The organism is Caulobacter sp. FW305-C-30-S16 (genome assembly GCF_058783025.1).
In genome coordinates this window covers 605,555-715,797 of sequence record NZ_JBYSYH010000001.1, presented here as the reverse complement: position 1 = coordinate 715,797, position 110,243 = coordinate 605,555, and the positions used below count along the sequence as shown (strand labels likewise).

The following is a 110,243-nucleotide window of genomic DNA, read 5'->3' as shown; positions in this document are numbered from 1 at the left end:
TGGCGGATACGTCGGCGCGGGTGCGGGTCAACGACATCATGTCGGTGCGCGAGACGGCCGGCCATCTGATTGACGGGCTGCGCGACCGGGCGCGGGCCTTCGTCGAGGTGCAGAACGGCTGCGACCACCGCTGCACCTTCTGCATCATCCCGTTCGGTCGCGGGAACTCGCGCAGCGCCGCCGCCGGGGAGGTGGTCGAGCAGGTGCGCCGCCTGACCGCCGAGGGCTATCGCGAGGTGGTGCTGACCGGGGTCGACATCACCAGTTGGGGCGCCGACCTGCCCGGCCAGCCGACACTGGGCCAACTGGTCTCGCGGATCCTGAAGCTGGTTCCGGAGCTGCCGCGCCTGCGGCTGTCGTCGATCGACGCAGCGGAGATCGATCCGGACCTGATGCGGTGTCTGGCCGAGGAGCCGCGGCTGATGCCGTACCTGCATCTGTCGCTGCAGGCCGGGGATGACCTGATCCTCAAACGGATGAAACGCCGGCATCTGCGCGCCGACGCCCTGAAGCTGATCGCCGACGTCCGCGCCGTTCGGCCGGACACGGCCTTCGGCGCCGACCTGATCGCCGGCTTCCCGACCGAGAGCGAGGCCGCGTTCGAGAACACCCTGGCGTTGGTCGAGGAGGCGGGGCTGAGCTTCCTGCACGTCTTCCCCTACAGCGCCCGCCCCGGCACGCCCGCGGCGAAGATGCCGCCCGTGAAGGGGACCGTGATCAAGGACCGCGCCCGCCGCCTGCGCGCGGCCGGCGAGGCGGCGCTGCAACGGCATCTGGAGCGGCAGGTCGGCCGGGTGCTGAACGGGCTGGTCGAGAAGCCGGGCGTCGCGCGGGCGGACGACTTCACCGAGGTCGCGTTCGAGGGCGAGGCCCCGGTCGGGGAGATCGTGCCGATGCGGGTGGTTGGCGTGAGCGGCGGGAAGGTCGTGGCGGAGCTTCTTCATTAGGCTTCCAGGCGGACCCGCCCGGATGTCTTGACGGCCCGGGTTGCTCCGGCGACAGCCCTGCTCAAGGACCGCCTTCGGCGGCCGCGGCGCGGCGACCCCGCAGCGGTCGTCCTTGACCAGGTCCGACACCCGGAGCGCATCATTCCATCAAGGCCAAAGGGCGATTGTCATCAGACCTCCAGCGCGTAACGTCCGCTGAAGCAATGGGGGAAACGACCATGATCAGGTTCATCGGCAGGCGGACCTTGCCTCTGGCGACGACCGCCGCGGGGATCGCCACGTTCGGCGTCACCGCGATGTTCACCGGCCTTCCCGCCGCGAAGGCCGCCGGGACCTGCATGAGCGCGGGGTCGGTTGTGCAGTTCGAGTTCGCGCGGACGGCCGCCGAGCTGGCCGCCGTGTTCGGGCCGGAAGTCTGCCGCGGGCCGGTGATCGCCGGGATGGATGCGATCAACCGGCTGGATATCGCCGCCTATATCCCCGCCTATACGGCGTTCGCGATCTTCGCGGCGTTGTGGCTGGGCGGCCGGACGCGGCTGGCGCTGGCGGCCATCGCGCTGGCCGTGGTCGCCTTCGTCGCCGACATGGTCGAGACCAACACCCTGCTTCAGATCACGAAGGACCTCGCGGCGGCCGAGCCGCTGCTGCCGCGCTCCTCGACGGCGGCCTGGATCAAGTTCGCGGCGCTGGCGGCGCATGGGGCGGTGCTGGCGCTGGTCTGTCTGCGGGCGACGCCGCGCCGGCGGATCCTGGCGGCGCTGCTGCTGTTGCCGGGGATCGGGACGATCGCCGCACGGGTCGATCCGGGCAGCGTGGGGCTGCTGACCCTGGGCCTCGGGCTGGCCTGGACCGCGTTGCTGCTGGTCGCCATCCGCGAGTCCGTCTGGCCCCGCAAAGGCTGACGGATCAGCCCGGTTCGGAGGAGCCGGGAAAACCCGGCAGGCTCCAGCCGAATTTCAGCGCGCCGCCGCGGACCGCGAAGGCCACGACCATGCCGGCGCTGCTGGCCAGCAGGCGGTCAACGCCGAAGCTGGCGAGCGCGACGAACACGCCGGCGCCGAGCAGGGCGGCGGTGACGTAGATCTCCCGGCGCAGCAGCACCGACGGCTCGTTCGCGAGAACATCGCGGATCACGCCGCCGAAACAGGCCGTCAGCACGCCCATGACGACGGCGGAAACCGGATGGACGCCGAGGCTCAGGGCCTTGGCCGCGCCGACCACGCAGTAGGCGGCCATGCCGATCGCGTCGAGCCAGAGCAGCAGGTTCATCCGCCAGGCCCGGCGTCCCAGCAGCCAGACCGCGACGGCCGCCGCGAGGCAGACGATCAGATAGCCCGGCCGCGCCACCCAGAAGACCGGCGCATCGATCAGCAGGTCGCGCAGCGTGCCGCCGCCGACGCCGGTGACCGCCGCGAAGAAGGCGAAGGTGATGATGTCATGCTTGCGCCGCGCCGCCGCCAGCGCCCCGGTCGCGCCGAACACGGCCACGGCGGCGTAGTCGAACAGGACGAAGGCGAGGTCGAGCGCGGTCATGGGGATGTTCTGCCACGCCACCGGCGACCTCTCCACCGTCATCCTCGGGCTTGTCCCGAGGACCCCTCGTTCAGCTTCCACGTGAGAGCGTGAGCTTGCGCCGCACCTGCGACCGGCAAAGGGGTCCTCGCCACAAGGGCGAGGATGACGGTGGTTCATTGAGCCCGCTCGGCGGAACGGCTAAGAGCCCGGCTATGGCAGAGCAGAAACAGGGCTGGTTCCAGCGCCTCACGTCGGGGCTGTCGCGGTCCACCCGCGAGATGACCGAGCAGGTCACCAGCGTGCTGGTGAAGAAGCCGCTCGACCAGGCGCAACTCGACGCGCTGGAAGAGATGCTGATCGAGGCCGACCTCGGTCCGCATGCCGCCGCCCGGATCACCGAGGCGTTCGGCAAGGCGCGGTTCGGCAAGTCGTCGACCGAGGACGAGGTCAAGGAAGCGCTGGCCGAGGCGGTCGCCGCCGAGCTGGTCCCGCGCGAGGGGCTGTTCGACCCGCTGTCGGGACCCCGACCCTATGTCGTGCTGTTCGTCGGCGTGAACGGGTCGGGCAAAACCACCACGCTCGGCAAGATCGCGCAGGACCTGCGGCTGAATGGCGCCAAGGTGCTGATCGTCGCCGGGGACACCTTCCGCGCCGCGGCGGTCGAGCAGCTGAAAGTCTGGGCCGAGCGCTCGGGCGCCGCCTTCATGAGCCGTGACACCGGGGCCGACGCCGCCGGCCTGGCGTTCGACGCCATCGAGAAGGCGAAGGCGGAGGGCTTCGACGTCGTCCTCATCGACACGGCCGGCCGCCTGCAGAACAAGCAGGACCTGATGAACGAGCTTCTGAAGGTCATCCGCGTGATCAAGAAGATCGACGCCGAGGCCCCGCACGAGACGCTGCTGGTGCTGGACGCCACCGTCGGCCGCAATGCGCTGGCCCAGGAAAAGATCTTCGGCAACCAGGTGGGTGTGTCAGGCATCGTCATGACCAAGCTGGACGGCACCGCGCGTGGCGGGGTGCTGGTGCCCGTCGCCCAGGCTTCGGACTCGCCGATCAAGCTGATCGGGGTGGGCGAGGCCATCGAAGACCTGCAACCTTTCGACGCCCGGGCCTTTTCCCGCTCGCTGGTCGGCCTGGAGAGCTGAGCCCCATGACTGGATCCAACGCCCGCTGGGTGCGCGTCGCCGTCGACTATGGCGCGCCGATCGCCTTCGCGGTCACCTTCTACGGCTTCGGCCGCAACCTGATCCTGGCCACAGGCGTGCTGGTGGCCGCCTCGATGCTGGCGCTGCTGGTGGGCTACATTGTCGAGCGCCGGCTGGCGCCGATGCCGCTGATCGCCGGCGGCTTCGCCCTGGTGTTCGGCGGACTGACGCTGTTCTTCAACGACCCCAGCTTCGTGAAGATGAAGATCAGCTTCCAGAACGCCGCGTTCGCCGCCGGCCTGCTGGGCGGGCTGGCGCTGGGCAAGAACCCGCTCAAGGCCCTGCTCGGCGCGAGCCTGAAGATGGCCGACGGCGCCTGGCGGCAGCTGACCCTGCGCTACGGCCTGTATTTCGTCGCCGTAGCCGTCGCCAACGAGTTCATCTGGCGCACCCAGAGCGACGCCTTCTGGGTCAACTTCCGCACCGCCCTGCTGCCGCTGGCGATCGTGTTCTCGCTGTCCCAGACGCCGTTCATGATGAAGAACCTGCAGAAGCCCGACGAGGGCGACACCGCGCCCGAACCACCCGATCCCGGCGTTTGACCGGGAACGCCCTACACGGATCGTCTGTCGTCAAACCGACGTGTAAGGTGATTATGGTCCGCATCCGGTAGGATCCTGGAGACCGACGATGGGCAAGGACAAGGCCGGCAAACGCGGCGCGGCGACGGAGTCTTCCGTCGGACATCTGCTGCACCGGGCGGCGCAGCGCGCTCTGGACTTCTATGCGGAGGAAGGCGGTCCCGGCGGGGTGACCCAGCGCCAGCACGCGGTGCTGAGCGCGGTCGCGGCCAAGGAGGGCGCGGCCCAAGCTGATCTGGTCGCCGCCACCGGTGTGGACCGCTCGACCCTCGCCGACATGGTCGCCCGGATGCTCGACAAGGGTCTGCTGATCCGTGAGCGCTCAACGGCCGACGCACGCGCCAACGCCGTGCGCCTGACCGACGTCGGTCGCGCGGCTCTGGCCGAAATCGGCCCGCGCGCCGACGCCGCCGATGCGCGCCTGCTGGCGCTGCTGCCCAAGGGCAAGCGGGAGGCGTTCCTCGAAGCGCTCGCGGCTCTCGCCAGCGACGCCCCGGCGAAGGTGAAGAAGGTCAAGGCTCCGAAGGCCGACAAGCCCGCGAAGGCGGAAAAGGCCCCCAAGGCGCCCAAGCCAGAGAAGAAGAAAAAGAAGAAGAAGGTCGTCGCGGCCGAGGTCTGACGCGACACGGGGACCGGCTCGCGAAGCCGTCCCCGCTTCTGATCAGACCCGAATGTCCAGCAACGAGCCGGGGCGCAGGATCTTCGTCGGCTGCTCGGTCGGTTGGTCCGCCGGCATCCGCTGGACCGGCTGTGCCTGCGGCTGGCTTTGCGCCACGGCCGTCTGAGGTTGAGCCTGGGCCGCGCCGGTCGCCTTGCCGAGCGCCTGATCGAAGAAGGCGCGTTGCGCCGCGGTCTTCGCCCCGCCCGCACTCCCGCCCTGACCCGGAGGCGGGACGTTGGCCCAGATGTTGGGTCGGACGGGATTCACGGGCGTCTCGCGAGCATGGTTAACGAGACGCGAAGATGGCCTGTCGTGGTTAACGCCCGGTTGCCGCGCGGATCTTCCGCTCGTCGTCCGGCGTCAGTTCGCCGGTGAACTTGGCGGTGATCACGCCCGAGGCGTCGATCAGGAAACTCTCCGGCACGCCGGTGACGCCGAACTCCAGACCTGCGCGGCCGTCACGGTCGAGCAGCTTGACCGCGAACGGATCGCCGACCCGCGCCAGGAAGGCGAGGTTGTTCTCCGGCGCGTCCTTGTAGCCGATGCCGATGACCCGCACGCCCTGGGCCTTGAGTCGCATCAGGGCCGGGGCCTCCAGCTCGCAGGGCGCGCACCAGGAGGCGTAGAAGTTGACCAGTGCAGGCCCCTGTATCGCGGCGCGCAGCGGAGCCCGCTGGCCCGTCCCGAGATCGGGCAGGGAGAGGTCGGGAACCGGCCGGCCGACCATGGCCGAGGGCTGGATCTGCGGATTGCGCTTCAGGGAGTAGCCCGCGAACAGCACGCCCAGAAGGACCAGGGCGAGGAGCGGAATGAAGGCCAGGCCGCGCTTCACGGGCGATCCTTCGACCGGGCCTCGACCTCGCGCTTCCAGCGACGCGCACGGGCGAGGCTGTCGGCGATCATCCAGCCGAACGCCAGGGCGGTAAGCAGGAACGAGGGCCAGACGTAGGCGGCGTATTTTCCGGCGTCGAAGTCGAGCATGGTCAGTCTCCCGCCGCCTGGAGGGCCAGAACCGCGGCGCGGCGGCGCCAGACTTCCGCCCGTATGCGCACCAGCCACAGCGATCCGAAGGCCGAGGTGTAGCCGAGCGCCATCAGCGCCATCGGGATGAGATAGACGGCCGGCAGGCGATTCTCGCGCTCGGCGGCGAACACGGTCGCGCCCTGGTGCAGGCTGTTCCACCATTCGACCGAGTAGTGGATCACCGGCAGGTTCACGAGACCGACGAGGGCGAGGATCGCCGCCGCCCGGCCGGCACGGGTCTCGTCATCGATCGCCGCGCGCAGGGCCATGTAGCCGAGCCAGAACAGGAACAGCACCAGCACCGAGGTCAGGCGCGCGTCCCAGACCCACCACGTTCCCCACATCGGCTTGCCCCACAGGGCGCCGGTGACCAGGGCCAGGGCGGTGAAGGCGGCGCCCAGCGGGGCGCAGGCCTTGGCCGCCGCGTCCGCCAGGGCGTGCCGGAAGATGAGCGACAGGAAGCTGGCGACGCCCAGGCATACGTAGCTGAACATCGCCAGATAGGCGGCCGGCACATGGATGAACATGATCCGGACGGTATCGCCCTGCTGGTAGTCTTCCGGCGCGGCGAAGGTGAACCAGAGTCCGACAGCGATCAGGGCGACGGCAAGGGCCCCGAATATCGGCGCTGCCCTCCGGGAGAAGGCCATGAACCTGTCGGGGTTGGCGAGAAAGGCGAACATGCCCGCCGGTTAACGCCTGGGCGACCGACGGGCAAGTCAGGGAAACTACTGATCCGGAGTGTCAGGGCCTTCGCCGAGCTCGATCTCGAACTCCTCTTCCTCGCCGTCGAGGAACGCCAGCGCGCCGGGTCCCTCCTCATCCATCATCGCCGAGGGGCGGCCGGGCCCACCGTCAGGCCCGCCACGGCGGATCACCCGCACCCGGCGCTCACCCGGACCGCCGGGGCCGTGACGCATGCCGGGCATGCCCATGTGCAGGGCGTCGAACGCCTTCTGCTGCGAGGGGGACAGCTGGGCGTAGAAGGCGCGGATGGCGTCATTGCGCTTGCGCATGCCGGCCTGGTGCTCGGCCATCATCTTCTCGGCCCGGGCAAGCCGCTCGGGCGTGGTCTTCGGACGCTCCGGGCGAGCCGGGGCGGCGCCGTCAGCAGCCGGGGCGGGGCGCTCGGGCGGCTTCATAGCGGCGACGAACGCCTTCAGGGCGCCTTCCTGATCGGCCCGGAGCTGGAGCACGTCACGCAGATGCTGGATGTGCTTCTCGGGGTCCATCGGCCCATGCATGCCGCCCATGCCCGGACCACCCGGGTGGCGCATGCCGGGACCGCCCGGGCCGCCCATGATCATCACACGGCGTTCGATTCGCGGGCCGTCGCCGCCGGGGGCGGGCGCGGTCTGGGCAGAGGCCGTGGCGAGGCCGGTCAGGGCGATCGCCCCGGCCAGCAGGGCGATGCGTGAAAAGGTCTTGGTCATTGGATGGCTCCCCGATCCGGATTGCTTGTGACGCCACCATGCCCCGTCTGTGTGGCCGGCGTTTGTCTGAAGACCACCGGTTTGTTTCAGTCCGGACGCAGATCAGTCGAGCGCGTTGCGACAGGCCGCGGCCATCGCCAGCGGGCTGAGCGCGACCGCGGCGAGAGCCCAGCCGCAGAGCAACAGCAGTCCCGAGACCTGCCCCGCGCCCATTGCCGCCTGACTGAGCGCGCCGCCACCGAAGATCACCGGCGGGGCGAACAGCGGCAGGACGATCACCGCAATCAGCAGGCCGCCGCGACGGCTGCCCAGGGCGAGCGCCGCGCCCAGACCGCCGACGAAGGCGAACGCCAGGCCGCCCACGAGGGCGCAGAGGAAAACCACCGGCGCCAGCCCGACCGGGGCGCCCAGCATCAGGGCGGCCAGCGGCGCGGCGAAGGCCAGCGGCAGGCCCGTGGACAGCCATTGGGCCAGGGCCTTGATCGCGCAGATCGCCTCGAGCGGCGGTCCGCCGAGCGCCAGGAGGTCCAGGGCGCCGTCCTCATGGTCGCGCTCGAACAACCGCTCGAGCGACAGCAGCGAGGCGAGCGCGAGGCACAGCCAGGCGATGCCCGGCGCGATGACGGCGAGCTTTTCCGGCTCGGGGCCGATCGCCAGCGGCAAGAGGGTCGTCACCCCGGCGTAGAAGGCCAGGGCGGGCAGCGGTCCGCCGCCCCGGCCCCAGGCCAGGGCCAGCTCGCGGCGCAACAGGACGGCCATCGGGCTCATCCGCCGACCTCCACGGTGCGGCCCGGAACCGGCAGGGGATCGTGCACGGCGGCCAGCAGCATGCCGCCACCCTTCAGGTGCTCGGCGATCAGATCCCCGACGCGCGCGCGCCAGACGCTGTCCAGCGGCGACAGTGGTTCGTCCAGCAGCCACAGGGTCCGGGGCGCCGCGACCAGCCGCGCCAGGACGACCCGCCGCCGCTGGCCGGCGGAGAGCTTGCGCACCTCGAGGTTCAGCAGACGCCCGAGGTCGAGCGCCTCGGCCGCCCGGGCGAGACCCGCGGCGTCAGCGCCGCACCAGCCGGCGGCGAAGGCCAGTTCCTCACGCGCCGTGCGGCCGCCCTTGAGGCCGTCCAGATGCCCGATCAGATGCAGGTCGCGCGACCGGGCCTCGTCGGCGTCCGCCGCGCCGTCGAATCGCACCGTTCCCGCGCTCGGCCGCAGCAGTCCGGCGATCGCCCGCAACAGGCTGGTCTTGCCGGCGCCGTTGCGGCCGGTCAGGGCCACCGCTTCGCCGGCTGAAACCGTGAAGTCCAGGTGTTCGAACAACAGTCGTTCGCCCCGGCGGATCGCGAGATCCTCGATCTGAACCGTCGAAATCATGCGGTCACCTGAGAACGGCTCGCAAAGCCCATGACGCCAACATGGACGTTTGGCGCGACGCGGAGTATGCAGCCCGGCATCGGCCCCCCGCGTGCGCGCGGGGAGGTACGCCGCGCCGGGGTGGACGCTGTGAGTCCTTTCCGAGCGCGCGATCCCGGAAGTGGTTTTCGGGCGGCCGAGAACAGGAAAGGACTCCCCCCACATGGCGTCTATCGACAGCCTGCACACCCGCCGGACCCTCGTGGTTGGCGGCGCATCTTACGTCTACTACAGCCTGAGCGCTGCGGAAGACGCCGGTCTGAAAGGCGTGAGCCGCCTGCCCGTGTCAATGAAGGTTCTGCTCGAGAACCAACTGCGCAACGAAAACGGCGCGGACACCACCGAATCCGACCTGAAGGCCGTCGCGGCCTGGATCGACAACAAGGGCGGCGTTGAGCACGAGATCAGCTTCCGCCCGGCCCGCGTGCTGATGCAGGACTTCACCGGCGTGCCGGCCGTCGTCGACCTCGCCGCCATGCGCGACGCGATGAACCTGCTCGGCGCCGACCCGACCAAGATCAACCCGCTGATCCCCGTCGATCTGGTCATCGACCACTCGGTGATGGTCGACTACTTCGGCACGGCCAAGAGCTACGGCGACAACGTCGACAAGGAATACGAGCGCAACATCGAGCGTTACCGCTTCCTGCGCTGGGGCTCGTCGGCGTTCAACAACTTCCGCGTGGTGCCCCCGGGCACCGGCATCTGCCACCAGGTGAACCTGGAATACCTGGCCCAGACCGTCTGGACCGCGCCGGACGCCGGCCACCCCGAGGCGGACGTCGCCTATCCCGACACCGTCGTCGGCACCGATTCGCACACCACGATGGTCAACGGCCTGTCGGTTCTGGGCTGGGGCGTCGGCGGCATCGAGGCGGAGGCCGCGATGCTCGGCCAGGCTATCCCGATGCTGATCCCGGAAGTGATCGGCTTCCGCCTGACCGGCGCCCTGCCGGAAGGCGCGACCGCCACCGACCTGGTGCTGACCGTAACCCAGATGCTGCGCAAGAAGGGCGTCGTCGGCAAGTTCGTCGAGTTCTTCGGCAACGGCCTCGCCAACCTGACCATCGAGGACCAGGCGACCATCGCAAACATGGCCCCCGAGTACGGCGCCACCTGCGGCTTCTTCCCGATCAGCCAGTCGACCATCGACTATCTGCGCGCCACCAACCGCGACACCCAGCGGGTCAACCTGGTCGAGGCCTACGCCAAGGCCCAGGGCATGTGGTTCGATCCGGAAGCCGAAGAGCCGGTGTTCACGGACGTTCTGGAGCTGGCGCTGGGCGACGTTCTGCCCTCGCTGGCCGGTCCCAAGCGTCCGCAGGACCGCGTGCTGCTCAGCGACTCCGCCGCCGCCTTTGAAACGGCCCTGGGCGAGGAGTTCGGCAAGAAGGAACAGACCGACCGCCGCGTTCCGGTCGCCGGCTCGACCTTCGACGTCGGCCACGGCGACGTGGTCATCGCGGCCATCACCAGCTGCACCAACACCTCCAACCCGAGCGTCCTGATCGCCGCCGGCCTGCTGGCCAAGAATGCGGTCGCCAAGGGCCTGACGGTGAAGCCGTGGGTGAAGACCTCGCTGGCCCCCGGCTCGCAGGTGGTCACCGATTACCTGGCCAAGGCCGGCCTGACCAAGCACCTCGACGCCCTGGGCTTCAACCTGGTCGGCTACGGCTGCACCACCTGCATCGGCAACTCCGGCCCGCTGCCCGAGGCGATCAGCGCCGCGGTCAACGAAGGCGACCTGGTCGCCTGCTCGGTGCTGTCGGGCAACCGCAACTTCGAAGGCCGGGTGAACCCGGACGTGCGCGCCAACTATCTGGCCTCGCCGCCGCTGGTGGTCGCCTACGCCCTGGCCGGCTCGATGCGCATCGACCTGGCGACCCAGCCGCTGGGCAAGGACAAGAAGGGCAAGGACGTCTTCCTGAAGGACATCTGGCCGACCTCGAAGGACATCGCCGACCTGCAGCGCAAGTCGGTGACCAGCGAGATGTTCGCCAAGCGCTACGGCGACGTGTTCAAGGGCGACAAGCACTGGCAGGCGATCAAGGTCGAAGGCGGCCAGACCTACGCCTGGGACATCGGCTCGACCTACGTGAAGAACCCGCCCTACTTCGAGGGCATGTCCATGACCCCGTCGGCGGTGAAGGACATCATCGAGGCGCGCGTCCTGGGCGTGTTCGGCGACTCCATCACCACCGACCACATCAGCCCGGCCGGCTCGATCAAGAAGGCCTCGCCGGCGGGTGAATACCTGCTGTCGCACCAGGTCCGCTTCGAGGACTTCAACGGCTACGGCAGCCGTCGCGGCAACCACGAAGTGATGATGCGCGGCACGTTCGCCAACATCCGCATCCGCAACAAGATCACCCCCGAGATCGAAGGCGGCGTGACCAAGCACTTCCCGTCGGGCCAGGTGATGCCGATCTACGACGCCGCCATGCGCTACGAAGCCGAGGGCCGTCCGGCCGTCGTGTTCGCGGGCAAGGAATACGGCACCGGCAGCTCGCGCGACTGGGCGGCCAAGGGCGCCAAGCTGCTCGGCGTTCGTGCGGTCATCGCCGAGACCTTCGAGCGTATCCACCGCAGCAACCTCGTGCAGATGGGCGTTCTGCCGCTGCAGTTCCTGTCCGACGGCTGGCAGCGTCTGGGCCTGACGGGCGAGGAGATCGTCTCGATCCGCGGCCTGCAGGACCTGTCGCCGCGCAAGCAGCTGATCGTCGAGCTGTATCGCCCGTCGGACGGCCGCATCGCGCGCTTCCCCGTGCGCTGCCGCATCGATGGCCCGACCGAGCTGGAGTACTTCCAGAACGGCGGCGTGCTGAACTACGTGCTGCGCAATCTCGCCGGCGGCGAGAGCTAAGAGAACGGGGACATGTACCGAAGGTACGTGTCCCCCAATCGAGCGGCGAAGGCATAGGGGACACGTACCCGCGGTACATGTCCCCGCCCCGTTCACGGCCTCGTGAAACGCGCGCGGGGGGCTTCTCCGATTAAGTGCGGCGAGATGCGGAAAGCCCTGTTCGCCTTCGTCCTGTTGCTGCTGCTTCCAACGGCCTCGCCGGCGCTTGCCCGGCCGCCGGTGGTCGTGGAGCTGTTCACGGCCCAGGGCTGCTCGTCCTGCGGCGTGGCCAACGCCAAGGTCGCGGAGCTGGCGAAGCGGCCGGACGTGCTCGCCCTGACCTTCGCCGTCGACTACTGGGACTACCTCGGCTGGCCGGACACCTTCGCCAGGCCGGAGTTCACCGAGCGCCAGCGCGCCTATGCCCGCAAGCTGGCCCTGCGCGAGGTCTACACCCCGCAGGTCGTCGTCGACGGCCGGGTGCAGGCGTCGGCCGTGAAGGGCGAGGCCGTCGAGACGCTGGTCGCGACCGCGCTGAAGACCGCCATCAATCCGCCGGACATGCTGTTCCTCGGGACCCGCCGGGTCGCCGTCGGTTCGGGTCCGGCTCCGCGCGGCGGCGCCGACGTCTGGCTGATCCGCTATGATCCGCGCGAACTGGAGGTCACGCCCCGGCGTGGCGACAACAAGGGCCAGACCCTGGTCCAGCGCAACGTCGTCCGCGAGGTCGTCCGCATCGGCGGCTGGCGCGGCAAGCCGACCGCCTATCGCCTGCCAGAGACCGACATCGAGGGCCTGTCCACCGCGGTGATCGTCCAGGCGCCGAAGGGCGGGAAGATTCTGGCGGTTCTGGCGAGGTAGATTTCGCTGCGTGGTTCGAGACGCTCGGCTGATGCCTCGCTCCTCACCATGACGATAAGGGGTGCAGTTCAGCCCTCGTCGTCATCCTGAGGAGCGATCCCTCAGGATCGCGTCTCGAAGGACGCACACTACACCCGCAGCATCAGTCCGCCGTCGACGCCCAGCGCCTGGCCCGTCACGAACCCGCCGTCGTCGGACGCCAGGAACAGCGCCGCGCGGGCGATGTCGATCGGCTGGCCGAGACGCTTGAGGGCGGCCTTCTTCGCCCACAGGGCCGCGATGTCGTCATGGACGAAGCTGGCGGCCGTCATGCCGGTGGCGATCGCCCCCGGCAGGATCGCGTTGCTGGTCACGGCGTGGCGGCCGAGCTCAAGGGCGAAGGTGCGCATCATCCCCACGACGCCCGCCTTGGACGCCGAATAGGCCACCAGGCCGTTGTCGGTGTGCCGGGCCATGATCGAGGCCGTGAAGATCAACCGGCCGACGCCGGACTTCACCAGGTGCGGCACGGCTTCGCGGCTGATGCGAAAGCCGGCGCGCAGATTGATCGAGATCTGGCGGTCGAAGGCCTCGTCGCTGGTGTCGCCGACCGGCGTGGAGCCCGAAACGCCGGCATTGTTGTAGACGATGTCCAGGCCGCCGAAGGCCGCGACGGCCCGGGCGATGATGGCGGCGGGGCCGGCGTCCTCGCTGATGTCCTGGGCCAGGGCCTCGATGGCGGGATGGTCGAACGTCAGATCGGCGCCGGGCCGGTCCACCGCCAGCACCCGGGCGCCCTCGCTGGCGAAGAGTTCGGCGCTGGCCCGGCCGATGCCGCTGGCCGCGCCCGTGACGATGGCCCTGCGGCCTTCGAGTCTGCCCATGTCCGTTTCCTCCGGCCGTCCGTCTTCGCGGCGGCGTGCGGACAAAATGAAACCCCCGCTGCCGGAGGGGAAGGCAACGGGGGTTCAATCGAGAGAGGGGATCTCTTTGAAAGGTGTCGGCCGATCCGAAGCCCGCGATCCAGGGGGGGGCTGGGGGGGCTGTTCAGGATCCGGAACCAGCGAGGCTTCTGACCGGCCGACCATCAGAACTTGATGCCCGTTACCGGCGGGCGCGCGTCCGAAATAAGGTCTTTTGGGGGCCGTTGGTGACCGTCGTTCCACAATCCGGCGAAGCGTGGCTATTCCGCGACGCCTCTCGCCAAACCGGCCGGTTTGGGTCTAGCCTTTCCGATCAATGGCGTTCGAACCGACATACTCAGACCCTGCCCCCGCCGTGGTGTTTTTCGAGCGGCGGGAACTGGAGCGTCTGCTGCGGCTCTACGGCCGGATGGTCGCGGCGGGGGAGTGGCGCGACTACGCCATCGCCGGCCTGTCGGAGAGCTGCGTATTCAGCGTCTTCCGCCGCGCCTCGGAGCAGCCGCTCTATCGCATCGAGAAGCGCCCGGCGCTGGCCCGCAAGCAGGGGGCCTGGGCCGTGCTCGGCCAGGGCGGCCATATCCTGAAACGCGGCCACGACCTGGAGCAGGTGCTCAAGGTGTTCGACAAGGGCCGCTTCACCGTCGTGGAATAAGAAAAGGCCCCGCCGGTTTCCCGGGCGGGGCCTGATCGTTTCAGCCTGAGGATTCGCCGCTATTCGCGACGGCCGCCGAGGAAGGCGAGCAGGAACTGGAACAGGTTGATGAAGTCCAGATAGAGGCTCAGCGCGCCATAGTTGGTGGCCACAGCCTTGCCGGCTTCATCGCCGCCGAGGGCGTAGTAGGTCATCTTCAGCCGCTGGGTGTCGTAGGCGGTCAGGCCGGCGAAGATCAGCACGCCGACGGCGTTGATGATCCAGTAGAGCATCGGCTGCTTGAGGAAGATGTTGACGATCGAGGCGATCAGGATGCCCCAGACGCCCATGATCAGGAAGCTGCCGAAGCCGGTCAGGTCCTTCTTGGTCGTGTAGCCGACGAGGCTCAGCGCGCCGAACGCCGTGGCCGTGATCAGGAAGGTCGAGGCGATCGAGCCGCCCGTGTAACGCAGCACCCAGACCGCGCCGGAAGCGCCGATCAGGCTGACGATGCCCCAGTAGAGGGCGGCCGAGCCGGCAGGGCTCGGATTACGCATCGCAAAGCCCGAGATCAGGACCAGCGCCAGCGGGGCGAAGGCCAGGATCATGCCGGGCAGGGTGTAGCCGCGGAAGGCGCCGGTTTCCGACACCACGAACAGCATGTCGCGGATCGCCGGGATCGTGGCCACGGCGTAGGCGATGCCCGCCGACACCAGCAGGCCCAAGGCCATCTTGTTGTAAACGCCGAGCATGAAGGCGCGGAGACCCGCGTCAATCGACATGTCGACGGTCTGCGGAATCGAGCGCGCAGTACCGCGTCCGAAGTCGCTCATGGAAAAAGCCCTATGGTTGTCGCGCCCAGGATGGACGCCGACCCAATATCGGTACTGCTGCGGCCTGACGCAAGCGGTTCGCAAATGACTATTTCTGACGGGCTACTCGGCGCGGAGCACGGGGGCCGGGCGCTTCGACAGGGCCTGGATCGCGGCCAGCAGACCGCCGAGGGTCGCCAGACCCACCGCCGCCCCGAGCAGGGTCCCGACGCCGGCCCAGTCGACGCTCCACTCGGCCTCGAACACCTTGACCACCACCGGCCAGGCCGCGGCGTAGCCCAGCGCGACGCCGGCCAGGCCGGCGATCAGCCCGACCGCGCCATATTCGACACCGTAGGCCAGCAGGATCTGGACCCGCGACCCGCCCAGCACCTTGAGCGTCGCCGCCTCCCGGGCGCGGGCGCGGGCGCCGGCCGCGATCGCCCCGGCCAGCACCAGCAGGCCGGCCAGCGCCGCGACGGAGGCCGCGCCCTGGATGGCCAGCACCAGCCGGTCGAGCATCTCGGTGGCCGCTTCCAGCTGTTCGCGGACGCTGATCACATTGACCATCGGAAAGTCCTTGCCGAGCGCGCGGGTGACCGCGGCTTCCTGCGTCTTGTCCGCCTTGGCGATGGCGACCTGCGGCAGGACCGCGCCCTCGAGGGCGGCGGGATTGATGATGATCGGGAAGGCGGGGCCGAAGCCGCCCCAGTCGACCTTGCGCAGCACCGCGATCCGGGCGTCGATCTCGCGCCCGAGGACGTTGAGCGTGACCTGGTCGCCGACCTTCAGGTTCGCGCCCGCGGCGGCGTCCGCCTCCATGGCGATGACCGGTTCACCAGAATAGTCCGGCGTCCACCAGCGGCCTGAGACGATGCCCGCCTCCGCCGGCTGCGGGCCGATGACGGAGATCTGGATGTCGTTGTCATAGGCCCAGCGCTCGCTGTCCTTGATCTTCTCCAGATCGACGATCTCGCCCTTCACCCGGACGATGCGGCCGGTGGTGAACGGCGCGCGGAGCCAGTTCCGGTCGGTCAGGCTGGTGGCGAAGGCCTTGCCCACCGCGGCGTCGAACTCGGCCGCGCGGGCCCCGGGGATCTCGGTGAAGACCATGGCCGGCGCGGTCCTCGGGGCCACCTCGCTGACCTGGGCCAGCAGGCTGGACTGGATCAGCACCACCGCCGCCAGCAGGGCGACGCCCAGGCCGATGGCGGGCGCGGCGGTGCGGGCGGCCGAACGGGGACCGGCGAGGTTGGCTATGCCGATCCGCACCGCGCCGCGCGCGAACCCGCGAAGCCGTCCGGCCAGCAGGGCCGCGCCCCGTCCAAGCGCCCAGAGCAGTCCGAAGGCGACCGCGACGCCGGCGATCATGATCGCGGCCGCCGCCGGCGTCGGCGCCGTGACCACCGCGAGGGCGGCCAGGCCCATGCCGGCGAGCACCGCGACGATCACCTCGGGGCCAAAGTCCAGCCTGCCCGTCAGGTCGCGGCGGAACAGCGACGACGGCGGGGTCGCACGCGCCCTGGCCAGCGGGGCGAGGCTGAAGGCCGCCGCCGCCAGCAGTCCGAACAGAGCCGCCTTGGCCAGCGGCGCCGGATAAATCGCGAACAGCGCAGGAACCGGCAGTTTGTCCGCGGCCAGCTGCCCCAGCGCCAGCGGCGCGATCGCACCGATGACCAGGCCGATGGCGACCCCGAGCGCCGACAGGACGCCGATCTGGATCAGGTAGAGGTTGCGGATCAGCGTACCTTCCGCCCCCAGCGCCTTGAGCACCGCGATCGAGGGTTTGCGCTGTTCGAGGTAGGCCGAGACGGCGCCGGCGACGCCGAGCCCGCCGGCGACCAGCGAGGCCAGGCCGATGAAGCCGAGGAAGTACTCGAGCTGGTCGATCAGTCGCTTGAACCCGCCGCCCGCCTCGTTACGGCCGCGGGCCTCGAAGCCGTCGGCCTTGAGCCGCTTCACCAGCCGGTCGACGCCGGCGTTGGTGGCGAGCTCGGGCCTGAGCGCGATACGCACGGCCTCGTTGGTGTTCGGCATGCCCGGCTGGAGGAAGCCGCCGGCCTTGACCGCTTCGATGCTGGTCAGGACGCGGGGGCCCAGCGCGAAGCCCCGGCCCAGCCGGTCAGGCTCGGAGACCAGCACGGCCCGGGCGATGAACTTCGCCTCGCCGACGAGGAAGGTGTCGCCGAGCTTGAGATTCAGCCGGTCGAGCAAGGCCTGTTCGACCGCCGCTCCGGCCGCGTCGCCCTCCGGATAGAAGGCCGCCGCAAGGGAGTCTGCGCCCTCCAGCCCGACCTTGCCGGCCAGGGGGTAGGTGTCGGACACGCCGCGCAGCTCGACCAGACGCCGCTCGCCCGACGGGGCCTCGGCCATGGCGGACGCAGCGGCGGACCAGGCGGTCTTGCCCATGGCGCTGAACCGCTCGCGCTCCGCCGGCGTGAACAGCCGGCGGTCGACGCTGAGGCGCAGGTCGCCGCCGAGGATCTCGCGCGCCTGGACCGCGAGACCGGCCCGGAAGGCCTCGGCCGTCGAGCCGGCGGCCGCGATGGCCGCGACGCCCAGCGCCAGACAGGCGAGAAAGATGCGGAAGCCGGCCACGCCGGAGCGCAGCTCACGCAGGGCGAAACGCAGCGAAAGGGGCATCAGGCGTCGCCGACGATCTGGCCGGCGGCCATGGTCACCTGGCGACCCGCGCGGGCGGCCAGGGCCGTGTCATGCGTGACCAGCACCAGGGCGGCGCCCGTCTCGTTGACCAGATCGAACATCAGCTCGGCGACCCCCGCGGCGTTGGCGGCGTCGAGGTTGCCGGTGGGCTCGTCCGCGAACAGCAGGGCGGGCTCGATGGCCAGGGCGCGCGCCAGGGCGACCCGCTGCTGCTCTCCGCCGGACAGCTGGGTCGGATAGTGCCGCAGCCGCTCGGTCAGGCCGACGCGGCCCAGCCAGTCGCGCGCGATGCGGGCGGCGTGGCGCATTCCGGCCAGCTCCAGCGGCGCGGCGACATTTTCTTCCGCGGTCATGTTGGGCAGCAGATGGAAGGCCTGGAACACCAGCGAGACCTTGCCGCGCCGCAGTCTGGCCCGGCCGTCCTCGCCGAGCGTCGCCAGATCCTCGCCGAACAGCTTCACCACGCCGGAGGTCGGCCGTTCGAGCCCCGCCGCCACCGCGATCAGCGAGGACTTGCCCGAACCGGACGGACCGACGACGGCCACGCGTTCGCCCGGCGCGACCTTCAGGGTGACGCCGCGCAGGATCTCGACCGGCCCGGCGACCGACGGCAGGGTCAGGGTGACCGCGTCCAGGGCGAGCGGCGCGGGCAGGGGAAAGGCGTCAAACATTTTTCGTATGGCTTCGCGGGAGGGATTTGGTCGGGACCTTGTTCACCCTACATAGGACGTAGTCATGACGAGCACACCATACGCCTCTGTAACCCGACGCGCGCTCGGCGGCCTCCTGCTCGGCGCCGCGGCGGCGCCTGCGTTCGCCGCGGGCAAACCGCGCATCGTCACCATGCTCGGCGACTCGATCACCGCCGGGTACGGCCTGCCCGCCCGCGACGCCCTGCCCGCTCGCCTTGAGGCCGGCCTTGCGAAGCTGGCGCCGGGGACGCGCGTGCGCAGCGCCGGCGTGAGCGGCGACACCAGCGCCGGCGGCGCGGGCCGGGTCGACTTCAGCGTCCAGTCGGACACCGCCGTCTGCGTCGTCGCCCTCGGCGGCAACGACCTGTTGCAAGGGCTCGACCCGAAGCAGACGAAGGCCAACCTCGACCGGATCATCCGTCGACTGAAGGCGCGCAACATCACCGTCGTCCTGGCCGGCCTGACCGCGCCGACAGCGATCGGCCGCAGCTACGCCCGGGACTTCGGCGCGGTGTTTCCCAGCCTGGCGAAGCAGTACGGCCTGGCGCTCTATCCGAACCTGCTCGAGGGCGTTGCCGGCAATCCGCGCCTGAACCAGCGGGACGGCATCCATCCGAACGCCGCCGGCGTGGCGATCATCGCCGCACGTCTGGCGCCGGTGGTCGCACGGGCGCTGGCGGCCCGGCGATGATCCGCCTGTTCGCCGCCATCGCCGTTCCCGAGGAGATCGGCGAGCCTCTGCTGCGACGCCAGCACGGGCTGCCGGGCGCGCGCTGGCGGCCGCTGGAGGCGTTTCACATCACGTTGCGGTTCTATGGCGACGTGCAGGAGCGGGCCGCAGAGGATCTCGACCTGGAGCTGGAGCGGATCACCAGCGCTCCGTTCGGCCTGACGCTCGAGAGCGTTGGGGCCTTCGGCGAGGGACCGGATATCCATGCGGTCTGGGCCGGCGTCGCCGAGAACGAGCGGCTGCGGGTGCTGGCCGGTCGGTGCGAAACGGCGGCGCGTCGAGCGAAGCTGACCGCCGACAGCCGCGCCTATCGCCCGCACGTGACAATGGCCTATCTGCGCCGGCCTGATCCCACCGACGTCGCCGCCTGGATCCAGACCAACGCCCTGCTGCGGTCGCCGGCCTTCGCCATCGACCGCTTCGGCCTCTATTCGAGCCACCAGACGGCCGAGGGTTCGCGCTATGTGCTGGAGCGCGAATACCGGCTCTGACGGCGGATCAGAGGCGCCCCGTGAACTCCAGCGTCACCGGGCCGGTCATGATCACGTGGCCGTCGGTCTCGCGCCATTCGACATGAAGCTCGCCGCCGTCCATCTCGATCGTGGCGGCGCGACCGGTCAGGCCGCGCCGGGCGCAGGCGACGAGGGCGGCGCAGGCGCCGGTGCCGCAGGCGAGCGTCATGCCCGCCCCCCGCTCCCAGACCCGCAGGCGAATCCGGTCAGGCGCCTTCACGAACGCGAAGCCGACATTGACCCCCGCGGGGAACATCGGGTGGTGCTCGATCAGGCTGCCGGAGCCCTTCACGAGGGCGTCGGTCGGCTCGTCGTCGACGAAGAAGACGACGTGCGGGTTGCCCATGTTGACCGCGCCGGGCGTGTGCAGATGCGGCGCGTCGATCGGCCCGACCTGCAGTTCGATGCCCTTCGTATCCATCTCCTCGGCCAGCGGGATGCGGTCCCAGCGCAGTTCGGGCGGTCCCATGTCGACCGAGACTCGCTTGTCGCCGTCCGCGCGGGTGGCCGCCAGAAGGCCGGCCTCGGTCTCGATGACCACATCGTCGCGACCGGCCGCCTCCATCAGCAGCCAGGCCACGCAGCGGGTGGCGTTGCCGCAGGCCCCGACCTCGCCGCCGTCGGCGTTCCAGATGCGCATGAAGGCGTCCGCCCGAGTGGTCGGCTCGATGGCGATCAGCTGGTCGCAGCCGACACCGTTCGTCCGGTCGGCGATGGCGCGCGCCTCCGCCGGCGTCGGCCGGAAGGCCTCGCCCCGCGCCTCGACCACGACGAAGTCGTTGCCAAGGCCGTTCATTTTGAGAAACGGACGGCTCATCACAGCAATATAGGCTAGGACTTCGTCTTAAGTCAGAGGTTAACCGCCACATGAAGGACGCAGAGAACCGCGCCGACCGGTCCTTCGTGCACGGCTTGAGGGTCCGGCTTCGTGCGCTCTACCACGGGGCCTCGCCGGGCGCCGTGCGGTTCAGGTTCGGCGTGATCGGCGTGGACCTGCTGATCATCGCCTTCTTCGTCGCCGCCCCGATCATGCGCGACATCGGCGGGCTGTTTCTGGTTCTGGACTATGTGATCGCCGCGATCCTGACCCTCGATCTGGTCGCTCGGTTCCTGGCCCAGTCCTCGCTGAAGAGCAGCCTGAAGCGGCCGATGGTCTGGGTCGACCTGTTCATCCTCGTGACCCTGCTGTTTCCCGCACAGCTGGCCAATTTCGGATTCCTGCGCGTGCTGCGGCTGTGGACGCTTGTCGAGAGCGAGTTCTTCTGGCGAACGGTCGGGCGGCGCTACGACGACACCCGGGTCGAGGAAGTGACCAAGGCGGCCATCGGCCTGCTGACCTTCGTCTTCGTGATCACCGGCTTTGTCTATTCGACCTTCATGGGTCGCTACGAGGGCATCGGCGGCTGGGTCGACGCGCTCTATTTCACGGTCACCAGCCTGACCACGACGGGCTATGGCGACATCATCCTGCCGGGCGTCTGGGGACGGCTGCTGTCGATCTTCGTGATGCTCGTCGGCGTGTCGCTGTTCATCCGGCTGATGCAGTTGCTGGTGCGGCCGCACAAGGTGATCTTCCCGTGCCCCGAATGCGGTCTGCGACGGCATGATCCGGACGCGGTTCACTGCAAGGCCTGTGGCAAGGTCCTCTGTATTCCCGACGACGGGGCATAGACTTCCCCCTTGCCGCCCCGCGCCGCGACCCTATGGTTGCCGGCCTTGTTCCACGCCGGATTTTCCCGACATGAAGCTTCCCGCCCTCGCCGCCCTGCTGTTGCTCGGCGCTGCTCCCGCGCTCGCCTCCGTCGAAACGCCGTTCGAGTGGCTGGAGCAGGTGTCGAGCGAACGCTCGATGGCCTGGGTGCAGGCGGAGAACGCCAAGGCCCTGCCGGCGCTGACCGGCGACGCACGGTTCGCCCCCCTGCAGGCCGACGCCCTGGCGATCCTGTCGGCCAGTGACCGGATCCCGACCCCGACCTTCATCGGCGGTATGGTGTTCAACTTCTGGCAGGACGCCGAGCATGTGCGGGGCGTCTGGCGGCGGACGACGCTGGACAGCTTCAGGAGCGACAACCCGCAGTGGGAGACGGTGCTCGATCTCGACGCCCTGGCGGCGGCGGAAAACGCCAACTGGATCTGGAAGGGGGCCGACTGCCGGCCGACCACCCATGACCGCTGCCTGGTCAGGCTGAGCAACGGCGGCAAGGACGCGGTCGAGATCCGCGAATTCGATCTGACGACGAAGGCCTTTGTTCGCGGCGGCTTCCGTCTGCCGGAGGGCAAGCAGACTGTCGAATGGCTCGACGCGGACACGATCATCCTCACGCGGGACTGGGGTACCGGAACGCTGACCGACTCCGGCTATGGCATGGTGGTCAAGACGCTGAGCCGGACTGATCTGCGCAAGGCCGGCGCGCCCCTCGGCTATGCGCGGGAGGTCTTCCACGGCGAGACGAAGGACGTATCCGCCCAGCCGGTGGTCTATCGCGACGGGACCGGCAAGCGGATCGTACTGGTCAACCGTGGGCTCGATTTCTTCAACAGCGCCTGGTTCCTGCTGCCCGAGGGCGGCGGCGAGCCGCAGCGCCTGCTGCTGCCGACGCGGTCGCAGACACACGGCTATCTGCACGGCCGACTGATCGTCTCGCTCCAGCAGGACTGGAACCTGAACGGCAATGGCTATGTCGCCGGCTCGTTGCTGGCCGTGGATGTGCCCGGGCTGCTGCGTGAGCAAGCGCGCACCCTGCCGGCCAGCCGGTCGCCCGTCCCGCCGCCGGTCGCTGACGTCCTCTACACGCCGAAGGACCGGCAGGCGCTCGATCCGGACCAGATCGCCGTGACCGAGAACCGCGTCGTCGCCGTGCAATACGACAACGTCCGCGGCAGCCTCGTCAGTTTCCGGCGGGAGGCCGGGTCCGACTGGGAGCCCGACTACTACACGGCCTTGCCGAACGCGGCCGTCAGCCTGGTGGCCACGGCCGACAGCGGTGATGCGGTCTTCTACACCGAGGAAAACTTCGTCACGCCGACGCGGCTGATGCTGGCCCCGGCGCGCTGGGGCAAATCGACGGCGATCAAGACCCTGCCGGCCCGCTTCGACGCCTCCACGCACGTGGTCGAGCAGAAGGAAGCGATCTCGAAGGACGGGACGAAGATCCCCTACTTCATCGTCCATCCCAAGGGTCACAAGCATGACGGCCAGGATCCGACGCTGCTGCACGCCTACGGCGGTTTCCAGCTGAGCAAGCTGCCGGTCTATGACCCGATCCTCGGCAAGCTCTGGCTCGAGCGCGGCGGCACCTATGTCGTGGCCAACATCCGCGGCGGCGGCGAGTTCGGGCCCGGCTGGCACGAGGCCGCGCTGAAGGCCAATCGGCAGAAGGCCTATGACGACTACTTCGCCGTGGCAGATGACCTGATCCGCCGCAAGATCACCTCGCCCCGCCGGCTGGGCGCCTACGGGCGCTCCAACGGCGGCCTGCTGATGGGCGTGGCGCTGACCCAGCGGCCGGACCTGTGGAACGCAGTGATCATCGAAAGCCCGCTGCTGGACATGATGCGCTATCACCTGCTCCCGGCGGGGGCGTCGTGGATTGGCGAGTACGGGGATCCGACGATTCCGGCCGAGGCCGCCTGGATTGCGCGGTATTCGCCGTTCCAGAACCTGAAAGTCGGGGTCGCCTATCCGCTGGCCTACATCACCACCTCGACCAAGGACGACCGGGTGCATCCCGGTCATGCCCGCAAGTTCGCCGCCATGCTGGCGCAGCTCGGCGCGCCCTATCTGTACTACGAGAACACCGACGGCGGTCACGCCAACGGCGCGGACCCCACCGCCAACGCCAAGCGCTGGGGGATGCACTACACCTACCTGACCCGACAGTTGATGGACTGAGTATGCGCACCCTCCTGATGGCCCTGACCATGACCGCCGCCGCCCTGACCGCCTCGCTCGCCACCGCCCAGACCGTTCAGGACCCGCTCGCCTGGCTGGACGAGATCGAGGGGGATCGCGCCCTCGCCTGGGCCCGGGCCGAGAACGCCCGCTCGCTGCCGGTGCTGCAGTCCGACCCGCGCTATGCCGGCCTGCACAAGTCGGCGCTGGACATCGTCACCGCGAAGGACCGGATCCCCGGCGTCGGCTTCAGCGGCGACGGGACGCTCGGAAATTTCTGGCAGGATACCGATCATGTGCGCGGACTGTGGCGGCGCACGACGCTGGACAGCTTCCGCACGGCCGAGCCGGTCTGGGAGACTGTGCTGGACTTCGACGCCCTGGCGAAGGCCGAGAGCAGGAACTGGGTCTACAAGGGCGCGACCTGTCTGGCGCCCGCAGACCGCTACTGCCTGGTCCAGCTGTCCGACGGCGGCAAGGACGCGGTGACCCTGCGCGAGTTCGACACGGTCACGAAGACCTTCGTCGAGGGCGGTTTCGTCGCGCCGGACGGCAAGCAGAATGTCAGCTGGCTGGACAAGGACACCGTGCTGATCGCCCGCGACTGGGGCCCCGGCACGATGACCAAGTCGAGCTATCCCTTCGTGCTGAAGGTCTGGCGACGCGGCACGCCGCTGAGCGCGGCCACCGAACTCTATCGCGGCACGGTCGACGACGTGTCGGTCTCGCCCGTCGTCCTGCGCGACGCGGACGGCGTGGTGCAGGCGGTGATGGTCGCCCGCAGCCCGAGTTTCTTCGAAACCGAGTACTTCCTGCTGACCGACCAGGGTCCGATCAGGATGCCCTTCCCGACGCGCAGCTCGCTGCAGGGCCTGCTGAACGGCAAGCTGGTGTTCAGCCTAGACGAGGATTGGGCCGCGCAGGACCTGAAGCAGGGCGACCTGGCGTCCATAGATCTGGCGGCGCTGACGGCTGATCCGGCGAAGGCGCGCGCCACACTGATCCTGCGCCCGACCGCCGCGCAGTCGATTGAAGGCGTCAACATCAGCCGCAATCGCCTGATCGTCGGCCTGATCGAGAACGTCACCGGCAAGGCGCTGGTGTTCACGCCGGGCGCCAAGGGCTGGACCAGCGCGCCGCTGGACCTGCCGACCAACGTGACCATCGGTGTCGGATCGACCTCAGAGAAGGACGACCGGGTGTTCTTCACGGTCACCGGCTATCTGACCCCCAGCACCCTGTGGCTGGCCGACGCCGCCACGGGCAAGCTCGAGAAGCTCAAGTCCGCGCCGCCCAAATTCGACGCCTCGACCCATGTGGTCGAGCAGCTCTGGGCGACCTCGAAGGACGGCACGAAGGTGCCCTACTTCATCGTGCGGCCGAAGGGCCTGAAGTTCGACGGCTCGGCCCCGACCCTGCTCTACGCCTATGGCGGCTTCCAGCAGTCGATGAAGCCCGGCTATTCGGCGACCGTCGGCAAGCTGTGGCTCGAGAACGGCGGCGTCTATGTCGTGGCCAACATCCGCGGCGGCGGCGAGTTCGGTCCCGCCTGGCACGAGGCCGGGCTGAAGGCCAATCGCCAGCGGGTCTATGACGACTTCTTCGCGGTGTCCGAGGACCTGATCGCGCGCAAGATCACCTCGCCTCGGCGGCTGGGCATCATGGGCGGCTCCAACGGCGGCCTGCTGATGGGCGTGGCCCTGACCCAGCGGCCCGAGCTGTACAACGCCATCGTCATCCAGGTGCCGCTGTTCGACATGCTGGGCTACACCAAGCTCGGCGCCGGCGCGTCCTGGGTCGGCGAGTACGGCGATCCGGCGATCCCAGAGGAGCGCGCCTGGATCGCGGCCTACGACCCCTACAGCAACCTGAAGGCCGGCAAGCCCTATCCGCAGGTGTTTATCGAGACCTCGACCAAGGATGACCGGGTTCACCCGGCGCATGCCCGCAGGGCGGGGGAGCGGCTGGGCGCGCTGGGCTACGGCTATCTCTACTACGAGAACATCGACGGCGGTCACTCGGCAGCCGCCAACCTCGGCGAGACGGCCACGCGGCTGGCGCTGGAGTACACCTATCTGATGCAGCGGCTGATGGATTAGGGACTTTCCTCTCCCGTTTTGGAGAGGGGGTCATCCGTAGGATGGTGGTGAGGGAAACGCCGGTGGCGGCCAGCGCTTACGCTTCCCACTCAGTCACCGCTCCGCGGCGACAGCTCTCCCAACAGGGAGAGCGAAGCCACACTACGCCCGCTCCACCGCCGCCGCCGCCGCGTCCAGCGCGTCGCAAATGGACTCGATCTGCGCCTTGCTGAGCGCCCCGCCGGTGGTCTTCAGCTTGAGCGCCGTGCGCAGGTTTTCCCGCGCCCGAAGGATCTGGGGCGAGAAGGCGGTGCTGGCGGCGGCCGCCTCGGCCATGCGCTGGAACAGCGAGACCGTCTGGCCCTCGTTGGCGCGCAGATGCGCCTCGCCCTCGGGCGTGATGGTGTAGAGCTTGCGCCCGCCGGCCGCGTCGGCCGCGGTGACGAAGCCCATTTCCTCGAGCCAGGTCAGGGTCGGGTAGACCACGCCCGGGCTGGGCGAATAGGCCCCGCCGGCCTGCTCCTCGACGGCCTTGATCAGTTCGTAGCCGTGGCGGGGCTGGTCGGCGATCATCCGCAGGATGACCAGCTTGAGATCCCCATGGTCGAAAAACCGCCCGAAGCGGCCGCCGCGTCCCATGTGACGCCCGTGATGTCCGCCGAAGCCGTGCCGGCCGAAGCGCTCGTGTTTGTGGTGGTGAAAGCCAAAGTGGCGATGCATATCTGATCCTTTCTAGATATATCGGCATATTAGATATATCGGATTGGAGCGATGTCAAGTTCGATATATCGAATTGTATCGAAAGGGACCGACGAACGGAGGCTCCGGAGACAGGACGGGGTGCTCCGCAGAACACCAGATCCAGTCCCCTCGCCTCACACCCCCCGCAACACCTCCGCCAGCATCCGGCCCTCGTTGGCGCGGCTGGAGCCGGCGCGCCAGGCGACGACGATCTCGCGGCTGGGGTGGTCGGCCTGGAGCGGGCGGGTGGTGACGCCGACGTGCTCGGTCAGGCCGGCGTTGACCGCCATGGCCGGCAGGAAGGAGACGCCGAGGCCCGAGCCGACCATCTGCACGAGGGTGGGCAGGGAGGTGGCGGCGAAGGTCTCCTCGTCGGTCGATTTCGGCGGCTCCAGTCCGCAGGCGGCCAGGGCGTGGTCGCGCAGGCAGTGGCCGTCCTCGAGCAGAATCATGTCGCGCGGCGACAGGTCCTCCGGGTTCACCCGGTTCTGTTTGAGGATCGGGTGGCCGTCCGGCGCGGCGGCCAGCAGTTCGTCGTCCTCGACATGCGCCCAGGCCAGGCCGGTCATGTCGTAGGGCAGCGCGATCAGGGCTGCGTCGAGCGCCCCGGCCTTGAGCGAGGCGATCAGCCGGTGGGTCAGGTCCTCGCGCAGAAACAGCCGCAGCTTGGGGAACTTGTCGCGGATCACCGGCAGGGCGCGCGGCAGCAGGAAGGGCGCGACCGTGGGAATGACCCCCAGCCGGAACCGGCCGGACAGCGGCTGGCCGGCGCCTTGGGCCGCCTGGACCAGATCGTCGGTCTGTTCGAGGATCACCCGGGCGCGGCGCACCGCCTCTTCGCCGGCGGCTGTGAGGATCACGCCGGAACGGGCGCGGTCGACCACCGGCGCGCCGAGGATCTTCTCCAGCTCGGCGATACCGGCCGAGAGGGTCGGCTGGGTGACGTGGGCCGCCTCGGCCGCCCGGCTGAACGAGCCATGGTCCGAGAGGAGCTTGAGGTACTGGAGCTGGCGCAGGGTCGGGAGCATGAGGCAATCATAGCCCCACTCAATCCATCCCGCAAAAACAATTGATTGGCTTTATGGGCACCGAGGGCGGAACGTCGGTCTCGACACGGGGTCGGCAAGACGCGCTTCCCGACCGCCATCCGCGAAACCAGACTCGAGACGGGATGCCCACAATGGACACCATCAACCCTGCCGCCGGCAAATGCCCGGTGATGCATGGCGGCAATACGACCGCTCAGGCCGCGACCGCTGACTGGTGGCCGAACGCCCTGAACCTGGACATCCTCGACCAGCACGACACCCGCACCAATCCGCTCGGCGAGGCCTTCAACTACCGCAACGCGCTCGCCCAGCTCGACGTCGCGGCCCTGAAGCGTGACGTGCACGCCCTCATGACAGACAGCCAGGCCTGGTGGCCGGCGGACTGGGGTCACTATGGCGGCCTGATGATCCGCCTCGCCTGGCACGCGGCGGGCTCGTACCGGCTCGCGGATGGACGCGGCGGCGGCGGAACCGGCAACCAGCGGTTCGCGCCGCTGAACTCCTGGCCGGACAATGCGAACCTCGACAAGGCGCGGCGCCTGCTGTGGCCGATCAAGAAGAAGTACGGCAACCGGATCAGCTGGGCTGACCTGATCATCCTCTCCGGCACGATCGCTTATGAGTCGATGGGTCTGAAGACCTTCGGCTTCGGCTTCGGCCGCGAGGACATCTGGCGCCCGGAGAAGGACATCTACTGGGGCGCCGAGAAGGAATGGCTCGGCGCGGATCGCTATCAGGGCGATGAGCGGGACAGCCTGGAGAACCCGCTCGCGGCGGTCCAGATGGGCCTCATCTACGTCAACCCCGAGGGCGTCGGCGGCCTGCCCGACCCGCTGCGCACAGCCCAGGACGTCCGCGTGACCTTCGCCAGAATGGCCATGGACGACGAGGAAACCGTCGCCCTGACCGCCGGCGGACACACGGTCGGCAAGGCGCACGGCAACGGCGACGCCGGCCTGCTGGGGCCGGCCCCCGAAGGCGGTCCGGTCGAGGATCAGGGTCTCGGCTGGCTCAACAAGACCGGTCGCGGCATTGGTCGCGACACGGTCACCAGCGGCCTCGAAGGCGCGTGGACCACCCACCCGACCCGCTGGGACAACGGCTACTTCCACCTGCTGTTCAAGTACGACTGGGCGCTGAAGAAGAGCCCCGCCGGCGCCTGGCAGTGGGAGCCGGTCGACCTGGCGGACGAGGACCGGCCGGTCGATGTCGAGGACCCCTCGATCCGCCGCAAACTGATCATGACAGACGCCGACATGGCGATGATCAAGGACCCCGTCTATCGGGCGATCTCGGAGCGCTTCCGCGACGACCAGGCCTATTTCTCGGAGGTCTTCGCCCGCGCCTGGTTCAAGCTGACCCACCGCGACATGGGTCCGAAGGCGCGCTACGTCGGGCCGGATGTGCCGGCGGAAGACCTGATCTGGCAGGACCCGGTTCCGGCCGGCGCGACCGGCTATGACGTGGGCGCGGTCAAGGCGCGCATCGCCGCCAGCGGCCTTTCGATCAGCGACATGGTCATCACCGCCTGGGACAGCGCCCGCACCTTCCGCGGGTCCGACATGCGCGGCGGCGCCAACGGCGCCCGGATCCGCCTTGCGCCCCAGAAGGACTGGGAAGGCAACGAGCCGGCACGCCTCGCCCGGGTGCTGTCGGTGCTCGAGCCGATCGCGGCGCAATCGGGCGCGAGCCTCGCCGACGTCATCGTGCTGGCCGGCAATATCGGCGTCGAGCAGGCGGCCCGCGCCGCCGGCTTCGACATCAGCGTGCCCTTTGCCCCCGGGCGCGGCGATGCGACGGACGCGATGACGGACGCCGACTCCTTCTCTGTCCTGGAGCCGCTCGCGGACGGGTTCCGCAACTGGCTGAAGGCGGACTACGCCGTCAGCGCCGAGGAACTGCTGCTCGACCGGGCCCAGCTCATGGGTCTGACCGCGCCCCAGATGACCGTGCTGGTCGGCGGCCTGCGCGTTCTGGGCGCCAACCACGGCGGCGCGAAGTCCGGCGTGTTCACCGACCGCGAGGGCGTGCTGACCAACGACTTCTTCGTCAACCTGACCGACATGGCCTTTACCTGGCGGCCGGTCGCCGAAAACCTGTACGAGGTCCGCGACCGGGCGACGGGCGCCGTGAAGTGGACAGCGTCGCGGGTGGATCTGGTCTTCGGGTCGAACTCGGTCCTGCGGGCCTATGCCGAACTCTATGCCCAGGACGACAGCCGCGAGCGGTTCGTCCACGACTTCGTCGCCGCCTGGACGACGGTGATGAACGCGGACCGCTTCGACCTGATCTGATCGCAAGGAACGGTCTCCACGGTGGCGTCATCATGGAGACCCGCATCGGGTGACAATGATTTTCCCTATCGACCCGGCAAGAACAATCAATTGGCCCTATGGGGCCGAGCCGCCTATCTACCCCCTCACAGCCGGACGACACCCCGCCTCCCCGCGGCGTCCGGTCCTCATTCGATCCAGGAGACTCTCAGTATGCTCGGCGTTGGTCACAAGCTTCCGGAATTCAAGATCGTCGGCGTGAAGCCCGGCTTCATGCGGCACGAGGAGAACGGCGAGAGCGCGTTCGAGACCCTGACCAACGACAGCTTCGCCGGTCAGTGGAAGGTCATCTTCTTCTATCCGAAGGACTTCACCTTCGTCTGCCCGACCGAGATCGCCGAGTTCGCCCGCCTGAACAAGGAATTCGCCGACCGTGACACGGTCGTGCTGGGCGGTTCGACCGACAACGAGCACAGCAAGCTCGGCTGGCGTCGTGAACACGCCGATCTGCACAACCTGCCGATCTGGAGCTTCGCCGACAACAGCGGCAAGTTCGCCCGCGCCCTGGGCGTGCTCGACGAGGAAGAGGGCGTCGCCCAGCGCGCCACCTTCGTGGTCGACCCGCACGGCGTCGTGCAGCACGTCTATGTCACCAACCTGAACGTGGGCCGCGCGCCCGCCGACACCCTGCGCGTGCTCGACGCGCTGCAGACCGACGAGCTGTGCCCCTGCAACCGCTCGGTCGGCGGCGACACCCTCGACCTGGCCGCCTAAAGGCCAGCTCCGAACACGCGGCCCCTGCCCCCCAGGGCCGCGTCGACCGGGAGCCCCGCGCGCGCTCAGCCCCTCCGGCTGGCGCGGGGCTCCCGGCTTCTCTTTCCAGACACACGAGAAACGCCATGTCCCTCGACGCCCTGCGTGAGGCGCTGCCCGCCTACGCCAAGGATCTGAGCCTCAACCTGTCCTCGCTGGCCGGCGAGACGCTGCTGACCGACCAGCAGAAGTGGGGCGCGTTCGTCGCCTCTGCGCACGCTGTCGGCACGCCCGCCGTGGTGCGCAACATCGAGGCCGCCGCCCGCGCGGCCGGCCTCTCCGAGGAAGCGCTCACCGCCGCCAAGGGCGCTGCGGCGATCATGGGCATGAACAACGTCTACTACCGCGCGCTGCACCTGATGAAGAACCGGGAGTACGCGACCCTGCCCGCGCGCCTGCGGATGAACCTGTTGGCCAACCCGGGCGTCGAGAAGGTCGATTTCGAGCTCTGGTCGACGGCCGTCTCGGCAGTCAACGGCTGCGGCATGTGCCTGGACGCCCACGAGGCCGAACTGAAGAAGCACGGCATGCCCAACACCGCCATCCAGGCGGCGCTGCGCATCGCGGCCGTGGTCAATGCGGTCAGCCGCGTGATCGCGGGGGAAGCGGCGGCGGCCTAGGGTCGGACGCCGGGGATAGCGTTCTTCAGGCCGCCTCGAGCACCAGCGGCGCGCCCCAGAAGGCGGCGACGAGGCCGTTCTGGGGACCCGGGGTTCCGGTCGTCAGAAAGCGACGCTGCCCGGTTCCGCCGGCGACGTATTCCGGGTGCCGCTCCATGTAGCGGCCCAGCGCCTCGGCCGTGGCGTCCGGCTGGTGGATCAGCGGCGTGCCGGGCGGCAGGGCGTCGCGAAACAGGTCGGCGACGATCTCATAATGGGTGCAACCCAGCACCGCCCGATCAGGATGACGGCCGATGCGGCGACGCAGGGCGTCGACATGCCCGGCGATCTCCTTGGCCAGGGTCTCGCGGTCGGCGTTCTCCTCGATCATCCGGGCGAGGTTCGGACAGGGTTCGGAGAACACCGCCAGGTCCTGCTTGCGCTTGTCGATCTCGATCTCGAACACCCGACTGCCGGCGGTGCCCGGCGTGGAGAAGACGCCGAGGATATCGACCTTGGTCACCTGCTCGCCGCGCCGGTCGGCCTCGTGCTCCCAGGGCAGGCCGGTGGCCGCCTCGATGGTCGGAACGATGATGCCGAGCACGTTCAGCTGACGCCCGGTCTCGCGACGATAGCCCGGCAGCCAGGTCTGCTGCAGACGCCGCAGGGCGATGGCCGAGGCGGTGTTGCAGGCCAGCACGACCAGGCTGGCGCCCGCCTCGAACAGGCGAATGCAGCCGGCCTTCGTAAGATCGACGATCTCCTCGCCGGGCCGGCCGCCATAGGGCGCGTTGGCCTGGTCTGCGAGATAGACGAAGTCGGCGGACGGGAACCGCTCGACGAGCGCACGGTGGACGGACAGGCCGCCCACGCCGGAATCGAAGACGCCAATGGACATGAATTCGCCTTTAGCGCCCTGCCTGCGAGGCGTCCATGCGCCGCATTACAGGCCGTTCATGTGACGTGCAGGTCAAAAGGGGGATAGGGTCCCGGCAAACCGACCTCCCGGGAGAACCCTGCAGTGCATCGTCGAACCTTTCTCGCCACATCCGCGGCCGCCGCGGCCCTGACCACGGTCGCCGGTCGCGCCGTCGCCGCGACGTCGGCCAACCCCACGGTCCAGCCCTGGACCGGGCCCTATGGCGGCGTGCCCGCCTTCGACAAGGTCAAGGTCAGCGACTTCCTGCCGGGCGCGCAGGAGGCGATGGACAGGAACCTGGCCGAGATCGACGCCATCGCCGCCAATCCTGCGCCGGCGACGTTCGAGAACACCATCGCGGCGATGGAAGACTCCGGCCGTATGCTCAGCGACTACTACACCTTCTACGGCATCTGGGGCGGCAACCTCAGCACGCCGGAATTCCAGGCGGTCGAGTCCGAGCTCGACCCGCGCTTCGCCGCCTTCGGCGACAAGATCACCCAGAACGAGAAGCTCTTCGCCCGCATCGAGGCGGTCTACACCTCGCCCGACAAGGCGAAGCTGACGCCCGAGCAGCAGCGGCTGACTTGGACCTACTACACCAATTTCGTCCGCTCCGGCGCCAAGCTGGACGCTGCGGCCAAGGCCCGCGTGGCGGCCATCAACGAGGAACTGGCCGGGCACTACACGAAGTTCAGCCAGAACCTGCTGGCCGACGAAGGAACCTACATCGAACTGTCGGATGCCGATCTCGTCGGCCTGCCCGACGGGCTGAAGGCCAACGCCGCCTCGAGCGCCGCCCAGCGCAAGCTGGCCGGCAAGTTCATCATCGTGAACACCCGCTCCAGCGTGGACCCCTACCTGACCTATTCGCCCGTGCGCGGCACGCGTGAGAAGGTCTGGAAGGCCTTCGTCAACCGCGGCGACAACGGCGGCGCGACCGACAACAACGCCATCATCAGCAAGATCCTGAAGCTGCGGGTGGAGCGGGCCAATCTGCTGGGCTTCAAGACCCACGCCCACTGGCGTCTCGAGAACGCCATGGCCAAGAACCCCGAGAACGCCATGGCCCTGATGGAGGCCGTCTGGCCTGCAGCCATCGCACAGGTCGCCAACGACGTGGCCGAGATGCAGGCGATCGTCGACGCCGAGAAGGGCGGCTTCCAGATCCAGCCCTGGGACTACCGCTTCTATGCGGAGAAGGTCCGCAAGGCGAAGTACGACCTCGATATGAACGAGGTGAAGCCCTACCTGCAACTGGAGAAGCTGCGCGAAGGCATGTTCTGGGCCGCCGGCCAGCTCTACGGCTTCACCTTCAAGCAGGTCGACGGCCTGCCGGTCTATCACGAGGACATTCGCGTCTGGGAAGTCACCCGCGGCGGCCAGTTGGTCGGCCTCTGGTACTTCGATCCCTACGCCCGCGAGGGCAAGCGGTCGGGCGCCTGGATGAACGCCTACCGGAACCAGGAGCGGTTCCGGAAGGACGTGAAGACCATCGTCAGCAACAACTCCAACTTCATCAAGGGCGCGCCGGGCGAGCCCGTGCTGATCAGCTGGGATGACGCCGAGACCCTGTTCCACGAGTTCGGCCACGCCCTGCACGGCCTGAATTCGAATGTCTCTTATCCGGGCGTCTCGGGCACGAACGTGGCCCGCGACTATGTCGAGTTCCCCAGCCAGCTCAACGAGCGCTGGCTGTCGACGCCGCAGGTGCTCAACCAGTTCGCCCTGCACTACCAGACCGGCAAGCCGATCCCGCAGGCGCTGGTCGACAAGATCGAGAAGGCCAGCAAGTTCGGTCAGGGCTTCGGCACGACCGAGTACCTCGCCAGCGCCCTGATCGACATGAAGCTGCACCTGGCCGGCAACGTGGACATCGATCCGGACGCGTTCGAGCGCGAGGAGCTGGGCAAGCTGAAGATGCCGCCGCAGATCGTGATGCGTCACCGCACCCCGCAGTTCGGCCACGTCTTCTCCGGCGACGGCTATTCGGCCGGCTACTACAGCTATCTGTGGTCGGACACCCTGACCGCCGACTGCGCCGAGGCGTTCAAGGAAGCCCCCGGCGGCTTCTACGACAAGGTGGTCGCCAAGCGGCTGCACGACGAGATCATGTCGCGCGGCAACAGCACCGACCCGGCCGATCAGTTCCGCGCCTTCCGGGGCCGGGATCCGAAGATCGGCGCGCTGATGCGCGACCGCGGCTTCCCGGTTCCGCCGGGCGCCTGACCCCGCTGCGGGGACATGGGCCTGCGTCCATGTCCCCGTCAGACTTGATTTCGCGGCCCTTTACCCTCATAAGGCCCGCCTTCCGGCGCAGATGCAGTTCAGCGCCCTCCACCGCCACGACCCCCAACCGGACTTCAGGATGGGACGAGGGCGGCGAGGCCCCCCGTCGACGTGATCGTCCACGGGGGCGAATTGCGTTTGGGCTTTCGACCTGGGTTAGCGGTTCAGAACGGCATGTTCGACGGCCTTACAGAACGACTTGGCAGCGTCTTCGACCGGCTCTCCGGTCGCGGCGTTCTGGGTGAAAAGGATATCGACGAGGCGTTGCGCGAGGTTCGCGTCGCCCTGCTCGAGGCCGACGTCGCCCTGCCGGTGGTCAAGGACTTCATCAGCAAGGCCCGCGAGGACGCGCTCGGCGAGGCGGTGATCCGCTCGATCCGGCCGGCCGACCAGGTGGTCAAGATCGTCTATGACGGTCTGGTCGAGATGCTCGGCGGCGAACAGCCCGTCGGCCTGCAACTGGCGCTGAACCCGCCGTCGGTGATCCTGATGGCCGGCCTGCAGGGCTCGGGCAAGACGACCACCTCGGCCAAGCTGGCGCTGCGCCTGACCAAGATGGAGCGCCAGAAGGTCCTGATGGCCTCGCTGGACACGCGCCGTCCCGCCGCCATGGAGCAGCTGGCGCTGCTGGGGACGCAGGTCGGGGTCGACACCCTGCCGATCGTCGCCGGCCAGTCGGCGACCGACATCGCGAAGCGCGCGATGCAGGCGGCGAAGCTCAGCGGCTATGACGTCCTGATCCTCGACACCGCCGGCCGCACCACGCTGGACGAGCAGATGATGGCCGAGGCGGCGCAGATCGCGCAGATCGCCTCGCCGACCGAGACCCTGCTGGTCGCCGACAGCCTGACCGGCCAGGACGCCGTACGCACTGCCAAGGCGTTCCACGAACGCCTGCCGCTGACCGGCCTGATCCTGACCCGCGCCGACGGCGACGGACGCGGCGGCGCGGCCCTGTCGATGCGGGCCGTCACCGGCCTGCCGATCAAGTTCCTCGGCGCCGGCGAAAAGGTCGACGCCCTCGAGGTCTTCGACGCCCGCCGCGTGGCCGGCCGCATCCTGGGTCAGGGCGACATCGTCGCGCTGGTCGAAAAGGCCGCGACCGAGCTCGACCACGCCAAGGCCGAGGCCACCGCCCGCAAGCTGGCCAAGGGTCAGTTCGACCTGGAGATGATGTCCGACCAGCTGGCCCAGATGGAACGCATGGGCGGCCTGCAGGGCGTGATGGGCATGCTGCCCGGCGTCGGCAAGATGAAGCAGCAGATCGCGGACGCGGGCATGGACGACAAGATGATCCGCCGCCAGCGCGCGATCATCGGCTCGATGACCAGGACCGAGCGCAAGAAGCCCGACATCCTGGCCGCCTCGCGCAAGCGCCGCATCGCGGCCGGCGCCGGGGTGGACGTCGCCGAGGTCAACCGCCTGCTGAAGCAGCACCGGCAGATGGCCGACGCGATGAAAATGATGACCCGCAACGGCGGCGCCGGCATGGCCCGCATGGCCCAGATGCTCGGCATCGGCGGCGGCGGCGACCGGCTGAAGAGCCTCGGCGGCGGCAAGATGGCCGAGCCCGATCCCGAACAGCTGCGCCAGCAGCTCGAGAAACTCCAGGGCGGCCTCGGCGGCGCTGGTTCCGGCCTTCCGGGCCTCGGCGGCGGCCCCACCCTGCCCCCCGGTTTCAACCCCTTCAAGAAATAAGATCAGACCAGAGGACTACCGAAAATGCTGAAGATCCGTCTCGCCCGTGGCGGCGCCAAGAAGCGCCCCTACTACTCGATCGTCGTCGCCGACAGCCACTCGCCCCGCGACGGCCGCTTCATCGAGAAGGTCGGCACCTACAACCCGCTTCTGCCGAAGGACGGCCCGACCCCGCGCGTCACGCTGAAGCTCGAGTCGATCCAGGCCTGGATCGCCAAGGGCGCCCAGCCGACCGACCGCGTCGCGCGCTTCCTCGCCGCCGAAGGCATCGGCCAGTGGGCCCACGGCAACAACCCGACCAAGGGCAAGCCGGGCAAGAAGGCCGATGAGCGCGCCGCTGAACGCGCCCAGCGTGAAGCCGACCGCGCCGCCGCCGCCGCCGAGCTGGCCGCCAATCCGCCGGCCCCGGAACCCGAGCCCGAAGTCGAAGCGCCGGCCGCCGAGGAAGCCGCTCCGGTGGAAGCCGCTGCTGAAGAAGCCGCCCCGGAAGCTGCTGCTGAAGAAGCTCCGGCTGCTGAAGAAGCCGCTGCCGAAGAAAAGGCCGAAGGCTAACCTGCATGGCGGCCGACCGCATGATCGCTGTCGGCCGTGTCGCGGGCGCTTTCGGCGTCCGGGGCGAGGTGCGGATCACCGCCTTCACCGAAGAGCCCCTGGCGCTGGCCCGCTTCCGCGAGCTGAAGCGCCAGGACGGCTCGCCCGGACTGACCGTGTTGTCGGCCCGGGACGCCAAGGGCGGCATCGTCTGCCGCTGCCAGGGCGTCGAGACCAAGGAGCAGGCCGATGCGCTGCGCGGCCTGCGCCTGTTCATCCCGCGCGAGGCCCTGCCCGCGCCGGAGGACGATGAATTCTACCTGGCCGACCTGATCGGCCTGTCGGTTATCAACGCGGAGGGCGAGACCCTCGGCGCGATCAAGTCGGTGCAGGACTTCGGCGCCGGCGACATTCTCGAAATCACCCCGGCCGCCGGCGGCCCGACCTGGTACCTCGCCTTCACCCGCGAGACCGTCCCGACGGTCGACATCGCCGCCGGCAGGGTGGTCGTGGTGATCCCCACCGAGGTCGTGGCGGATGAGGCCTAGGGATGGGGACATGTACCGAAGGTACGTGTCCCCCAAATCCAACCGCCGCTGAATCTCGATTAGGGGACACGTACCTTCGGTATATGTCCCCTCCGGCCGGATGAAGAATAGGTCATGACCTGCCTTTAACTGGCATGGCCGGCGAAGAGACGTGACCTTCGCCAACATGAAGCTCAGACAACAACGGTCGCCCAGTGGCGTTCAGGAAGCCCGGCCTAGCGTGTTCCCAACGAGAGGAGACGCGCCGTGAGAAACCCCGAACACCTGGACTTCGCCGCCACAGGCGTGATGAGCGCGCCGTCGGTCGTCGTGCTCTCGGCGCCGCCCATGCCGTCCCTGGCCCCGGCGTTTCCCGGCCTGCCGACGCTCGACGCGGGAGACGCCGTCCGGCGGCTACCGGGCGACATCGGCTACCTGAATCCGAAGACCCTGTGCGCGTCCGGACTCATCGAGGCGCTGGTGGATCTGATGGAGTGCAAGGCGCTGATCCTCGACCTGAGGACCCACGACGGCGGCGCGCCGGACGCCCTGCTGCTCGGGCACCTGTCCCGGCGCCCCATTCCCATGGCCAACATCCGGCGCGGTCCCGACGGCGGCGTCCTGACCCGCTGGTCGGGCCGGGCGACGCCTGCGCTGGACGGCCCCCTGTATGCCGAAAACCCGGTGTTCGTTCTCACCGCCCGGGACACGCCGCTGGCGGCCCAGGCGCTGGCCTATGATCTGCGGATGGCCGGACGGGCCGTGATCCTCAGCGACCAGGACGCGTTCCTGCTGGCCTACCGCCGCGCGCTGTCCGCGAGCCGGCGGCTGGTGTGACGGGGACATGTACCAAAGGTACGTGTCCCCTGCCGCTAGACCTTCACCCGCATAAGGCATTCCTGCGCGACCGAGGCCGCCAGCACGCCGTCCTGGGTGTACATCTCGCCCCGGATGAAGCCGCGTCCCTGCGAGGTCGACGGGCAGTCCTGGTCGAACAGGTGCCACTCGTTGAAGTTGGTCGGACGGTGGAACCACATGGCGTGGTCGAGGCTCGCCGACTGCATCCCCCGGGTGCGCCAGGTCAGGCCATGGACCCGCAGGGCGGTCTCCATGAAGGCCATGTCCGAGGCATAGGCGAGCGCCGCCTGCTGCAGCTTGATCGAGTCACCGATCGGGGCCTTGGCCCGCAGCCAGACCTGCTTGCGCGGCGGCTTTGGCACCGGCTTGAACATGTTCTGGGGATCGGGCCAGCGCACCTCGACCGGGCGGCGCTTCATGTGCTCGATCATCGCCGCGGGCATGTCCTTGTTGTCGGCCAGGGCCTGTTCCATCTCGGTCGAGACCGACTCCGGCGACGGATGGGCCGGCATGGTCGACTGGTAGTCGAGCCCCTCCTCGGCCACCTGGAACGAGGCGGCGAGGTTGAAGATCTGCTTGCCGTTCTGGATCGCGATCACGCGGCGTGTGGTGAAGGTGCCGCCGTCGCGCGAACGATCGACCTCGTAGATCACCGGAATGGAGACGTCGCCGGGACGGATGAAATAGGCATGCAGGCTGTGGCAGACCCGGTCCTCGACCGTCTCGTAGGCGGCCATCAGCGCCTGGGCGATGACCAGCCCGCCGAAAATCCGCGGGAAGCCGTCATTGGGCGACACGCCGCGGAACAGGTTCATCTCGAGGCGTTCGAGCGCCAGGGTCTCGATCAGGTTTTCAGTCTCTTGCATAACGATCGAATAGGCCCGGCGGAGAATGCGGGCAAGTCGCCTTGCCCGCGCCACATCCGGCAAGGCAGTCTGCCGCGCCTGTCGGAGACCGCCCTGTGCTGCTGATCCTCGCCGCCGCCTCGTCCGTGACGCTGGCCACGCCGCTCCCGCCGGCGGCCGGCCTCGCCTACGCCGAAGCCTATGAACGCGCCGAGCGGTACGAGCGGACCGACAACGGGGCCATGCAGTACCGCGCCGGCGTTCTGTACCCGTGGCTGGGGCCGAACATCCCGCGGATACTCGATACCTGCGCGCCGCGGCCCAAGCCCGCCGATCTGCCGGTGTTCACGCTGGTGCTGAGCTACCGGGACGGCAGGTTCGACGCCCTGCAGTCCAGCAGTGACCATCCGGTAGCGCAGTGCATCGTCAAGCAGATGTCGACCCTGGCCTGGCCCGCGCCGCCCTTCCCCGACTTCGCTGAGCAGATGCATTTCGACCTGAGGGACAAGGCGGAGTAGGTCGGCCCGCCGGTAGGCAATCGGGCCTCCACCGGCTAAGACGCCGCCCATGCCGTTCACCGCAACCGTCCTGACCATGTTCCCGGAGGCCTTTCCCGGGCCGCTCGGCGTGTCGCTGATCGGCACGGCGTGGCGCGAGCAGGACCTGTGGCGCCTTGAAACAGTGGACATTCGGACCTTTTCCAAGGATAAGCGCGGCTTCCTCGACGACACCCCCGCGGGTGGCGGTCCTGGACAGGTGATGAAGGCGGACGTGATCGCGGCGGCTCTCGACAGTGTCGACGTCGCGGGACGGCCGCTTTTGTACATGAGCGCCCGGGGTCGGCCCCTGACCCAGGCGCGGGTGAAACAGTGGGCCGCGACGCCGGGGATCATCGTCCTCTGCGGCCGGTTCGAAGGGGTGGACCAGCGGGTGCTCGACGCCCGGGGGTTCGAGGAGGTCTCCGTCGGAGACGCGGTTCTCGCCGGTGGCGAGGCGGCGGCGATGGTGGCGATCGAGGCGTGCGTTCGTCTGGTTCCGGGAGTGCTCGGTCAGGCGGCCTCACTGAGTGAAGAAAGCTTCGAGGACGGTCTCCTCGAGCATCCGCAGTACACTCGGCCGCGGACGTTCGAAGGGCTCGACATTCCCGAGGTGCTGCTGGGCGGCGACCACAAGAAGGTCGCGGCGTGGCGGCAGGAGATGCGTGAGACGACGACCCGCGAGCAACGGCCCGATCTCTGGGACCGCCACCTCGCCAACCGACAACCAAAGGGCGTTTAAGCCCAACGAAAATGAAGGACTGACCGATGGCCGCGAACATCATCAAGGAACTGGAGAAGGCCGAGAGCGAACGCCTCGCCGCCCTCCGCACCACCCCCGATTTCCAGCCGGGCGACACCGTCCGGGTGAACGTGAAGATCAAGGAAGGCGAGCGCGAGCGCGTCCAGGCCTACGAAGGCGTCTGCATCGCCCGTCAGGGCGCCGGCCTCCACGAGAGCTTCACCGTCCGCAAGATCAGCTTCGGCGAAGGCGTTGAGCGGGTGTTCCCGATCATGTCGCCGATGATCGAAAGCATCGAAGTGAAGCGTCGCGGCGTCGTCCGTCGCGCCAAGCTCTATTACCTGCGCGATCGTCGCGGCAAGTCGGCCCGCATCGCCGAGCGCCAGACCGCCCGCAAGGAAGCCGGCGCCGCCGAGGAGTAGGACTCCTCCGGTCTCTGCTGAGTTGATTGAGCCCCGGACCCGAAAGGTCCGGGGCTTTTTCGTTCCGGGGACATGTACCGCAGGTACGCATCCCCGGAACCAGCCGCTCGATTGGGGGACACGTACCTGCGGTACATGCCCCCTTCGCCCCCCGGATTACCCGCCAGGTAATTGCGGCGATGACCCCCGGTGCTGATCCTGCGCGACATCACACCGGAGCGCCCCATGACCCGATCCCCCGTCGAGACCGTTCGCCAGTTTCTGAAAGCCATGGAGGCGCTGGACTATGACGCGGGGCTCAAGCTCGTGGCAGACGACTGCGCCTACACCAACCCGCCGCCGCTCGGCACGGTGCACGGCCCGGCCGGCATCCGGGCTGTGCTCGAGCCCTTCTTCGCGCCAACGCTGGAGAACGACTTCCAGATCCTGCGCGAGGCTTCGGACGGACCGGTGGTCTTCCTCGAGCGGCTCGACCGTCACCGCCTCGCCGACAAGTGGGTCGAGCTGCCGGTGACCGGCGTGTTCGAGGTGCGGGACGGCAAGATCACCTACTGGCGCGACTATTTCGACGCGCAGACGATCCTGTCGCAATGGCCGGCGGGGTGAGGCGGCGCGGGGACATGTACCGCAGGTACATGTCCCCTAAACCAGCCGCTCGATTGGGGGACACGTACCTTCGGTACATGTCCCCGATCGCTACCGCCCCCTGAACACCGGCTCGCGCTTTTCCAGGAAGCTCGCCACGCCTTCCTTGTGGTCCTCGGTCTTCATCAGGGCGCGGATGGTTTCGATGGCCCAGCCGCCGAGGTCGCGCGGATCGCCGTAGGTCCCGCGGCGCAGGCCCTCCTTCATGTAGCGCAGGGCCAGCGGCGGGTTGACCGCGATACGGGCGGCCAGCGCCCGGGCCTTCGGCAGCAGCTCGGCGTGCGGCGTCACCTCGCTGACCAGACCGATGCGCAGCGCCTCCTGGGCGGTGATGACATCTCCGGTGAACAGCAGCTCGGCGGCCTTCGCCGGGCCGACGATCGACGGCAGGCGATAGAAGCCGCCCACGTCGCAGACCAGGCCGCGCTTGATGAACATCTCGCTGAACTTCGCCTGCTCCGAGGCGATGCGGATGTCGGCGTAGAGCGCCAGCTCCATGCCCCAGCCGATGGCCGCGCCGTTTACCGCGGCGATCAGCGGCTTGTCGCATTCCAGCGCCGCCATGGCCGCCGGGGTGGGCTTGTGGCGCACGACGGGGGTGGTGTCGGCCGACACGGCCTTCGGCCCGGCCATGATCTCCCGCACATCGTCGCCGGAACAGAAGGCCGGATCCGCGCCGGTGATGATCACACAGCGCGCCTCGGTGTCGGTCACCGCCCGGCGCAGGTACTGCTCGAGCTTCGCGTAGGCGTCCCAGTTCAGCGCATTGCGCTGCGCCGGCCGGTTGAGGGTGATGGTCGCGATGTTGTCGGCGACCTCGTAAGTGACGGTCTCGTCGGTCATGCGCGTCTCCCGTCGCGCTCGGAGGGCGCGTTCGATGAGATGATGCGGCGGGCGTGAAGGGGCTTCAATGGCGCCCTTAGGTCAATCCTCCCCGCGACGCGGGGAGGATTTACAACGGGATCAGCCCTGCGCGGAGATCCACGCCTCCACCTGCAGCTCCAGCACGTCCAGCGGAAGGGCGCCGTCGCGCAGGACCGCGTCGTGGAAGGCGCGGATGTCGAACTTCGCCCCCAACGCCGCCTTTGCCTTCGCCCGCAACGCCATGATCCGCAGTTCGCCGATCTTGTAGCTGGTCGCCTGGCCCGGATTGCAGAGGTAGCGCTCGACCTCCTTCACGATGTCGCGCTCGCTGAGCAGGGTGTTCTCGCGGAAGAAGACGATGGCCTGTTCTCGGGTCCACTTCTTGTGGTGCAGGCCCGTGTCGGTCACCAGCCGCACCGCCCGCCAGGCCTCGGTCGAGAGCCGGCCGAAGTCGGAATAGGGGTCCTGGTAGAAGCCCATCTCCTTGCCCAGCCGCTCGGCGTAGAGGCCCCAGCCCTCGGAGTAGGCGCCATAGCCGCCGAACTTGCGGAACTTCGGCAGGCCCTCGGTCTCCATGGCCAGGGCGATCTGGAAGTGATGGCCCGGCGCGCCCTCGTGGTAGCTGATGCCCTCGATCTGGGATTTCAGCACCTGGGTCATGTCCGACAGGTTCACATAGTAGATGCCCGGCCGTTTCCCGTCCGGCGAGGGCCGGTTGTAGAAGGCGATCGAGGCGGTCGCCTCGCGCCAGGCCTCCACCGCCCGAACCTCCAGCGCCGCCTTGGGCAGGCGCAGGAACCAGGACGGCCCGGCCTTCATGGCCTGGTCGACGAAGGCCGTGGCGTCCTTCAGATAGGCCGCCTTGCCTTCCGGCGTGTTCGGATACTGGAATTTCGGATTGGTCTTCAGCTCGGCGAAGAAGGCCTGCAGCGAGCCGGTGAAGCCGACCTTGGCCATGATTTCGCGCATCTCGCCCTGGATGCGGGCCAGTTCGTCCAGGCCGATCTGGTGCACCTCGTCGGCGGTCAGGCTGGTGGTGGTCGAGACCTTGAGGCGGTTGGCGTAGTAGGCGCCGCCGTCCGGCAGGGCCCAGGCGCCGTTGCTGGTCGTCGCCGCCTTCGCGATCTCCGCCTGGGTCGCCAGGAACTGCTCATAGCCTTCGCGGAACGGGCCCCTCAGCGCCATGGCGCAGTCCGCGATCAGGACATCCTTCTCGACCAGGTCGGTCTTCAGGGCCATGACCTTGAACTTGAAGTCGGAGAGGATCGCGCTGTCAGGACCATCGTCGAACGGCGCTCCGGTGATCACCTTGCGCGTATCGGCCTCGACCGGCGGGAAGGTGAATGCGGGAGCGACAATACCGGCGGCCTGACGCGCCTTCAGGGCTGCACTGACCTCGGCCATCACCCGCTTCACCTCCCGAAGGCGGGCGATATACGCCTCCGCGTCCGCGAGGGTGTCGATCCGGTGCTGGTTGATCATGAACACCGGGATCGACCCGGCCGGGCTGCCGTTGACGCTGGCGATGTAGCCGTGGAGCCGCCAGCGGTAGCTCTCGCGCTGCTGCGTCACCTGGCGGGCGAACAGGGTGAAGGACAGCCGGGCGGCCGGACTGAGGGATTCGGGCCGGAAGCGCGACGTCATCTGCGCAAGCTGACGCTCGGCCAAGGCCAGCCGCTTCTGGGCGGCGGCGTCGGTGTAGTCGTCGAGCTTGTCGTAGTCGGCCTTGAGGCCCAGGCCCGTCAACGTCTGGGGGCTGAGCGCCGCCGCCTCGTCGAACGCCGCGTCGAGGAAGGTCAGCAGCTGCTGATCCTGCGGCTCGGGCGACAGGGCGAGCGCCGACCGCGCGCTTCCGAGCGCCACGGCCCCCGGCAGGGCGAGCGCCAGGGCGCTGACAAAGGTTCTGCGTTTCACGACGGCGACTCCCTTAAACTGGACGTCTGCAGAACCGCATGAAACGGCGTGGCTGTCACGCGGGCGGCGGGAATTCCTCATGGCGGGGCAGGCCGTCGTCGAGCGTCAGCCAGCCGACCATTCGCCCCGCGAACATATGGGCCGTGGGCGGCAGCGCGTCCGGATCGTCGAGGCTGCCCAACGTCACCGACAGGCGGTCCGGCAGGGTCCGGCGCTGTGCGAAGACGGTCGCGCCGCAGATCGGGCAGAAGCGCCGGGTGATCTCGCTGGACGAGGCATAGTGGCTCACCTCGCCCGTGACGCTGACAGCGTTCGACGGGAAGACGGCGCGGGCGAAGAAGGGCTGGCCGGTGACCTTCTTGCAGCTGTCGCAATGGCAGATCATCACGTTCAGCGGCTCCGCCGTGACCGTGTAGCGAAGCTGGCCGCAATGGCAGCCGCCGGTGAGGGACTGTGTGCTCATGGGCAAGATCATGCCCACGGAAAGGCTGCCGGACTAGACGAAAGGGCAGGCCTCGCCCTACATGCCGCCCATGGCTGGCAAGACGCTCTACGACAAGATCTGGGACGCTCACCTGGTGGCGGAGGACGCCGGCGAGGCGATCCTCTACATCGACCTGCACCTGATCCACGAAGTGACCACGCCGCAGGCCTTCGCCGGGCTGCGCGCCGAGGGTCGCAAGGTGCGCCGCCCCGACCGTACGCTGGCGGTGGCCGACCACAACGTGCCGACCGAGGGTCAGGCGCTGGGCGTCGGCGCGGTGGCCGACGAGGAGGCCCGGCTGCAGCTGCAGACCCTGGCCCGCAACGTCGCCGACAACGGTATCGAGTTCTTCCCGATGGGCGACATCCGCAACGGCATCGTCCATGTGGTCGGGCCCGAGCAGGGCCGCACCCAGCCGGGCATGACCATCGTCTGCGGCGACAGCCACACCTCGACCCACGGCGCCTTCGGAGCCCTCGCCCAGGGCATCGGCACCAGCGAGGTCGAGCACGTCCTGGCCAGCCAGACCCTGCGCCAGCAGAAGTCCAGGAACATGCGGGTGACGGTGAACGGCAAGCTGGGCGCCGGCGTCACCGCCAAGGACATGGCCCTGGCCATCATCGGCGTCATCGGCACCGCCGGCGGCACGGGTCACGTGATCGAGTTCGCCGGCGAGGCCGTACGGGATCTTTCGATGGAGGGCCGTATGACCCTCTGCAACCTGACCATCGAGGGCGGCGCCCGCGCCGGCCTCGTGGCCCCGGACGAGACGACGTTCGACTATCTGATGGGCAAGCCCTCCGCGCCCAGGGGCGCCGCCTGGGAGATGGCGGTCTCTTACTGGAAGACGCTGTTCACCGATCCCGACGCTTTGTTCGACCGCGAGGTGGTGCTGGACGGACCGTCGATCGCCCCGACCGTGACCTGGGGCACCAGCCCCGAGGACGTCGTGCCGATCACCGGCAATGTGCCCGATCCTTCGACCTACGACACCCCGGACAAGAAGGCCGCCGTGGAGCGGGCGCTCGACTACATGGGCCTGACCGCCGGCCAGCCGATCACCGAGGCCCGCATCGACCGGGTGTTCATCGGCAGCTGCACCAACAGCCGGATCGAGGATCTGCGCGCCGCCGCCGCCGTGGCCCAGCAGGCCTTCCTCGAGGGCCGTCTGGTCGCCGACCATGTGAAGGCCATGGTCGTGCCGGGTTCCGGTCTGGTGAAGGAACAGGCCGAGGAAGAGGGCCTGGACGCGATCTTCAAGGCCGTCGGCTTTGACTGGCGCGAGCCGGGCTGCTCGATGTGCCTGGGCATGAACCCCGACCGCCTGGCGCCGGGCGAGCGCTGCGCCTCGACCAGCAACCGCAATTTCGAGGGCCGTCAGGGCCGTGGCGGGCGCACCCATCTGATGAGCCCGGCCATGGCCGCGGCGGCGGCCATCGCGGGCCATATCGTGGATGTGAGGGACTTCCTGTGACCATCAACGCCCTCGACCACATCGCCATGGTCGTCAACGACCTGGACGCCGCCGAGGCCGGCTACAGCCGCCTGTTCGGACGCACGCCCAACTGGCGCGGCACGATGCACGGGGCCAGCCATGTCTGGTTCCAGCTGGGCAACACGGCGCTGGACGTCATCGCCCCCACGGGCGACGGCCCGGTCGGGGACGGCATCCGCGCCCGGATCGCCAGCCACGGCGAAGGGCTGTGGGCGCTGTCGCTGAGCACCCCGGACCTGGCGGCGGAGCGCAAGCGCCTCGACCGGCTGGGCATCCCGACCTACGAGCGGGCCGAGGTCTCGACCAACCCCGAGACCGGCGCGACCCGCAGCTGGGCGACGGCCGCCCTGCGCACGAAATCGACGCACGGCGCGAACCTGATCCTCGTCGAGAACCGGCCCGACGCCACGCCATGGCCTGAAGCGGAGGCCGGGGACGCGCCGGTCACCGGCCTGGACCACGTGGTCGTCAATACGCCCGACCCCGAGCGCGCGGCGGCCCTCTATGGCGCCCGGCTCGGCCTCGACATGAAGCTCGATCGCTCGAACCCCGACTGGGGCACGCGGCTGATGTTCTTCCGCCTCGGCGACCTGGTCGTCGAGGTGGCCCACAGCCTCAAGGCCGGCGTGTCGGACGGTCCGGACGCGCCCTGGGGCCTGTCCTGGCGCGTGGCCGATGTCGCCGCCGCCCAGGCCCGGCTCAAGGCGGCAGGGGCCGATGTGTCGGAGGTCCGGGCCGGGCGCAAGCCGGGTACGTCGGTGTTCACGGTGCGCGACGCGCCGGGCGGCGTGCCCACCCTGGTGATCGGGCCGGCGGGATGAAGTCCGCGCCCGCGCTGACTGTCCTGGCGGCCGCCCTGGTCCTGCTGGGCGGAACGGTGGCGCGCGCGGCGCCGGCCATGTCGGCGCCCCCGGCGATCGAGGCGCTGGACCTGCCGGACCGGTTCGTCCTGGCGGTGACTGTCAAACGCAGCGGAACCCAGACCCAGCCGGCCGGTACGCGCACCTGGACCCTGGACCAGACCTATCGCGCCGACGCCACGGCGACCGGCGACGGATACCGGGTTCAGATGACCAGCCTGGACACCCAATCCACCGGAGAGCCGCCGGTCGAGGCCGCCGCGATGCTGCTGGCCGGCCAGATCGCCTGGCGAACGGAAGGCTCCCTGTCGCCGACAGCCATCGAGAACTGGCCCGGTGTGGCCGAGGGCATTCGCAAAACGGTCCGCGAGACGACCACGCTGAACATGCCTGCGCAGACGCGCACGCTGCTGGGCAATGCGATGACCTCGCTGTCCGCCGAAACGGCCGCGATCAGCTTCCTGCTGCCGCAAACCTATCTGAGCTATCCGCAGGGCTATGTGCTCAAGCCGGGCAAGACGCTGACCTACCGGGGCGAGGTGGGCAATCCGCTCGGCGGCGACCTGATCACATCGGTGAACACCATCCTGCTCGAGCGCGAGCGCACGCCGGCCGGTCGATCGGTGGTGATCTGGAAGCAGACCGTCGATCCGGAAGCGGCCCGCGCGGTGATCAGGTCCACCATGGCGCTGGTCACCTCCCGAAATGGCAGGGCCATGTCCCAGGCGGCGCTGGAGCGTTTCACCTTCGAACGGGTCGACAGCTGCCGCTACGAGATCGACCTCGCCACCGGCCTGACGGCCACGGCGGACTGCGAGATCAGGGTCGATGTCGACGCCGGCGATGGCGTGAACTTCAACCGCATGATCCAGAGGATGGTCATGACACAGGAGATTGTGGCCCGATGAGACGGACGATCGCCCGGCTGCTGACGACAGGCCTCGACGTCCGGTCCGAATGCGAGATCCGGCTGGCCGCCGGCGGCGTCAACCGCGTAGACCGCAACGTCCTCACCCAGACCCTGGTGACCCCATGAAGCCCTTCACCCGCCTCGATGGCCGCGCCGCGCCGCTGACCCTGGCCAACATCGACACCGACCAGATCATCCCCAAGCAGTTCCTCAAGACGGTGGATCGCGAAGGCCTCGCGAAGGGGCTGTTCTACGATTTCCGCTTCGACGAGCAGGGCCAGCCGAAGAGCGGCTTCGTGCTCAACGACCCGGCCTACAAGGGCGCGCAGATCCTCATCGCCGGCGACAATTTCGGCTGTGGCAGTTCGCGGGAGCACGCCCCCTGGGCGCTGCAGGACTTCGGCATCCAGTGCGTGATCTCGACCAGCTTCGCCGACATCTTCCGTGGCAACTGCCTGAACAACGGCCTGCTGACGGTCGAGCTGAAGCCCGACGAGGTGCAGGCGCTGATGGAGGAGGCCAAGGGCGGCAACCACCTGTTCACGGTCGACCTGGAGACCCAGACGGTCACCGCCCCCTCGGGCGCGAAATTCACCTTCGAGATCGACAAGGATCGCAAGCACAAGCTCCTCAAGGGACTCGACGCGATCGGCGAGACGCTGCAGCACGGCGTCTCCATCGACGTGTTCGAGGCGAAGGCGGCGCTCAGCCGGCCGTGGCTGGAACGCGCATGATCCTGGTCATCGGCACGGTCCGGCTGCCGCCGGAGAACATCGCCATCGCGCGCCCCGCGATGGAGACCATGATGGCCGCCAGCCGGGCCGAGGACGGCTGCCTGGAGTACGCCTATTCGCAGGACCTGCTGGAGCCGGGCCTGATCCGGGTGACCGAGGTCTGGCGTGACCGCGACGCGCTGAAGGCGCACTTCCAGACCGCTCATATGGCCGCCTGGCGCGCCGTATTCCCCGACCTTCACATCACCGACCGCGACCTGTCTCTCTACGAGGCCGGTGCGCCCGAACCCATCTAGAGACCCATGTCCCAGACCTTGCTCCTGCTGCCCGGCGACGGGATCGGCCCCGAAGTCATCGCCCAGGTGCGCCGCGTGGCCGCCACCCTGACGCCGGACCTGACCCTCGACGAGCGGGACTTCGGCGGGTTCAGCTATGACCGCCACGGCGCGCCGATCACCGAGGAAGCGATCGCCACCGCGCTGGCGTCGGACGCGGTTCTGATGGGCGCCGTCGGTGGTCCGAAGTGGGCCGGCGTCGATCGCTCGAAGCGTCCGGAGATGGGCCTGCTGGGCCTGCGCAAGGCGATGGACGTCTACGCCAACCTGCGCCCGGCCCTGTGTTTCGACGCCCTGGCCGACGCCTCCAGCCTCAAGCGGGAGCTGGTCGCCGGCCTCGACATCATGTTCGTCCGTGAACTGACGGGCGGCGTCTACTTCGGCGAGCCGCGCGGCATCGAGACCCTGGCCGACGGCCAGCGGCGCGGCTTCGACACCCAGGTCTACACCACCAGCGAGATCGAACGGGTCAGCCGGGTGGCCTTTGAACTGGCCCGCGGCCGGCGCAACAAGGTGCACTCCCTCGAAAAGTCCAATGTGATGGAAAGCGGCCTGCTCTGGCGCGAGGTCGTCACCGACCTGCACCGCCGCGACTACGCCGACGTCCAGCTGGAACACATGCTGGCCGACAACGCCGCGATGCAGCTGGTCCGCCAGCCGACCCAGTTCGACGTGCTCCTGACCGACAACCTGTTCGGCGACGTGCTGTCGGACGCGGCGGCGCAGCTGACGGGGTCGCTCGGCATGCTGCCGTCGGCGGCGCTCGGCGCGGCCGGCAAGCCCGGCCTCTACGAGCCCATCCATGGATCGGCGCCGGACATCGCCGGCCAGGGCGTGGCCAATCCGCTGGCGGCCATCCTGTCGTTCGAGATGGCCTTGCGCTGGTCGCTGGGTCGGGGTGCGGCAGCCGACCGTCTGTTCGCCGCTGTCGAAACGGCGCTCGCCGCCGGCGCCCGGACGCGGGACCTCGGCGGGCAGCTGTCGACGGTCGAGATGGGCGATGCGGTGCTGAAGGCGCTGTAGCGACGGCCTCCCCCGTTCGTCCGGATGTAGATGGGCCCTTTGGCCTTGATGGAATGATGCGCTCCGGCCGGTCGTCCTGGTCAAGGACGACCCCCGCGGGGTCGCCGCTAGGCGGCCGCCGAAGGCGGTCCTTGAGCAGGCCGTCCGCCGGAGCAACACTGACCGTCAAGACATCAGGGCGAAGTCCGCCAATGCTTGCGGCCGGTCGGGATGACAGTGCAGGTCGCCATACCTAGGTTGCGTCCATGACCCCCGCCGACGCCGACCACGAGACCGCCGCCCGCGCCGAGCTGGCCGCCTGGCGCGCCAGCGTGCTGGCCGAGCCGTCAGCCTTCGCCCGCGCGGCCAAGGGCCTGCAGATGCAGGTCAACCGGATGATCCCGGAAAAGATCCACGCCGCCGTCACCGCGGTGATCGAACAGATGACACGCGGCATCCTCGCCGGCTCTGACTTCGTGACCGGCCAGCCGCGGGTCGCCGGTTCGCTGCGGGAGCGGGAACTGCGCGTGCGCAAGGCCATCGCCGGCTATCGCAACGTGGCGACCGCGGAGGGCGGCGTCGCCGGCGCCGGCGGCTTCCTCCTCGCGGCCGCGGACTTCCCTGCCCTGATCGCGATCAAGATCAAGCTGCTGTTCGAGATCGCCACCCTCTACGGCCACGACGCCGGCGACTGGCGCGAGCGGCTCTACATCCTGTCGATCTTCCAACTGGCCTTTTCGGGCGTCGACCATCGCAAGGCGGTCTATCTGGCGATGACCGAGGGCCGGCCGGCCGCCTCGCCCGAGGATTTCGACTGGCGCCGGTTTCAGCAGGAGTACCGCGACTACATCGACCTGGCGAAGCTGGCCCAGATGCTGCCGATCGTCGGCGCGCCGATCGGGGCGATCGTCAATTTCCGCCTGATCGAGCAGCTGGGCGAGACGGCGATGAACGCCTACCGCGTGCGGTGGTTCAAGGATCGACCTGAAGCCTGAGGAAGCTCATGATCAGGGTTTGATGAGGGCCACAGCCATGACCGACCTGCCTCCGTCTGACCCCGCCCCGACGCCGCCGCCGGCGAGAAGCGGCCCCGTCGCGATCGTCCTGATCGGCGCGGGGATCGGCCTCCTGGTTGTGGGGCAGGGCGTTCTTCACATGCCGTCGATGACCTATGCCGGCTTCGCAATCCTCACCGTCGGCGTCGTCTTCGGGGTCATCAGCCAGAAGGGAACATGATGGGCCCCCTCCGGCTCATCCTGGCGGCCGCCGTCCTTCTGGCCCCGTCTGCGGTGGCGCAGGCGCAAAGCTCGCCACCGCCTCCGCCGGCCTGCGCCAGGCCGGAGCACCGGCAGTTCGACTTCTGGGTCGGGCGATGGGACGTCTACCCGACGGGCTCCGACAAGCAGGTCGCCCGCAGCCTGATCGAACGGCTCTACGCGGGCTGCGCGATCCGCGAGAACTGGATGCCGCTGTCCGGCGGCGAGGGCGGCAGCCTCAGCAACTACGTCGTCAGCGAGTCGGGCTGGCGACAAACCTGGCTCGACTCCAGCGGCAGCCGTGTCGAGTTCACCGGCGGCTGGACCGGCCAGGCGATGGTCCTCACCGGCGAATGGGTCGGCGCGGTGACGCCCGGCCAGCCGGCGCGGGTGCGGATGACCTACACGCGCGCCGGGGACGGGTCCGTCCGGCAGTTCGGCGAGGCGTCGCAGGACGGCGGCAAGACCTGGGCGCCGAACTTCGACTTCACCTACCGGCCGGCCAGGGCCGCGCCCTGACCGAGCGCCCGCCTCCGCCATCGTGCAGAACCGGTGCGGACGCCGTGGAGAACCGGACCGGAAAGGGGCCCTGAAGACGGCGCCAGCTTTCCTTGCCTTGCCACGCAAGCGCTGGAGGCGTAACCGTCCGCGCTCATTCAAATACAGGAGAGACGTCGATGGGATACCGCGTCGCCGTTGTTGGCGCCACGGGCAACGTGGGCCGTGAAATGTTCAACATCCTCGAGGAAGTGAACTTCCCCGTGGACAAGATTCACGCGATCGCCAGCCGCAAATCCATCGGTGTCGAAGTGTCCTTCGGCGAGAAGATTCTCAAGTGCGAGGATCTGGCCCAGTTCGACTTCTCGACCGTCGACATCGTGCTGATGAGCGCGGGCGGCGACGTGTCCAAGGAGTGGTCGGAGAAGATCGGCAAGGCCGGCGCGATCGTGATCGACAACAGCTCGGCCTGGCGCATGGACCCGGACGTGCCGCTGGTGATCCCCGAGGTGAACCCCGACGCGGTCGAGGACTTCGGCAAGAAGAACATCATCGCCAACCCCAACTGCACGACCATGGGCCTTCTGGTGGCGCTCAAGCCGCTGCATGACCGGGCGAAGATCAAGCGCGTCGTCGTCTCGACCTACCAGTCGGTGTCCGGCAGCGGCAAGGCGGGCATGGACGAGCTGTGGGAGCAGACCAAGGGCGTCTTCGTCCTGGGCGCGCCCGAGCCGAAGAAGTACCCCAAGCAGATCGCCTTCAACGTGATCCCGCAGTGCGATTCCTTCATCGACGACGAGTCGGGCGAGACGAAGGAAGAGCGCAAGATGCCGAACGAGACGCACAAGATCCTCGATCCGGCGATCAAGGTCAGCGTCACCTGCGTGCGCGTGCCGGTCTTCGTCGGCCACAGCCTGTCGGTCAACGTCGAGTTCGAGAACGCCCTCAGCGACGACGAGGCCCGCGAGATCCTGCGCGAGGCTCCCGGCCTGGTGGTGATCGACAAGCGCGAGGACGGCGGCTACGCGACGGCCAAGGATATCCAGGGCGAGTTCCCGGTCTACGTCAGCCGCATCCGCAACGACCCGACGCTCGAGCATGGCCTGTCGCTGTGGGTGGTCTCCGACAACCTGCGCAAGGGCGCGGCGCTCAACGCCGTGCAGATCGCCCAGCTGCTCCACGACCGCGGCCTGATCAAGCAGACCGCCCTGGCCTAGGGAAACACGGGGACATGTACCGAAGGTACGTGTCCCCCAAACCCTCAGACGCTCGATTGGGGGACACGTACCTTCGGTGCATGTCCCCGGAGACGCCCCCATGCCGCCGGCGAAGGACGAAGGCCGCGCCGCCCTGATCGCGGGACTGGGCTGCTACACGATCTGGGGCCTGTTCCCGATCTATATGCACGCGCTCGGCGCGGCCGGGGTCTCGCCGCTGGAAATCACCGCCGAGCGGACCGCCTGGGCGCTGCTGTGGGCCGCGGGACTGGTGCTGGCGGCGCGCAAGACGGCCGAGCTGAAGCGGGTCCTGAGCGAGCCCCGGACCCTGGGCTTGCTGCTCGGGTCGTCCCTGCTGATCGGGATCAACTGGCTGCTCTACGTGATTGCGGTCAACAGCGGCCGCACGCTGGAGGCCAGCCTCGGCTACTACATCAACCCGCTGATGAACATGGCGGCGGGCGCGCTGTTCTTCCGCGAACGGATCGACCGGATTGGGCTTTCCGCCATCGCGCTGGCGGCGATCGGGGTGGCTGTCCAGACCGCCGCGGTCGGCCACCCGCCGCTGCTGTCGCTCGGCCTGGCGGTCAGCTTCTGCGGCTATGGCCTGATCCGCAAACAGGTCAACGCGGACGCCCAGACCGGCCTGTTCGTCGAGACCGCGATCCTCGCGGTTCCGGCCATCGCCTATGTCGTCTGGTTGCAGAAGACCGGCGCGGGGCATTTCGGCGACGGCGTCTGGACCACCGTCCTGCTGCTCTGCGCCGGACCGCTGACCGTGGCGCCGCTGGCGCTGTTCGCCTGGGCCGCGCGGCGCATGCCGCTGGTGGCGCTGGGCTTCCTGCAATTCATCGCGCCGACGCTGCAGTTCTTCGTCGGGGTCGCCTCCGGTGAGGCGTTCACGCCGATGCGCGCGCTGGCCTTCGGCTTCATCTGGATCGGGGCGGCTGTGTTCGCGTACGGCGCCTGGCGCGCGACACGGCGGCTCGCGACGGGCTAGGCTGGGCGCGCCATGGACCAGCCGCCCTGCTTCGCCCCCGACTTCTTCAACAGCCTGTCCGGCGGGCAGGAGACGCCCGCCAATGGCGCCTATGGCCTGGCGCTCGACTTCGACAGCACCGCCCGTTGCGACCCCGACTGGATCATCGAAAGCGCCGGCGACCGGCCTTTGCGCCTGACGCCGATCTCCTGTTCGCGAAACGGCGCGCGGGTCGCCTTCGAAAGCCTGGGCGTGAGCGGCGTAATATCCCTGACGCCGCATGTATCGGGCTGGGTGAAGGTTGTGGCCGAGATCGACGGCCGGCCGGTCTTCACCGGTTTCGCCGAGCAGGTCTGGGAGGAGTACGAGCTCTATCCTCCCGGCAGGCCACAAAGGGTCGTGGAAGAGGACGCGCCGGGCAGGATCGGCAAGCGGCGCAGCTGGATCTCCCTGTCGGCTGCGGCCTGGCCGCAGCTCGCGCCGCTGGCCACCGGGAGCGGCCGGGTGCTGGCGCGCTTGGCGGAAGGTTGATCGTCCTGGCCGCATTTGGCGCGGGGACAGGACCGGATAGGGTCGGGGCATGATGACAAGACGCACGGTTCTGACCAGCGGCGCGGCCACGGCGATGACGGCCGGGGCGACCGATCCGCTCGCAACGCTGCTGGACGGCGGCGGCGACCCGGGGCGGGCGGTTCCGGCCTGGGCGGGTGTTGCGGGACCGGCGCGGCGCGACCGCCCGGCCCTCGCCCGCGCCGACGGGCTGGCGAACATCGCCGCCGGACGGGCCATGACCGTCGACACGCCGGTGCGCATCGCCTCGATCTCCAAGCTGGTCGCGACACTCGGGTTCATGACGCTGGTCGAGGCCGGACGAGTCGGACTGGATGACGACGCCGGCGAGATTCTCGGCTTCCGGCTGCGTCATCCGCTGTTTCCGGCCGAGCGGGTCACGCCCAGGCGGCTGCTCTCGCACACCGCCGGTCTGCGCAACGGACCGAGCTATCCCGTGGGTTTTGGACGCCCGCTCAGCGCAGCCCTTTCGGCCGGCGGGGCGCAGTGGGACGACGGCGCCTGGTTCGGCCCCGCGAATGAACCGCCCGGCGACTGGTTCGCCTATGCCGACGTGAACGTCGCGGTCATCGCCCAGATCATCGAACGGGTCAGCGGCCAGCGGTTCGACCGGTTCATGACCGACCGGCTGTTCCGGCCGCTCGGCCTCGACTGCGGCTACAACTGGAGCGGCGTCAGCCAGGCCGGCCGCGATCGGGCCGGGACCCTGTACCGCAAGGCGGCGTCGGACGAGGGCCCCTACGATCCCGCCGGTCCCTGGATCGCGCAGCTGGACGAGACCGCGCCCGCCGCGCCGGCCGTCTCGCATCCCCGGTCGCCGGACGCCGGCGACCGGTCCCTGGACAGCTACCGGCCCGGTGAAAACGGCTTCGTCTTCTCGCCCCAGGGCGGGTTGCGGGCGAGCGCGGCGGACCTCGGCCGCATCGCCGCCCTGATCGCGCTGGGCGGCGGGTCAATCCTGAAGCCCGGGACGCTGGCGCAGATGACAACGCCGGTATGGCGCTACGACGACAAGCGGCCGAACGGCGACGCCTATGGAGGATCGATCCTCGCCTATGGCCTCGCCTGCCAGACCCTGACCGGGGCGGCGGGCGACCGCCTGTTCGACGGCTGCGCAGGCTGGATCGGCCACCCGGGCGACGCCTACGGCCTCACCTCGGGCCTTTGGGTCGATCCGAAGTCCGGCCGATACGTCACCTATGTGATCACCGGCGAGGCGCGCTCGCTGAAGGCCAACAAGGGCCGTTCGGGGTTCACGCGGCAGGAGGAGCAGCTGGCGGCGGCGCTGGCCGCGACCTGAGGGGACATGTACCGCCTTCGGTACGTGTCCCCCAATCGAGCTTCCAAGGGTCTAGGGAACACGTACCTTCGGTACATGTCCCCTTCTACAGGCTGCCGTAAGCCGCCTCGATCAGGCGCATCGAGCGGGGGTCGCCGATCAGGTGCACGTCCTGGCGGTTCATCACATAGGCCCCGGCGACGCCACGGTCCGGATCGGCGAAGGCGCAGCTGCCGCCCCAGCCGGAGTGGCCGATCGTCGTGTCCGTCGGACCGAAGAAGTGGTTCGGGACATTGCGCATGAAGCCTGCGGCCCAGCTGAGCTCGAACGGCAGGACCAGATCCTGACCGCGAATGCGTTCGCGGCTGGCCGCACGGACAGAGTCCGGCGACAGGATATGCACCCCGTCCAGCTGGCCGTCGGTCGCCAGCGCGCCCATGAACCGGGCCAGGGCCTCGGCCGTGGTGTGCCCGTTCGCCGAAGGAATCTCCACCCGGCGCCAGTCGGCCGACCCGCGTCCACTCGGCGCGGCCCAGGGCGACAGGAAGGCGGCGATCTTCGGGTCGGTGGTCTCGCCGAACTGCGGCAGGGCGCTGGGCGGCTTGAGCTCGGCGCAACGGTCGTGCTCGCTGTCGGGCAGGCCGATCCACAGGTCGAGCCCGGCCGGGACGGCGATATCCTCGCGCAGGGCGGTTCCGAGCGTGCGCCCGTCGACCCGGCGGAACAGTTCGCCGACCAGATAACCGATGGTCAGGGCGTGGTAGCCGCTGGCCGAACCGACGGGCCACATCGGGGCCTTGGCGGCCAGCATCGCGGCGATGACCGGGGGATCATACCAGAGGGTCGGATCGATCGGCTCGACGAAGCCGGGCAGGCCCGCCTGGTGCGAAATCAGTTGCTCGACCGTGACCGCGCCCTTGCCCTCGGCGGCGAACTCCGGCCAGACCTCGGCGACGGGCTGGTCCCAGCGGAGGCGGCCCTGCTCGACCAGCCGGGCGATCATTGTCGCGGCCACCGCCTTGGTCGTCGAATAAACCGGCGTCAGGGTGCGGGCGTCGAACGGCACGGTGCGCTTCTTGTCGGCCCAGCCGGCCCACAGATCGACGACGATCTCGCCCTCGACCGAGAAGGCGAACCGGGCGCCCAGTTCCTTGTCTTCGGCGAAGTTGGCCGCGAAGGCGTCGCGGACGGCGGCGAAGCGGGGTTCACAGACGCCGTGGATCTCGGTCATCAGGCCAGTCTCTCGATGCGGACGGTCGGGCTGGCCTGTTTGATGCGGGCGCCCATGGCGACGATCGGCAGCTCAGGCGAGGCCCAGATGCCGGCCGAGGCGATGGTTTCGGCGAGCCCGCCGACGGCGCGGGCGAGGCCATAGGACGGCGTCTGGCCTTCCAGCAGGGCGGCGGCGAACAGGGCGGTCAGCAGGTCGCCGGTGCCGCTGGGCACCGTCTCGCCGGCCTTCTGGTGCGCAGCCAGCCAGGCCTCTCGCTTGTCGGCGTAGACCACGCCGATCTCCCCGCCCCGGATGACGGACGACACCAGTACGGCCTTGCCGAGCAGGCGGGCGGCGCGCACGGCGGCCTCGGGGCTGCGGGCGTCCGAGCCGGTGATGCGCTGCAGCTCCCAGCTGTTGGGCGCCACCAGGTCGGCCTTGGGAATGAGGTGGTCGATAACGGCCTGAGCGACTTCGGCGGGCACGAACAGGCCCTTGCCGGAATCGCCGATCACCGGATCGACGACGATCATCGGCTTGCGGGCGAAGGCGCCGTCGCGCGGCGCGGCCTTGACTGCATCGATGGCCCGGGCGGCCGCCTTGACCTGTTCGACGCTGGCGAAATAGCCGGTCAGGACCAGATCGGTCATGCCGAACAGGCCGTTGGCCTCGACCCCGTCGAGCATGCCTTCGAACGCCTCGATCGGCACCTGCGCCCCGCCGGGGGCGCCCCAGCCGGGGTGGCGGCCGTAGAGCACGGTGGGGATGACCACCGGATCAATCTTGAACTGGGTAAGCGCGAGCGCCTGTGCGGAGCCGCCGACGCGACTCCCCGCGACGTGGCTCGACATGATGAGCGCCATGGGCATGGCAGGGGATTAGCCGAGGCGGTCGGGGTTGGGTAGCCCCATCACTCATCCTCTCCAACGCAGTTGGGGAGGGGGACCGCCGGAGGCGGTGGAGGGGCGGCGCGGGCCAGACCGGAAAGACCTGAATTCAGGATTTCGCCGCTCGCGTCCGCGCAGACCCCTCCACCATCCTTCGGATGGTCCCCCTCCCCGCGATGCGGGGAGGTTTGCTCGTCCTAGTACCGGTAGTGGTCCGGCTTGAACGGGCCGGCCGAGGGCACGCCGATGTAGTCGGCCTGGTCCTTGCGCAGCACGGTCAGCTTCGCGCCGAGCTTGCCCAGGTGGAGCATCGCGACCTTTTCGTCGAGGTGCTTGGGCAGGGTGTAGACCTGGTTCTCGTAGGCCTTGAGGTTGGTCCACAGTTCGATCTGGGCCAGCGTCTGGTTGGTGAAGCTGGCGCTCATCACGAAGCTCGGGTGGCCGGTGGCGTTGCCCAGGTTCACCAGGCGGCCTTCGGACAGCAGGATGATCTTCTTGCCGTCCGGAAACTCGATGTGGTGGACCTGCGGCTTGATCTCGTCCCACTTGAAGTTCTTCAGGCCCGCGACCTGGATCTCGCTGTCGAAGTGGCCGATGTTGCACACGATCGCGTTGTTCCGCATGCGGCGCATGTGGTCGACGGTGATCACGTCCTTGTTGCCGGTGGCGGTGACGAAGATGTCCGACTTGTCGCAGACGTCGTCGAGGGTCTGGACTTCATAGCCTTCCATCGCCGCCTGCAGGGCGCAGATCGGGTCGATTTCGGTGACGATCACGCGCGCGCCGCCCTGGCGCAGCGAGGCGGCCGAGCCCTTGCCCACGTCGCCGTAGCCGCAGACCACGGCGACCTTGCCCGACAGCATCACGTCGGTGCCGCGACGGATCGCGTCGACCAGGCTTTCGCGGCAGCCATAGAGGTTGTCGAACTTGGACTTGGTCACGCTGTCGTTGACGTTGATCGCCGGGTAGGGAAGCTCGCCCTTGGCGGCCAGCTGGTACAGGCGGTGGACGCCCGTGGTGGTCTCTTCCGAGACGCCGGTGATCGAGGCGCGGATCGCCGAATAGAAGCCGGGCTTCTCCTTCAGGTAGGTCTTCATAACCGCGTAGAGGGCTTCTTCTTCCTCGTTCTCGGGATTGTCGAGGATCGAGGGATCCTTCTCGGCGCGCGGGCCGAGCACGGTCAGCAGGGTCGCGTCGCCGCCGTCATCGAGGATCAGGTTCGGGTAGCCGCCGTCCGACCATTCGAAGATCTTGTGGGTGTACTGCCAGTACTCATAGAGGGTCTCGCCCTTGATCGCGAACACCGGCGTGCCGGTGGCGGCGATCGCGGCGGCGGCGTGATCCTGGGTCGAGAAGATGTTGCAGCTGGCCCAGCGCACGTCGGCGCCGAGGTCCTTCAGCGTCTCGATCAGCACGGCCGTCTGGATGGTCATGTGCAGCGAGCCGGCGATCCGCGCGCCCTTCAGCGGCTGGTCCTTGCCGAATTCCGAGCGCAAGGCCATCAGGCCGGGCATTTCGGTCTCGGCGATAGCGATTTCCTTGCGGCCGTAGTCGGCCAGCGCGATGTCGCGCACGATGCTTTCGGTCACGCGGGTGACTCCTGTCCATGAAGGTATGGTGCGCTCTATAGCCGCCGGCGGCGCATCCCGCAACGCCCACATAAAGATATCTTTATGTCATGGACAGGAGGCGGAAGCCTCGCTCGGCCTTGGTGATCTTGCTGGGGACCAGCGCCACCCGCGATCGCAGGTCGGACGCGAGCTGATCGAGCGCGTCCCGCGGGCCGGACAGCAACTCGAGCTCCAGCTCCAGGATCGTCTCCTGAAGGGCGCCGGCCACGACCTCACCGTCATCGAGCGCGATCTCGATGCGCGCGTCGCCAACGGCCACGACCCGCACCGCCCGGCTGACCGTGACGGTGAACCGGGGCTCAAGCCGCGCTCCGGCCGGGAGCCGGGCCGGCGTATCCGCCAACAACCGCAGATCAGGCTCGTCCGAGGGGACCGGCCATTCCCATTCATCGCGTCCGCCATCCGCGCCGGCGGCCGATTTCAGGGTCTGGATGCGCGACAAACCCGTGCGACGCACGCGCAGCCCGAAGCCGGCCCGGTGGAGGGTATCGCCGGCCGTGTCGTAGTAGACGGCCTGCATCGCCTTCACGGCGGCTTCACCCGCCGGCAGCGCCGCCAGCAGGGCGGCGATGTCCGCCCGGTCCAGCAGGAACTTGAGTTCGATCTCGCGGCCCGGTGCGCTCATGCCGTGTCTGTGGCGTCTCGTTGAGGGTCGCGCAAGCCGGCGAGCGGTTCTAGGGTCGAGCACTCGGGACGACTCAAGGGGGACGACATGATCAGACGAGGATTTCTCGCCGCGGCGCTGGCCGCCGCCTGCCTGGCCGCGGTTTCGGCCTCTGCCCGCCAGCCTTCGAGCGATGTGATCATCATCCATGCCGGAACCCTGCTGGACCGGCCCGGGCAGGCGCCGCGCAAGACCGCCAGTCTGATCCTGCGCAACGGCAAGGTCGAGGCGGTCCGCGACGGCTTCGTACCGGCCAGCGACGTCCCCGGCGCGCGGGTCATCGATCTGTCGACGAAATTCGTTCTGCCCGGCCTGATCGACAGCCATGTGCATCTCGACAGTGACCGCGCGGGCGTCGAGGGCCAGCTCTCGGGCCTGACCGACTCCCCGGCCTCCTTTGCCTATGAGGCGGCCTGGAACGCCCGCAAGACCCTGATGGCCGGCTTCACCACGGTGCGGAACCTGGGCAACAGCGACGGGGTGACCCTGGCGCTGCGCGACGCCGTCGCCATGGGGCGCGTGCCCGGCCCGCGCATTCTCGACGCCGGGTCGGCCATCTCCACCACGGGCGGCCACATGGACGACGCGCTCGGCTTCAAGGACGACCTCTATCCGGTCTTCGGGCGCGAGAACCTCTGCGACGGCCAGGAATCCTGCCGCACGGCGGTTCGCCGCCAGATCGGCCGCGGCGTCGACCTGATCAAGATCGCCACCACCGGCGGCGTGAACAGCCGCATCGGCTCGGGCATCAACATCCAGATGTTCGACGACGAGGCGGAGGCGCTGATCGCCACCGCCCACCTCTACGGCAAGAAGGTCGCCGTCCACGCTCACGGCGCCGACGGGATCAAGCTGGCCCTACGACACGGCGCGGATTCCATCGAGCACGGCACCGTCATGGACGAGGAGATCATCAAGCTGTTCCTCAAGTCCGGCGCCTACTACGTGCCGACCCTGTCGACCGTGAACGGCTACATCGAGCGGCTGGCGAAGGACCCCAACGCCTACAGTCCTGCGGTGCGGGCCAAGATCGACTGGCGGCTGAAGATCACCGGCGAGTCGATCCGGCTCTGCTATCCGCGCGGGGTGAAGATCGCCTTCGGCACTGACGCCGGGGTGTCCAAGCACGGCAGGAACGCCGACGAGTTCGAGGCCATGGTCAAGTACGGCATGAGCCCGATGGCCGCGATTGTCGCGGCCACCGTCAACGCCGCCGACCTGCTCGGCCTCTCTGCCGAGATCGGGACGCTCGAACCCGGCAAGCAGGCCGACCTGATCGCCGTGGACGGCGACCCTCTGGCGGACGTCACGGTGCTCAAGCAGGTCGCCTTCGTGATGAAGGGCGGGGTCGTCTACAAGCAACCCTAGCGTCGCAACGGCCATCCCGGACGGCCCGAAGGCACGAGCCGGGACCCGCAGCGTCTCGCATAACGCCGGTGTAGCCATGCTGCGCCGTCGCTGGTAGAGCCCGCTGGCCCAGCTTGAGGAACGCCATGAACGCGCCCGTCCGTTTCGCCGATCCCGCCCAGCCGCGCCATGACTGGACGCGCGAAGAGGTGGAGGCGCTGTTTGAGCTGCCGTTCACCGAGCTGGTGTTCCAGGCCGCCGCCGTGCACCGGCAGTGGTTCGATCCGACCGAGCTGCAGCTGTCGCAGCTGCTGTCGGTCAAGACCGGCGGCTGCGCCGAGAACTGCGGCTATTGCAGCCAGTCGGCCTTCTTCAAGACAGGGCTGAAGGCCGAGAAGCTGATGGAGCTCGACGAGGTCCTGGCCGCCGCGAAGGCCGCCCAGGCCGGCGGGGCGCAGCGGTTCTGCATGGGCGCCGCCTGGCGCGACCTGAAGGACCGCGACCTGCCGCGCGTCGCCGAGATGATCACCGGGGTGAAGGCGCTGGGTCTGGAGACCTGCGTCACGCTCGGCATGCTCAAGGCCGAACAGGCCGTGGCGCTCAAGGACGCCGGGCTCGACTACTACAACCACAACCTGGACACCTCGCCGGAGTACTACGAGCAGGTCGTCACCACGCGGACCTACGACGACCGGCTGGATACGCTGCAGCACGTGCGGGACGCGGGCATCTCGACCTGCTGTGGCGGGATCGTCGGCATGGGCGAAAGCCGCCGCGACCGGGCCAGCTTCCTGCATCAGCTGGCCACCCTGCCGGTCCACCCCGACAGCCTGCCGGTCAACGCTCTGGTGCCGATCGCCGGCACGCCGCTGGGCGACAAGGTCAAGCGGGACGGGGAGATCGATCCGATCGAGTTCGTCCGCACCGTCGCCGTGGCGCGGCTGGTCTGCCCCAAATCGATGGTCCGCCTGTCCGCCGGCCGCGACGACATGAGCCGCGAAACCCAGGCCCTCTGCTTCCTCGCCGGCGCCAACTCGATCTTCATCGGCGGCAAGCTGCTGACCACCCCCTTGCCGGGCCAGGACGAGGACAGCCTGCTGCTGAAGGATCTCGGGATGAAGCCGATGGCGATGGGCGCGAGCGCCTAACCTCCCCCTGCCGGGGCAGGCAAGAGGATCAACGCTCCTCGTCGAACCGGTTCTCGACCAGCTCGCACAGCGCGGCCACGGCCTGCGCCGCCTCTTCGCCCTCGGCGGAAATCTCGATGGTCGAGCCGATGCCGGCGGCCAGCATCATCAGACCCATGATCGACCGGGCGTCGACGGTGGAGCCGTCGCGCGACACCGACACCTCGGCGTCGAAGGTCGAGGCCAGCTTGACGAACTTCGCCGAGGCGCGGGCGTGCAGCCCGCGCTCATTGACGATTTCGACGGTCCGGCGCTCGCTCACTTCTCGCCGGCCAGCACGTAGGAGGCGACGGAGATGTACTTGCGGCCGGCCTCCTGGGCGTGATGGACGCAGGCTTCGAGCGGTTCGCGGGTGCGCAGGGACGCCAGCTTGATCAGCATCGGCAGGTTCAGCCCGGCGATCACCTCGGCGCGGGTTTGCTCCATGACGCTGATGGCCAGGTTGGACGGCGTGCCGCCGAACATGTCGGTCAGCAGGATCACGCCGGCGCCGCTGTCCACATTGGCGCAGGCCTTGAGGATGTCCTTGCGGCGCTTTTCCATATCGTCTTCGGGGCCGATACAGATCGCGGCCACGGCCGTCTGCGGGCCGACAACATGCTCCATGGCGAAGACGAACTCTTCCGCCAGTCGGCCATGGGTAACGATCACGAGGCCGATCATGCGCGAGCCTGAAACCCTGTCTCGGTCAAACCGGGAACCCCTGCCCGATGGGCGCGGCCCTGCCGCGAAGGCGCCTAGATACGCCCGTTAACGGGCGGCTCCAAGATGCTCGATGCTGCGGCGCAATTTCGCAGGTGCGGCGAGATCAAAAGGCCACAGGGCGCGTAGCGGAAGCGTCTGATCCACGAGCTCGAGGGTTTCGTCCGCAGGGCAGCGCTCGACGGCCTCGGGCGAGGCCTCGCAGCGAATCGCCAAGTCGATTCGGCAGAAGGGGATGGCCGCCTGCGGCAGGACGCCGACGCCGCGGCTCTCCAGGAGTCCGGACAGCACCTCGGGCGCCCGGCCCCAGAGCCGGCCGCCCGAGGACCAGACGATCACCCGATCATCGGCCACCAGCCGGAATCCCTCGTCGAGCGCGCGCAGGGCCAGATCGCTCTTGCCCCCGCCCGACGGCCCCTCGATCAGCACGCCGCGCCAGCCGCCGGCCAGCGGCAGGGCCACCAGGCCGGCGTGCCGGATCATCCGCCGCGTTCCGGCAGATGGACGATGAACCGCGCGCCGACGACGCCGCCGTCAGGGCCGGGACGGTTCTCGGCGCGGATATCGCCGCCATGCGCCTCGATGATCTGCCGGGCGATGGACAGGCCGAGGCCGGAATTGCCGCCAAACGCCGTGCCCTTGGGCCGGGAGGTGTAGAACCGCTCGAAGATCGTCTCGAGATTGTCGGGCGGGATGCCGGGGCCGTCGTCCTCGACGGTCACCGCGATGCGCCCGCGCGTGCCGGAGAGGTTGACCCGCACCTCGCCGCCCGGCGCGCTGAACGAGCGGGCGTTGTCGATCAGGTTGCGGAACACCTGGCCCAGCGGTCCTTCGCGCCCGGCGACCACGAGGGCCTCTCCTTCCGCCGGTCCGATGATCCGCACGGTCGGCTCGGTGGGCCGGAGCGAGGCGCCGTAGACCTGCACGATGTCGCCGATCAGGCGGACCAGGTCGATTCGCCTGGGCTCGTCGCGCGACAGTTCCGCGTCCAGACGCGAGGCGTTGGCGATATCGGTGACCAGCCGGTCCAGCCGGCCGACGTCCTGCTTGAGGATGCCGGTCAGCCGCTCCCGCGCCGGGCCGTCGCCGACCAGATCGAGGGTCTCGACCGCCGAGCGGATCGAGGTCAGGGGATTGCGGATTTCATGGGCCACGTCGGCGGCGAAACGCTCGATGGCGTCCATCCGCTCCGACAGGCTGTCGGTCATCTGTTCCAGCGACCGGGTCAGGTCGCCGATCTCGTCCGGACGCGCGGCCAGGTCGGGCATGGAGATGGACCGCGCCCGCGCCTGCTGCACCCGGTCGGCCGCCCGCGCGAGCCGCAACACCGGCCGCGCCACCAGGGCGTAGATCAGGAAGCTGGAGAGGCTCGTGACGCCCAGGGCGATCAGGACGAAGGGGATCAGGGCGGCCCGCTCGGCGGCGATGATCGCGTCGACATCGCCCGCTTCGAGCGTCAGCACGCCGACCACAGCCCGCACGCGCCGGATCGGCAGGGAGACGGAGACCAGCTGCTCGCCACCCTCGCCGATGCGCCGGCCCTTGACCTGTTCGCCGCGCAGGGCGGCGTCCAGTTCGGTCTTCAGGGCCCTGGCGGCCCGTTCGGCTGTCGGATTTCGTTCAGGGGCCGGCGGCTTCTGACCAGGCTTGCGCGCCGGCGGCAGCGGCTTCCAGTCGACCCGGTCCGCGACGTCGTAGGAATCGGCGATCAGTCGGCCGTCCTTGTCGAACAGCCGTACGCGCTGGCTGCGCGGCAGATGCAGCAACTGCAGCAGCTGGGCCGCGCGCTGGGGCTGGAGCGCCGGCTCGGGCTCGCCGACGGTAGCGGCCTCGTCGATCAGCCGCGCGACCCAGACGCCCTGGGTGATCAGGCTCTCGATCCGGGCGTTGACCAGTCCCCGACGCATCTCGTTGAGCGTCAGGGCGCCGATGACCAGGATCGCCAGCCCGAGGAAGTTGAGGGCGATGATCAGCCGCCCGAGGCGCGATCCTTGAGGCCAGAGGCGGCGGCGCGCGGGCGCCTCCGTCTCAGGACTCGCGGTAGCGGTATCCGACGCCATAGAGGGTCTCGATCGCATCGAAGGTCGAATCGACCTGGCGGAACTTCTTGCGCATCCGCTTGATGTGGCTGTCGATGGTGCGGTCATCGACATAGACCTGATCGTCGTAGGCGGCGTCCATCAGGTTGTCGCGGCTCTTCACGAAACCGGGCCGCTGGGCGAGGCTCTGCAGCAGCAGGAATTCGGTAACCGTCAGGCGGACAGGCTTGCCGTCCCAGAGGCTGTCGTGACGCTCGGGGTCGAGGGTCAGCTTGCCGCGCTTCATCGACTTGGCGCCGGTATCGACCGGACCGCCGGCCTTGATCGCCTCGTCGATGCCGCCGCGACGCAGCACGGCCTTGACCCGCTCCAGCAGCAGCCGCTGGCTGAAAGGCTTGTGGATGTAGTCGTCGGCGCCGAGGTTGAAGCCGAGGATCTCGTCGATCTCCTCGTCCTTGCTCGTCAGCATGATCACCGGGATCTCGGACGTCTGGCGCAGCCGGCGCAGCAGCTCCATGCCGTCCATGCGCGGCATCTTCACGTCGAGAATCGCCAGGTCCGGCGGATTGTTCTGCAGGGACTCGAGGCCCGCGACGCCGTCATGGCAGGCCGTCACGGTGTGGCCATGGCTTTCAAGCGCCAGTGAAACGGAGGCGACGATGTTCTCGTCGTCGTCCACCAGGGTGATGTTGGCCATTTCAGTCCTTCGTCTTGACGGGTCTTGCGGCCTGAAACCTAACGGGGTTCCGGCCCGGCGCAAGGCAATCACCTGCCAGCATGGCCCCATTGGGGCGAATTCGCATCGTAAACGCGGCCTTAGTGCCTTCCCCCCATAGATGGGGGATATGGAACGAGGCCAGGTCCACTACGAACTCTTCGTGCGTCGCCAGCCCGGGTCGGGCTGGTCGCTGGAGATTGCGACCGAAGATCGGGCGCGCGCCATCGAGACAGCGGAACATGCGCTGGAAGATGGCCGGGCCGCCGCCGTGCGCGTCACCAAGGAGACCCTCGACCCGGAAACCCGGGAGTTCCGCTCGGTGACCATTCTCAGCAAAGGCGCGCCGGAGCGCGCCAGGACCCGCAAGGTCCGCGAGGACTCCGAGCCGCTCTGCGTCAGCCCGTCGGACCTCTACACCTGCCACGCCCGCGAACGGATCGGCCGTCTGCTCGACAACTGGCTGCTGCGGAACAAGGCGACGCCGTTCGAGCTGCTGCACCGTCCTGATCTGGTGGAAAAGCTCGAGGCGTCAGGCATCGAGCTGCAGCACGCGATCCAGAAGGTCGCCATCCCCGAGGCCCAGGCGCGCGGACTGGGCGTGCACGAGATCATCCGGTCCTTTCAGCAGCTGGCCGAACGGGCCATCGAGCGGTTGATGAAGGATCATCGCAGGGGCCTGCTGCCGAACCTCGACAAGGAGGGCTTCGCCGCCGCCGCCGAACGGCTGGTCGCCGAGCCGGACCGCGCCTACCTGCTGGGCGCGGGCGTCGCCGCGGCGATCGCACCGGCGAAGACCTGGGGCGAGAAAGTTGGGCGACTGCTCGACCTCGCCGACGCCGCGCCGACAGAGCCGCAGGCCCGCGCCGCGGCGCTGCAGGTCCTGGAACAGCCTCTGGCGGAAATCCTCGGATCGCGTGCGGGCCTGGCCGACCTGCTCGGCGGAGACCTCGATCTCGGCGCCCAGCTCGCCGCCATGACCCGCGTCGCCGGCGGCGAGTCCGTCGAGCTCCTGATCGGCATGGACGCCAAGGTAGGCCGTATCATGCCGGCCCTGCCCGAGTCGGCCTCGCGCCTGGCGACCTGGCTGTCCGCGGCCGTGTTCGAAAGCTGCAGCACGGCGATCGCCCAGAGGGTGCTGCGGGAGCTGACGGGCCCCCGCCGTCTCAAGCCGGGCGATGCGGACGCGGAAATCGACCTGCTGCGCGCCCTGGCCATGGCGCTGACCGCCGCCGGCGACCGCGTGCTGAGCCTGGACGACATCCACGAGGCCTTCTCCGCCCGGTCGCGCATGCTGGTCACCAGCGACTTCGTCGAGGCGCTTCTCGGCGACTCCATGACCGCGCGCGAGGAAGTCGAGGCGCTGGTCCGGCTGGCCGAAAACGTCACCGGGGCCGCCAACAAGCGCCAGGCCGCCCGCTACCTGGCCGCCAATGTCTCGGCGCTGCGCTTCGAGAAGGAGCAGCGCTACGGCCCTGACTCGCCCGCGACCCGCATGGCGGGCCTGGCGGTGCTGCAAAAGTCCATCCTCAGGGCCGGGCTGGTCACCGAGGACGCCGCGCCGGTGCAGGCCAAGATCGGCGAGATCGGCGGCCTGATCGAGGCCGACGGAAAGATCGTGACCCTGATTTCCCGTGCGCCGGCGCCGGCCGTACACCGGCTTCAACTGTTGTTGCGGATGGCCGTCGGCGAGGCGGCGCCGCTGGGCCCGGCGGCGGATCGCGCCCGCAGCGAAGCCCTGAAACTGGTGCGCAATCCCGACCTTCGGGACGAGCTCAGCCGCTCGCCCGAGGCCGTCGAGAAGGTGCGCGGAATGATGCAGATCGCCGGCATGGCGGCCTAGCCGCTACCGGACCAGCGACGCCTGCAACGCATCGACCACCCGCGCCACGTCGCCGTCGTCCATCGACGGATACAGCGGCAGGCTGAGACAGCGTTCATACCAGGCCTGGGCGCCGGGCAGGTCCAGCGGACCATTGCGGGCTTGCCAGTAGGGCTGGCTGTGAACCGGGATGTAGTGGACCTGGCTGCCGATACCCTGGGCCGCCAGCGCCTCGACGACCTGTCGCCGCGACGTTCCGGCCGCCTCGAAGTCGATCAGCACCGTCAGCAAATGCAGCACCGGATCAGACCCCTCCGGTCGCGCGGCGAGGCGGACCGTCGGCGCAAGCGGCTCCAGGGCGGTCTCGTACAGCGCGGCCAGTGTCCGGCGACGGCCCATGAACCGGGGCAGCTTGGCCAGCTGTGACAGGCCCAGCGCGCAGTTGATGTCCGGCAGGCGATAGTTGAATCCCGGCTCGGCCATCTCGTAGAGCCAGGGATCGGCGCCCGGCGTGCGGGTCATGCCGTGGCTGCGGGCCAGCCGCAGCCGGCCGGCGAGGTCCGCGTCGTTGGTCGTGACCATGCCCCCCTCGCCGGTGGCGATGGTCTTCACCGGATGGAACGAGAAGGTCGCCATGGATGAATGGGCGCCGTCGCCGACCCGGGCGACATGGTTGCCGACCTTCAGGCTGGAGCCGAGCGCATGGGGCGCATCCTCGACCAGGATCGCGCCGGCCTCGCCGGCCAGCGCCGCCAGAGCCGGAAGATCGCAGACGTCGCCGCGCAGATGCACCGGCAGGACAGCGCGCACGCGGCGCCCCTTCGCCCGTTGCAGCGCCTGGCCCAGGGTTTCGGCGGTCATCAGCCCGCTGTCGGGATCCACATCGGCGAACACCACGTCCGCGCCGACATAGGCGGCGCAGTTGGCGGTGGCGAGGAAGGTGATCGAAGGGACGATACAGACATCGCCGGGGCCGATCCGGGCGGCCAGCATCGCCATGTGCAGGGCCGCCGTGCCGTTGCTGCAGGCGACGGCGTGTTCGGCGCCGACCACCTCGCGGAAGGCGGTCTCGAACGCCTCGACGGTCGGGCCGGTGGTCAGGTAGTCGCCCCTCAGGGCGGCGGCCACGGCCGCGATATCGTCGTCTTCGATGGTCTGGCGGCCGTAGGGAAGGAAGCCCTCCGTCACGACCCCGTCTCGTCCAGCATCGCCATCAGCCCTTCGGCCGACAGCCAGTCGTCATTGTTGTCGCTGGCGTAGGAGAAGCCCTCGGCCACCGGCCTGCCGCCATCGGCGGGACCGAACGGTGTGCGGGTGTATTCGACGAAGGCCGGCTCGATCACATAGCGATCATCGAGCTCGACGGTCTGGCGGGCGTCATCGGCGCCGACCATGATCTCGTGCAGCTTCTCGCCGGGCCGGATGCCGACCACCTTGATCCCGGCGCCCGGCGACATGGCGTGAACCAGGTCCGGCATGGACATGCTGGGGATCTTGGGCACGAAGATCTCCCCGCCGCGCATCAGGGTCAGGGACGACAGGACGAAGTCGACGCCCTGGTCGAGGGTGATCCAGAAGCGGGTCATGCGCGGATCGGTGACCGGCAGTTCCGTCGCGCCCTGGGCCAGCAGCCGACGGAACAACGGCACCACACTGCCGCGCGAGCCGACCACGTTGCCGTAGCGAACCACCGCGAACCGCGTGCCGATGTCGCCCGAAAGATTGTTGGCCGCCACGAAGGTCTTGTCCGAGGCCAGCTTGGTCGCGCCGTACAGGTTGACCGGGTTGCAGGCCTTGTCGGTGCTGAGCGCGACCACCTGCTTCACGTGGTTCGACAGGCTGGCCCAGACCACGTTCTCGGCGCCGATGATGTTGGTCTGGATGCATTCGGACGGGTTGTACTCGGCCGCCGGCACCTGCTTCAGGGCCGCCGCGTGGATCACGATGTCGACCCCTCGCAGGGCGAGTGTGAGGCGCGAACGGTCGCGCACGTCGCCGAGGAAGAAACGCATCTTCGACAGCAGTTCGGCCGGCAGACGCTCGCGCATCTCCTGCTGCATCTCGCTCTGCTTCAGCTCGTCGCGGGAATAGACGATCACCTTCCGCGGCGCGTAGCGGGTCAGGACGGTGTCGACGAAGCGTTTGCCGAAGGACCCCGTGCCGCCGGTGACCAGGATCACCTTGCCGTCGAGATCAAGATTGTCGGGCGCGAAGCCGGTCATGGACGTTCCACAGCGGGTGCTGATTCCCGATTGAATCCCGCCGTCTGCTACGCTTCGCGCGAATGTGTAAACGCCGCGTCAACCATGTTCGCGCGATGATGCCGCATGGATCGCCGCCTCGCCCTCGCCGCCGCCCTCGCCCTGCTGCCGACCGTCGCCGCCGCAAGCGGCGGGGAGGAGAAGAAAAAGGGCGGCGGGGTTCAGTTTCTGCAGATCAAGGCGATCCTGGCGACCATCCTCCGGCGGGACGGGAGTCGCGGCGTGGTGACGGTCGAATGCGGGCTCGATGTGCCTGACGAGAAGCTGCGCGCCCTCGCCGACCAGTCCCAGCCGCGCCTGCGGGCGGCCTTCGCCGGGTTCATCCAGGCCTATGCCGGCGGCCTGCCGGCCGCCGGGGTTCCGGATGCCGACTACATCGCCCGCGAACTGCAGCGGCTGACCGACGCGACCCTGAAGAAGAAGGGCGCGAAGCTTCTGCTGGGCACGATCCTGGTGAACTGACCGCCGGGGGCTCCTACTCGAAGATCAGGTCCGTCGCCGCCGACAGCTCGGCCAGCGCCTGGTCGACGCCGCCGACCTTGATGGCCCGCATGCCCAGCATCGCCGCCGGCTTGCAGTTGATGCCGAGGTCGTCGAGGTAGACGCAGTCCGCCGGGTCGACCGCCAGCTGCTCGCACATCATCTGGTAGATGCGCGGATCCGGCTTGCGGACGCCGGCCTTCGAGCTTTCGATCACCACATCGAACATGGCCATCACGCCGGCCACCTGGGCGGCCTTGCTGCTGGTGCCGGCCATGCCCGCGCCGTGACCGGTCTGCACGTTGTTGGTGATGCAGCCGACCTTGAAGACGTCCTTGCAGGCCGCGAGCGCCGCGACCATGCGCGGCCGCACGTCGCCGGACAGTCTCGGCAGGATGTCGGCGCCGCGCACCGCGTGGCCGAGCGCCGTGGCCTCCTCGAGGAACTTCACGTCGAAGCCGGCCGTATCGATCTCGTTGCGCTCGAACAGGGCCCAGGCGTTGGAGTCCGGGTTGGTCGAATTGACCCGCCGGATGAAGTCTCGCGGCAGGCCGCGCTCCTCCTCAAACCGGTTGAACGCCTCGAACGGCGAGGAGGTGATCACCCCGCCGAAATCCCAGATCACCGCTGCAACCACGATCAACACCCCTTTTCGCGCCGCTGTGCGCGAAACCTGTTCCACTGCCCGATCAACGCGCTCTAGAGACGGGTGGTCCAGGACGCAACCCGCAGGCCCACCCGCATGGTCCCTCGCCCCCTCCGTATCGGCGTTTTCGCCCTCGCCTGCGCCGTCGTCGGCTGGCTGTCGCTCGTCCCGACCACCACGATCCCGGGCCTGTTCACCCTGTGGGACAAGATCGAACATGCAGCGGCCTACCTCGGCCTGACCCTGCTCGGGCTCTACGCCTTTCCACAGCGAATGGCCCGGCTGGCGATCGGCCTGGTCCTGGGCGGGATCGGCGTCGAGATCCTGCAGACGACGATGGCGCTGGGCCGACAGGGCGATCCCGCCGACGCCCTGGCGAACACCCTCGGCATCGCCACGGGCCTGCTGCTGGCGCTCGCGATCCGCGAACGCATCAAGGTTAAGTCTCCCGCCGGGGGTGAATAGCCGGGTGCGAGCAGCCTCTCGCGCCTAGGGTGGCGTCCTGATCTCCACCGGAGAACCCTGGATGTCCGTTCGGCTGACCCTGCTGGCCCTGTCGACGCTGGTCCTCAGCGCCTGCGACGGCAATCCGCTGCAAACCGCCGCGCGCGAGACCTGCTGCTGCGACCGGTGCCCGACGTCTGCCGCGCCCGTCGCGCCGGCGGCCAAACCCGCAAAAGCGCGTCCCGTCGAAACCCGTACCGCCGCCCGCACGGTGCGCGTGCGCCATGAGCGCAGGGTCGAGCGCGACTACGTCTACCGCGAGACGGCCTCCAGCGGCTATGGCGGTCGGTACGGCGCGACCTATGCCGGCGGTTCGGTCCAACAGACGGCGGGCTATGGCTACAGCGAATCCTCCAGCGGCTATGCCTACGGCTCGGCCTCGGGCGGCGGCTATGGCTATGTGCCGGTCGCCGGCCCCTGCTGCGCCGGCGGCGGACCGGTTCCGGCGCCGTCGCCCTGTTGCGCGCCTGGCGGCCAGGGCGGCCCGCACTATCGCGGCTACCGCTCGGCCAGCACCGACAGGGACGGCTACCTGACCTGGCCCGGCAAGGTCGAGGACTAGGCCGGACGCCCCGCCAGGCCGAAGCCGTAGCGCTTGAAGATCGCCGCCGCCTGCGGCCCCTGCAGAAACCCGAGGAAGACCGCCGCCGCGCTGTTGCGCGAGGCGGACGTCACCGCGCCGGGATACACGATCGGCGGATGGCTGGAGGCCGGGAACACCCCGACCACCTTGACCTTCGGCTCGGCCCTGGCGTCGGTCGCATAGACGATGCCGAACGGCGCCTCGCCCCGCGCGACATAGGCCAGCGTCGTGCGGACGTTCTCGGCCGGCAGCAGCCTGTCATCCACCGAGTCCCAGACGCCGAGGGCGATCAGCGCGGCCCTCGCATACTTTCCCGCCGGCACGGCGGTCGGATCGGCCACGGCGAGCCTGCCGGCGCCGAGCGCTTTTGCCAGAGGGAATCCCGGCGCGATCCCAAGGGTGACCTTCGCGCGCGCCGGCGCGATCAGCACCAGCCGGTTCGAGAGCAGGCGACGGCGCGAAGCCGGGACGATCCCGCCCTTGCCGGCCAGCCAGTCCATCCACTCTTCATCGGCGGACAGGAACAGGTCGGCCGGCGCGCCCTGGTCGATCTGGCGCGCCATCGCCGATGAGGCGCCGAAGCTGAAACGGACCGGCGCGCCGGTCTTCGCTGTCCAGGCTGCGCCCGCCGCCGTCAGCGACTCCTGCATGGACGCTGCGGCGAACACCGTCAGGGGCGGGGCGGCCCGTACGACGGAGGGCAGCAGAAGCGTCGCCGCGCCGGCCAGGACCATCCGTCTGTTGTGCATCATCTGCTCCGCGGGCGTGGCGTGGCCCTTGCGATCCATCTGGTCGCTGGATCGAAACGGGACAAGGGGAGACCACATGCGTTCGCCAAACGGGCCACTTTTCAAGACCTACGAGATTGTCGCCATCGTCGCGTTCCTGACCGCCGCGGCCGCCTGGGCCGGTCTGAAGCTGGTCTACTAGACCGTCCTTTCGACGGAACCCCTTCGGCTTCCCCGCGCTTAAGCGCCGGGGGTCGCCGGAGACCTGAGTATTGCCGATCCGCTGGCCAACAGCCGCGACCGCCGCCGTGGCCCACCCCGTCGCGGGCTGGACAGCCATGTCGCCACGAGCCCGCATCGGCGTCTCGGTCGTGAGCGTCTTCATCGTCGCGCTGATCGCGCTCCTGCTGCTCTTCGACTGGAACTGGCTGCGCGGGCCGGTGGGCGCGGCCGCCTCGGTGCGGCTCGGCCGGACCGTCGAGATCGTCGGGGACCTCAAGGTCCGCCCCTGGTCCCTCAGCCCCAGCGCCGAGGCCTATGACGTGCGGATCGCCCAGCCCTCATGGGCCGGGACGGACGCCGACATGGCCCGGATCGGCAAGCTGGCGGTCCGGATCGAGATTCCGCCGCTGTTCGCGGGGCGAACGGTGTTGCCGGTCCTTGAAGTCATCCGTCCGCGCCTTGAGCTGGTGCGACTGGCTGACGGCCGCGCGAACTGGACGTTCGACGGCAAGGGCGGCGGCAAGGGCATGAAGCTGCCCGCCATCCGGCGTTTCATCATCACCGACGGCCGGATCAATCTGGACGACCGTCAGCGCCGCACCCGGTTCTCCGGCACGGTCTATACAGACGAAACTTCCGACGGCGCGGATCGTGGCCTGTTCGCCCTGCGGGGCGAGGGCCGCCTGAACGGGGCGCGGTTCCTCGCCAGCGTCACCGGAGACCCGCTGCTGAACGTCTCGCCGAACCGGCCCTGGCCGTTCCGCGCGGACGTGCGGGCCGGCGCGACGCGGATCCAGGCCAATGCGCGCATCGTGAAGCCCTTTGATCTGGGCCGGTTCGAAGGCTCGGTGACCGTCACCGGCGCCGATCTCAACGAGCTCTACGGCCTGACCGGCCTGGTCCTGCCCAACACGCCGCCCTACTCCGTTTCGGGACAGATCACCCGGCGCGGCACGCTCTATCGTCTCGACAAGACGAAAGGCCGGATCGGCGACAGCGACCTGTCCGGCGACCTGTCGGTCGAGACGCGCGGCGAGCGTCCCTTCCTCACAGCCGATCTGCGTTCGCGGCGGCTGGACTTCGATGACCTCGGAAGCCTCATGGGCGGCGCGCCGGCGACGCGCGGCGGTGAGACCGCCTCGCCGGAACAGGCCGCCATGGCCGGACGGATGGAAAAGGCGGCCCGCCTGTTTCCGGACGCGACGCTGCAGGTCGAGCGCATACGGGCGATGGATGCGAAGGTTACCTATCGCGCCGACACGGTGAACGCGCCCGGCCTGCCGCTCTCGAAGGTGGCCCTGACGCTCAGCCTCAAGGATGGGGTGCTGACCGGCGATCCGGTCGCCCTGACCTTCTCGCGCGGTTCGATCGGGGGCCTGGTGCGGCTCGACGCGCGCGGCGCGCAGCCGCGGACGGACGTCGACCTGCGCCTGACCGGAGCGCGACTCGAGGACTGGATCAGGTTCGGCGCCGTGGGCGGACAACCGGCCGTCGAAGGCCAGATCGTCGCCCGCGCGAGACTGACCGGATACGGCAATTCCGTCCGCAAGGCCGCCGCCAGCGCCGACGGGTCGCTGACCATCGTCAGTCCGCGCGGCGAAATTCGTCAGGCCTTCGCTGAGCTGTTGGGGGTGAACGTCTTCAAGGGTCTCTACCTGTTGCTGTCGGAAGACCCGCGGCAGACGGCGATCCGCTGCGCCGTCGCCGATTTCCGGGTGAAGGACGGCATCGCCCGCTCAAACCGGATCATCGTCGACACCGGGGTGGTGCTGGTGACGGGCTCGGGCACAATCAACCTGAAGACCGAGCGACTGAACCTGGTCTTCGAAGGCGAGAGCAAGAAGCCGCGCCTGCTGCGCCTGTTCATCCCGATCCGGGTCGATGGCCCGCTGGTGAAGCCCGGCGCGACCTCGCAAACCGGCAACGCGGTGGCCCAGGGCGGGGTCGCCGTCGCCCTGGCCACCCTGCTGTCGCCGCTCGCGGCGATCCTGCCGTTCGTCGAGGCGGGTCTGGCGGACGACGCCAACTGCGCTGCGCTGGTCGCCCGGGGCCGGGCGAAGGGCGCCCCGGTGCGCGGGACGACCACCCCTGCCGGGGCGGACGCCGGCCGCTAGATCAGCCCGCGGCCGCTCGCGAGGGCCGAGGCCGTGGAAAAGTGGCGGCCCCCGGCCCCCGAAGACACCACCTCACGCAGGGTCTTCGCCGGCCTCGGACGATTCAGCCGGCGGCGATTCTCCTGCGGGTTGTGATCGGGTTGACGCTGGCGACAGCGATTGCATACCGTCGGTCGTCGGGAGGGGCCGGGGATGAAACTCATCGCGTTTGGCCGGCCGCTGCTGGCGGCCCTGGTCTGCCTCGTCGCCGTCTCGTCGGTGACCGCCGCCCGCACCCAGCCCGGCGGGCTGAGCCTCGAGGTGTTCGCCGCCGCGGTCGACCAGGGGGACGACACGGCTGTCAGGGTCGCCCTCGCTGACCCCGTCTTCCGCGCCCGGATCGAAGCCGCCGACCAGACCGTGCCGCTGCTGCAGGCGGTCGGCGCGGCCGAGACTCTCGACCTCGAGCTTCGCCGGACGGTCTGGCAGGAAGCGCTTGGCGAGGCCCGGCGGCAGGCTGAGCTGCCCGCGCCGGCCGAGGCCGTCGGATTCCGCAAGGCCGCCCTGTTCGAGGTTGCCGGCCAGTACCGGGCGTTCCTTCAGGACGAGTATCTGCTGTACCGGTTCGCCACCCTGGCCGGACCGGGCGACGCCAATACGGCGAACATCCAGACGCTCGTGGCCGTTCGCAGTGACATCCGGCAGCTCTTCGACCAGGCTTTCGGCGGCATGGCCAATTGTGACGCCGGCACGGCCTGTGACGGACGCCGGACCGCCCTGCAGGCCGAGGAAGCCGCGTTCGACGCCGGGCCCGCCGCAAGGTCGATCGACCTCATGGTGCGGGCGGCGGCGGCCGAAGATCGGGCCTATCGGCTGTTCAAGGTCTACGACCCCGGGCGGCGCGGCCGCACGCGGGCGTTCGAGGCGTCCCGCGACGCCTTCCTCGAGGCCGCCGGCCTCTATGGCCAGGCCCGCGACCAACTGCGGTCGGCGGGCGCCGCGGACGCGGCCGGACGGGCCGAGGCCTATCGCCTGAGAGCCATCGAGCGGGCCGACTGGGCCGACGACCAGGTCAGGGACATCGGCCGGGACATGGTCGATTCCGCGGCCCCGCCCCCGCCGCCGCCGCCACCTCCCGTGATGCTCGCCGCGCCGCCGCCGCCGCCGCCGGCTCCTCCGTCGCCACCACAGCCGGCGCCGCCTGGCCGGGCCAGCGACCTCGCGAGGGATGAAGGCAAGGCGGCGGTCTATCTCACCCCCTACGAGCAGGAATGCCTGCGCAAACGCACCGCCGCGGGCACCCTGGAGGACCCCAACAGCGCTGAAGTCGGCGTCTACTACGCCACCAGCCGCCAGGGCGTGACGCCCGATCCGGCCCGCGACCGCTACTTCGGCGCGCGCTCGGAACCGTTTGCCGGCGACCGAGTCCGCCTCAACTACGGTCTCGCCAGGGTCAACGTGCCCTGCATCCGCAAGCGCGGAGAGCTGGAGCGCCCGGGCGAGTTCCTGATCATCCAGTTCGAGACCGCGCACCCGAACAATCACTTCATCCTTGAGGGCGTGACGCGCTTTGACAGCCAGGACGCCTGGCTCGCGGCCATCGACAGCGACGTCGACCGGTCGCGCCGCAAGGAGGCCCTGCTTTACGTGCACGGCTACAACAACAGCTTCGCCGACGCCTCCTATCGCGCCGCCCAGCTGCATGCGGACCTGTCGATCGACGGCGCCACGGTGTTCTATTCCTGGGCATCGAAGGAAAGCATGCTGTCCTATGCCGCCGACCGCAGGACGGTGGAGCGGAAAGAGGAGGTCGAGGCCCTCGCCGACACCCTGATCGCCCTGCGCAAGAGCGGGGCGACGCGGGTCTATGTCGTCGCCCATTCGATGGGCAACCGGCTGACCCTGGCGGCGCTCCAGCGGATCGCCCTGCGCGCGGACCGGCCCGACAGGCCCTTCGACGAGCTGGTCATGGGCTCGGCCGACATCGAGAAGGCGCTGTTCGAAACCTACTGGCAGTCGGCCTCGCCGCTGGTCACGCGGACGACCCTGTATGCCTCCAGCCAGGACAAGGCGATGCTCGGAGCCCGCCTGCTCCCCGGCCCGCAGCGGCTGGGCGACGCCTTCCCGTCGCCGATGACCTTCCCCCGCGTCCAGACCATCGACACCAGCCTGGTCGCCGGCGCCGGCCTTGGCCACAACGACTACAGCGGTTCGGGCCTGGCCGACGTGCGGGCCACCCTCTGGCTCAGCATGGCGCCGGACGCACGGTGCATTCTCGAGGCCGACCAGAGCGGCGGGTACTGGCGGATCCGGGCCGAGCGGGTAGGCGAGGTCGACTGCTCGGACGACGCCTTCGACGACGCGGTCCAGCTCAGCCGCCTGAAGGGCTCGCCGGCCGAGGCGCAGCTGTGGATCGACAGCCGCGCCCGCGCCACGCCCGGCAACTCCTATCTCGCGCGGTTACGCCAACTGGTCCTGAAGCTCGTCGGAAGGACCTAGGGGGCTGTTGCGGCAAACGGGGGCAGGGCCTGGCGCTCTGCGGCGGCCTGGCCACCCTTCAACACCACGATGGCGCACCCGACACGATTCGAACGTGTGACCTTTGCCTTCGGAGGGCAACGCTCTATCCAGCTGAGCTACGGGTGCGGATCGCTGGCGGAGGCGGGTCAATAGCGGAAAGATTCGCCGCGCGCTACCCCGCCGCCAGCCAGATGAAGCGGGCGGCGAACAGGGCCGCCAGCAGGTAGAGCATCCAGTCGCCTGCGCGGGCCTGACCGCGGGCCAGTTTGAGCAGGGCGTAGGCGATGATCCCGAACGCCAGGCCGTTGGCGATCGAGAAGGTCAACGGGATGGCGATCAGCGTCAGGAAGCCGGGGATGGCGACCAGCGGGTCGTCCCAGTCGAGCTGGGCCAGCGGGGCCATCATCAGCGCGCCGACCAGGATCAGCGCCGGAGCGGTCGCCGCCGCGGGGATCAGCTGCGCGAACGGAGCGAACAGCAGGGCGACGAGGAACAGCAGCCCCACCACCACCGCGGTCAGGCCGGTGCGCCCGCCGGCCGCGACCCCGGCGGCGCTCTCGATGAAGCTGACAGTGGTGGTCGTTCCGGCCATCGAGCCGACGATCGCCGCCGCCGAGTCCGCGACGAGAATCCGGTTGAGACGCGGGATCGTCCCGTCCGGCGCGACCAGGCCCGCGCGCTGGGTCACCGCGACGAGGGTGCCGACATTGTCGAACAGGTCGACGAACAGCAGGACGATGATGATCTCGATCAGCGCCAGCACCGCGCCCTTGCCGCCGATCCCGAGGGCGCCGGGAATGTCGAGCCGGAAGGCGGTGCTGGTCAGCGCCTCGAAACTGTAGTCGACCGGCGTCCACTGCATCGCGCCGACGGCCCAGGCCAGCGCGGTGGTGGCGAGAATCCCCACCAGCATCGCCGCGCGGATACGCCAGGCGAGCAGGGCCCCGGTCAGGACCAGTCCGAACAGGGTCAGGCCGGCGGTCGGGGTGGTCAGGTTGCCGAGGGTCACCGTCGTGGCCGGGCTGGCGACCACCAGTCCCGCGGCGCGCAGGCCGATAAAGGCGATGAACAGACCGATGCCGGCGGCGATCGCCGCATACAGGGAGCGCGGCACGGCGCCGACCAGCAGCCGTCGCACGCCCGAGACCGTCAGGATCAGGAACAGCACGCCCGACAGGAAGACGCAGCCCAGCGCGGTCTCCCACGGCAGGCCCATGCCCTTGACCACCGTGTAGGTGAAATAGGCGTTCAGCCCCATGCCGGGCGCCAGCGCGATGGGGTAGTTGGCGAACAGGCCCATCATGATCGAGCCGAAGGCCGCCGCCAGACAGGTGGCCGCCGCCGCCCCGGCCATCGGCATCCCGGCGTCGGCCAGGATCGTCGGGTTGACCATGATGATATAGGCCATGGTCAGGAAGGTGGTCAGCCCGGCGAGCACCTCGGTGCGCACGGCGGTGCCGTTTTCCTTCAGTCTGAAAAGACGCTCCAGCATCGCCTGACCTCCCCCGCCGTCGGGAGGGCGAGGTTAGCGCGCCGGCGCGCGCCCGCAAGCGGCGCGGGGCGCCCGGGCGGTCAGGTCATCCGGTAGCGGATCGGCACCGACTTGGGCCCGCAGACGAAGCTGGCCTCCATACGCTTCGGCTCGCCGTCCAGTTCGACGCTCTCGAGGCGCGGCAGCAACTCTTCCCACAGCACGCGCATCTCCATCCGGCCCAGATGCTGGCCGAGGCAGACGTGGGCGCCGTAGCCGAAGGCGACGTGCTTGTTGGGCGTGCGCTGGATGTCGAACTTGAACGGATCGGTGAACACCGACTCGTCCCGGTTGCCGGACGGGTAGCTGAGCATGATCCAGTCGCCCTTGGCGATCTTCTGGCCCGCGACCTCGGCGTCGGCCGTGGCGCTGCGCATGAAATGCTTCACCGGGGTCTCCCAGCGGATCGACTCCTCGACCAGTCCGGGGATCAGCGACAGATCCGCCTTCACCTTCGCGAACTGGTCAGGGTTCTGGGCCAGGGCCCACATGGCGCCGGACGTGGTGTTGGAGGTGGTGTCGTGGCCGGCCGTGGCGGCGATGATGTAGTAGCTCATCGCCTCAAGGTGGCCGAGCGGCTTGCCCTCGATCTGGCCATTGGCGATCACGCTGGCGAGGTCCTGGCGCGGATTGGCCCGGCGGTCCTCAGTCATGGCGTTGAAGTAGGTCATGAAGTCCATGACCGTGGCCTGGAGGTTGGCCAGGCCGGTGTCGACGTCGGTCACCGCGCCGCCGCGGTTCAGTTCCGGGTCGGCGCTGCCGAACAGTTCCTGGGTCAGCTTCAGCATGCGCGGCTCGTCGATCTCCGGAACGCCGAGGACCTCCATGATCACATGCAGCGGGTAGAGGAAGGCGACGTCGCGGGCGAAGTCGCAGCGGTCGCCCATGGCGGCCATCCGGTCGATGAAGCCGCGCGCGATCTCGCGGATGCGCGCCTCCAGGCCGCGGATGTTCTGCGGCAGGAACCAGGCCTGGGTCAGGCGCCGGTAGTTCATGTGGTCGGGGTTATCCATCTGGACCAGCGAGCGGACCAGGTGCGGCGAGCCGCCGGTCATCTCGCGGACGCGCTTGTCGACCTCGATCGGCGTGACCACCGTGGCCAGGTCGCCGTTGTGGAACAGGTCGTTCTGCTTCTCGATCTCCTGGATGTCGGCGAAGCGGGTCGCGACCCAGAAGGGATCAAACCCCTCCGGCTGGGCCTTCGCAAACGGCGCGTTGGCGCGCAGCCACCGGAACGCCTCGTCGACCCGATGGCCGTCGGCGTAGGCCTTGGGATCGACGATGGTGTTGGCCACGTCCTGGGGAATCATCATCGCACGTCTTCCTGTCCGGTCCCGCGCCGCCTGTCTCCAGCGGCTGCGAGACATGTTGTTGCCTCGCCCGCACTACGGACCAACAATTCGGCGGTTGAATTGACGTGGATCAGTTCACGGCGATTGGGCGTCAATCAGGCTGGGGATCACCCCCTCAGGCTCTCTCGACGAAGGACGACCGATGGCCGACGCCCTGCCCTACAAGACCTGGCAGTGCCGGACGTGCGGCTACCTCTACGACGAGGCCGAGGGCGATGTCGGCGAGGGCCTGGCCGCCGGGACGCGATGGTCCGATATCCCTGACAGCTGGATCTGTCCGCTGTGCGGGACGGCCAAGGCCGACTTCGACATGGTCGAGCTGGAGTTCTGAGGGGGCCGCTTGGCGCCGACGCTTGGCAGGGGTCGTCCTGATGTCTTGATGAGCATTCTTGCTCCGGCGGGACCTTCGTCAAGGACGACCCCGGCGGGGTCGCCGCTGCGCGGCCGCGAAGCGGTCCTTGACCAAGGTCACCGTCCGGAGCGAACCATTCCATCAAGGCCTTCAGGGCGTATCAGCATCCGGAGATGCAGGGAGGAAGGCGTGGGACCGGAGCGCCTCGCCCCTCAGTCCTTCGTCGGGTCCTTGCCGTCGGCGGCGCCGTAGGTCAGGGCGAGGAAGACGTCCTCGAGGTCGGGGTCTTCGGTGGCGATGTCCTTGATGTGCAGGCCGCTGGCCCGCACGGCCGCCAGCACCTGTTCGACGCTCGACTGGCCGGTCTTGTAAGTCACCGAGAAGGACCCGCCGCTGCGCAGCTTCGCCTCGAAGCCGGTCAGGTCCGGGGCCGTGGCGACCGGCTCTTCCGGCGTGACGATCACATTGCGGGTGTCCAGCCGCTGCAGCAGCGTCGAGGTCGGCTCGCAGGCGACCACCTCGCCGCGGTTGACGATGGCGATCTGGTCGCAGAGCTCCTGCGCTTCCTCGAGGTAGTGGGTGGTCAGAACGATGGTCACGCCCAGCCGGTTCAGACCGACGACGTAGTTCCACAGCTGCCGACGCAGCTCGACGTCAACGCCGGCGGTCGGCTCGTCGAGGATCAGCACCGGCGGATTGTGCACCATGGCCTTGGCCACCATCAGCCGGCGCTTCATGCCGCCGGACAGCTGGCGGACATAGGCGTCCGCCTTGTCGGTGAGGCCGAGGGCCGCGAGCAGCTCGTCGGTGCGGCGCTCCTTCTTCGGCACGCCGTACATCCCGGCCTGGGTTTCCAGCGACTCGCGCGGCGTGAAGAAGACGTCGGCGGCCAGTTCCTGGGGCACCACGCCGATCGCGGCGCGGGCGTCGCGCGGGCGCTCGTCGATGTCGCGGCCCCAGATCTTCACCGTCCCGCCAGTCTTGCGGGTCAGGCCGGCGAGGATGTTGATGAAGGTCGACTTGCCGGCCCCATTGGGGCCAAGCAGACCGAAGATCGAGCCGCGCGGTATCTTCAGATCGATGCCGTTCAGCGCCGTCTTTTCCGGCGTGGTCTTGGTGGCGGCGTAGGTCTTCACGAGACCGGTAGCCTCGATGGCGTGGTCAGGCAGGTCCATTCGGGCTTTCTGGCGGGCTTGCGGTCAATTGACGCCCCGGCGGGACCTCGCATAGGTATGCCTGACAGGCCGCATCGCCAAGGGCGGCTTTACCCGGGGACGATCCAAATGGCGCGCAAGGCCTCCGCAAAATCCGTCAACGGAACGACCCCGACGGCTACGCCGCCGCAGGCCGCGGCCTTTCCACCGCCCGAGACAGTGACCGTGCGCTCGCACCGTATCGCCTGTGACGGCGTCGGCGGGGCGCTGGGTCACCCGCGCGTCTGGCTGGAAATGGGCGGCGCGGGCTTCGTCGACTGCCCCTACTGCGACCGCCGCTTCGTCGCGGCGACCGCGGCCGGCGACGAGGACGAGCGGCTGGCGCCAGGCGTCTACGAGGGCTCCGGCGGCCATTGAGGTCCGGTTCCCGCCAACCGCGGGGCTGACGATCCGACAGGGCGGCTCTAGTCTGGCGTCATGACCGATCACGCCGAGACCTTCCGACGCCTGCACGCGGGCCCCGACCTTTTCATTCTGCCCAACGCCTGGGACGCAGGCAGCGCGCGGGTCATCGAGACCCTCGGCGCGAAGGCGGTGGCGACGACCAGCGCGGCCGTTTGCTGGAGCCATGGCTACGCCGACGGCCACCATCTGCCGGTGGAGTTCCTGGTCGCGACCGTGCGGGAGATCACGCGGGTCATCTCCATTCCGCTGACCTGCGACTTCGAGGGCGGCTATGCCGATGATCCGGCGACGGTCGGCGAGAACGTCCGCAAGGTCATCGACGCCGGCGCGGTGGGGATCAACATCGAGGACGGCGGCGGCGATGCGGACCTGCTGGCGGCCAAGATCGAGGCCGTGCGCAAGGCGGCCGACGGCGCCGGGGTTGACCTGTTCATCAACGCAAGGACCGACATCTACCTGCGCCGGATGGCCGAGGGCGAGGCGGCGGTCGCCGAGGTGCTGCGGCGGGCGGCGCTCTACCGGTCGGCCGGCGCGGACGGCCTGTTCGCGGCGGGCGTCACTGTCCCCGGCGAGATCAGCGCCATCGCGGCGGGCTGCGGCCTGCCGCTGAACGTCATGGCGAAGGCGGGGCTGCCGAACGGGCCGGCGCTTCAGGCGCTCGGCGCGCGGCGGATCAGTTCGGCCACAGGCCTGGCCCGCGCGGCCCTGGCGGCGCTGAACGCGGCGACAACGGCGTTCCTGGCGACCGGCGACTCCGACGCCCTGGCCGCGACCGACACGGTCGGCGGAAACTACAACGACCTGTTCAGATAAGGCCGAACGGCACGATCCGGTTGTCGGCGTCGTGGCCGATTTCGGCGCGGCCGAGATACGGGATGCCCGAGCGTTCGCACCAGTGTCGACACACCTCTTCGGCGGTCATGCCGAAATCCGGGTCGTTCTGCGGAATGTCACTGCAGCGGCCCAGCCGGATGCCCGCGACCTCGCGGATGCCCGGGTTGCTGGTGATGTGGAACAGCGACCGGTCGAGCCGGTACATGTATTCGCCGACGTCCTCGAGCAGCAGCACATGCCCGGTGAGGTCCGGCTGCAGGTCGGTGCCGAGCAGCTGGCTCAGCACGGTGATATTGAACGCCGCCGCCTTCTGGCCCGGCTTCAGGCCGGGCTCCAGCGCGGCGCGGTCGCTGTCGACGATCCAGGCCAGCGCCCGCGCAACGGCCGCCTCGCCGCCGGACCGGCGGATGTCATGCGCCGCCGGACCATGCACGGGCCGGCCGATCCCATGACGGTGAAGGCCCGCCAGAATGAAGCCGAGATCGCTGTAGCCGAGATAGATCTTGTCCCGCGCGGCGGCCGTCAGGCCGGCCAGCACCGCCCCGGCGATACGGTTGGAGCCATAGCCGCCGCGGGCGATCCACAGGGCGTCGAACGTCGGGTCATTGGCCACCCGCAGGAAGCCCTCGGCACGTGCCGCGTCGTCGCCGGCGAAGTGGTTGTGGGTCAGGAAACACTGCGGATCAAAGACGAGCTGGACGCGCCCGTCGGGGTACAGCCGGGCGACCAGGGCCTCGACTTCGGCCGGCACGGCGGGGTCGATGCGCGAGGCGGGGGCGACGACGCCGATCCTGACCGGTTTGACCATCTGCTCGCGGACCTGTCGGGCGGTTTGTCACCCTGTCCCCGACCGTATATTTCCCGGGGATGATTCAGGACAGACCCTACTTCTTTTGCGGGATTGGCGGCAGCGGCATGCTGCCCCTGGCCCTGATCGTCCAGGCGACCGGCGCGACCGTCGAAGGCTCCGATCGCGCCCTCGACCAGGGCCGCACGGCGCCCAAGTTCGAGTTCCTTCGCGCCCGGGGGATCAGGCTGTTTGCGCAGGACGGCAGCGGCGTCACGCGCGCTGAACAGATCATCGTCGCCACGGCCGCCGTCGAGGACACGGTGCCGGACGTAGTCGCCGCCCGGCGGGTGGGGGCGACGATGCTGTCGCGCGCCGAGTTGCTGGCCGACCTGTTCAACGGCGCGCCGCAATCCGTCGGTGTCGCCGGCACCAGCGGCAAGTCGACGACCACCGCCATGATCGGCTGGATCCTGCACCGCACGGGCCGCGATCCGACGGTGATGAACGGCGCGGTGATGAAGAACTTCGTCACCGAAGACACGCCCTTCGCCAGCGCCCTGGTCGGCCAGGGCGGGCTGTTCGTCAGCGAGGTGGACGAGAGCGACGGCTCAATCGCCCGCTACTGGCCGCAGGTGGCGGTGATCAACAACATCAGCGAAGACCACAAGACGATGGACGAACTGCGGGTGCTCTTCCGCGACTACGCCCTGAAGGCCCGCACCGTGGTGCTGAACCTCGACAACGACGAGACCGCCCGGCTGGCCGCCGAGCTGCCGGGCGAACGCCAGTTGACCTGGAGCTTCGAGGATCCCTCAGCTGATCTGTATGCGGACGATATCGCGCCCGCGCCCGATTCGATCGCCTTCCGGCTGCGTGAGCAGGCGGGCGACACGACAGTGTCGGTGCGGTTGAAAGTTCCCGGCCGGCACAATGTCGCCAATGCGCTCGCGGCGCTCGGCGCCGTTCGCGCCCTGAACGTTCCGCTGGCGGACGCGGTGGCGGCCATCGAGGGCTATGAGGGCGTCAAACGGCGGCTGGAGGTGGTCGGGTCGAAAGGCGGGATCACCGTCATCGACGACTTCGCCCACAACCCCGACAAGATCGCCGCAACGCTCGACACCCTGCACGCCTTCCCCGGCCGCCTGCTGGTGATGTTCCAGCCGCACGGCTTCGGCCCGCTGCGGCTGATGCGGAAGGAGTTCGTGCGCGGCTTCCTGGAGGGTCTTTCGGAGGACGACGTGCTGCTGATGCCGGAGCCGGTCTATTTCGGCGGTACGACGATCCGCGAGGTGACCAGCGAGGACATCGCCGCCGATATCCGCGCCGGAGGCCGCACAGCCGAAGCCCTCTCCGACCGCCCGGCCTGCGGCGACCGGCTGGTCGCGCTCGCCCGGCCCGGTGACCGCATCATCATCATGGGCGCCCGCGACGACACCCTGTCGGTGTTCGCAGCCGAGGTGCTGGAGCGGCTGGCGGACTGAGCACCATCCCGTTCCACCGCTCGCTGTCGCGGGAGGTGGTGTAGGTGCGCCGGACCATTGGTCCAAAGGCCAAACGCCTTGCGGACTACCGCAGTTGGGCGCTTGGATCAGCCGGGTTGGTCAGCCTGATGCTCACGATGATGTCCGAGTTGACCATGTTCCCGCCCGCTGCGCCGATATCCACCCGATAGGCCGGAGCGAGGGACAGGGCCGCGCGACCCAGATCTGACCGCCACGGTGTTTCACCCGCGACGCGGCAGTTCGAAAGGCTGCCGTCTGCCTCAATGCGACAACGGAGCGCGGCGGTTCCCTGTACAATATTCGTCAGCGCTTTCGGCCAGGCCATGCGGATCGCCTCGCCGGAGGGAACCTGCGCCCATGGCGCCTCGGTGACGAAGGTCTGACCACCCACCGGCGCTGCGACGGTATAGAAGACGCGAACTTCGTTGCCGGTGTCCACCCCCGACACGCGACCCGTCGTCCATTGCGCCTCAACCTGTTGCACAGCGACCCGGCCAAAGCCCATGCCCTCCGGGATTTCCCGCTCGGCCCGGCACGCCTCGAGCTTCCCGCCAGCGCGACGGCAGACGACCACGACCCACCCGTTGACGGTCGGGTCAAGCGACTCACGCGGATAGAGGTCCGGCGATAGGCGGCGACCGGCTGTGGGTGACCCGCGCATCAATCGCGACACACCCCTTTGCCTCGGCTCCGTCCACGACGGTGACGGAAGGGACCGCGGCTGGCCGGACTGGGCCCAGGCGACCGTCGTCGCGCTGCCGCCAAGGGCGAGGAAGGCCAACACGATCAATCCTAGGCGCTTCATAACGTCCCCCACCCACTCGCCCTACAGTCGCAGGCTCCCCGTCGTTGGCAAGAGCCGCCAATCCACGGATGACCACCGCCGCGCGGCCCACTATCCTCTCCCCATGACCGACACTGACGCCGCCGCCCTGCCCGATCGCCCGCTGACCCAGGACGGGCCGCCCGTGCGGCTCTATCTGGTCGACGGGTCGGGCTACATCTTCCGCGCCTTCCACGCCCTGCCGCCGCTGACGCGCAAGTCGGACGGCCTGCCGGTCGGGGCGGTGCAGGGCTTCTGCAACATGCTGTTCAAGCTGCTGCGGGACATGAAGGAGGACGGGCCGACCCATCTGGCGGTGATCTTCGACCACTCCGACAAGACGTTCCGCAACACCCTGTATCCCCAGTACAAGGCGCACCGCCCGCCGCTGCCCGAGGACCTGGTCCCGCAGTTCCCGCTGGTCCGCGAAGCGACCAAGGCGTTCGGCGTGCCGAGCATCGAGCTGTCCGGCTACGAGGCCGACGACCTGATCGCCGCCTATGCCTGCAAGGTGCGCGACGCCGGCGGCGAGGTGGTGATCATCTCCTCGGACAAGGATCTGATGCAACTGGTCGGCGACCGCGTGTCGATGCTCGACACGATGAAGAACGTGCTGATCGGTCCGGACCAGGTGTTCGAGAAGTTCGGCGTCAGTCCCGACAAGGTCGTCGAGGTCCAGGCCCTGTGCGGCGACAGCGTCGACAACGTCCCCGGCGCGCCCGGCATCGGCATCAAGACCGCCGCCTTGCTGATCAACGAGTACGGCGACCTCGAGACGCTGCTGGCCCGGGCGGGTGAGATCAAACAGGAGAAGCGCCGCGAGACGCTGATCAACTTCGCCGACCAGATCCGGCTGTCGCGCCAGCTGGTCCAGCTCGACTGCGACACCCCCCTGCCCGAGCCGGTCGAGGACCTGGCGGTGCGCGATCCGGACGGCCCGACCCTGGCCGCCTTCCTCGAGCAGATGGAGTTCCGCAGCCTGGCCCGCCGGGTCGGGGACGCGGCCGCCGGCAACGGCATGCCCGCCGCGCCGATGCCGAAGATGAGCGCGCCCCGCCCCGCTCCCAACGGCGGCTTCAGCGCCGGCGAGCGGGAAGCCGCCGCGCCGGTCGAGCCCGTCCAGATCGACACCACGAAATACGTCTGCGTCCGCGATCTGCCGACGCTGGAAGCCTGGGTCAGCCGCGCCACGGAGATCGGCGTCGTCGCCTTCGACACCGAGACCGACGCCCTGGGCTCGGCGGTCGCCGGCCTCTGCGGCGTCTCCCTGGCCGTCGCGCCCGGCGAGGCCTGCTACATCCCGCTCGGTCACTGCGAGAAGGAGGAGGGACTGTTCGGCGGCGAGAGCGGCGCGGACCTGACCCAGATTCCGCTCGCGGCGGCCCTGGCGGCGCTCAAGCCGATGCTGGAGGATCCGTCGGTCCTCAAGGTGGCCCAGAACGCCAAGTACGACATCGCCGTCCTGACCCGCTACGGCATCGACGTTACGCCGATCGACGACACCATGCTGCTCAGCTCGACGCTCGAGGCGGGCCTCCACGGGCACGGCATGGACGAGCTCAGCGAGCTCTGGCTGGGCCACAAGCCGATCCCGTTCAAACAGGTCTGCGGGACGGGCAAGAGCGAAATCAGCTTCAAGCACGTCGCCCTGGAGCCCGCGACGGCCTACGCCGCCGAGGACGCCGACGTTACCCTGCGGCTGTGGCGGATCCTGCGGCCGCGGCTGGCGCGCGAGGGCATGCTGACCGTCTACGAGACCACCGAACGCCCCCTGCCGCCGGTGGTGGCGCAGATGGAGAACGCCGGCATCAAGGTCGATCCCGACTTGCTGCGCAGCCTCAGCCACGAGTTCTCCATGCGGATGGTCGACCTCGAGGCGAAGGCCCACGTGCTGGCCGGGCGGCCGTTCAATCTCGGCAGTCCCAAACAGATCGGCGACATCCTGTTCGGCGAGCTTGGCCTGGAGGGCGGCAAGAAGACCGCCACCGGCCAGTGGGCCACCGACGTCGACGTGCTCGAACGCCTGGCGGCCAGCCACGACCTGCCCCGCACCCTGCTCGACTGGCGCCAGTTGGCCAAGCTGAAGGGCACCTACACCGACAACCTGATCGCCGCGATCAACCCCGCGACCGGCCGGGTGCACACCTCCTACAGCCTGGCGGCGGCCAACACCGGGCGCCTCGCCTCGACCGACCCCAACCTGCAGAACATCCCGATCCGCACCGAGGAAGGCCGCAAGATCCGCAAGGCCTTCATCGCCGAGCCAGGCCATGTGCTGATCAGCGCCGACTACAGCCAGATCGAGCTGCGCCTGCTGGCCCATGTGGGCGACATTCCGCAGCTGAAGCGCGCCTTCAAGGAGGGTCTGGACATTCACGCCATGACCGCCTCGGAGATGTTCAACACCCCGATCGAGGGCATGCCCGCGGACGTGCGCCGCCGCGCCAAGGCGATCAACTTCGGCATCGTCTACGGAATCAGCGCCTTCGGCCTGGCCAACCAGCTGGGCATCGACCAGTCGGAGGCCGGGGCCTACATCAAGACCTACTTCGAGCGCTTCCCCGGCATCCGCGAATACATGGACCGGATGCGGGCCGAGGTGCGCGAGAACGCCAGCGTCACCACCCTGTTCGGGCGCAAGATCAACATCCCCGACATCCGCGGCAAGGCCGTCGGCATGCGTCAGTTCGCTGAACGGGCGGCGATCAACGCGCCGCTTCAGGGCGCCGCCGCCGACATCATCCGCCGGGCCATGGCGCGGATGCCGGCGGCGTTGAAGGACGCGGGGTTGTCATCGCGCATGCTGCTGCAGGTGCACGACGAACTGGTCTTCGAGGCGTCCACGGCCGAAGCCGACGAGACCATCCGCGTGGCCAGGGCCGTGATGGAGAAGGCCGCCCTGCCGGCGGTGGAACTGTCAGTGCCCCTGGTGGTCGAAGCGCGCGCGGCGAGCAACTGGGACGAGGCGCACTAGGGCAGGCCGCGCCTGGCGAATCGGCCCGGACCGACCCGATCGGTCAGGCCGACCGACGCAACAGCTGGACGATCGCCGCCAGGGCCGCCGGTTCATCAAGCATCGGGGCATGGCCTATGCCCGGGACCTCGACATAGGCCATGTCGGGCGCGGCCTCGCGCATGCGCGCCGCGATGTCCGGGCTGAGAATGTCGGAGGTCGCGCCTCGCACCAGCAGGGCGGGCCGGCCAGCGACCAGGGCACGGAAGAAGGGCCAAAGGTCCGGCGCCGGGGTCGCCGGGTCCGACGCCTGGATCGGCGCGGCGATGTTGGCGTCGTAGTCCAGCACCGGCCGGCCCCCGGCCTCGCGAAAGGTCCGGCGGGCCATGCGGACCCAGTCCTCATCGCCATAGTCGGGGAAGACGCCGCCGTTGCCGGCCTTCACATAGGCGGCGGCTCCACCCCAGTCGTCGACCGAAGCCGGCAGGCCGACGTAGCCCCGGATTCGCGCCAGGCCTTCCGGCGCAATCTCGGGACCGACGTCGTTGAGAACGGCCGCGGCGATGGCTGTCGGCCGCAGCGCCGCCAGGGTCATCATGATCAGGCCGCCCATGCTGGTGCCGACGAAGGCCGCCTGCCCGATCGCCTGGTCATCCAGCAGCGCCAGCACGTCCCCGGCATAGACCGCAGGATTGTAGGTCGCCGGATCGGTCGCGTAGTCCGAGCCGCCCCGCCCCCGAATGTCCACCGCCAGGACGCGTCGGCCGGTCTGCTGGACGAGCGCCGGGGCGAGGTCCTCGAAGTCGCGCGCGTTGCGGGTCAGGCCATGAATGCAGATCACCGGGGGCTGGCCCGACGGCGCCTGATAGTCCCGGGCGTGCAGGGTCAGCCCGTCAGCGGAGCGCCAGTAGAGGTCGGAGAAAGGGGTCATGGCTCCAGTCTGCCGCGCGGGCCGGACGGTATCAACCGCGGGATTGATCGCCTCGGCCAGACGGCCTTCGGCCGCCGGCGAGGTCTGTTCGACATCGAAGCCGCACGGGTGCGTGACGCCGCCCCGCCGTTCGCATAACGTCGCTCTTAAGGGGTCGGCGGAACGGCCCGTCCGGGGGGATACACCGCGATGCCGACGCTCAGCCGACCAGCCGTCGCACCCACCCGGGGCTACTACTGCGACAGCGCCCAGTGGGACCCCTACGTCCCGCGCCAGGGCGACATCGTCATCGGCACAGCGCCGAAGGTCGGCACCACCTGGATGCAGCAGATCGTCAGCCTGCTGGTGTTCCAGTCCACCGAGCCCAAACCGCTGCAACTGATCTCGCCGTGGCTCGACTGCCGCCTGCGCAACAATCTGGACCAGATGCTGGCGCTGCTGGAGATGCAGACCCACCGCCGGTACATCAAGTCCCACCTCCCGCTCAGCGCCCTGCCGGTGTGGGACGAGGTCAAGTACATCCATGTCGCCCGCGACGGCCGCGACGCCTGCCTGTCGTTCATGAACCACAACAACGCCTACACGGCCGGCGCCTGGGCGCGACTGGACGCGACGGCGCAGGCCGATCCGGACCTGCCCGCCCCCGCCCCGCGACCGCCCCGCGACCCGCGCGGCTTCTTCCGCCACTGGATCACGCCCGGCGGCACCACCTCCGCAGAACAGATGGGCGACGGCTTCTTCGAGATCGAGCGGACCTGGTGGGCCGAGCGGACGCGACCCAACCTCCTGCTGGTTCACTACGCCGACCTGAAGGCCGATCTCGACGGCGAGATGCGGCGGATCAGCGCCTTTCTCGGCATTCCCGTGGACGAGGCAATCTGGCCGTCCCTGGTCGAGGCCGCAGACTTCGAGTCGATGAAGGCCGCCGGCGCGGACCTCATGCCCGGCGCTGAAATGTCCTTCGAAGGCGGCCACAAAACCTTCCTCAACAAGGGGACCAACGGCCGCTGGCAGACAGAACTGACCGCCGGGGACCTGGCGCTGTATCAGCGCCGGGTGGAGACGGAACTGTCCCCCGCCCTCGCCCGCTGGCTGGAGCAAGGCCGCCGCTCCGCCGGCGACCCCGCGACGACCCCCGACTGACCGGAACCTCGCCCCGCGCCCGACGTTGGTCCGACGGGCTGTTGCGTAAAGGGCTGACGATGAAACGGATGATGTACTGGACGTTCGCCGTCCCCGTGACGGCCATCGCTGCGCTGGTCGTGCTGAAACTGATGCAGGCGGCGATCTGAACGATCACCACATCCTGGTGGAGCCGAGGGGAATCGAACCCCTGACCTCCTCATTGCGAACGAGGCGCTCTACCATCTGAGCTACGGCCCCCTCCCAGGAAGAGGGAAGCGGCGCACATATGGCCGGGTCGCCTTGCCTGTCAAGGCTGGCGGCGCGGAAGGCGGCTCCGCCTTGCCGTGATTCAGGCGCCCGGATAGAAGCGGGGTTCACGAACACCGGAACCCGCTCCATGGCCGCCATCATTGGCTTCGTCTTTTTCATCATCAACAGCCTGCTGGGACTGCTGGTCCTGGCCCTGGTGATCACGGCGATCCTGTCCTGGCTGGTGGCCTTTGACGTGGTCAACCTGCGCAACAACGCCGTCCGGCAGATTTACTACACACTGGAGCGGATCACCGAGCCGCTGCTGACGCCGATCCGCCGCTTCGTGCCCCCGCTCGGCGGGGTCGACCTCAGCTTCATCGTGCTGTTCCTGATCATCCAGGGCATTCGCAACTACCTGTCGCCGGCCCTTCAGGTGGCCCTGCTCGGGCTCGTCGGCTAGGCGGGTGCGACTGGCCGTCCGCCTGACGCCGCGTGGCGGCCGGGACGCCATCGACGGCTGGGCCAGCGGCCCTGACGGCCGCCCCTATCTCAAGGCGCGCGTCTCCGCCCCGCCGGTGGAGGGCGAGGCCAACGCCGCCCTGACCGTGCTGCTGGCCAAGGCGCTGGGCGTCAGCAAGTCGAGCGTGCGCATCGCCGCCGGCCAGACCGGCCGGCTGAAATCGGTGGAGGTCGAGGGGCTGGACCCCGCCGGCCTCGCCGCCGCCTTTGGTCCACCCCCGGGAGCCTGATCATGGCCGGAAGCCAGGACTTCGCCGCAGATCCGCGCAACGCCAGCGCCCGCATCTGGCTGAACGGCGAGATGGTCACGCGCGAGAATGCGCGGGTGTCGGTGTTCGACGCCGGCTTCGTCGTCGGCGACGGCGTGTGGGAAGGCCTGCGGCTGCACAAGGGCAGGCTGATGTTCCTCGACGCCCACCTGGACCGGCTGTTCGAGGGCGCGAAGGCGATCAACCTCGACATCGGCCTTGACCGCCAGGGCGTCACCGACGCCCTGGAAAGCCTGCTCGCGGCCAACGGCATGGAGGATGGCGTCCACCTGCGCCTGATGGTCACGCGCGGCGAGAAGACCGGAGCCAACCAGGATCCGCGCAATGCGCTGGGCCGGCCGACCATCGTGATCCTCGCCGAATGGAAGGTCCCGAGCCCGGCCATCGTCACGCGCGGACTGTCGCTGTTCACCAGCTCGATCCTCTGCACGCCGGCGCACATGTTCGACATGCGGCTGAATTCGCACAGCCGGCTGAACCTGATCATGGCGCTGAACCAGGCGATCGCGGCCGGGGCGGACGAGGCGCTGATGCTCGATCCGGACGGCTACGTCTCCAGCTGCAACGCGACCAACTTCTTCTGGATCAGGGACGGCGAGGTGCGCACCTCGACCGGCGAGTTCTGCTTCAACGGCGTGACCCGGGCCAATGTGATCCGGCTGTGCGAGGCCAACGGCATCCCCCTGCGGCTGGGCGATTTCCCGGTCGAGGACGCGCGCGGCGCCGACGAGGCCTTTGTCACCGGCACCTTCGGCGGGCTGACGCCGGTGCGGGAGATCGACGGCCGCGCGCTGCCGCTGACGCTGCCCGGCCCCATGACCGCCCGCCTGAGGACCCTTTACGAGGGACTGAAGGACGCGGAGGCCGCCCGATGACCGTCCGCATCGCCATGTGGTCCGGCCCGCGCAACATCTCCACGGCGATGATGCGGGCGTTCGAGAACCGGCCGGACACGGCCGTCAGCGACGAGCCGTTCTACGCCGCCTATCTCGCCGGGACCGGGCTGGACCACCCCATGCGGGCCGAAGTCCTGGCCAGCCAGCCGACCGACTGGCGCGTGGTCGCCGACGCGATGGCCGGCGCGGCCCCCGGCGACGCGCCGGTCTGGTACCAGAAACACATGACCCACCACATGCTGCCGGGGTTCGGCATGGCGTGGGCCGGCGCCTGTCGCAGCGCCTTCCTGATCCGCGCGCCCGAAGCGGTGCTGGCCAGCTACACCGTCAAGCGCGAGCAGGTGACGCTGGACGACATCGGCTTTGTGCAGCAGCGCGAGCTGTTCGAGCGGGAGGCCGACCGGCTGGGCGCCGCGCCGCCGGTGGTCGAGGGGCGCGACGTGCTCGCCGACCCGCGCGGGACGCTGGACAAGCTGTGCGCGGCGCTGGGCATCGCCTTCGACGACGCGATGCTGGCCTGGCCCGCGGGTAGGCGGGACAGCGACGGCGTCTGGGCGCCGGCCTGGTACGACGCGGTCGAGGCCTCCACCGGATTTGGCCCGCCCCGGCCCGAGGCCGGCCGCGACGATCTGAACGATGACCTGCGCCGGATCGCCGACGCCGCCCGGCCGCACTACGAGCGGCTGGCCGCCTTCCGGTTGTAACAATCACTCGCCATCTGTGCTCGCCTCGTCCTATCCGCCGTCACAATCGCCGGGTAGGGTGAGCCTCATGGACGATCGCCAGACCCACTATCCGACCGCCGGCGCGAAATGCGCGGATCTGGTCGTGCACATCGTCGGCCTGGCGCTGGCGCTGTTCGGCGGCGGGACCCTGCTCGGGCTGGCCGTCGGCGCGGGCGGCGCGGGACTGACCGCCTCGGTCGTGATCTACGCGCTCGGCATGGCGGTGATGCTGGGCTGCTCGCTGGCCTACAACTTCGGCAAGGCCCCCTGGCGGCCCCTGCTGCGCCGGTTCGATCACGCCGGCATCTTCCTGATGATCGCCGGCAGCTACACCCCGTTCACGACCCAGAGCCTTACGGGCGGCTGGGCCATCGGCATGACGACGGCGGTCTGGAGTCTGGCCCTGCTCGGCGTGGCCGGAAAGCTGTTCCTGCCCGGCCTCGGCAAGGGCTTCTGGGTGGCGCTGTATCTGGCGCTGGGCTGGGCCGTGCTGATCGCGCTCAAGCCGATGATCGAGGGCGTGTCCTGGGTCTCCCTGATGCTGCTGGGCATCGGCGGGCTGCTCTATTCGGTCGGGGTGATCTTCTACCTGATGAAGCAGTTCAGGTTCCGCCGGGCGGTCTGGCACGGCCATGTGGTCGCCGCCGCGGCGGTGCAGTACGTCGCCGTGCTGCTGGGCGTGGTTCTCGCCGGAGCGCATTGATCGCCCCGATCTAGATCAGGCGGCGCCGGCAAGCCTGTGGTACGGTGGCGTCGCAACGGCATGCGGGCGAGCCCGCTCCGACTCTCTACCTGCTTCCCATCGATGCCGTTCGGGCTTTCGCTCCGCGAGCCCGCGGTCGTCGAGGACACTTGATGTGGCCGACATAACTGATCCGACCGAGGCCGCGCCGAGCCTGGCGAGCGCGCTCCTCAACACCTCGCACCTGCCTCTTTTGCTGTTCGATGGCGACCTGCGGGTCGTCTCCGTGACGCCCTCGTTCAGCATCGCCTTTCGCCTCGAGCGCGCCATGGTGCTCGGCAGGTCGCTGGCCGAAATCGGCGCCGGCGAATGGGACATTCCCCAACTGCGGCTGCTGCTGGAGAACGCCCTTCTGGGCGGCCCCGCCCTGGGCGACTACGAAACCGATCTGGTCCGGCCGGGGATCGAACCGCGCCGGCTGATCGTCAATGTCCAGACCATCGTCTATGACGACATCCACAACGCCCGCATCCTGCTGACCATCAACGACGTCACCAGCGTGCGGCGGATCGAGCAGCAGAACGTCAATCTGATGCTGGAGAAGGACCGCCTGCTCAACGAGCGCGGCATCCTGCTGCAGGAGATGCAGCACCGGGTCGCCAACAGCCTGCAGATCATCGCCAGCGTGCTGCTGCTCAAGGCCCGCACGGTCACCTCCGAGGAAACCCGGCTGCACCTGCGGGACGCCCACGACCGGGTGATGTCGGTGGCCGCGGTGCAGAACCTGCTCCAGACCAGCCTCGGCGACGTCGAGATCGGCCCCTATCTGACCAAGCTCTGCGCCAGCCTCGCCACCTCGATGATCGGAGAGTCACGTCCCCTGGACATCCAGGTTCGCGCGGACGCGGTGACGGTCAATTCGCACGAAGCGGTCAGCCTGGGCCTGATTGTCACCGAACTGGTGATCAACGCGCTCAAGCATGCCTTCCCCGACGACCGCGGCGGCCACGTCGATGTCATCTATACCGGCGGCGCGCCGGGCTGGTCGCTGACGGTGTCGGACAACGGCGTCGGACGCGACAAGGCCAAGGTGACAACGAAGGGCGGACTTGGCACCGTCATCGTGGATTCGCTGGCCAAGCAGCTCGGCGCTATTGTCGTCATCTCCGACGAGACGCCGGGAACTCACGTAAAGCTCGAGAGCCATTCAGCGCACACGGGCTAGCGTCGGCGTTTTTACTGTCACGGCACGCCAGCATATCTGCCACCCTGACCCTTTATTTTCCCGCTCCGGCAACGAACGGGCGCCGAATGCTTTGACACTCCAAGGGCCGCCGAACGGCTGACCCAGGAGCTTCCCCCATGCGCAAATCCCTTTGGGTCGCCGGCATCGCCGTCGCGACCATGATGCCCTCGTTCGCCTTCGCCCAGGAAACCTGCCGTCAGCAGGAAGATCGCCGCGCGGCCGGTACGGTCGTCGGCGCCGTTGTCGGCGCGCTGGCCGGTAACGCTGTCTCCAGGGGCGGCGGCAAGACCGGTGGCACGATCATCGGCGGCGTCGCCGGCGCGGTGATCGGCAACCAGATCGCCAAGGGCGGCGCCGACTGCAGCAACGCCTACGGCTACTACGACCGGACCGGCGCCTGGCACGCCAGCAACACGCCCGCCTCGCAGGCGGCCGGCTACTACGACCGCGACGACCGCTGGGTCCAGGGCGCGCCGCAGGGCTACTATGGCCAGGACGGCCGCTGGGTGCAGGCCGGCATGGACTCCTCGTCCAGCGGATACCGTGACAGCCACGGGCGCTGGGTCCCCGCCTCCGCGGACGGCTACTACGGCGCGGACGGCCAGTGGAACGGCGGCGCGGCCAGCGGCTACTACGACACGGCCGGTCGCTGGAACGCCGGTCCGGCGCGCGGCGCCTATGACGCGTCGGGTCGCTGGATCAGCGGCCAGGCCAGCGGCTATCGCAACAATGACGGGGTGTGGGTCTCCAACGCCCAGACCGGCTACTATGACACCGACGGTCGCTGGCGTTCGGGCGCGGCGCGCGGCTACTACGACGCGCGTGGCCGCTGGGTCGGCAACACCCTGCCCGTCGCCATGGTTCGCGACACCCGGCCCGACCGGATGGACCGCGACGACCGCGCGGTGGATCTCTGGACCGGGGCCGGCGCCGGCACGCGCCAGCGGGAGGCCTTCCTCGACAGCCGGATCCGCGCGAGCCTCTCGCGGGGGGCGCTTGACCGCGCCACCGGCAATCGCGCGCTGACCATGCTGGCCGCCATCCGCAAGGAGGACACCAGCATGCGTCGCCGCACGGGCCGACTGACGCCGAAGAACCAGGCTTATATCCTGGGCCGCCTGGATCGTCTGGCGATCAGCGTCAACCAGGACCTGCGCCAGGAACGCCGTGAAGACCGCCGCGAAGGCACGCCGTCGTACTAGGCTCGCCTGAGCCGACGAGACGAAACGGAGCGCCCGGGAGCCGAAAGGTCCCCGGGCGTTTCCGCGACCGGGCTCAGCCGCCCGTGAGCGTCACGGCGATGAAGCTCTTGCGGACCGGGTCGGTCGCCACGTCGCAGACGTAGGCGCGGCGCTCCGCGGTCGCCTCGCCGACCGACGAAAAGCCCATCCGGTCATAGAAATCGGCCACCAGTCCGTTGCGCGGCGTCGGCAGATACTCGCCGGTGATCCGCTGCGCGCCCGCCGCCCGCGCCGCCGCGACGAGGTGGTTCATCACCGTCTCCTCGACGCCTCGCTCGAGAATCCGGCACGACTGCAGCCAGCTGTCGATCGCCCACTCGGTCTCGCCCTTTCGGACGACGACCACGCAGATCATCCCCTGGGCGGCGAAGGCGTCGTCGAGCCGCACCTGCCAGCACAGCAGGTCCGGATCGTCCTGCATCCGCCGCACGTCCTCCTCGTTGTAGCGACGGGTGGTCAGGTTGAACTGGTTGGACTTGGCGATCAGCTGGGCGATGCGCGCCCGGCCGACATCGTCGAACGGCGAGATCGTCATCCGCATGTCCAGCGAGGCCAGATAGGCGTCGTAGTCGCCGATCTGCGCGCGCACCTCGGCCTGGCGGGCTCGCGCGCCGTAGGCGTCGGCCCGGGCGGTGTCGTCGCTGTTCAGGGGCAGGTGTTCGAACACGCCGCTGTCGGCGACGCGGGCGATGTACCAGGCCGGGTCGTCGCCGACTTCGGGCACGGCCACCAGCGGCAGCGCCTGGCGCACCCGCGCCCGCTCCGCCGGATTGTCGTCGACGAACACCAGCGACTCGAGACCCAGATTCAGGGTCTCCGCCACGGCCGTGAGGTTGGTCGCCTTGTCGTTCCAGTTGGCCTGGAAGACCGCGATATGCTCCTCGCGCAGCAGCATGTCCGGGTGGCTGCGGAACGGTTCGCGGGCCACGGCGTCAGTGTTCTTGGAACAGACGGCCAGGACGACGCCCCGCGCACGCAGGGCCAGAGCATAGCGCTGGAAGGCGATGAAGGCTTCGCCCTCGGCGGAATTCTGGCCAAGGCGAATGCCATCCAGCCCGTCGTCGCCGATCACCCCGCCCCAGACGGTGTTGTCGAGATCGAGCACCAGCGCCCGCCCGGCCTTGCCGACCATCGCGGCCAGCAGCGCGCACAGGCTGTCGGCGACCAGCGGTGCGTGTTCGAGCCCGAACGGCGCCTTGGCCAGATGGAACCGCACCGGATCGAGCCAGCGGTCGCGGCCGACCCGGCCGGCGAGGCCCGCCAGGTCCCAGACGATCCAGTCGCGCCGCGCGCCGCCCCGGGCGATGATCCGGTTGACCTCGGCCTCAAACCGTCCGGGATCGCCAGGCGTCGCCAGATCGGCGGAGGCGATGCGCGGCGAGGCCGGCGGCAGGGTCGCGATGATCACCGGGCAGCCGGCCTTGGCGCGGACGGCCTGGCTCAGGGCCTGCAGAAGGCTCTCGGCGGCGTCCAGCCGGCGATCCTCGGCCGCGCCGTCGAGCAGCGGGGCGTCACCGGGGAATGAGGCTTCGTCCAGCACCACCACCACCGCGTCGAGGGTCTCGCCGGCGAAGGGATTGAACGGGCCGTAGGCGAAGGCCCCGATCTGGTCGTAGGGCGCCTCGATGGTTTCGACGAGCAACCCGCGCACAGGCCCCGCCGCCGCGACCGGTCCGGTCATGAAGCTGAGCGTCCGCGCCGCCAGCAGGCCGATCCTCAGGCGTCGGAAGTGAGCGGGGACGAGGCCCGTGGCGACGAACCGCCGGGCCAGGTTCTCCATCTTCAGCTGCTCGCGCGGCCCCAGCCGCATCCCGGAGAGCCGGCGCAGCTCGACGCCGGCGTCATCCAGCAACGCGCCCTCGCCCGGCGCCGCGCGGACGAAGCCGTCGAGCGCCTTGCACCGCTCCGCCCAGTCCTCGGCCGGCGCGGGTCGCCAGGGGAACGGCTCGCCGGAGCTCATCCGGCGGCGTCCGGCTCGGCGGCGATGTCCTCCGGCGGCACGATGCTCTGGGTGGTTCCGCTGGCGATCACGCGGTCGCCCGCGCGAATCTTGAAGCGCCCCTCGACGATTCCGGTGCCGGGAGAGGTGTTGATCACCTCGAAGTCGATCCGGGCGGCCTCGTCGACGTAGAGCGGCCGCCGATAGTCGATCGTCCAGCGCGTCGAGGCTCCCCGCGCGCCGGGGATCATCATCCCCAGGATGTGGGACAGGTGCGCCAGCATGATACCGCCGTAGGCGATCACGTCATCGAAGCCGCGCGACCGGGCGTAGTCCGGATCGGTATGGATCAGGCTGGTGTCTTCGGAAACCTGCTGGAACCAGCGCATCGCCTCGCGGTCGACGACGAACGCCCGGCTGGCCTTGTCGCCAACCCGGATCGGCATGGCCTAGGCCTTCTTCTTCTCGATGAGATCGATCAGGTCGCCCAGGGTGGCGAAGGTCTGGATCTCATTGGTCGAGAACTTCACGCCGCAGGCCTGTTCGACCATCACGATGAACTGCACATGCGCCAGGCTGTCCCACTGGCCGACATCCTTTGCCGAGATGGCCCGCGTAACCGGACCTTCGTACTCGTCGAACAAGTCGCGCATGATCTCGGTGATCTGCGCCAGGCTGTCTTGCGACATGCGGTCTAACTCCCGGAAGCTACGGTTTGCGGCCGATGACGGCGGCGGAAATGGTCAGGTTGAGGCGGCGCGCACGGTCCAGCGTCGCCCCGGTGCAGGGCGCGAAGCAGGTGTCTTCGATTTCGAAGCCGGCGGCGGCGACCATATCGCTGACCTCTTCGGGCGTGCGGAACAGATACAGATGATCCGGCGCTGGCGAATTGACCGGCGCGTTGATGAAGATCCGCCCTCCCGGCGCCAGCAGTTTGTAGAGCGCCTTCAGCGCTTCGAGCGGCTCCTCGAGATGTTCCAGCACTTCGGAGAAGGTCACCGACTGGAAGGACGCCTCGGGCGCGGCGAAGATGTCCACCTCACGCAGGATGATCCGCTCGGGATCACAGCCCATGCCGTTCAGGGCTTCCTGGGTGTTGGCGAGGCTCGCCTGGCTGATGTCCCAGCCCTCGGCCGTCGCGCAGGCCGGCGTCGCGGACGCCAGGGCCAGGAACAGGCCATGGCCGGGGCCGACCTCGAGATGGGTGAAGCCGTCCGGATTTCCGGCGAGGAAGGCGTCGCGGTAGTAGCGCATCACCTCGGTGTGGTTGCGCCACCAGAGCTGCGAGGCGAGCAGCCCGTTCATGTAGCGGGCCATGTACTCGCGGTTGGCGTAGACCTGTTCCAGCGCATCCGCGAACGAGGTCAGCCGGTAGCGTCCGTTGCGGCGGAAGAACAGCTCCTCCTCCAGCACGATGCCGCTCAGCCAGTGGTAGTCGGTGAAGATGGTCTTCAGGTCGCCCTGCGCGACGCGGTCGACCATGACGGCGAGCTGGTCGAGAAACACCAGCCCGGCTTCATCTTCCCCGACGAACCGCTTCTCGAGATAGGCGCGGTGCTCGGGGAAAACGTCCAGCTGAAGATCGATGGCCCGGGAGAGATTGGGGTACGCGTCAGGAACCAGTTTCATTACCCAATCCCAGCTTTGAATTCCGCAGTTGATAGGCTTTGGCCGCCGCCCTGAGCCTGACTGCATACGCATCGACGTTCCCGGGCGTCAATCGATAGGCGGGATCATCAACCGCCAACAGGACCTTTTTCAGAAGCGCGGGATCATACAGGTGCGAAGTGTCCCGGAAGGCGCCCAGATCGGACACGTTTCGCGGGTCGCTATCGATCGCCGAGACCGACACGCCGGGCAGCGTCGCGGCGACCTCGACCATGCAACGCCGCAGCAGCAACTGGTCGGACAGGAAGGTAGAGCCGCCCAGCGACAGGTACTTCGGTCCCGCGACCCATTCGTAATACATCGCCAGCGAATAGGGCGGGACGATGATGTCGACCCGCTTGCCCTGCGCGGACAGGGCGCGAAGAGCGGGCAGGAACTGCACATTGAAGGCGGGGAACGCACCGCAATCGGTCGCGCCGACGCGGTCTACATCAGCGCGATGCCGACCGAGCAGGCGCTCGATGCGCGCCATGGTCTTCTGCGTCTGAAAGCTCTGGTATCCCCTGTCGTTGAAAGCAGTTTCGTCCGCGTCTGCGACCGCCGGATCGGGCATCGAGCTGCCGGTCCGAAGCAACCTGGCGGTCGCCGCCAGGCCGCGTTGATCGACCATCCGCAGGTCGTTGAACGGGTCATCGTCGTAGAGATAGACCGGAAAATTGTCCCGCTTCTGGTCAACGGACCGCGCGTAGAGCCAGTCCAGTACGATCAGAACGCGGGGCGCGGCCGACTCCTTGACGATCGTCGTCGTCGCCAGATGGCGATCAAGCGCGCGGCTGGCGTGATAGCTGATGTTCCAGGGATCGCGCGCGCCGGGAAAAGCGTCGCGAAGGTCGGCGGCCGAATAGGTCGTCGAGGTCGATCCGCCGATCAGGACGAGATCCGCCTTCGGATCGCGCGCGGCCATCTTCAACAGATAGCCGGCGAACCGGGGCTGGTGGGCGGCGCCCGCGTCGGCGCGCAGTCCCCAGCGGTAGAGATCATAGGGGTCGGCGCCGAGCACCAGGGCCGCGGCGGCCCAGTAGGCGACGAGGATCGTGCTGAACACCAGCAGGACCGGCGACAGCCGGCGCCGGAAACCTCGCCCCTTGCTGCGGGACGAAGCGGGATCGACGGAGGGATTGGGCGCCATGCCTAGAACCCCTGATAGAGGAAGGGTGGCTGCCGGGAGACATAGTAGAGCCCCCAGACGAACAAGGCGCCGGCAAACAGGGCCCAGGGCCAGGTCGGCCGCCAGGCGGGAAACAGCCAACGCACGGCGGGCGAGGGGTTGTCGTAGGTCGCGAGACCCGGTCGCCAGCGCCGCAGGAGCTCCACGCTGTTGGGCATGAGGTAGATCACCGCGAAGGCGGCCATAAGCGTCGCGACAGCCTTGTAGAACGGCACCGCGCCGGGAATGCTGAAGTCGAACGCGAACAGCGATTTCAGCAGATGTCCCATGGCGCCCAGGCTCTCCGACCGGAACAGGGCGAAGCAGAGCGCCATCGGGATCAGGAATATGCAGCGGCCGATGAACGTGCGCAGCCAGTCCGGCGACTGCTTCTTCCAGCGCTTCCACGCCTTGGTGTTCCGCGCTTCGGTCTCGAGAATGTACCAGGCGCCGTGGACCAGTCCGAAGGCGACGAAGGTCCAGAGCGCGCCGTGCCACAGGCCGATGACCTCGAAGTTCACCAGGAGGGGAATCCAGAGGGCCAGCATCCGGGTCGGGCCTTTCGGCCAGCGGCGCTTCATCGCGAAGCGCGTGCCATTGAGCGACAGCGGCGTGTAGAGGAACCGGGAGATCACCCGCGTCAGCGTCATGTGCCAGCGGCGGTAGAAATCGATCACGCCGACCGACTTGAGCGGCGAGAAGAAGTTGATCGGGTACCGCAGCCCGAACATCCGCGCGAGGCCCAGCGCCATGTCGGAATAGCCGGAGAAGTCGAAATACAGCTGCGCGTAGTAGGCGAAGACGCCGATCCAGCCGCTGATCGGGTGGATCGCCAGCCCGTCGCCCGCATGGCTGAAGACGGTGTCGGCGTATGGGGCGAGGTTGTCCGCCAGCACCAGCTTCTTGAACATGCCGATGGTCATCAGCGTCAGGCCGACGGCGATGTCGCTCTGCCGGAGCCGGCCGAACCCCTGTGTCGCGACCTGGGGCTGGAATTCCTTCAGGTAGGTGATCGGCCCGATCACCAGCTGCGGGAAGAAGGTCACGAAGGCCGCATAGCGGACAAAGCCGGCGGCGCGGTCGCCCAGGGTCTTCAGTCCGCCCAGATACCGCACGACGCTCTCGTCGCGACGATAGGCGTCGGCGAGGAAGGCCGCCTGGTGGAAGGTGTAGAAGGATATCCCCGCCGGAATGATCAGGTCGGTCGCCTCGAGGCCGCCGCCCCTGAGCACGAAGGCGCGCAGGATATGGTACTTGAACCAGATCAGGGTGAGCAGGTTGTAGCCTTCCCCGCCCCAGACCAGCGCCAGCCTCAGGCGACGGCGGTCGTCGGGCAGATTCAGCAGGCCCTGCGAAATCAGGAAGTTCACCGCCACCGAGGTGATCAGCAGCCCCGTGCTGAAGGCGCCCCACGGCAGGTAGAACACCATCGAGGCCGCGAAGATCACCGCGAGGCCCGCCGTCGCGCCCCACAGCCGGCTCAGCCCATAGAACAGGGCGCAGGCGACCGGCAGGAACACGAACAGGAACAGGGGGTCGGTAAACAGCATCTCAGAGTCTTGCGGGTCGTCGATCGTGGTTCACTGGCACACCCCCGCAACACTCATACGACCGGCCCTCCTCGGGCCGAAAGTTGCGTCGTCATCGTCCGGAAGGCCGGCGGTGCGACAACGCCCTTCACGGCGACGACCCGCCCCGGGTGTCCGGAACGGGCCGTCTGGTGCGACAATCTGACTATGGCATGGCCCTCACGGCCTCGCCAGTCCCGGTGGTGGTCGGGGCCGGTCCCGGGCAGGAATGCGCAGGCCGCAGGCACGGGCGCTGCGCCCCGATCGCCAGGAGCCTAGCCGATGCGCTTGAGCTCCGCCTCGATGGTCAGGGTGACCTCGTCGCCGACCGCGGGCACGTAGGCGGTGATGCCGAACTCGGACCGCTTGATCACGGCCTTGCCGTCGAAGCCGAGCGAATAGGTCTTGTCGAGCGGGTTGACCCCGGCCTGGTTGAAGGTCGCCTCGACCACGACGGGCCGGGTGACGCCGTGCAGGGTCAGGTCACCGGTGATCAGGGCTGTCCGCTCGCCGGTCAGCTTGACGCCGGTCGCCCTGAACGTCGCGGTCGGGAAGGCGGCGACGTTCAGGAAGTCCGCCGACTTGAGGTGGGCGTCGAGCGCGGGATTGAGCGTCCCCAGCGAGGTGGTGTCGACGGTGACGTCCAGGCTCGCCGCCGTCGGTTTCGCAGGATCGAGCGTCAACGCGCCGGACACCGCCGCGAACTGGCCGGTGTAGGTCGAAAAGCCGAGGTGGTTGATCGACCAGGTGATCTTGCTGTGCCCGGCGTCGAACCGGTAGGCCCCGGCCTGGACCTCTGCGGGAACGCTGGTGAACGGCCCGCGGGCCTCCACGGCGAAGGGGGCGATGGCGAGCGCCAGGGCGAGGCCGGCGGCGGCGAACAGGGCGGGACGGGTCATGCGGGGATCTCCACGGAAAGCAACGTCCGAGCAGATGCACCGCCGCGTCGAGAACCGCAACTGCGTCAGTTACGTTACTTTCTGAAGGCGCATGCAGCCCTGTTCACGGCTGGCGCCGGCAGGCGCACGTCCGGTCGAAACCTTGTGGGAAAAGGAAGTGGTGCCGCTTAGGTGACTCGAACACCTGACCCCATCATTACGAATGATGTGCTCTACCAGCTGAGCTAAAGCGGCCCTTGTGGGGCGTGGGGCCCCGGAAGGAGCGCCTATTTAGCGGCGCGAGTCGGGCTTGCCAAGCGGCGCCGACGCGGAGGCGGCGAAGTGGGTGGCGGATCGTCCTGCGGCGGCCGCGCATAGTCGGGCACGCCGGGGTCGTCGGGGATCGGCATGATCGCCGCTCCGGCCTCGGCGGCGGCGAGAAACGGCGTCGATTCCACATAGGAAACCGGCAGGTTGGGCAGGTCGTTGATCGTCCGCTCCTGACGCTCCAGGCGCGGGTGGATCAGTTCGCCGGTCTCGCCATAGACGGCGACCAGACGGGTCCAGTCCTCGGGACGATAGGCGAAGGCGCGGCCTTCAGGGTCGAGATCGGACCAGTCCGGCTCCTGCGGCGCGGCGGCGCCCCGGGCGATCCAGGCGCGGGCTTCGTCGACGGCGCCGGCGGCGTTGGCGGCGCGGGCCTGCAGTCCGGCGAGGCGCTGGGTCACCGGCTCGTCGGCAAGGCTACGGGCGGCCTGGCGGGCGGCGCTCACCTCGCCGCCGATCAGGGCCTGTTCAACGGCCAGCACGCGGCTCTCCCGCGCCCCGGGATTGAGCGCGACCAGGCCGCTCAGGCGTTTGGCCCGCTCGCGCGGGGTCTCGTCGGTGCGCAGGTCGCGGTAGGCCAGCCAGAGCGCCGGGTGCGGCTGGCTCTTCCAGGCGCCCTCCAGCAGACCGGATGCGCGGCTCGCCTTGCCATCGGCGGCCAGCAGGCGCGCGGCCATCACCACGCCCGGCGCGAAGTCGGGCTTGAGCTTGACCGACTGCAGCGCGAACTCGAGCGCCTGAGCGCGCATGCGGTCGCTGGAATGGTTTTCGAAACTGGCGGCCGAGGCGGCCAGCAGGGCGGCGCGCGTGCGGTCGGCGACCAGCGGCGAGACGACCTTGCGCTCCTGAGCGCCCTGGACGAGGTCGAGCGCCGCGGCCCAGTCACCGGCCTCGAGCCGCGAATCGACCAGCGCCCGCCAGGCCCAGCGGGCGGTCTTGGCGAGGCCGTAGGCGCTCTGCGCGTGACGCAGGGCCGCGCCCTTGTCCCCTTCGGCGAGCGCGGTCTGCATCAACCCCTTGAGGCCGGCCAGCCGCATGTCGGGGAAGCCGAGCATCGCGGAATAGGCGGCCTTGGCGGCGGGCAGGTCGCCGGCGGCTTCGGCGGCCTGGGCGGCCAGCACCCGGACCAGCGCCGGCGCGTCGTCCGCAAGTTCGGCGGCCTTCTGCGCCAAGCGGCGCGCTTCGGATCCGTCGCCGGCGGCGGCGGCGAGGAAGCCGCGCGCGAGGGCTTCGCCGCCCTGTTTGCGGCGGCTGTCGGCCTTGGCCCGGGCGGCGCGCTGCGGCGCCTCGAGCAGCCACTTGAGGAAGCTCCAGAAAATCGTCGCCAGCAGGGAGACGAACAGCACCAGCAGAGCCGCGGCGGCGGCCGTCATGTCCACCCGCCAGCCGCGCCAGACGAGGCTGGCCACGCCCGCGTCGCCGCCAAGGGCGACCGCAGCGACCGCCAGGGCCGCGACGAGGAACAGGACGATGGCGGTACGGATCATGGCTGCGCCCGCGAAACGGCCATCAGGTCGGACAGGGCCATGGCGCGGATCGTCGCCACCTGCCGGTCGACGGCGATGCGCTGCAGGGCGCGGGTGCGCCAGGGCGCCATGGCCTCGGCGGCCTTGGGCGGCAGGCCACGCAGGACCTTCAGCGCGCCTTCGAGGTCGCCCCCGGCCACGGCGTCGCCGGCTCGGGCGAGGAGGGCGTCGGGGCCATCGCCGCCGGCGCCGACCCGGCGAATGGTGACGATCGCCGACAGGGCGTGGCCTACGCGCGCCAGGAAGCCTGCTCGCTCGCCCGGATCGCGGGCGGCCACGGCCGCGCGGGCGGCGGAGGCGTCGAAGTCGGCGGCCAGCGCAGCGCGGCTGGTCACGCCATTCTCGGCATAGGGACGCAGGGCGCGGACTTCGCCCGACAGCGGCAGCACGCGCTCCAGCGCCGCCAGCTCGGTTTCGAACGATCCCGACCCTTGCGTCGCCTCGGCCAGCGATGCGGCGGCCAGGGCGGCGGCGGCGGCGTTGACGGTGCGCGCCTGGCTGGTCTCGAGCGCCAGGACGCGGGTCTGCAGGGCGGCGATCTCGGCCGAAGACGCTGCGGCGTCCGCAGCGGGCGCCAGGCCAGCCGCAGGACCCGTCGACGGCGCGGGCAGGTCGAAGGACTCGGCCGGCGGCGCAGCGGCCGTCGCCGCGGGCGCCAGCGCATCCTTGCCCCAGATTCGCGGGGCGAATTTCGTCACGGCGGCGCCGGCTACGACGCTGAGCACGCACAGGGCGATAGCGGCCCAAAACCCGACGCCGAAACGGCGCGGTCGGCTGTACACGGCCGGATCCATCGGCGGCGAGATCTCGGCGGGGTCGGGCGCGGCGGTCATCGGCTCTTCAAACGCCTCGTTGCGGTCCTGGGGGAGGTCCCGGTCGAACCCCCTCTTCCTATCAGATTAAGCAGCGCCGCCTCGATCGGAAACGGGGCGCGGACAACTTCTCGCACTTTCGTGCGCGCGACCGGCTTCGCCACCGCGGCCGAGAGGCACAGCAGACGCAGTTTGGGCAGGTCCCGACCGCGCAGCAGGCGCGCCAGCGCCCGGGCCGCCTTGGGCGAATGAAGCAGCGTCACATCAAGGGTTTCAAGCTTCGCCAGCAAATCCTCCGGAGGCGGCGTGACCACCGAATCGTACAGCGCCAGGCCTCTCGCCTCGAGCCCTTCGGCGATCAGCGCGCCCACCAGGTCGCCGGCGGGCTCGGCGGCCCCGGCATGCAGCACGGCGCCGCGCAACTCGATCTTTCGGGCGGCGATTCGCCCGGCGAGGGCGTTGACGTCGCCCTCGGCCGACAGGATCGCCTTGAAGCCCGCCGCCTTCGCCGCGGCGGTCGTGCCGGCGCCGACGGAGAAGACCCGCACGTCCCTGCTTGGAGAGACCTCGGCGAAGGCGCGCACGCCGTTGGCGCTGGTGAAGGCGAGGGCCGCGACGCCGCCCAGGTCGACCTGGACATCCGCGAGCGTCTCGATCCGCAGCAGGGGCGCGACGATGGGCGTATGCCCCAGGGCGGCGACCCGCTCGGCGGTCGCCGCGGCGCCGGGTTCGGCGCGGGTGATCCAGACGGTGAGCGGGGGCGAGGCCATGGCCAGCACCCTGACGCCCGGCCCGTCGGGGATCAATCCTTCAGCAGGATATCCGCGCCGCCTTCGATCCTGACCGCCTCGCCGAGGCGCAGACCGAGGTCGCGGGCGTCGGCCTCGGCGTCCGCGCCCAGCTCGACGGCGTCTTCGCGGCGATAGCGGCGCGCGCCGTCCGGCGTCAGGGCCTCGACGATGAGGCTGAGCCGGCGCCCCTCGAGCCGCGCATGCGCCCCGACGGCGGTGCGGCAGGATCCTTCGAGGGCCACCAGGGCGCCGCGCTCGGCGGCGACAGCGATGGTCGTCGCCTCACAGCGCATCGCGGCGACCCATGCGGCGTTCGCATCCCCGGCCCGGGTCTGGATCGCGAGAGCGCCCTGGCCCGGGGCGGGCGGCGCGGCGACGGGGTCGAGGAACCCGCGTGGAGCATGGCCGAGGCCAAGCCGGTTCAGACCGGACGCCGCCAGCAGGATCGCGTCCGCCTCACCGGCGGCGAGCTTGGCGAGCCGCGTGTCGACGTTGCCGCGCAGCATGAAGATCTCGAGATCGGGCCGCACATGCAGGGCCTGTGCCTGGCGGCGAAGGCTGGCGGTGCCGAGCTTCGCGCCCTTCGGCAGCTCGGCCAGCGAGGCGTAGTGCGTTGAGACAAAGGCGTCGCGCGGGTCCTCGCGCTCGGGGATGGCGGCGATCACCAGCCCGGGCGGATTTTCGGCCGGCACATCCTTCATCGAATGGATCGCCGCGTCGATCCGGCCCTCGAGCAGGGCTTCCTCGATTTCCTTGGTGAACAGCGCCTTGCCGCCGATCTCCAGCAGGCGGCGGTCCTGGATCCGGTCACCGGTCGTGGTGATGACCACCAGCGGGGCGGCCTCCTCGGCGCGATCACCGGCGCCGATCGCAGCGGCGATGCGGTCGCGCATCATGCCGCTCTGGGCGAGGGCCAGCTTGGACCCGCGGGTTCCGATCCGGATGGGCGGTTGCGACGACACGGCGGGGGGGCTACCTCGGGCGGGAAGAAGACGCCCCGCTGCTATACGACGGGCGTCCGGGCCGCAATGTAGATGACCACGCTCACCGTCCTCGGGATCGAGACCAGCTGCGATGAAACCGCCGCCGCCGTCGTGCGGCGGGACGCGGACGGGCGCGTCACGGTGCTGTCCTCGATTATCGCCAGCCAGATCGCCGAACACGCCCCCTACGGCGGGGTTGTGCCGGAAATCGCCGCGCGGGCGCATGTGGAATCCATCGACGGCATCGTCGCGCGGTCCCTGTCCGAAGCCGGGCTGGGCTGGAGCGACCTGTCCGGCGTCGCGGCCACGGCGGGTCCCGGCCTCGTCGGCGGGGTGATGGTCGGACTGTCGTTCGGCAAGGCGGCGGCGCTGGCCCGCGACCTGCCGCTGATCGCGGTCAACCACCTGGAGGGGCACGCCCTCAGCGCCCGGCTGGCGGACGAAATCCCCTATCCCTTCCTGCTGCTGCTGGTCAGCGGCGGCCATTGCCAGCTGCTGGAGGTGGCCGGAGTCGGCGCTTGCCGCCGCCTGGGCTCGACCATCGACGACGCGGCCGGCGAGGCCTTCGACAAGATCGCCAAGAGCATGGGGCTGGGCTACCCGGGCGGACCGGCGCTGGAGCGTCTGGCCGAGGGCGGAAACCCGGAACGCTTCCCCCTGCCCCGCGCCCTGCTGGGCCGGGAGGGGTTCGACTTCTCCTTCTCGGGCCTCAAGACCGCCGCCGCCCGCGCTGCGGAGGGCCTGACCGCCGACGCCGACCGGCGCGACCTGGCCGCCAGCGTCCAGTTCGCCATCGCCCGCCAGTTGGCCGAACGGACCCAGCGGGCAATGGCCGCCTATGCCGAGGCCCATGACGGCAGGGACCTGCGCTTCGTCGTCGCCGGCGGTGTCGCGGCCAATATGGCGGTGCGCACGCGACTGGAGCAGGCCTGCGCCACGCACGGCTTCTCGTTCCACGCCCCGCCGTTGAAATACTGCACCGACAACGCGGCGATGATCGCGCTCGCCGGCGCCGAGCGGCTGGCGCTGGGGCTCGTCGACGGCATGGACGCCCCGGCGCGGCCGCGCTGGCCGCTGGACGCCGCCGCGGCCAGCGCCAATCCTACCCATGTTCCCGGACGCAAGGGCGCCAAGGCATGAGCGAAGCTTTCAACTACGCCGGAGTCATCGGCGGCGGCGCCTGGGGCACCGCCCTGGCCCAGGTCTGCGCACGCGCGGGGATGTCGGTGGTGCTGCAGGCCCGGGAAGCCGAAGTGGTCGACGGCATCCGCGCCAACCGCGAGAACGCAGCCTTCCTGCCGGGGGTGAAGCTCGACGAGGCCATCGACGTCACCACCGATCTCGGCGACCTGTCGGCCTGCGACATCATCCTGGCGGTCGCCCCGGCGCAGCATCTGCGCTCGACCCTCGACGCCCTTTGCTCGCACGTTCGCGACAACCTGCC

Annotated in this window: 112 protein-coding genes and 3 tRNA genes (2 of these 115 running past the window's edge); 62 read left to right on the top strand and 53 right to left on the bottom strand. The window is 69.2% G+C overall.

What is annotated here, in order from left to right; all coding sequences use genetic code 11:
- Both mtaB and AC3WJT_RS03470 read left to right on the top strand, forming a co-directional pair.
- A protein-coding gene (mtaB, locus tag AC3WJT_RS03475) for a tRNA (N(6)-L-threonylcarbamoyladenosine(37)-C(2))-methylthiotransferase MtaB (protein WP_492341669.1) crosses the window boundary here: on the top strand, positions 1-947 show its 3' portion. The gene continues 328 nt to the left of window position 1, outside the view; only the last 947 of its 1,275 coding nucleotides appear in the window; the start codon falls outside the window, past its left edge; its stop codon occupies positions 945-947.
- A 218-nt stretch (positions 948-1,165) separates the two neighbouring features.
- A complete protein-coding gene (locus AC3WJT_RS03470; protein ID WP_492341668.1) occupies positions 1,166-1,849 on the top strand; it encodes a hypothetical protein in 684 nt (227 codons plus the stop codon).
- Positions 1,850-1,853: 4 nt separating this feature from the next.
- On the opposite strand, the gene AC3WJT_RS03465 is transcribed toward AC3WJT_RS03470, so the two are convergent.
- Positions 1,854-2,480: a trimeric intracellular cation channel family protein gene (locus AC3WJT_RS03465; RefSeq protein ID WP_492341667.1), complete on the bottom strand. Its 627-nt coding sequence runs from the start codon at positions 2,478-2,480 to the stop codon at positions 1,854-1,856.
- Positions 2,481-2,674: 194 nt separating this feature from the next.
- Here AC3WJT_RS03465 and ftsY point away from each other — a divergent pair, with 194 nt between their 5' ends.
- The 3 genes from ftsY to AC3WJT_RS03450 all read left to right on the top strand — a co-directional run bounded on the left by ftsY (position 2,675) and on the right by AC3WJT_RS03450 (position 4,867).
- Positions 2,675-3,607, top strand: a complete 933-nt coding sequence (gene ftsY / locus AC3WJT_RS03460) for a signal recognition particle-docking protein FtsY (protein ID WP_492341666.1) — start codon at positions 2,675-2,677, stop codon at positions 3,605-3,607.
- A 5-nt stretch (positions 3,608-3,612) separates the two neighbouring features.
- Positions 3,613-4,209, top strand: a complete 597-nt coding sequence (locus AC3WJT_RS03455; protein ID WP_492341665.1) for an inner membrane-spanning protein YciB — start codon at positions 3,613-3,615, stop codon at positions 4,207-4,209.
- 88 nt (positions 4,210-4,297) lie between these two features.
- Positions 4,298-4,867 carry a MarR family winged helix-turn-helix transcriptional regulator gene (locus tag AC3WJT_RS03450; protein ID WP_492341664.1) on the top strand — a complete coding sequence of 190 codons (570 nt, stop codon included), beginning with the start codon at positions 4,298-4,300 and terminating at the stop codon, positions 4,865-4,867.
- 42 nt (positions 4,868-4,909) lie between these two features.
- Here the strand turns inward: AC3WJT_RS03450 and AC3WJT_RS03445 are convergent, their stop codons facing one another.
- The 7 genes from AC3WJT_RS03445 to ccmA form a co-directional block, all read right to left on the bottom strand.
- The gene (locus tag AC3WJT_RS03445) at positions 4,910-5,176 is read right to left on the bottom strand and encodes a hypothetical protein (protein WP_492341663.1); all 267 of its coding nucleotides are present in this window, start codon (positions 5,174-5,176) and stop codon (positions 4,910-4,912) included.
- A gap of 49 nt (positions 5,177-5,225) precedes the next feature.
- Positions 5,226-5,741 (bottom strand): DsbE family thiol:disulfide interchange protein, encoded by a 516-nt coding sequence (locus AC3WJT_RS03440; RefSeq protein WP_492341662.1) that lies wholly within the window; start codon positions 5,739-5,741, stop codon positions 5,226-5,228.
- A complete protein-coding gene (ccmD, locus tag AC3WJT_RS03435; protein WP_492341661.1) occupies positions 5,738-5,890 on the bottom strand; it encodes a heme exporter protein CcmD in 153 nt (50 codons plus the stop codon). Before ccmD ends, AC3WJT_RS03440 begins: the two co-directional genes overlap by 4 nt.
- 2 nt (positions 5,891-5,892) lie before the next feature.
- A complete protein-coding gene (locus AC3WJT_RS03430; protein ID WP_492341660.1) occupies positions 5,893-6,615 on the bottom strand; it encodes a heme ABC transporter permease in 723 nt (240 codons plus the stop codon).
- Positions 6,616-6,660: 45 nt separating this feature from the next.
- A complete protein-coding gene (locus AC3WJT_RS03425) occupies positions 6,661-7,365 on the bottom strand; it encodes a Spy/CpxP family protein refolding chaperone (RefSeq protein ID WP_492341659.1) in 705 nt (234 codons plus the stop codon).
- 102 nt (positions 7,366-7,467) lie between these two features.
- A complete protein-coding gene (gene ccmB / locus AC3WJT_RS03420) occupies positions 7,468-8,133 on the bottom strand; it encodes a heme exporter protein CcmB (RefSeq protein ID WP_492341658.1) in 666 nt (221 codons plus the stop codon).
- Positions 8,130-8,735 carry a heme ABC exporter ATP-binding protein CcmA gene (gene ccmA, locus AC3WJT_RS03415; RefSeq protein WP_492341657.1) on the bottom strand — a complete coding sequence of 202 codons (606 nt, stop codon included), beginning with the start codon at positions 8,733-8,735 and terminating at the stop codon, positions 8,130-8,132. Before ccmA ends, ccmB begins: the two co-directional genes overlap by 4 nt.
- Positions 8,736-8,937: 202 nt before the next feature.
- On the opposite strand from ccmA, the gene acnA reads away from it, so the two are divergent.
- Entirely contained in the window at positions 8,938-11,637 is a 2,700-nt protein-coding gene (gene acnA, locus AC3WJT_RS03410) for an aconitate hydratase AcnA (RefSeq protein WP_492341656.1), read from the top strand.
- Between the two features lie 144 nt (positions 11,638-11,781).
- Entirely contained in the window at positions 11,782-12,477 is a 696-nt protein-coding gene (locus AC3WJT_RS03405; protein WP_492341655.1) for a DUF1223 domain-containing protein, read from the top strand.
- Positions 12,478-12,605: 128 nt separating this feature from the next.
- On the opposite strand, the gene AC3WJT_RS03400 is transcribed toward AC3WJT_RS03405, so the two are convergent.
- Positions 12,606-13,340 (bottom strand): SDR family NAD(P)-dependent oxidoreductase, encoded by a 735-nt coding sequence (locus AC3WJT_RS03400; protein WP_492341654.1) that lies wholly within the window; start codon positions 13,338-13,340, stop codon positions 12,606-12,608.
- Positions 13,341-13,695: 355 nt separating this feature from the next.
- On the opposite strand from AC3WJT_RS03400, the gene AC3WJT_RS03395 reads away from it, so the two are divergent.
- Positions 13,696-14,031: a DUF2794 domain-containing protein gene (locus tag AC3WJT_RS03395; protein WP_492341653.1), complete on the top strand. Its 336-nt coding sequence runs from the start codon at positions 13,696-13,698 to the stop codon at positions 14,029-14,031.
- Positions 14,032-14,090: 59 nt separating this feature from the next.
- Here AC3WJT_RS03395 and AC3WJT_RS03390 read toward each other — a convergent pair whose 3' ends face one another.
- From AC3WJT_RS03390 to AC3WJT_RS03380, 3 genes are all read right to left on the bottom strand, one after another.
- Positions 14,091-14,843: a Bax inhibitor-1/YccA family protein gene (locus tag AC3WJT_RS03390; RefSeq protein WP_492341652.1), complete on the bottom strand. Its 753-nt coding sequence runs from the start codon at positions 14,841-14,843 to the stop codon at positions 14,091-14,093.
- A gap of 102 nt (positions 14,844-14,945) precedes the next feature.
- Entirely contained in the window at positions 14,946-17,465 is a 2,520-nt protein-coding gene (locus AC3WJT_RS03385; protein WP_492341651.1) for an ABC transporter permease, read from the bottom strand.
- A complete protein-coding gene (locus AC3WJT_RS03380; protein ID WP_492341650.1) occupies positions 17,465-18,157 on the bottom strand; it encodes an ABC transporter ATP-binding protein in 693 nt (230 codons plus the stop codon). Before AC3WJT_RS03380 ends, AC3WJT_RS03385 begins: the two co-directional genes overlap by 1 nt.
- A gap of 64 nt (positions 18,158-18,221) precedes the next feature.
- Between AC3WJT_RS03380 and AC3WJT_RS03375 the strand changes: the two genes are divergently transcribed.
- Entirely contained in the window at positions 18,222-18,869 is a 648-nt protein-coding gene (locus AC3WJT_RS03375; protein WP_492341649.1) for an arylesterase, read from the top strand.
- The gene (thpR, locus tag AC3WJT_RS03370) at positions 18,866-19,399 is read left to right on the top strand and encodes an RNA 2',3'-cyclic phosphodiesterase (RefSeq protein WP_492341648.1); all 534 of its coding nucleotides are present in this window, start codon (positions 18,866-18,868) and stop codon (positions 19,397-19,399) included. Before AC3WJT_RS03375 ends, thpR begins: the two co-directional genes overlap by 4 nt.
- Before the next feature lie 7 nt (positions 19,400-19,406).
- Here thpR and dapF read toward each other — a convergent pair whose 3' ends face one another.
- Complete coding sequence (gene dapF / locus AC3WJT_RS03365) at positions 19,407-20,237, bottom strand: diaminopimelate epimerase (protein WP_492341647.1); 831 nt, start codon at positions 20,235-20,237, stop codon at positions 19,407-19,409.
- Between the two features lie 50 nt (positions 20,238-20,287).
- On the opposite strand from dapF, the gene AC3WJT_RS03360 reads away from it, so the two are divergent.
- From AC3WJT_RS03360 to AC3WJT_RS03350, 3 genes are all read left to right on the top strand, one after another.
- Positions 20,288-21,091 carry a potassium channel family protein gene (locus AC3WJT_RS03360; protein WP_492341646.1) on the top strand — a complete coding sequence of 268 codons (804 nt, stop codon included), beginning with the start codon at positions 20,288-20,290 and terminating at the stop codon, positions 21,089-21,091.
- Between the two features lie 70 nt (positions 21,092-21,161).
- Positions 21,162-23,312, top strand: coding sequence for a prolyl oligopeptidase family serine peptidase (locus tag AC3WJT_RS03355; protein ID WP_492341645.1), 2,151 nt, complete (start codon positions 21,162-21,164; stop codon positions 23,310-23,312).
- Between the two features lie 2 nt (positions 23,313-23,314).
- Positions 23,315-25,411 (top strand): prolyl oligopeptidase family serine peptidase, encoded by a 2,097-nt coding sequence (locus AC3WJT_RS03350; protein WP_492341644.1) that lies wholly within the window; start codon positions 23,315-23,317, stop codon positions 25,409-25,411.
- Between the two features lie 141 nt (positions 25,412-25,552).
- On the opposite strand, the gene AC3WJT_RS03345 is transcribed toward AC3WJT_RS03350, so the two are convergent.
- Together AC3WJT_RS03345 and AC3WJT_RS03340 are read right to left on the bottom strand one after the other, a co-directional pair.
- The gene (locus AC3WJT_RS03345; RefSeq protein ID WP_492341643.1) at positions 25,553-26,110 is read right to left on the bottom strand and encodes a PadR family transcriptional regulator; all 558 of its coding nucleotides are present in this window, start codon (positions 26,108-26,110) and stop codon (positions 25,553-25,555) included.
- Between the two features lie 155 nt (positions 26,111-26,265).
- Complete coding sequence (locus AC3WJT_RS03340; RefSeq protein ID WP_492341642.1) at positions 26,266-27,159, bottom strand: hydrogen peroxide-inducible genes activator; 894 nt, start codon at positions 27,157-27,159, stop codon at positions 26,266-26,268.
- A gap of 143 nt (positions 27,160-27,302) precedes the next feature.
- On the opposite strand from AC3WJT_RS03340, the gene katG reads away from it, so the two are divergent.
- The 3 genes from katG (at position 27,303) to ahpD (ending at position 30,886) form a co-directional block, all read left to right on the top strand.
- Positions 27,303-29,474 (top strand): catalase/peroxidase HPI, encoded by a 2,172-nt coding sequence (gene katG / locus AC3WJT_RS03335; protein ID WP_492341641.1) that lies wholly within the window; start codon positions 27,303-27,305, stop codon positions 29,472-29,474.
- Between the two features lie 192 nt (positions 29,475-29,666).
- On the top strand, positions 29,667-30,227 hold the full coding sequence (locus tag AC3WJT_RS03330) for a peroxiredoxin (protein WP_492341640.1): 561 nt from the start codon (positions 29,667-29,669) through the stop codon (positions 30,225-30,227).
- Between the two features lie 125 nt (positions 30,228-30,352).
- The gene (ahpD, locus tag AC3WJT_RS03325) at positions 30,353-30,886 is read left to right on the top strand and encodes an alkylhydroperoxidase, AhpD family (RefSeq protein WP_492341639.1); all 534 of its coding nucleotides are present in this window, start codon (positions 30,353-30,355) and stop codon (positions 30,884-30,886) included.
- Between the two features lie 25 nt (positions 30,887-30,911).
- Here the strand turns inward: ahpD and AC3WJT_RS03320 are convergent, their stop codons facing one another.
- A complete protein-coding gene (locus tag AC3WJT_RS03320; protein WP_492341638.1) occupies positions 30,912-31,763 on the bottom strand; it encodes a glutamate racemase in 852 nt (283 codons plus the stop codon).
- Positions 31,764-31,886: 123 nt separating this feature from the next.
- On the opposite strand from AC3WJT_RS03320, the gene AC3WJT_RS03315 reads away from it, so the two are divergent.
- The 5 genes from AC3WJT_RS03315 (at position 31,887) to AC3WJT_RS03295 (ending at position 37,666) form a co-directional block, all read left to right on the top strand.
- On the top strand, positions 31,887-34,013 hold the full coding sequence (locus AC3WJT_RS03315) for a M3 family metallopeptidase (RefSeq protein WP_492341637.1): 2,127 nt from the start codon (positions 31,887-31,889) through the stop codon (positions 34,011-34,013).
- Positions 34,014-34,247: 234 nt separating this feature from the next.
- Positions 34,248-35,771 carry a signal recognition particle protein gene (gene ffh / locus AC3WJT_RS03310; RefSeq protein WP_492341636.1) on the top strand — a complete coding sequence of 508 codons (1,524 nt, stop codon included), beginning with the start codon at positions 34,248-34,250 and terminating at the stop codon, positions 35,769-35,771.
- A 24-nt stretch (positions 35,772-35,795) separates the two neighbouring features.
- Entirely contained in the window at positions 35,796-36,323 is a 528-nt protein-coding gene (gene rpsP / locus AC3WJT_RS03305) for a 30S ribosomal protein S16 (protein ID WP_492341635.1), read from the top strand.
- Between the two features lie 5 nt (positions 36,324-36,328).
- Positions 36,329-36,850, top strand: a complete 522-nt coding sequence (rimM, locus tag AC3WJT_RS03300) for a ribosome maturation factor RimM (RefSeq protein WP_492341634.1) — start codon at positions 36,329-36,331, stop codon at positions 36,848-36,850.
- A gap of 246 nt (positions 36,851-37,096) precedes the next feature.
- Positions 37,097-37,666, top strand: a complete 570-nt coding sequence (locus AC3WJT_RS03295; protein ID WP_492341633.1) for a S41 family peptidase — start codon at positions 37,097-37,099, stop codon at positions 37,664-37,666.
- Between the two features lie 35 nt (positions 37,667-37,701).
- Here the strand turns inward: AC3WJT_RS03295 and AC3WJT_RS03290 are convergent, their stop codons facing one another.
- Complete coding sequence (locus AC3WJT_RS03290) at positions 37,702-38,553, bottom strand: acyl-CoA thioesterase (protein ID WP_492341632.1); 852 nt, start codon at positions 38,551-38,553, stop codon at positions 37,702-37,704.
- A gap of 95 nt (positions 38,554-38,648) precedes the next feature.
- On the opposite strand from AC3WJT_RS03290, the gene AC3WJT_RS03285 reads away from it, so the two are divergent.
- The 4 genes from AC3WJT_RS03285 to AC3WJT_RS03270 all read left to right on the top strand — a co-directional run bounded on the left by AC3WJT_RS03285 (position 38,649) and on the right by AC3WJT_RS03270 (position 40,838).
- Positions 38,649-39,050 (top strand): hypothetical protein, encoded by a 402-nt coding sequence (locus tag AC3WJT_RS03285; RefSeq protein WP_492341631.1) that lies wholly within the window; start codon positions 38,649-38,651, stop codon positions 39,048-39,050.
- A gap of 49 nt (positions 39,051-39,099) precedes the next feature.
- A complete protein-coding gene (trmD, locus tag AC3WJT_RS03280; RefSeq protein WP_492341630.1) occupies positions 39,100-39,810 on the top strand; it encodes a tRNA (guanosine(37)-N1)-methyltransferase TrmD in 711 nt (236 codons plus the stop codon).
- Positions 39,811-39,836: 26 nt separating this feature from the next.
- Entirely contained in the window at positions 39,837-40,232 is a 396-nt protein-coding gene (gene rplS / locus AC3WJT_RS03275) for a 50S ribosomal protein L19 (protein ID WP_492341629.1), read from the top strand.
- Between the two features lie 225 nt (positions 40,233-40,457).
- A complete protein-coding gene (locus tag AC3WJT_RS03270) occupies positions 40,458-40,838 on the top strand; it encodes a limonene-1,2-epoxide hydrolase family protein (protein ID WP_492341628.1) in 381 nt (126 codons plus the stop codon).
- A gap of 90 nt (positions 40,839-40,928) precedes the next feature.
- Here AC3WJT_RS03270 and AC3WJT_RS03265 read toward each other — a convergent pair whose 3' ends face one another.
- From AC3WJT_RS03265 to AC3WJT_RS03255, 3 genes are all read right to left on the bottom strand, one after another.
- Positions 40,929-41,720 (bottom strand): enoyl-CoA hydratase/isomerase family protein, encoded by a 792-nt coding sequence (locus tag AC3WJT_RS03265; protein WP_492341627.1) that lies wholly within the window; start codon positions 41,718-41,720, stop codon positions 40,929-40,931.
- 120 nt (positions 41,721-41,840) lie between these two features.
- Complete coding sequence (locus AC3WJT_RS03260) at positions 41,841-43,655, bottom strand: DUF885 domain-containing protein (RefSeq protein ID WP_492341626.1); 1,815 nt, start codon at positions 43,653-43,655, stop codon at positions 41,841-41,843.
- A gap of 55 nt (positions 43,656-43,710) precedes the next feature.
- Positions 43,711-44,118 (bottom strand): GFA family protein, encoded by a 408-nt coding sequence (locus AC3WJT_RS03255; protein ID WP_492341625.1) that lies wholly within the window; start codon positions 44,116-44,118, stop codon positions 43,711-43,713.
- A gap of 70 nt (positions 44,119-44,188) precedes the next feature.
- Between AC3WJT_RS03255 and leuC the strand changes: the two genes are divergently transcribed.
- From leuC to AC3WJT_RS03185, 14 genes are all read left to right on the top strand, one after another.
- Positions 44,189-45,613 (top strand): 3-isopropylmalate dehydratase large subunit, encoded by a 1,425-nt coding sequence (gene leuC / locus AC3WJT_RS03250; RefSeq protein ID WP_492342366.1) that lies wholly within the window; start codon positions 44,189-44,191, stop codon positions 45,611-45,613.
- Complete coding sequence (locus tag AC3WJT_RS03245) at positions 45,610-46,455, top strand: VOC family protein (protein ID WP_492341624.1); 846 nt, start codon at positions 45,610-45,612, stop codon at positions 46,453-46,455. Before leuC ends, AC3WJT_RS03245 begins: the two co-directional genes overlap by 4 nt.
- A complete protein-coding gene (locus tag AC3WJT_RS03240) occupies positions 46,452-47,402 on the top strand; it encodes a hypothetical protein (RefSeq protein WP_492341623.1) in 951 nt (316 codons plus the stop codon). Before AC3WJT_RS03245 ends, AC3WJT_RS03240 begins: the two co-directional genes overlap by 4 nt.
- Positions 47,399-47,530 (top strand): hypothetical protein, encoded by a 132-nt coding sequence (locus AC3WJT_RS03235; RefSeq protein ID WP_492341622.1) that lies wholly within the window; start codon positions 47,399-47,401, stop codon positions 47,528-47,530. The genes AC3WJT_RS03240 and AC3WJT_RS03235 overlap by 4 nt, the downstream gene beginning before the upstream one ends.
- Positions 47,527-48,138, top strand: coding sequence for a 3-isopropylmalate dehydratase small subunit (gene leuD / locus AC3WJT_RS03230; protein WP_492341621.1), 612 nt, complete (start codon positions 47,527-47,529; stop codon positions 48,136-48,138). Before AC3WJT_RS03235 ends, leuD begins: the two co-directional genes overlap by 4 nt.
- On the top strand, positions 48,135-48,434 hold the full coding sequence (locus tag AC3WJT_RS03225; protein ID WP_492341620.1) for a putative quinol monooxygenase: 300 nt from the start codon (positions 48,135-48,137) through the stop codon (positions 48,432-48,434). Before leuD ends, AC3WJT_RS03225 begins: the two co-directional genes overlap by 4 nt.
- A 6-nt stretch (positions 48,435-48,440) precedes the next feature.
- Positions 48,441-49,496, top strand: coding sequence for a 3-isopropylmalate dehydrogenase (gene leuB, locus AC3WJT_RS03220; RefSeq protein ID WP_492341619.1), 1,056 nt, complete (start codon positions 48,441-48,443; stop codon positions 49,494-49,496).
- A 245-nt stretch (positions 49,497-49,741) separates the two neighbouring features.
- Positions 49,742-50,470, top strand: coding sequence for an EcsC family protein (locus AC3WJT_RS03215; protein ID WP_492341618.1), 729 nt, complete (start codon positions 49,742-49,744; stop codon positions 50,468-50,470).
- A gap of 37 nt (positions 50,471-50,507) precedes the next feature.
- The gene (locus tag AC3WJT_RS03210; RefSeq protein ID WP_492341617.1) at positions 50,508-50,711 is read left to right on the top strand and encodes a hypothetical protein; all 204 of its coding nucleotides are present in this window, start codon (positions 50,508-50,510) and stop codon (positions 50,709-50,711) included.
- Positions 50,708-51,250 carry a hypothetical protein gene (locus tag AC3WJT_RS03205; protein ID WP_492341616.1) on the top strand — a complete coding sequence of 181 codons (543 nt, stop codon included), beginning with the start codon at positions 50,708-50,710 and terminating at the stop codon, positions 51,248-51,250. Before AC3WJT_RS03210 ends, AC3WJT_RS03205 begins: the two co-directional genes overlap by 4 nt.
- A gap of 158 nt (positions 51,251-51,408) precedes the next feature.
- A complete protein-coding gene (locus tag AC3WJT_RS03200) occupies positions 51,409-52,446 on the top strand; it encodes an aspartate-semialdehyde dehydrogenase (RefSeq protein WP_492341615.1) in 1,038 nt (345 codons plus the stop codon).
- A 100-nt stretch (positions 52,447-52,546) separates the two neighbouring features.
- Positions 52,547-53,446, top strand: a complete 900-nt coding sequence (gene rarD, locus AC3WJT_RS03195) for an EamA family transporter RarD (RefSeq protein ID WP_492341614.1) — start codon at positions 52,547-52,549, stop codon at positions 53,444-53,446.
- A 12-nt stretch (positions 53,447-53,458) separates the two neighbouring features.
- Positions 53,459-53,956: a hypothetical protein gene (locus tag AC3WJT_RS03190; protein ID WP_492341613.1), complete on the top strand. Its 498-nt coding sequence runs from the start codon at positions 53,459-53,461 to the stop codon at positions 53,954-53,956.
- Positions 53,957-54,005: 49 nt separating this feature from the next.
- Entirely contained in the window at positions 54,006-55,295 is a 1,290-nt protein-coding gene (locus tag AC3WJT_RS03185; protein WP_492341612.1) for a serine hydrolase domain-containing protein, read from the top strand.
- 85 nt (positions 55,296-55,380) lie between these two features.
- Here the strand turns inward: AC3WJT_RS03185 and AC3WJT_RS03180 are convergent, their stop codons facing one another.
- The 4 genes from AC3WJT_RS03180 to AC3WJT_RS03165 form a co-directional block, all read right to left on the bottom strand.
- Positions 55,381-56,505, bottom strand: coding sequence for a serine hydrolase domain-containing protein (locus AC3WJT_RS03180; RefSeq protein ID WP_492341611.1), 1,125 nt, complete (start codon positions 56,503-56,505; stop codon positions 55,381-55,383).
- A complete protein-coding gene (locus AC3WJT_RS03175; protein WP_492341610.1) occupies positions 56,505-57,356 on the bottom strand; it encodes a PfkB family carbohydrate kinase in 852 nt (283 codons plus the stop codon). The genes AC3WJT_RS03180 and AC3WJT_RS03175 overlap by 1 nt, the downstream gene beginning before the upstream one ends.
- A gap of 215 nt (positions 57,357-57,571) precedes the next feature.
- The gene (ahcY, locus tag AC3WJT_RS03170; RefSeq protein ID WP_492341609.1) at positions 57,572-58,963 is read right to left on the bottom strand and encodes an adenosylhomocysteinase; all 1,392 of its coding nucleotides are present in this window, start codon (positions 58,961-58,963) and stop codon (positions 57,572-57,574) included.
- An 82-nt stretch (positions 58,964-59,045) separates the two neighbouring features.
- The gene (locus AC3WJT_RS03165; RefSeq protein ID WP_492341608.1) at positions 59,046-59,630 is read right to left on the bottom strand and encodes a CYTH domain-containing protein; all 585 of its coding nucleotides are present in this window, start codon (positions 59,628-59,630) and stop codon (positions 59,046-59,048) included.
- 87 nt (positions 59,631-59,717) lie between these two features.
- Here AC3WJT_RS03165 and AC3WJT_RS03160 point away from each other — a divergent pair, with 87 nt between their 5' ends.
- Positions 59,718-61,037 carry a metal-dependent hydrolase family protein gene (locus tag AC3WJT_RS03160; RefSeq protein WP_492341607.1) on the top strand — a complete coding sequence of 440 codons (1,320 nt, stop codon included), beginning with the start codon at positions 59,718-59,720 and terminating at the stop codon, positions 61,035-61,037.
- A 125-nt stretch (positions 61,038-61,162) separates the two neighbouring features.
- On the top strand, positions 61,163-62,164 hold the full coding sequence (bioB, locus tag AC3WJT_RS03155; RefSeq protein WP_492341606.1) for a biotin synthase BioB: 1,002 nt from the start codon (positions 61,163-61,165) through the stop codon (positions 62,162-62,164).
- A 28-nt stretch (positions 62,165-62,192) separates the two neighbouring features.
- On the opposite strand, the gene AC3WJT_RS03150 is transcribed toward bioB, so the two are convergent.
- From AC3WJT_RS03150 to chvI, 5 genes are all read right to left on the bottom strand, one after another.
- On the bottom strand, positions 62,193-62,465 hold the full coding sequence (locus AC3WJT_RS03150; RefSeq protein ID WP_492341605.1) for an HPr family phosphocarrier protein: 273 nt from the start codon (positions 62,463-62,465) through the stop codon (positions 62,193-62,195).
- A complete protein-coding gene (locus tag AC3WJT_RS03145; RefSeq protein ID WP_492341604.1) occupies positions 62,462-62,866 on the bottom strand; it encodes a PTS sugar transporter subunit IIA in 405 nt (134 codons plus the stop codon). Before AC3WJT_RS03145 ends, AC3WJT_RS03150 begins: the two co-directional genes overlap by 4 nt.
- Before the next feature lie 87 nt (positions 62,867-62,953).
- Positions 62,954-63,388, bottom strand: coding sequence for an HPr kinase/phosphorylase (locus AC3WJT_RS03140; protein ID WP_492341603.1), 435 nt, complete (start codon positions 63,386-63,388; stop codon positions 62,954-62,956).
- Positions 63,385-64,965: a two-component sensor histidine kinase ChvG gene (gene chvG / locus AC3WJT_RS03135; protein WP_492341602.1), complete on the bottom strand. Its 1,581-nt coding sequence runs from the start codon at positions 64,963-64,965 to the stop codon at positions 63,385-63,387. Before chvG ends, AC3WJT_RS03140 begins: the two co-directional genes overlap by 4 nt.
- Positions 64,934-65,641: a two-component response regulator ChvI gene (gene chvI / locus AC3WJT_RS03130; RefSeq protein ID WP_492341601.1), complete on the bottom strand. Its 708-nt coding sequence runs from the start codon at positions 65,639-65,641 to the stop codon at positions 64,934-64,936. The genes chvG and chvI overlap by 32 nt, the downstream gene beginning before the upstream one ends.
- A 148-nt stretch (positions 65,642-65,789) precedes the next feature.
- Between chvI and AC3WJT_RS03125 the strand changes: the two genes are divergently transcribed.
- Positions 65,790-67,502, top strand: coding sequence for a hypothetical protein (locus AC3WJT_RS03125; protein WP_492341600.1), 1,713 nt, complete (start codon positions 65,790-65,792; stop codon positions 67,500-67,502).
- A gap of 3 nt (positions 67,503-67,505) precedes the next feature.
- On the opposite strand, the gene pseC is transcribed toward AC3WJT_RS03125, so the two are convergent.
- Together pseC and pseB are read right to left on the bottom strand one after the other, a co-directional pair.
- Entirely contained in the window at positions 67,506-68,669 is a 1,164-nt protein-coding gene (gene pseC / locus AC3WJT_RS03120; RefSeq protein ID WP_492341599.1) for a UDP-4-amino-4,6-dideoxy-N-acetyl-beta-L-altrosamine transaminase, read from the bottom strand.
- Complete coding sequence (pseB, locus tag AC3WJT_RS03115; protein ID WP_492341598.1) at positions 68,666-69,703, bottom strand: UDP-N-acetylglucosamine 4,6-dehydratase (inverting); 1,038 nt, start codon at positions 69,701-69,703, stop codon at positions 68,666-68,668. Before pseB ends, pseC begins: the two co-directional genes overlap by 4 nt.
- Positions 69,704-69,808: 105 nt before the next feature.
- Here pseB and AC3WJT_RS03110 point away from each other — a divergent pair, with 105 nt between their 5' ends.
- A complete protein-coding gene (locus tag AC3WJT_RS03110; protein WP_492341597.1) occupies positions 69,809-70,204 on the top strand; it encodes a hypothetical protein in 396 nt (131 codons plus the stop codon).
- A 13-nt stretch (positions 70,205-70,217) separates the two neighbouring features.
- Here the strand turns inward: AC3WJT_RS03110 and AC3WJT_RS03105 are convergent, their stop codons facing one another.
- On the bottom strand, positions 70,218-70,862 hold the full coding sequence (locus tag AC3WJT_RS03105; protein WP_492342365.1) for an HAD-IA family hydrolase: 645 nt from the start codon (positions 70,860-70,862) through the stop codon (positions 70,218-70,220).
- A 102-nt stretch (positions 70,863-70,964) separates the two neighbouring features.
- Between AC3WJT_RS03105 and AC3WJT_RS03100 the strand changes: the two genes are divergently transcribed.
- Together AC3WJT_RS03100 and AC3WJT_RS03095 are read left to right on the top strand one after the other, a co-directional pair.
- On the top strand, positions 70,965-71,333 hold the full coding sequence (locus AC3WJT_RS03100) for a VanZ family protein (protein ID WP_492341596.1): 369 nt from the start codon (positions 70,965-70,967) through the stop codon (positions 71,331-71,333).
- A 61-nt stretch (positions 71,334-71,394) separates the two neighbouring features.
- On the top strand, positions 71,395-71,934 hold the full coding sequence (locus tag AC3WJT_RS03095) for a hypothetical protein (protein ID WP_492341595.1): 540 nt from the start codon (positions 71,395-71,397) through the stop codon (positions 71,932-71,934).
- On the opposite strand, the gene modA is transcribed toward AC3WJT_RS03095, so the two are convergent.
- On the bottom strand, positions 71,931-72,782 hold the full coding sequence (gene modA / locus AC3WJT_RS03090) for a molybdate ABC transporter substrate-binding protein (protein WP_492341594.1): 852 nt from the start codon (positions 72,780-72,782) through the stop codon (positions 71,931-71,933). The genes AC3WJT_RS03095 and modA overlap by 4 nt on opposite strands.
- Before the next feature lie 239 nt (positions 72,783-73,021).
- Here modA and AC3WJT_RS03085 point away from each other — a divergent pair, with 239 nt between their 5' ends.
- Positions 73,022-75,019 carry an AsmA family protein gene (locus AC3WJT_RS03085; protein ID WP_492341593.1) on the top strand — a complete coding sequence of 666 codons (1,998 nt, stop codon included), beginning with the start codon at positions 73,022-73,024 and terminating at the stop codon, positions 75,017-75,019.
- Between the two features lie 192 nt (positions 75,020-75,211).
- Entirely contained in the window at positions 75,212-77,497 is a 2,286-nt protein-coding gene (locus AC3WJT_RS03080; protein ID WP_492341592.1) for an alpha/beta hydrolase, read from the top strand.
- 70 nt (positions 77,498-77,567) lie between these two features.
- Here AC3WJT_RS03080 and AC3WJT_RS03075 read toward each other — a convergent pair.
- The 3 genes from AC3WJT_RS03075 to AC3WJT_RS03065 all read right to left on the bottom strand — a co-directional run bounded on the left by AC3WJT_RS03075 (position 77,568) and on the right by AC3WJT_RS03065 (position 80,362).
- Positions 77,568-77,644: transfer RNA gene (locus tag AC3WJT_RS03075), tRNA-Arg, on the bottom strand.
- Positions 77,645-77,690: 46 nt separating this feature from the next.
- Positions 77,691-79,010 carry an NCS2 family permease gene (locus tag AC3WJT_RS03070; protein ID WP_492341591.1) on the bottom strand — a complete coding sequence of 440 codons (1,320 nt, stop codon included), beginning with the start codon at positions 79,008-79,010 and terminating at the stop codon, positions 77,691-77,693.
- Positions 79,011-79,090: 80 nt separating this feature from the next.
- Complete coding sequence (locus AC3WJT_RS03065; protein WP_492341590.1) at positions 79,091-80,362, bottom strand: cytochrome P450; 1,272 nt, start codon at positions 80,360-80,362, stop codon at positions 79,091-79,093.
- Positions 80,363-80,543: 181 nt separating this feature from the next.
- Here AC3WJT_RS03065 and AC3WJT_RS03060 point away from each other — a divergent pair, with 181 nt between their 5' ends.
- Positions 80,544-80,732: a rubredoxin gene (locus AC3WJT_RS03060; protein WP_492341589.1), complete on the top strand. Its 189-nt coding sequence runs from the start codon at positions 80,544-80,546 to the stop codon at positions 80,730-80,732.
- A gap of 233 nt (positions 80,733-80,965) precedes the next feature.
- On the opposite strand, the gene AC3WJT_RS03055 is transcribed toward AC3WJT_RS03060, so the two are convergent.
- A complete protein-coding gene (locus tag AC3WJT_RS03055) occupies positions 80,966-81,928 on the bottom strand; it encodes an ABC transporter ATP-binding protein (RefSeq protein ID WP_492341588.1) in 963 nt (320 codons plus the stop codon).
- A 108-nt stretch (positions 81,929-82,036) separates the two neighbouring features.
- Here AC3WJT_RS03055 and AC3WJT_RS03050 point away from each other — a divergent pair, with 108 nt between their 5' ends.
- Together AC3WJT_RS03050 and AC3WJT_RS03045 are read left to right on the top strand one after the other, a co-directional pair.
- A complete protein-coding gene (locus tag AC3WJT_RS03050) occupies positions 82,037-82,324 on the top strand; it encodes a zinc-finger domain-containing protein (RefSeq protein ID WP_492341587.1) in 288 nt (95 codons plus the stop codon).
- Positions 82,325-82,384: 60 nt separating this feature from the next.
- Positions 82,385-83,185, top strand: a complete 801-nt coding sequence (locus tag AC3WJT_RS03045; RefSeq protein WP_492341586.1) for an isocitrate lyase/PEP mutase family protein — start codon at positions 82,385-82,387, stop codon at positions 83,183-83,185.
- Here AC3WJT_RS03045 and AC3WJT_RS03040 read toward each other — a convergent pair.
- The gene (locus tag AC3WJT_RS03040) at positions 83,178-84,014 is read right to left on the bottom strand and encodes an LD-carboxypeptidase (protein WP_492341585.1); all 837 of its coding nucleotides are present in this window, start codon (positions 84,012-84,014) and stop codon (positions 83,178-83,180) included. The genes AC3WJT_RS03045 and AC3WJT_RS03040 overlap by 8 nt on opposite strands.
- Before the next feature lie 59 nt (positions 84,015-84,073).
- On the opposite strand from AC3WJT_RS03040, the gene AC3WJT_RS03035 reads away from it, so the two are divergent.
- Complete coding sequence (locus AC3WJT_RS03035) at positions 84,074-85,477, top strand: UDP-N-acetylmuramate--L-alanine ligase (RefSeq protein ID WP_492341584.1); 1,404 nt, start codon at positions 84,074-84,076, stop codon at positions 85,475-85,477.
- An 85-nt stretch (positions 85,478-85,562) separates the two neighbouring features.
- Here the strand turns inward: AC3WJT_RS03035 and AC3WJT_RS03030 are convergent, their stop codons facing one another.
- A complete protein-coding gene (locus AC3WJT_RS03030) occupies positions 85,563-86,279 on the bottom strand; it encodes an energy transducer TonB (protein WP_492341583.1) in 717 nt (238 codons plus the stop codon).
- Positions 86,280-86,406: 127 nt separating this feature from the next.
- Here AC3WJT_RS03030 and polA point away from each other — a divergent pair, with 127 nt between their 5' ends.
- On the top strand, positions 86,407-89,295 hold the full coding sequence (gene polA / locus AC3WJT_RS03025; protein ID WP_492341582.1) for a DNA polymerase I: 2,889 nt from the start codon (positions 86,407-86,409) through the stop codon (positions 89,293-89,295).
- Positions 89,296-89,338: 43 nt separating this feature from the next.
- Here polA and AC3WJT_RS03020 read toward each other — a convergent pair whose 3' ends face one another.
- On the bottom strand, positions 89,339-90,205 hold the full coding sequence (locus tag AC3WJT_RS03020; RefSeq protein ID WP_492341581.1) for an alpha/beta fold hydrolase: 867 nt from the start codon (positions 90,203-90,205) through the stop codon (positions 89,339-89,341).
- Between the two features lie 189 nt (positions 90,206-90,394).
- Here AC3WJT_RS03020 and AC3WJT_RS03015 point away from each other — a divergent pair, with 189 nt between their 5' ends.
- Entirely contained in the window at positions 90,395-91,348 is a 954-nt protein-coding gene (locus AC3WJT_RS03015; protein ID WP_492341580.1) for a sulfotransferase domain-containing protein, read from the top strand.
- A gap of 164 nt (positions 91,349-91,512) precedes the next feature.
- Here AC3WJT_RS03015 and AC3WJT_RS03010 read toward each other — a convergent pair.
- Positions 91,513-91,588: transfer RNA gene (locus tag AC3WJT_RS03010), tRNA-Ala, on the bottom strand.
- A 139-nt stretch (positions 91,589-91,727) separates the two neighbouring features.
- Between AC3WJT_RS03010 and AC3WJT_RS03005 the strand changes: the two genes are divergently transcribed.
- From AC3WJT_RS03005 to AC3WJT_RS02975, 7 genes are all read left to right on the top strand, one after another.
- Complete coding sequence (locus AC3WJT_RS03005; protein ID WP_492341579.1) at positions 91,728-92,042, top strand: YggT family protein; 315 nt, start codon at positions 91,728-91,730, stop codon at positions 92,040-92,042.
- Between the two features lie 4 nt (positions 92,043-92,046).
- Positions 92,047-92,331, top strand: a complete 285-nt coding sequence (locus tag AC3WJT_RS03000; RefSeq protein WP_492341578.1) for a DUF167 family protein — start codon at positions 92,047-92,049, stop codon at positions 92,329-92,331.
- A gap of 2 nt (positions 92,332-92,333) precedes the next feature.
- On the top strand, positions 92,334-93,245 hold the full coding sequence (locus AC3WJT_RS02995) for an aminotransferase class IV (RefSeq protein ID WP_492341577.1): 912 nt from the start codon (positions 92,334-92,336) through the stop codon (positions 93,243-93,245).
- Positions 93,242-93,970: a sulfotransferase-like domain-containing protein gene (locus AC3WJT_RS02990; RefSeq protein WP_492341576.1), complete on the top strand. Its 729-nt coding sequence runs from the start codon at positions 93,242-93,244 to the stop codon at positions 93,968-93,970. The genes AC3WJT_RS02995 and AC3WJT_RS02990 overlap by 4 nt, the downstream gene beginning before the upstream one ends.
- A 67-nt stretch (positions 93,971-94,037) precedes the next feature.
- Entirely contained in the window at positions 94,038-94,694 is a 657-nt protein-coding gene (gene trhA, locus AC3WJT_RS02985) for a PAQR family membrane homeostasis protein TrhA (protein ID WP_492341575.1), read from the top strand.
- Between the two features lie 154 nt (positions 94,695-94,848).
- Positions 94,849-95,898, top strand: coding sequence for a sensor histidine kinase (locus AC3WJT_RS02980; protein WP_492341574.1), 1,050 nt, complete (start codon positions 94,849-94,851; stop codon positions 95,896-95,898).
- 137 nt (positions 95,899-96,035) lie between these two features.
- Entirely contained in the window at positions 96,036-97,121 is a 1,086-nt protein-coding gene (locus AC3WJT_RS02975) for a glycine zipper 2TM domain-containing protein (RefSeq protein ID WP_492341573.1), read from the top strand.
- Between the two features lie 73 nt (positions 97,122-97,194).
- Here AC3WJT_RS02975 and AC3WJT_RS02970 read toward each other — a convergent pair whose 3' ends face one another.
- From AC3WJT_RS02970 to hemC, 12 genes are all read right to left on the bottom strand, one after another.
- A complete protein-coding gene (locus tag AC3WJT_RS02970) occupies positions 97,195-99,120 on the bottom strand; it encodes an HAD-IIIC family phosphatase (protein WP_492341572.1) in 1,926 nt (641 codons plus the stop codon).
- Positions 99,117-99,545 carry a MaoC family dehydratase gene (locus tag AC3WJT_RS02965; protein ID WP_492341571.1) on the bottom strand — a complete coding sequence of 143 codons (429 nt, stop codon included), beginning with the start codon at positions 99,543-99,545 and terminating at the stop codon, positions 99,117-99,119. The genes AC3WJT_RS02970 and AC3WJT_RS02965 overlap by 4 nt, the downstream gene beginning before the upstream one ends.
- A gap of 3 nt (positions 99,546-99,548) precedes the next feature.
- Positions 99,549-99,788 (bottom strand): acyl carrier protein, encoded by a 240-nt coding sequence (locus AC3WJT_RS02960; RefSeq protein WP_492341570.1) that lies wholly within the window; start codon positions 99,786-99,788, stop codon positions 99,549-99,551.
- Between the two features lie 19 nt (positions 99,789-99,807).
- Positions 99,808-100,728: a class I SAM-dependent methyltransferase gene (locus tag AC3WJT_RS02955; RefSeq protein ID WP_492341569.1), complete on the bottom strand. Its 921-nt coding sequence runs from the start codon at positions 100,726-100,728 to the stop codon at positions 99,808-99,810.
- The gene (locus AC3WJT_RS02950; RefSeq protein WP_492341568.1) at positions 100,712-101,767 is read right to left on the bottom strand and encodes a hypothetical protein; all 1,056 of its coding nucleotides are present in this window, start codon (positions 101,765-101,767) and stop codon (positions 100,712-100,714) included. Before AC3WJT_RS02950 ends, AC3WJT_RS02955 begins: the two co-directional genes overlap by 17 nt.
- Before the next feature lie 131 nt (positions 101,768-101,898).
- The gene (locus AC3WJT_RS02945; RefSeq protein ID WP_492341567.1) at positions 101,899-103,464 is read right to left on the bottom strand and encodes an MBOAT family O-acyltransferase; all 1,566 of its coding nucleotides are present in this window, start codon (positions 103,462-103,464) and stop codon (positions 101,899-101,901) included.
- A 293-nt stretch (positions 103,465-103,757) separates the two neighbouring features.
- Positions 103,758-104,381 carry a YceI family protein gene (locus AC3WJT_RS02940; RefSeq protein WP_492341566.1) on the bottom strand — a complete coding sequence of 208 codons (624 nt, stop codon included), beginning with the start codon at positions 104,379-104,381 and terminating at the stop codon, positions 103,758-103,760.
- Positions 104,382-104,539: 158 nt separating this feature from the next.
- Positions 104,540-104,615, bottom strand: a tRNA-Thr gene (locus tag AC3WJT_RS02935).
- 32 nt (positions 104,616-104,647) lie between these two features.
- Complete coding sequence (locus AC3WJT_RS02930) at positions 104,648-106,174, bottom strand: heme biosynthesis protein HemY (protein WP_492341565.1); 1,527 nt, start codon at positions 106,172-106,174, stop codon at positions 104,648-104,650.
- On the bottom strand, positions 106,171-107,046 hold the full coding sequence (locus AC3WJT_RS02925) for a COG4223 family protein (protein WP_492341564.1): 876 nt from the start codon (positions 107,044-107,046) through the stop codon (positions 106,171-106,173). The genes AC3WJT_RS02930 and AC3WJT_RS02925 overlap by 4 nt, the downstream gene beginning before the upstream one ends.
- A complete protein-coding gene (locus tag AC3WJT_RS02920) occupies positions 107,043-107,795 on the bottom strand; it encodes a uroporphyrinogen-III synthase (protein WP_492341563.1) in 753 nt (250 codons plus the stop codon). The genes AC3WJT_RS02925 and AC3WJT_RS02920 overlap by 4 nt, the downstream gene beginning before the upstream one ends.
- Before the next feature lie 32 nt (positions 107,796-107,827).
- Positions 107,828-108,778, bottom strand: coding sequence for a hydroxymethylbilane synthase (gene hemC / locus AC3WJT_RS02915; RefSeq protein WP_492341562.1), 951 nt, complete (start codon positions 108,776-108,778; stop codon positions 107,828-107,830).
- A 72-nt stretch (positions 108,779-108,850) separates the two neighbouring features.
- On the opposite strand from hemC, the gene tsaD reads away from it, so the two are divergent.
- Positions 108,851-109,939, top strand: coding sequence for a tRNA (adenosine(37)-N6)-threonylcarbamoyltransferase complex transferase subunit TsaD (gene tsaD, locus AC3WJT_RS02910; protein WP_492341561.1), 1,089 nt, complete (start codon positions 108,851-108,853; stop codon positions 109,937-109,939).
- Positions 109,936-110,243, top strand: partial view of an NAD(P)H-dependent glycerol-3-phosphate dehydrogenase gene (locus AC3WJT_RS02905; protein ID WP_492341560.1) — the 5' portion only. Its footprint extends 694 nt past the window's final position; the window shows 308 of its 1,002 coding nt (coding positions 1-308); its start codon is at positions 109,936-109,938; its stop codon lies beyond the right edge, outside the window. Before tsaD ends, AC3WJT_RS02905 begins: the two co-directional genes overlap by 4 nt.

Bases quoted from the DNA above. Each gene is read 5' to 3' on its own strand.
- trhA (WP_492341575.1), top strand. From the start codon at position 94,038: ATGGACGATCGCCAGACCCACTATCCGACCGCCGGCGCGAAATGCGCG.
- AC3WJT_RS03050 (WP_492341587.1), top strand. From the start codon at position 82,037: ATGGCGCGCAAGGCCTCCGCAAAATCCGTCAACGGAACGACCCCGACG.
- AC3WJT_RS03255 (WP_492341625.1), bottom strand. From the start codon at position 44,118: ATGAGCACACAGTCCCTCACCGGCGGCTGCCATTGCGGCCAGCTTCGC.
- ccmA (WP_492341657.1), bottom strand. From the start codon at position 8,735: ATGATTTCGACGGTTCAGATCGAGGATCTCGCGATCCGCCGGGGCGAA.
- dapF (WP_492341647.1), bottom strand. From the start codon at position 20,237: ATGAGCCGTCCGTTTCTCAAAATGAACGGCCTTGGCAACGACTTCGTC.
- AC3WJT_RS03180 (WP_492341611.1), bottom strand. From the start codon at position 56,505: ATGACCGAGATCCACGGCGTCTGTGAACCCCGCTTCGCCGCCGTCCGC.
- AC3WJT_RS03330 (WP_492341640.1), top strand. From the start codon at position 29,667: ATGCTCGGCGTTGGTCACAAGCTTCCGGAATTCAAGATCGTCGGCGTG.
- AC3WJT_RS02930 (WP_492341565.1), bottom strand. From the start codon at position 106,174: ATGATCCGTACCGCCATCGTCCTGTTCCTCGTCGCGGCCCTGGCGGTC.
- AC3WJT_RS03055 (WP_492341588.1), bottom strand. From the start codon at position 81,928: ATGGACCTGCCTGACCACGCCATCGAGGCTACCGGTCTCGTGAAGACC.
- AC3WJT_RS03020 (WP_492341581.1), bottom strand. From the start codon at position 90,205: ATGACCCCTTTCTCCGACCTCTACTGGCGCTCCGCTGACGGGCTGACC.
- AC3WJT_RS02970 (WP_492341572.1), bottom strand. From the start codon at position 99,120: ATGAGCTCCGGCGAGCCGTTCCCCTGGCGACCCGCGCCGGCCGAGGAC.
- leuD (WP_492341621.1), top strand. From the start codon at position 47,527: ATGAAGCCCTTCACCCGCCTCGATGGCCGCGCCGCGCCGCTGACCCTG.
- AC3WJT_RS03200 (WP_492341615.1), top strand. From the start codon at position 51,409: ATGGGATACCGCGTCGCCGTTGTTGGCGCCACGGGCAACGTGGGCCGT.
- trmD (WP_492341630.1), top strand. From the start codon at position 39,100: ATGCCGTTCACCGCAACCGTCCTGACCATGTTCCCGGAGGCCTTTCCC.
- bioB (WP_492341606.1), top strand. From the start codon at position 61,163: ATGAACGCGCCCGTCCGTTTCGCCGATCCCGCCCAGCCGCGCCATGAC.
- AC3WJT_RS03110 (WP_492341597.1), top strand. From the start codon at position 69,809: ATGGATCGCCGCCTCGCCCTCGCCGCCGCCCTCGCCCTGCTGCCGACC.
- AC3WJT_RS03320 (WP_492341638.1), bottom strand. From the start codon at position 31,763: ATGTCCATTGGCGTCTTCGATTCCGGCGTGGGCGGCCTGTCCGTCCAC.
- AC3WJT_RS02975 (WP_492341573.1), top strand. From the start codon at position 96,036: ATGCGCAAATCCCTTTGGGTCGCCGGCATCGCCGTCGCGACCATGATG.
- AC3WJT_RS03210 (WP_492341617.1), top strand. From the start codon at position 50,508: ATGACCGACCTGCCTCCGTCTGACCCCGCCCCGACGCCGCCGCCGGCG.
- AC3WJT_RS03375 (WP_492341649.1), top strand. From the start codon at position 18,222: ATGACGAGCACACCATACGCCTCTGTAACCCGACGCGCGCTCGGCGGC.
- AC3WJT_RS03140 (WP_492341603.1), bottom strand. From the start codon at position 63,388: ATGATCCGGCACGCCGGCCTGGTGGCCCTGCCGCTGGCCGGCGGCTGG.
- rplS (WP_492341629.1), top strand. From the start codon at position 39,837: ATGGCCGCGAACATCATCAAGGAACTGGAGAAGGCCGAGAGCGAACGC.
- AC3WJT_RS03045 (WP_492341586.1), top strand. From the start codon at position 82,385: ATGACCGATCACGCCGAGACCTTCCGACGCCTGCACGCGGGCCCCGAC.
- AC3WJT_RS03265 (WP_492341627.1), bottom strand. From the start codon at position 41,720: ATGACCGACGAGACCGTCACTTACGAGGTCGCCGACAACATCGCGACC.
- AC3WJT_RS03040 (WP_492341585.1), bottom strand. From the start codon at position 84,014: ATGGTCAAACCGGTCAGGATCGGCGTCGTCGCCCCCGCCTCGCGCATC.
- AC3WJT_RS03100 (WP_492341596.1), top strand. From the start codon at position 70,965: ATGGTCCCTCGCCCCCTCCGTATCGGCGTTTTCGCCCTCGCCTGCGCC.
- thpR (WP_492341648.1), top strand. From the start codon at position 18,866: ATGATCCGCCTGTTCGCCGCCATCGCCGTTCCCGAGGAGATCGGCGAG.
- AC3WJT_RS03270 (WP_492341628.1), top strand. From the start codon at position 40,458: ATGACCCGATCCCCCGTCGAGACCGTTCGCCAGTTTCTGAAAGCCATG.
- AC3WJT_RS03360 (WP_492341646.1), top strand. From the start codon at position 20,288: ATGAAGGACGCAGAGAACCGCGCCGACCGGTCCTTCGTGCACGGCTTG.
- AC3WJT_RS03060 (WP_492341589.1), top strand. From the start codon at position 80,544: ATGGCCGACGCCCTGCCCTACAAGACCTGGCAGTGCCGGACGTGCGGC.
- AC3WJT_RS03085 (WP_492341593.1), top strand. From the start codon at position 73,022: ATGTCGCCACGAGCCCGCATCGGCGTCTCGGTCGTGAGCGTCTTCATC.
- ftsY (WP_492341666.1), top strand. From the start codon at position 2,675: ATGGCAGAGCAGAAACAGGGCTGGTTCCAGCGCCTCACGTCGGGGCTG.
- AC3WJT_RS02955 (WP_492341569.1), bottom strand. From the start codon at position 100,728: ATGAAACTGGTTCCTGACGCGTACCCCAATCTCTCCCGGGCCATCGAT.
- AC3WJT_RS03405 (WP_492341655.1), top strand. From the start codon at position 11,782: ATGCGGAAAGCCCTGTTCGCCTTCGTCCTGTTGCTGCTGCTTCCAACG.
- AC3WJT_RS02925 (WP_492341564.1), bottom strand. From the start codon at position 107,046: ATGACCGCCGCGCCCGACCCCGCCGAGATCTCGCCGCCGATGGATCCG.
- modA (WP_492341594.1), bottom strand. From the start codon at position 72,782: ATGTGGTCTCCCCTTGTCCCGTTTCGATCCAGCGACCAGATGGATCGC.
- AC3WJT_RS03015 (WP_492341580.1), top strand. From the start codon at position 90,395: ATGCCGACGCTCAGCCGACCAGCCGTCGCACCCACCCGGGGCTACTAC.
- AC3WJT_RS03340 (WP_492341642.1), bottom strand. From the start codon at position 27,159: ATGCTCCCGACCCTGCGCCAGCTCCAGTACCTCAAGCTCCTCTCGGAC.
- AC3WJT_RS03095 (WP_492341595.1), top strand. From the start codon at position 71,395: ATGTCCGTTCGGCTGACCCTGCTGGCCCTGTCGACGCTGGTCCTCAGC.
- AC3WJT_RS03290 (WP_492341632.1), bottom strand. From the start codon at position 38,553: ATGCAAGAGACTGAAAACCTGATCGAGACCCTGGCGCTCGAACGCCTC.
- AC3WJT_RS03345 (WP_492341643.1), bottom strand. From the start codon at position 26,110: ATGCATCGCCACTTTGGCTTTCACCACCACAAACACGAGCGCTTCGGC.
- AC3WJT_RS03390 (WP_492341652.1), bottom strand. From the start codon at position 14,843: ATGAGCGACTTCGGACGCGGTACTGCGCGCTCGATTCCGCAGACCGTC.
- AC3WJT_RS02960 (WP_492341570.1), bottom strand. From the start codon at position 99,788: ATGTCGCAAGACAGCCTGGCGCAGATCACCGAGATCATGCGCGACTTG.
- AC3WJT_RS03225 (WP_492341620.1), top strand. From the start codon at position 48,135: ATGATCCTGGTCATCGGCACGGTCCGGCTGCCGCCGGAGAACATCGCC.
- AC3WJT_RS03080 (WP_492341592.1), top strand. From the start codon at position 75,212: ATGAAACTCATCGCGTTTGGCCGGCCGCTGCTGGCGGCCCTGGTCTGC.
- AC3WJT_RS02965 (WP_492341571.1), bottom strand. From the start codon at position 99,545: ATGCCGATCCGGGTTGGCGACAAGGCCAGCCGGGCGTTCGTCGTCGAC.
- AC3WJT_RS03395 (WP_492341653.1), top strand. From the start codon at position 13,696: ATGGCGTTCGAACCGACATACTCAGACCCTGCCCCCGCCGTGGTGTTT.
- AC3WJT_RS02920 (WP_492341563.1), bottom strand. From the start codon at position 107,795: ATGGCCTCGCCCCCGCTCACCGTCTGGATCACCCGCGCCGAACCCGGC.
- tsaD (WP_492341561.1), top strand. From the start codon at position 108,851: ATGACCACGCTCACCGTCCTCGGGATCGAGACCAGCTGCGATGAAACC.
- AC3WJT_RS03400 (WP_492341654.1), bottom strand. From the start codon at position 13,340: ATGGGCAGACTCGAAGGCCGCAGGGCCATCGTCACGGGCGCGGCCAGC.
- leuB (WP_492341619.1), top strand. From the start codon at position 48,441: ATGTCCCAGACCTTGCTCCTGCTGCCCGGCGACGGGATCGGCCCCGAA.
- AC3WJT_RS03005 (WP_492341579.1), top strand. From the start codon at position 91,728: ATGGCCGCCATCATTGGCTTCGTCTTTTTCATCATCAACAGCCTGCTG.
- chvG (WP_492341602.1), bottom strand. From the start codon at position 64,965: ATGGCGTCGGATACCGCTACCGCGAGTCCTGAGACGGAGGCGCCCGCG.
- AC3WJT_RS02995 (WP_492341577.1), top strand. From the start codon at position 92,334: ATGGCCGGAAGCCAGGACTTCGCCGCAGATCCGCGCAACGCCAGCGCC.
- AC3WJT_RS02945 (WP_492341567.1), bottom strand. From the start codon at position 103,464: ATGCTGTTTACCGACCCCCTGTTCCTGTTCGTGTTCCTGCCGGTCGCC.
- AC3WJT_RS03425 (WP_492341659.1), bottom strand. From the start codon at position 7,365: ATGACCAAGACCTTTTCACGCATCGCCCTGCTGGCCGGGGCGATCGCC.
- polA (WP_492341582.1), top strand. From the start codon at position 86,407: ATGACCGACACTGACGCCGCCGCCCTGCCCGATCGCCCGCTGACCCAG.
- AC3WJT_RS03430 (WP_492341660.1), bottom strand. From the start codon at position 6,615: ATGTTCGCCTTTCTCGCCAACCCCGACAGGTTCATGGCCTTCTCCCGG.
- ahpD (WP_492341639.1), top strand. From the start codon at position 30,353: ATGTCCCTCGACGCCCTGCGTGAGGCGCTGCCCGCCTACGCCAAGGAT.
- ccmB (WP_492341658.1), bottom strand. From the start codon at position 8,133: ATGAGCCCGATGGCCGTCCTGTTGCGCCGCGAGCTGGCCCTGGCCTGG.
- AC3WJT_RS03455 (WP_492341665.1), top strand. From the start codon at position 3,613: ATGACTGGATCCAACGCCCGCTGGGTGCGCGTCGCCGTCGACTATGGC.
- AC3WJT_RS03350 (WP_492341644.1), top strand. From the start codon at position 23,315: ATGCGCACCCTCCTGATGGCCCTGACCATGACCGCCGCCGCCCTGACC.
- AC3WJT_RS03355 (WP_492341645.1), top strand. From the start codon at position 21,162: ATGAAGCTTCCCGCCCTCGCCGCCCTGCTGTTGCTCGGCGCTGCTCCC.
- chvI (WP_492341601.1), bottom strand. From the start codon at position 65,641: ATGGCCAACATCACCCTGGTGGACGACGACGAGAACATCGTCGCCTCC.
- rimM (WP_492341634.1), top strand. From the start codon at position 36,329: ATGGCGGCCGACCGCATGATCGCTGTCGGCCGTGTCGCGGGCGCTTTC.
- AC3WJT_RS03470 (WP_492341668.1), top strand. From the start codon at position 1,166: ATGATCAGGTTCATCGGCAGGCGGACCTTGCCTCTGGCGACGACCGCC.
- AC3WJT_RS03165 (WP_492341608.1), bottom strand. From the start codon at position 59,630: ATGAGCGCACCGGGCCGCGAGATCGAACTCAAGTTCCTGCTGGACCGG.
- AC3WJT_RS03190 (WP_492341613.1), top strand. From the start codon at position 53,459: ATGGACCAGCCGCCCTGCTTCGCCCCCGACTTCTTCAACAGCCTGTCC.
- acnA (WP_492341656.1), top strand. From the start codon at position 8,938: ATGGCGTCTATCGACAGCCTGCACACCCGCCGGACCCTCGTGGTTGGC.
- AC3WJT_RS03185 (WP_492341612.1), top strand. From the start codon at position 54,006: ATGATGACAAGACGCACGGTTCTGACCAGCGGCGCGGCCACGGCGATG.
- AC3WJT_RS03035 (WP_492341584.1), top strand. From the start codon at position 84,074: ATGATTCAGGACAGACCCTACTTCTTTTGCGGGATTGGCGGCAGCGGC.
- rpsP (WP_492341635.1), top strand. From the start codon at position 35,796: ATGCTGAAGATCCGTCTCGCCCGTGGCGGCGCCAAGAAGCGCCCCTAC.
- AC3WJT_RS03175 (WP_492341610.1), bottom strand. From the start codon at position 57,356: ATGCCCATGGCGCTCATCATGTCGAGCCACGTCGCGGGGAGTCGCGTC.
- AC3WJT_RS03380 (WP_492341650.1), bottom strand. From the start codon at position 18,157: ATGTTTGACGCCTTTCCCCTGCCCGCGCCGCTCGCCCTGGACGCGGTC.
- rarD (WP_492341614.1), top strand. From the start codon at position 52,547: ATGCCGCCGGCGAAGGACGAAGGCCGCGCCGCCCTGATCGCGGGACTG.
- AC3WJT_RS03235 (WP_492341622.1), top strand. From the start codon at position 47,399: ATGAGACGGACGATCGCCCGGCTGCTGACGACAGGCCTCGACGTCCGG.
- AC3WJT_RS03450 (WP_492341664.1), top strand. From the start codon at position 4,298: ATGGGCAAGGACAAGGCCGGCAAACGCGGCGCGGCGACGGAGTCTTCC.
- AC3WJT_RS03125 (WP_492341600.1), top strand. From the start codon at position 65,790: ATGGAACGAGGCCAGGTCCACTACGAACTCTTCGTGCGTCGCCAGCCC.
- ffh (WP_492341636.1), top strand. From the start codon at position 34,248: ATGTTCGACGGCCTTACAGAACGACTTGGCAGCGTCTTCGACCGGCTC.
- AC3WJT_RS03240 (WP_492341623.1), top strand. From the start codon at position 46,452: ATGAAGTCCGCGCCCGCGCTGACTGTCCTGGCGGCCGCCCTGGTCCTG.
- AC3WJT_RS03385 (WP_492341651.1), bottom strand. From the start codon at position 17,465: ATGCCCCTTTCGCTGCGTTTCGCCCTGCGTGAGCTGCGCTCCGGCGTG.
- AC3WJT_RS03065 (WP_492341590.1), bottom strand. From the start codon at position 80,362: ATGATGATTCCCCAGGACGTGGCCAACACCATCGTCGATCCCAAGGCC.
- AC3WJT_RS03070 (WP_492341591.1), bottom strand. From the start codon at position 79,010: ATGCTGGAGCGTCTTTTCAGACTGAAGGAAAACGGCACCGCCGTGCGC.
- ccmD (WP_492341661.1), bottom strand. From the start codon at position 5,890: ATGCTCGACTTCGACGCCGGAAAATACGCCGCCTACGTCTGGCCCTCG.
- leuC (WP_492342366.1), top strand. From the start codon at position 44,189: ATGGCTGGCAAGACGCTCTACGACAAGATCTGGGACGCTCACCTGGTG.
- AC3WJT_RS03465 (WP_492341667.1), bottom strand. From the start codon at position 2,480: ATGACCGCGCTCGACCTCGCCTTCGTCCTGTTCGACTACGCCGCCGTG.
- AC3WJT_RS03205 (WP_492341616.1), top strand. From the start codon at position 50,708: ATGATGGGCCCCCTCCGGCTCATCCTGGCGGCCGCCGTCCTTCTGGCC.
- pseB (WP_492341598.1), bottom strand. From the start codon at position 69,703: ATGACCGGCTTCGCGCCCGACAATCTTGATCTCGACGGCAAGGTGATC.
- katG (WP_492341641.1), top strand. From the start codon at position 27,303: ATGCCCACAATGGACACCATCAACCCTGCCGCCGGCAAATGCCCGGTG.
- AC3WJT_RS03145 (WP_492341604.1), bottom strand. From the start codon at position 62,866: ATGATCGGCCTCGTGATCGTTACCCATGGCCGACTGGCGGAAGAGTTC.
- AC3WJT_RS03215 (WP_492341618.1), top strand. From the start codon at position 49,742: ATGACCCCCGCCGACGCCGACCACGAGACCGCCGCCCGCGCCGAGCTG.
- AC3WJT_RS02940 (WP_492341566.1), bottom strand. From the start codon at position 104,381: ATGACCCGTCCCGCCCTGTTCGCCGCCGCCGGCCTCGCCCTGGCGCTC.
- AC3WJT_RS03160 (WP_492341607.1), top strand. From the start codon at position 59,718: ATGATCAGACGAGGATTTCTCGCCGCGGCGCTGGCCGCCGCCTGCCTG.
- AC3WJT_RS02990 (WP_492341576.1), top strand. From the start codon at position 93,242: ATGACCGTCCGCATCGCCATGTGGTCCGGCCCGCGCAACATCTCCACG.